Here is a 115343-nt window from a genome sequence, read left to right as displayed (position 1 = left end):
CTCAGACCAAACAGGAAAAAACCACCCATATCGAAACTGCGTCTTGGCGTGGTGAAGTTCGGCATATATTTGCGGGCATACAGCAGCCCTGCTACGCCAATTGGAATGTTAATCAGGAAGATCCAGTGCCAGCTGGCCCAGGTGACAAACACACCACCCAGCACCGGGCCAAGTATCGGACCGACCAGGCCGGGCATGGTGACGAAGTTGAGCACGGGAAGCAATTCACTGCGTGGATAGGCGCGCAAAAGTGCCAGGCGCGCCACGGGCATCATCATCGCGCCGCCAATTCCCTGCAGAACGCGGAAGATAACCAGTTCGGTCAGAGAGGATGATAATGCACAGGCCAGCGAACCGAGCGTAAAGAGCGTTACGGCCAACATAAATACGCGACGGGTGCCGAAGCGATCGGCCAGCCAGCCGCTCACCGGGATCAACATTGCAACCGTCAGGGTGTAACTGATGATGGCGGACTGCATCGCCAGCGGCGATCGGTTAAGGCTTTGCGCAATGGCGGGAAGTGCGGTGTTGAGGATGGTGGCATCCAGTGCCTGCATAAAGAACGCCATGGCTGCAATCCACGGCAGCCCGGCCATGCTGCGTGCTTTTTTCTTTGTCATTTATTCACCTGCTGGTGGGTTGGCGCGGCCAGTAACGCCTGGCACGCGCTCAGGGCTCGTTGCCCGTCGCTCTCCTGAATGGCATCGACAATGGCCTGATGCAGATCCAGCTTCACCACTTCGTCCTGAGTAATAGAGGTAAAGTAGGTGTGGTACACCGAATGGAATAAAGAAGCAAAAGAGGTAAGGAACGGATTGGCGCTCATCATATAGATATGTTCATGCCAGGCCATATCGACCTCAACCCAGCGCTCGCGGTTGAAGTGCTTTTTCAGGAACACCATCTCTTCCATTAAGGTGTTGAGCTGGGCTTTTTGTTCGGCTGTCCCGAGCGTGGCGGCAAGCAGGCAGGCCTGCGGCTCAAGACTGCTGCGCATCACCAGAAAGTGATCGACGACCTGATTGAAGTTGTCTTCTGTCATCCACCAGGAGAGAAGTTCCTGATCGAGGAAGTTCCAGTTGCTTTGTGGCATCACCCGCGTGCCAATGCGCGGACGCGGTAGCACCATGCCTTTTGCTGTTAAGGTTTTCACTGCTTCGCGAACGGCGGTACGACTCACGCCAAACTGCTCGCCCAGCTCCATTTCGCCCGGCAGGATGCTACCCGGGGCATATTTACCCGCTAAAATCAGCTGAGCCAGCTTTTCTGCCAGCACATAAGACAGGTTTTTTTGGGCTGCCAGCTGTTGTGCGCTCAATGGCATTGCTTTTATTCCTTAATGATTCTTGTCGATAAGTATGCCACCGTGAATGTGATTGTGGTTGCAGATACATCAAATAGAACACTTTGTAGCTTGATTTCATCGCTATTGGTGAAAAAAAACACGGACGGAAACTTTTTTTAAATTTCCTCTTGTCACTTCAGAATAACTCCCTATAATGCGCCTCCACTGACACGGAACAACGGCACACACGCCGCCGGGTCAGCAGAGAAAAGCAAATTAAACGCTTGACTCTGAAGCGGGAAAGCGTAATATGCACACCCCGCGCCGCAGCGAAAACGAAGCGGCACTGCTCTTTAACAATTTATCAGACAATCTGTGTGGGCACTCAAAGTGACATGGATTCTTAACGTCGCAAGACGAAAAATGAATACCAAGTCTCAACGAGTGAACACGTAATTCATTACGAAGTTTAATTCATTGAGCATCAAACTTTTAAATTGAAGAGTTTGATCATGGCTCAGATTGAACGCTGGCGGCAGGCCTAACACATGCAAGTCGAACGGTAGCACAGAGAGCTTGCTCTCGGGTGACGAGTGGCGGACGGGTGAGTAATGTCTGGGAAACTGCCTGATGGAGGGGGATAACTACTGGAAACGGTAGCTAATACCGCATAACGTCGCAAGACCAAAGAGGGGGACCTTCGGGCCTCTTGCCATCAGATGTGCCCAGATGGGATTAGCTAGTAGGTGGGGTAACGGCTCACCTAGGCGACGATCCCTAGCTGGTCTGAGAGGATGACCAGCCACACTGGAACTGAGACACGGTCCAGACTCCTACGGGAGGCAGCAGTGGGGAATATTGCACAATGGGCGCAAGCCTGATGCAGCCATGCCGCGTGTATGAAGAAGGCCTTCGGGTTGTAAAGTACTTTCAGCGGGGAGGAAGGTGTTGTGGTTAATAACCGCAGCAATTGACGTTACCCGCAGAAGAAGCACCGGCTAACTCCGTGCCAGCAGCCGCGGTAATACGGAGGGTGCAAGCGTTAATCGGAATTACTGGGCGTAAAGCGCACGCAGGCGGTCTGTCAAGTCGGATGTGAAATCCCCGGGCTCAACCTGGGAACTGCATTCGAAACTGGCAGGCTGGAGTCTTGTAGAGGGGGGTAGAATTCCAGGTGTAGCGGTGAAATGCGTAGAGATCTGGAGGAATACCGGTGGCGAAGGCGGCCCCCTGGACAAAGACTGACGCTCAGGTGCGAAAGCGTGGGGAGCAAACAGGATTAGATACCCTGGTAGTCCACGCCGTAAACGATGTCGATTTGGAGGTTGTGCCCTTGAGGCGTGGCTTCCGGAGCTAACGCGTTAAATCGACCGCCTGGGGAGTACGGCCGCAAGGTTAAAACTCAAATGAATTGACGGGGGCCCGCACAAGCGGTGGAGCATGTGGTTTAATTCGATGCAACGCGAAGAACCTTACCTGGTCTTGACATCCACAGAACTTTCCAGAGATGGATTGGTGCCTTCGGGAACTGTGAGACAGGTGCTGCATGGCTGTCGTCAGCTCGTGTTGTGAAATGTTGGGTTAAGTCCCGCAACGAGCGCAACCCTTATCCTTTGTTGCCAGCGGTCCGGCCGGGAACTCAAAGGAGACTGCCAGTGATAAACTGGAGGAAGGTGGGGATGACGTCAAGTCATCATGGCCCTTACGACCAGGGCTACACACGTGCTACAATGGCGCATACAAAGAGAAGCGACCTCGCGAGAGCAAGCGGACCTCATAAAGTGCGTCGTAGTCCGGATTGGAGTCTGCAACTCGACTCCATGAAGTCGGAATCGCTAGTAATCGTAGATCAGAATGCTACGGTGAATACGTTCCCGGGCCTTGTACACACCGCCCGTCACACCATGGGAGTGGGTTGCAAAAGAAGTAGGTAGCTTAACCTTCGGGAGGGCGCTTACCACTTTGTGATTCATGACTGGGGTGAAGTCGTAACAAGGTAACCGTAGGGGAACCTGCGGTTGGATCACCTCCTTACCTTAAAGAACCTGCCTTTGCAGTGCTCACACAGATTGTCTGATGAAAAGTAAATAGCAAGGCGTCTTGCGATTGAGACTGTACGTCCCCTTCGTCTAGAGGCCCAGGACACCGCCCTTTCACGGCGGTAACAGGGGTTCGAATCCCCTAGGGGACGCCACTTGCTGGTTCGTGAGTGAAAGTCACCTGCCGTCATATCTCAAAACTGACTTGCGAGTCATGTTTGAGATATTTGCTCTTTAAAAATCTGGATCAAGCTGAAAATTGAAACGACACATCTTTAATGGTGTGTTCGAGTCTCTCAAATTTTCGCAATCAGAAGTGAAACATCTTCGGGTTGTGAGGTTAAGCGACTAAGCGTACACGGTGGATGCCCTGGCAGTCAGAGGCGATGAAGGACGTGCTAATCTGCGAAAAGCGCCGGCGAGGTGATATGAACCCTTGACCCGGCGATGTCCGAATGGGGAAACCCAGTGTGATTCGTCACACTATCGTTAACTGAATACATAGGTTAACGAGGCGAACCGGGGGAACTGAAACATCTAAGTACCCCGAGGAAAAGAAATCAACCGAGATTCCCCCAGTAGCGGCGAGCGAACGGGGAGCAGCCCAGAGTCTGAATCAGCTTGTGTGTTAGTGGAAGCGTCTGGAAAGTCGCACGGTACAGGGTGAAAGTCCCGTACACGAAAATGCACAGGCTGTGAACTCGAAGAGTAGGGCGGGACACGTGGTATCCTGTCTGAATATGGGGGGACCATCCTCCAAGGCTAAATACTCCTGACTGACCGATAGTGAACCAGTACCGTGAGGGAAAGGCGAAAAGAACCCCGGCGAGGGGAGTGAAAAAGAACCTGAAACCGTGTACGTACAAGCAGTGGGAGCACCTTCGTGGTGTGACTGCGTACCTTTTGTATAATGGGTCAGCGACTTATATTCTGTAGCAAGGTTAACCGTATAGGGGAGCCGAAGGGAAACCGAGTCTTAACTGGGCGTTAAGTTGCAGGGTATAGACCCGAAACCCGGTGATCTAGCCATGGGCAGGTTGAAGGTTGGGTAACACTAACTGGAGGACCGAACCGACTAATGTTGAAAAATTAGCGGATGACCTGTGGCTGGGGGTGAAAGGCCAATCAAACCGGGAGATAGCTGGTTCTCCCCGAAAGCTATTTAGGTAGCGCCTCGTGAACTCATCTTCGGGGGTAGAGCACTGTTTCGGCTAGGGGGCCATCCCGGCTTACCAACCCGATGCAAACTACGAATACCGAAGAATGTTATCACGGGAGACACACGGCGGGTGCTAACGTCCGTCGTGAAGAGGGAAACAACCCAGACCGCCAGCTAAGGTCCCAAAGTCATGGTTAAGTGGGAAACGATGTGGGAAGGCCCAGACAGCCAGGATGTTGGCTTAGAAGCAGCCATCATTTAAAGAAAGCGTAATAGCTCACTGGTCGAGTCGGCCTGCGCGGAAGATGTAACGGGGCTAAACCATGCACCGAAGCTGCGGCAGCGACACTATGTGTTGTTGGGTAGGGGAGCGTTCTGTAAGCCGTTGAAGGTGGCCTGTGAGGGTTGCTGGAGGTATCAGAAGTGCGAATGCTGACATAAGTAACGATAAAGCGGGTGAAAAGCCCGCTCGCCGGAAGACCAAGGGTTCCTGTCCAACGTTAATCGGGGCAGGGTGAGTCGACCCCTAAGGCGAGGCCGAAAGGCGTAGTCGATGGGAAACAGGTTAATATTCCTGTACTTGGTGTTACTGCGAAGGGGGGACGGAGAAGGCTATGTTAGCCGGGCGACGGTTGTCCCGGTTTAAGCATGTAGGCGGAGGTTCCAGGTAAATCCGGTACCTTTTAACGCTGAGGTGTGATGACGAGGCACTACGGTGCTGAAGTAACAAATGCCCTGCTTCCAGGAAAAGCCTCTAAGCATCAGGTAACACGAAATCGTACCCCAAACCGACACAGGTGGTCAGGTAGAGAATACCAAGGCGCTTGAGAGAACTCGGGTGAAGGAACTAGGCAAAATGGTGCCGTAACTTCGGGAGAAGGCACGCTGATATGTAGGTGAAGCCCCTGCGGGTGGAGCTGAAATCAGTCGAAGATACCAGCTGGCTGCAACTGTTTATTAAAAACACAGCACTGTGCAAACACGAAAGTGGACGTATACGGTGTGACGCCTGCCCGGTGCCGGAAGGTTAATTGATGGGGTTAGCGGTAACGCGAAGCTCTTGATCGAAGCCCCGGTAAACGGCGGCCGTAACTATAACGGTCCTAAGGTAGCGAAATTCCTTGTCGGGTAAGTTCCGACCTGCACGAATGGCGTAATGATGGCCAGGCTGTCTCCACCCGAGACTCAGTGAAATTGAACTCGCTGTGAAGATGCAGTGTACCCGCGGCAAGACGGAAAGACCCCGTGAACCTTTACTATAGCTTGACACTGAACACTGGTCCTTGATGTGTAGGATAGGTGGGAGGCTTTGAAGCGTGGACGCCAGTCTGCGTGGAGCCATCCTTGAAATACCACCCTTTAATGGCTGGTGTTCTAACGTAGACCCGTTACCCGGGTTGCGGACAGTGTCTGGTGGGTAGTTTGACTGGGGCGGTCTCCTCCCAAAGAGTAACGGAGGAGCACGAAGGTTAGCTAATCCTGGTCGGACATCAGGAGGTTAGTGCAATGGCATAAGCTAGCTTGACTGCGAGAGTGACGGCTCGAGCAGGTGCGAAAGCAGGTCATAGTGATCCGGTGGTTCTGAATGGAAGGGCCATCGCTCAACGGATAAAAGGTACTCCGGGGATAACAGGCTGATACCGCCCAAGAGTTCATATCGACGGCGGTGTTTGGCACCTCGATGTCGGCTCATCACATCCTGGGGCTGAAGTAGGTCCCAAGGGTATGGCTGTTCGCCATTTAAAGTGGTACGCGAGCTGGGTTTAGAACGTCGTGAGACAGTTCGGTCCCTATCTGCCGTGGGCGCTGGAGAATTGAGGGGGGCTGCTCCTAGTACGAGAGGACCGGAGTGGACGCATCACTGGTGTTCGGGTTGTCATGCCAATGGCACTGCCCGGTAGCTAAATGCGGAAGAGATAAGTGCTGAAAGCATCTAAGCACGAAACTTGCCCCGAGATGAGTTCTCCCTGAGACTTAAAGTCTCCTGAAGGAACGTTGAAGACGACGACGTTGATAGGTCGGGTGTGTAAGCGCAGCGATGCGTTGAGCTAACCGATACTAATGAACCGTGAGGCTTAACCTTACAACGCCGAAGGTGTTTTGGCGAAGAGACAGATTTTCAGCTTTGATTCAGAGTCCGAAGGATTTTGCGCTGAGACAAGGCGGCAAGCGAAGGAAAGGAAGGAGCATACTGAGGTATGTGACTGACTTTACGAGAGCAGCCAACGCAGTATCAGCCCAAAAGACACAGGACAGAGCACAGGAATTTGCCTGGCGGCTTTAGCGCGGTGGTCCCACCTGACCCCATGCCGAACTCAGAAGTGAAACGCCGTAGCGCCGATGGTAGTGTGGGGTCTCCCCATGTGAGAGTAGGGAACTGCCAGGCATCAAATAAGAAGAACCCCGTACCGTAAGGTGCGGGGTTTTTTGCTTTTGTTTTCTCCCTCACTCTCACCCTCACCCTGCGGGAGAGGGCATCAGACCGCACACCACCCCACAATAAACTCAGCAATCTTATCCTCATCATTTAAATCCAGCACCGGAACCTCAACATCGAGAGCGACATCGCTGGCCACCGCAATGACATGCTCATCCAGCGTTAACTCGCTAACATCATGCCCGGCATCGTTTCTGAACAGCAGGATCTTTGCAACGGCCTCATGCTTAAACCCCTCAACCAGCACCAGATCAAGCGTGGAGTGATCCATCCGACTGACCAGATACGCGAGATCCAGCGGTGCTTCATCGGGCGTTTCCGTCATTAATGCCCACCGCTCACGACTTGCCACCATGGTTTGCGCGGCACCTGCCTTACGCAGTTCATAGCTGTCTTTACCCGGTTTATCGACGTCCATATTGTGGTGGGTATGCTTAATCAGCCCAGGGCGGATGCCTCTGGCACAAAGTGCGGGTATCAGCTTTTTGAGCAGCGTCGTTTTCCCGGTACCACTCCAGGCGGCGATAGCTAAAACAGGCGTCATTTTTTCTCCTGCATGGTCTGTAAATCTTCCGTCGTATTCACGTTCACAAATGCAGACTTCCAGTCGCTAAAATCAACGGAATGGCCGCCTGACTGACGCATAAACACCATGACTCTTCGCTCTCCCGCCGTCAGGTAATCCTGCAGCGCTGGAACTAATGATCTATGAATCAGCGTAATAGCAGGATGGTCGCGCTCACCGTCATGCACCCAGACAACCGGTGCACCATCACGAGACTGCACGAGACGCTCGACAAGGCAGGAGGGAATAAACGGCGTATCACACGGGCAGAAAACAAACCACTCTGCCTCAGACTGCTGCATGACCGAGAGCATGCCGGCCAACGGTCCTGGGTAATCCCCGAGAGTATCCTGATAAACGGGGTATCCGCTGCGCTGATAAATATCGATATGGCGATTGGCACTGATGGCTATTGCCGCAACCTGATCTGCAAGCGTGGCAGCAACATGCTGCCAAAGTGGCTTACCGTTAAGGTGCTGAAGCCCCTTATCTTTTCCCGCCATGCGCGTTGCCTTGCCACCCGCCAGAACCACTCCGATGATTTCCTGACCCGGATTCACGAATATCGCCTCTTTTATTGTGGGATTGACCCTGCTAACGTGTCACTCTAAATGAAAGGAGCACCACCATGAAATGTAAACGTCTGAATGAAGTCATTGAACTCCTCCAGCCAGCCTGGCAAAAAGAGCCAGAGCTGAATCTGATGCAATTTTTACAGAAACTGGCGAAAGAGTCAGGTTTTGAAGGTGAACTGACAGACCTTTCTGACGACATCCTGATCTATCACCTCAAAATGCGTGACTCTGCCAAAGATGCTGTTATTCCTGGTATTCAGAAAGATTATGAGGAAGATTTTAAAACCGCATTGCTGCGCGCCCGAGGCGTAATTAAAGAGTAAAAGCTTGTAAGCGGCGGCACCGAAATCGCCACAAGATGATATCCTGAATCATTCGTATAATTTCCGGATGATCGGATGAACGACCAGGCTTTTACTTTCCAGACATTACACCCGGATACCATTATGGATGCGCTGTTTGAGCAGGGTATTCGGGTGGATTCCGGGCTAACCCCGCTAAATAGCTACGAAAACCGCGTCTATCAATTCCAGGACGAGGATCGTCAGCGCTTCGTTGTTAAGTTCTATCGCCCCAAGCGCTGGTCCGCTGAACAAATTCAGGAAGAGCATCAGTTTGCTCACGATCTACTGAATGACGAAGTTCCTGTTGCCGCACCGATAAAATTCAATAACCAAACGCTGCTTACGCACGAAGGGTTCTACTACGCTATATTTCCCAGTCTGGGTGGTCGCCAGTTTGAAGCGGATAATATCGACCAAATGGAGTGGGTTGCCCGCTATCTGGGACGCATCCACCAGACGGGACGCAAAACGTCGTTTATTGCCCGCCCGACTATCGGTATTCAGGAATACCTTTTTGAACCCCGCCAGGTCTTCGAAACCTCAGCGCTTATTCCCTCTGCATTAAAGGACGCGTTTCTCAGCGCGACGGATAAACTTATTGGGGCGGTAAAAGCCTGCTGGCGCGATGATATTTCTGTCCTGCGTTTGCATGGTGATTGTCATGCCGGGAATATTCTCTGGCGCGATGGCCCTCTGTTTGTTGACCTCGATGATGCGCGGATGGGGCCAGCGGTGCAGGATTTGTGGATGTTGCTCAACGGCGACAAAGCCGAGCAACGTATGCAGCTTGAAACGATTATTGAAGCCTATGAAGAGTTTAGCCCTTTTAATTCAGACGAAATTGCCCTGATAGAACCTTTACGTGCGATGCGTTTTGTTTATTATCTCGCATGGTTAATCAGGCGTTGGGATGATCCCGCATTTCCTCGTAATTTCCCGTGGCTTACCGGAGAGGATTACTGGCGCAACCAGATATCCACATTTACTGAGCAGGTTAAGGTTCTTCAGGAACCCCCACTGCAACTAACGCCGATGTATTAATTGGACACACCCAGGAGAGAGTTAATCATGAAAAAAATTTGGCTGGCGCTGGCAGGTATGATTCTGGCATTTAGCGCTTCTGCTGCACAGTTTACCGACGGCAAACAGTACATCACGCTGGACAAGCCCGTCGCTGGCGAGCCACAGGTTCTCGAGTTCTTCTCGTTCTATTGCCCACACTGCTATGAGTTTGAGCAGGTGCTGCATGTTGCTGACAACGTGAAGAAAAAGCTGCCGGAAGGCACCAAAATGACCAAATACCACGTTGAGTTCCTGGGCCCATTGGGTAAAGACCTGACTCAGGCGTGGGCGGTTGCGATTGCGCTGGGTGTGGAAGATAAGATCACCTCCCCTATGTTTGAAGCGGTGCAGAAAACCCAGACCGTCCAGACCGCAGCAGATATTCGTAAAGTGTTCGTTGACGCAGGCGTGAAAGGTGAAGACTACGACGCCGCATGGAACAGCTTTGTCGTGAAATCGCTGGTTGCTCAACAGGAAAAAGCCGCAGCCGATCTGCAGCTCCAGGGCGTTCCGGCGATGTATGTTAACGGCAAATATCAGCTAAACATGCAGGGCATGGACACCAGCAGCATGGATATCTTCGTACAGCAGTACGCAGACACCGTGAAATACCTGGTCGAGAAGAAGTAAATCCAATGATATAAAAACGCCGGTCAATGACCGGCGTTTTTGTTTGAAGCTTTGATGTTCTCTATCTGCTCATCTTTCTCTTTCCAGAGCGTATTAAGCCAAAGCTGGAAACGACGTTTGAAGTTCTTATCGTTAACGTAATCCCCATGCAGTTCGGTATCAATTGGCACCAGATCGACACGAACCACGATACGCGTCAGCTTGCCGCTGAGCATATCGAAGAAAGGCGTCTTGTCGTTTTCCGGATAGCAGAGCGTCACGTTCAGTAATTTATCGAACTGCGCCCCCAGCACGTTAAGCGCCATGGCAATACCCGCCGCCTTGGGTGGCAGCAGGTTCTGATAAGGGGAGCGAGTCTGAAGACGCTTCTCTTCTGTAAACCGCGAGCCTTCGACAAAATTCACAATCGTTGTCGGATGTGCGCGAAACTTCTCGCAGGAACGACGCGTCGTTTCCACATCCTTACCCCGCCGCTCCGGGTGGCGAATCAAATAGCTGCGCGAATAGCGTTTCATAAACGGCATATCCAGCGCCCAGCAGGCCAGGCCGATAAACGGTACCCAGGCCAGCTGCTGCTTCAGGAAGTATTTGTTCATCGGGATATGCTTACGGAACAGCACACATAACACCACGATGTCGGCCCAGCTGTGGTGATTACAGATCAGCAGATACCAGTTCTTTTTGTTGAGTCTTTCCAGACCCTCAACGTCCCACTTCAGGTGAGGATTCAGGCGCAGCAGGATGGCCAACCCTTCGCACCAGCAGTACATCATGAAATTACAAAACGCCGACACGGCTCGCCAAACCGTAGGCAAAGGTAACAGCAGTTTAATTATCCCGGCGATGATGATCGGTACAGAACAGGCGATCGTCACCAGAATAGTTAAAATGATGCTTAACAGTAATGTTATTGCAGCGAGCAATCTCGACATGATGAGCTTTTTCAAATGGTTAGCTGTAAGTTAGCGACCGACTATCCGGTGCAGGGCGCTGATTTTATCAGAAATCAGACAAAATAATGGGGCTTTCATACGGAGAGTTGACAGGCAGCATCTCGCTGCAGAAGATTTCACTACTATTACGCAGCAAACCGGGCATATATCCACATATGCTATATTCTCATTAGCTAGCAATATAATTCATTATTCTCATATAACTAATTGATAAATAGATGATAATTATGTGTCTTTACGCTTTTTTTGCCTTTATTAGTCATATGAAGTGAAAGTATTCACAAACTTATCCACAGTTTAAATTTTTGCGAGCGATCCTCACGATCGTAAAATCTTTTCCTGTATCAGGCGCTAATAACTGATGTTTTCATCCTTCTGTGGCATCCTTTAGTCATAAATTGATTAAAGGCACGGACATTATGGTTCAGATCCCAGAAAACCCTCTTATTCTCGTCGACGGCTCTTCTTACCTGTATCGGGCGTATCATGCGTTTCCTCCTCTGACCAATAGCGCAGGGGAACCCACCGGCGCGATGTACGGTGTACTTAACATGCTGCGTAGCCTGATCCTTCAGTATCAGCCAACCCATGCGGCAGTCGTTTTTGATGCGAAAGGCAAAACTTTCCGCGACGAGTTATTTGAGCATTACAAATCTCACCGTCCGCCAATGCCTGACGATCTGCGTGCGCAGATTGAGCCGTTGCATGCGATGGTGAAAGCGATGGGGTTACCACTGATGGCGGTTTCTGGTGTGGAAGCGGATGACGTCATTGGCACCCTGGCGCGTGAAGCCGAAAAAATGGGCCGTCCGGTTCTCATCAGTACTGGTGATAAAGATATGGCGCAGCTGGTGACGCCAGGGATCACCCTTATTAATACCATGACCAACACCATCCTCGGCCCTGAAGAGGTGGTCGCAAAATATGGCGTGCCGCCAGAGTTGATTATCGATTTCCTCGCGTTGATGGGCGACTCATCGGATAACATCCCAGGCGTGCCAGGCGTTGGCGAAAAAACGGCACAGGCACTCCTTCAGGGACTGGGCGGGCTGGATACGCTGTATGCGGAGTCTGACAAAATCGCCGGGCTCTCTTTCCGTGGCGCAAAAACCATGGCCGGGAAGCTGGAAGAGAATAAAGAGGTGGCTTATCTCTCCTATAAGCTGGCGACGATTAAAACCGATGTTGAGCTGGAACTGGGATGTGAGCAGCTTGAGGTACAACAACCGTCTGCGGATGACCTGCTGAGCCTGTTTAAGAAATACGAATTTAAGCGCTGGACCACCGACGTGGAAGCCGGTAAATGGCTGCAGGCAAAAGGCGCCAAACCGGCTGCGAAGCCAAAAGAGACGATTGTCATTGATGCCGACGATCAGGCTGAAGAAGAAGCCGCAGCGCTCTCTTTTGAGCACTACGAAACCATTCTTGAAGAGTCACAGCTGGTTGCCTGGATCGAGAAACTGAAAAAAGCACCGGTGTTTGCTTTCGACACGGAAACCGACAGCCTGGATAACATTACCGCCAATATGGTGGGCCTGTCCTTTGCGACAGAGCCGGGTATCGCTGCCTATGTTCCCGTCGCGCACGATTACCTGGACGCACCGGAGCAACTCTCTCGCGAACGCGTACTGGAACTGCTGAAGCCGATTCTGGAAGACGACAATGCGTTGAAGGTGGGGCAAAACCTCAAATACGATCGCGGTATTCTGCAAAACTACGGTATTGAGCTGCGCGGTATCGCGTTTGATACCATGCTGGAATCCTACATTCTGGACAGCGTAGCAGGCCGTCATGATATGGACTCCTTGTCTGACCGCTGGTTGAAGCACAAAACCATCACGTTTGAAGAGATTGCCGGTAAAGGCAAAAATCAACTCACCTTTAACCAGATAGCGCTGGAAGAGGCGGGACGCTATGCGGCAGAAGATGCCGACGTCACGCTGCAGCTGCACCTGAAGATGTGGCCAAAACTGCAGAAGCACGAAGGGCCGCTGAATGTGTTTCAGAACATTGAGATGCCGCTGGTACCTGTTCTTTCACGCATCGAGCGCAACGGCGTAAAAATCGATCCGACGGTACTGCATAACCACTCGGGCGAACTCGCCCAGCGTCTGACCGAACTGGAGCAAAAGGCGCATGAGCTTGCCGGTGAGCCGTTTAACCTCTCATCCCCAAAACAGTTGCAAACCATCCTGTTTGAAAAGCAGGGGATCAAACCGCTGAAGAAAACCCCTGGCGGCGCACCTTCCACCTCTGAAGAGGTACTGGAGGAGCTGGCGCTGGATTATCCACTGCCAAAAGTCATTCTGGAGTACCGTGGTCTGGCAAAGCTGAAATCGACTTACACCGATAAGCTGCCGCTGATGATCAACCCGAAAACGGGTCGTGTGCATACTTCATACCATCAGGCTGTGGCGGCCACCGGACGTCTCTCCTCGACCGATCCAAACCTGCAGAACATTCCGGTACGAAATGAAGAAGGGCGTCGCATTCGTCAGGCGTTTATTGCACCTGATGACTATCTGATTGTTTCTGCTGACTACTCGCAAATCGAGCTGCGCATTATGGCGCACCTCTCGCGTGATAAGGGCCTGTTGACTGCCTTTGCCGAAGGGAAGGACATCCACCGGGCAACCGCTGCGGAAGTCTTTGGTCTGCCGCTGGACAGCGTGACAAACGAGCAACGCCGCAGCGCGAAAGCAATCAACTTCGGCCTGATTTACGGCATGAGCGCTTTCGGTCTTTCACGCCAGCTCAATATTCCGCGTAAAGAGTCGCAGAAGTATATGGATCTCTACTTCGAGCGATATCCGGGCGTACTGGAATATATGGAACGCACCCGCGCGCAGGCGAAGGAAAAAGGCTACGTTGAAACACTGGACGGTCGTCGTCTCTACTTACCCGACATTAAATCCAGCAACGCGGCACGCCGTGCCGGGGCAGAACGTGCTGCAATCAACGCCCCGATGCAGGGAACCGCAGCTGACATCATCAAGCGCGCGATGATCGCCGTGGATGCCTGGCTGGAAAAAGAGAAACCGCGCGTGAAAATGATCATGCAGGTACACGATGAACTGGTGTTCGAAGTGCACAAAGACGATCTCGATAGCGTGTCGAAGACAATCCACGAACTGATGGAAAACAGCATGAAACTCGATGTGCCGTTGCTGGTGGAAGTGGGAAGTGGTGAAAACTGGGATCAGGCTCACTAATGGTTCGGCGAATAACGCGCTTTTTATGTAAGTTAGCAACATAACGACGTGCGTTTTGTGACGATCATTAGAATTCCCTATGTAAAGAATGAAAAAAAACTACAAAAAGTGCTTTTTCTGCAGCAAAAAAAGGGGTAGAGTTAGCTGCGTAGGGTACAGAGGTAAGATGTTCTATCTTTCAGACCTTTTACTTCACGTAATCGGATTTGGCTGAATATTTTAGCCGCCCCAGTCAGTAATGACTGGGGCGTTTTTTATTGCGGCAAAGAAAATTTCGGACAAAAAAAAGCGCGGCCATGGCCGCGCCCGGTATTACTCTTCTTCCGCTTCTGTTGCGGGCTCCAGCTCACTGAACCAGCTGTCGAGCTTCTGACGCAGCTTATCCACACCCTGCTTTTTCAGCGAGGAGAACGCTTCAACCTGCACATCTCCGTTGAATGCCAGTACCGCTTCACGAACCATATTCACCTGCGCTTTACGCGCGCCGCTCGCCAGCTTATCCGCTTTTGTCAGCAGCACCAGAACGGCAATATCGCTTGCCACAGCCCAGTCGATCATCTGCTGATCAAGGTCTTTCAGCGGGTGGCGAATATCCATCAGCACCACCAGGCCTTTCAGGCACATGCGCTTTTCCAGGTATTCACCCAGCGCGCGCTGCCACTTGATCTTCATCTCTTCCGGTACCTGCGCGTAACCGTACCCCGGTAAATCGACCAGGCGTTTTCCTTCGGCCACTTCAAACAGGTTAATCAGCTGGGTACGGCCAGGTGTTTTTGAGGTACGCGCCAGGTTCTTCTGATTGGTCAGCGTATTCAGTGCGCTGGATTTCCCCGCATTCGAGCGGCCAGCAAAGGCCACTTCGATGCCGGTATCAGAGGGCAGGTGGCGAATATCGGGCGCACTGGTGACAAAATGCGTCTGTTGGTAGTTCCAGGTAGTCACGTGGTCGTCTCCAAAAATCGTAATCTGCGAGGGATTATACCTGAATGCAGGCAAAAGACTTTTTTGATTGCACCTGGTCTGTAGGCTTAAGCCCTGGCCGATGTGAGACATCGGCTATAGATGTTATGAGAAATTTCAGAGAAATCGCAGGTGTAAAAAAATACAAACTGTTTTAAATCATAAGATTAATATTGAGTGATTATCTGAAAATCCGTTTTTGTACCCTTTCGTTGCTTGTTAGTTTAAATGAACAAGGTAAAGTGTGCGTCAAGGCGGGGATGCCAACAGGATAATGACTTAGGGATAAGGGTCAGGAGCGCCAGGAGGCGAAGACGCAGGATTGTCAGGATGACCAGCGCCTGGAGGCGTTTTAACAGGAAAAGGAACCGTATCACGGACGGTATCAGCCAACGGATAAACAGGGTTTGTTGTAGGCAAACACGGAATGTCTGACCCGTTAAGGGTTATGAGTCAGGAAAAAAGGCGACAGATTGCTCTGTCGCCTTTTTTCTTTGCTTGCTTTCTGCTAGATTTCGCCGCAATTCTATACTGAAGAAAACGACTTAAAGATAAAACATCATGAAAAAACCGACCTCCGCAGCGGGCGCGAAACGCCCTGCCAAAGCACGCCGCAAAACGCGCGAAGAACTGAACCAGGAAGCGCGCGATCGCAAACGCGAAAAAAAACATCGCGGTCATGCTGCGGGTAGCCGTGCAAACGGTGGCGGTGCATCTGGCGCGTCTGCTAAAAATAAGCCGCAGAAAGATCCACGTATCGGCAGTAAAACTCCCATTCCACTGGGCGTGACAGACACCCCGGTCACTAAGCAGCACAAACCAAAGAGCGAGAAACCTATGCTTTCACCGCAGGCTGAGCTGGATTTGCTGGAGAACGATGAGCGCCTGGACGCGCTGCTGGAACGTCTTGAAGAGGGTGAAACCCTGACCGTTGAAGAGCAGTCCTGGGTGGATGCCAAACTGGATCGCATCGACGAACTGATGCAGAAGCTGGGCCTGTCATACGACGATGACGAAGATGAAGAAGAAGACGAAAAGCAGGAAGATATGATGCGTCTTCTGAAGGGTGGAAACTAACATTTGCACCCGGCAGGAACGATAGTCCTGCTTATAACCCTTCCGGTTATATGTTATCTGGTGTGGTTATTCGTTAAACTACGGCGGTTGTCGCGGCGACAGAAGTGGCTGCGCACCCGAATGATGGTCCGCAATGGGGCCAGAACGGGCCGCCGTATGCGAACGCGACACCAACGGAAGGAGTGAGCATGTCTGTACCATCTATCGACTGGGATTTGGCCCTGATCCAGAAATATAACCATTCCGGGCCGCGTTATACCTCATACCCCACCGCGCTGGAGTTCTCCGATGCCTTCGGTGAGGGTGATTTTCAGCAGGCCGTCGCGCGCTATCCAGAACGCCCGCTGTCGCTCTACGTCCATATTCCGTTCTGCCATAAGCTCTGCTACTTCTGCGGCTGCAATAAAATTGTCACCCGTCAGCAGCATAAAGCCGATCAGTATCTGGATGCGCTGGAGCAGGAAATTTTGCACCGCGCGCCGTTGTTTACTGGCCGTCACGTCAGCCAGCTTCACTGGGGCGGCGGTACGCCAACCTATCTGAATAAAGCGCAGATCAGCCGTTTGATGGCGCTTCTTCGCGGCAATTTCCATTTTAATGACGACGCCGAAATCTCGATCGAGGTCGATCCGCGTGAAATTGAGCTGGATGTGCTGGATCATTTACGTGCCGAAGGCTTCAATCGCCTGAGTATGGGCGTTCAGGACTTCAATAAAGAGGTCCAGCGTCTGGTGAACCGTGAGCAGGACGAAGAATTTATCTTTGCCTTACTCAACCATGCGCGTGAAATTGGTTTCACCTCAACCAATATCGATCTGATTTACGGCCTGCCAAAGCAGACGCCGGAGAGCTTTGCTTTTACGCTGAAACGCGTGGCTGAACTTAACCCGGACCGCCTGAGCGTGTTCAACTATGCGCATCTGCCGACGCTCTTTGCCGCGCAGCGCAAAATCAAAGATGCCGATCTGCCTTCTGCTCAACAGAAACTGGATATTCTCCAGGAAACCATTACCTCGCTGACCGAGACCGGATATCAGTTTATCGGTATGGATCACTTTGCCCGTCCGGATGACGAGCTGGCTGTTGCTCAGCGCGAAGGGGTACTGCACCGTAATTTCCAGGGCTATACCACCCAGGGCGATACCGATTTGGTGGGGATGGGTGTTTCCGCCATCAGCATGATTGGCGATTGCTACGCGCAAAACCAGAAAGAGTTGAAGCTCTACTATCAGCAGGTGGATGAAAAGGGCAACGCGCTGTGGCGCGGCATCGCGTTAACACGTGACGACTGCATTCGTCGTGATGTGATTAAGGCGCTTATCTGCAACTTCCGTCTCGATTTCAGCGACGTTGAGTCGCAGTGGGATCTGCACTTTAGCGATTATTTTGCAGAAGACCTGAAGCTGCTGGCGCCGCTTGCGAAGGACGGGCTGGTGGATGTGTCGGAGAATGCGATTGAGGTCACGCCGAAAGGACGTTTATTGATTCGTAATATCTGCATGTGCTTTGACGCTTACCTTCGGCAGAAAGCGCGTATGCAGCAGTTCTCGCGGGTGATTTAAGCCGCAAAAGCATGAAACGTAGGCCGGGTAAGGCGAAGCCGCCACCCGGCTTTTACATTTTTACCCGCTAGCTAAACAGACCAACCAGCGCCGCACACAACACTGCAGCAACTGCGGTTTGCGGCGTGTGGCTTTCTGCGGCTCCGCTAGAGAGCATATGTACTAATGTTTCCAGCATGATGTTCACCCCCAATTTCCGGGCACGATCATACAAAACTCATCGACACAGTAAAGCGCAAAATAACGGCAATTTGCGCTCAATTAGTAATCTTTACACAGCGGTGAAGATTACTCCATTCCCAGCTCTTTAAGCTTACGCGTCAGGGTATTACGTCCCCATCCCAGCAGGCGGGCTGCTTCCTGTTTATGGCCCTGCGTATGACGAAGCGCGGTGGTTAACAGCGTGCGTTCCATCTCCGGCTGCGCCTCAGAGAGCAAATTTTGATGACCGGAACGCAGCGCGCGATCGGCCCACTGCGCCAGCAGCGTCGCCCAGCTGTCCGGCAGCGCATGGCCCGTACTGCTTTCAGGGGCAGTTGCTTCAAACAGCTCGGCCGGCAGATCCTGAATCAAGACCTCCTGTCCGGCGGCCATGACGGTGAGCCAGCGACAGGTATTTTCCAGCTGACGCACGTTACCCGGCCAGGCCAGGCGGGTGAGGGCGGCATCGGTTTCCGGGTGAAGCTGTTTGGCTTCTACGCCCAGTTCACGCGCGGCGACCTGCAGGAAGTGACGCGCCAGGCGAGGGATATCTTCGCGACGTTCACGTAGCGGCGGTAGATGGACGCGGATGACGTTCAGGCGATGGAATAAATCCTCACGGAATTTTCCTTCCTGCACGCGTTGCTCCAGGTTCTGGTGTGTCGCGGCAATAATGCGTACATCCACTTTCACCGGCGCATACCCGCCCACGCGATAAAACTGTCCGTCGGCCAGCACGCGCAGAAGACGGGTCTGAACATCCAGCGGCATATCGCCAATTTCATCCAGGAATAATGTCCCCCCGTCAGCCTGTTCGAAGCGGCCCTGACGAATGGTATTTGCCCCGGTAAAGGCGCCTTTTTCGTGGCCGAACAGTTCGGATTCAATCAAATCTTTCGGGATAGCCGCCATATTCAGAGCGATAAACGGCGCTTTTGCCCGCGGGCTATGGCGATGTAAGGCGTGCGCGACCAGCTCTTTACCGGTGCCCGATTCACCATTAATCAATACGCTGATGGACGAACGCGACAGACGGCCAATAATGCGAAACACATCCTGCATCGCCGGTGCTTCGCCAATGATGTCCGTGGTAGGGCCGAAATCGGGCGCATTACGGGGCTGTTGCTGCTCCTGGTAATGGCTAATGGCGCGCTCAACCAGCGCGACCGCTTCGTCGATATCAAATGGCTTGGGCAGGTAGTCGAATGCCCCTTGCTGATAGGCGCTAACGGCGGCATCCAGATCGGAGTGTGCCGTCATTATGATGACCGGAAGCATAGGGTGGCGTTGTTTGATCTGCTTTAAAAGCGCCAGCCCGTCCATACCCGGCATACGAATATCCGACAGCAGAACATCCGGCGTTTTGGTGGTGAGTGCGTCGAGCACTTCGCTGCCGCTCTCAAACGTCGTGCAGCTTAATCCCGCCCCTGTGAGCGCGCGTTCAAGCACCCAACGGATGGAGCTATCGTCATCGACTACCCAGACTATCCCTCGTTGCATAAACGTCACCTTTATTTTTTAATCGGCAGGAAAACCGAAAACTCGGTATGTCCCGGCCAACTGGTAAATTCAATTTTTCCAGAGTGTTGATCGATCAAACTGCGGGCAATGGATAATCCCAACCCGGTACCGCCTTCGCGACCGCTGACCATCGGGTAGAACAGGGTGTCCTGCAGATGAGATGGGATCCCCGGCCCGTTGTCCTCAACGTCGATGCGTGCCGCCAGCCGATAGCGCACGCCATGCAAGGTGAGCTGGAATGCGGTACGGGTACGCAAAATGATTTCGCCGCCTTCCGGTCCCAGAGCCTGCAGCGCATTACGCACAATATTCAGCAGGACCTGCTCAATTTGGTCCGGATCGTGCGCCAGTTCCGGCAGGCTGGGGTCATAATCACGCACCAGCGTAACGTTCTCCGGCAGCTCCATGGAGACGAGCTTCACCACCCGTTCAGCCACTTTATGAATGCTTTCGGTGACGTGCATACCCGGCTGTTGCGGCCCGAGCAGGCGGTCAACCAGGTTACGCAGACGATCGGCCTGCTCAATGATGACGTTGGTATACTCCGCCAGCGCAGGGTCCGGCAGCGCTTTGGTTAACAGCTGCGCCGCCCCGCGTAATCCGCCCAGTGGGTTTTTGATTTCATGCGCCAGGCCCCGCACCAGATCGCGGGCAGCAATTTGCTGCGCATGCTGAAGTTGCTCCTGGCTCAGTCGGCGCTGATTGTCCATCGGCGCCATTTCGAGCAGGATCAGCCCTTCAGGAAGACGTTGCGCTGTAAGCGACAAAATATGCGAGCGCCCGTCGATCACCAGCGTCACTTCGTTATCGGTGAACCCCTGACCGGCCTGCAGACTTTCCTGCATCAGGCCAATGTTCAGCGAAAAATAGCTCAATAATTCTGGCAGCGGAGTGCCAAACAGTTTGCGTGCGCTTTGGGCGAGCAGTTGCTGCGCCGCCGGGTTGGCGTAATGAACAGCCAGCTCGTCGTCGACCAGCAAAATGCTGTTAATTAACGAATTGAGGATCTGCCCAGCATCGGGCAGCGTGCCAGTTGCCATTCAGCAGTCTCCTGGAGTTGGTTGCACTAATTTAGTGCAGTATAGCTTTTTCGTCGTAAAAAGCGCGTGAGATCAGGTTGTTGGTGGAGAAAAAAGCCCATCCGGAGATGGGCTGAAAGTTTCCACGGCAACAAAAAAAAGCTTTCGGGGCCGCGCCTGAAGGGGGGCGCGAAACCCGTTGTAACTTAAACGCTGTAATACAGTTCGAATTCAACCGGATGCGGAGTCATGCGCACGCGGTCGTTCTCTTCAGTACGCAGGGCGATGTAAGCATCGATAGCGTCGTCAGTGAACACGCCACCCGCAGTCAGGAACTCGCGGTCTGCGTCCAGTGCTTGCAGGGCTTCTTCCAGAGAGCCTGCAACCTGTGGGATCTCTTTCGCTTCTTCTGGCGGCAGGTCATACAGGTTTTTGTCCATTGCTTCGCCTGGGTGGATCTTGTTCTTGATACCGTCCAGACCGGCCATCAGCAGTGCTGCGAAGCACAGGTATGGGTTAGCTGCTGGATCCGGGAAGCGCACTTCGATACGACGCGCTTTAGGAGAAGCCACCACCGGGATACGGATAGAAGCAGAACGGTTACGCGCTGAGTAAGCCAGCATAACAGGTGCTTCGTAGCCTGGGACCAGACGCTTGTAAGAGTTGGTGGTTGGGTTCGCCAGGGCGTTGATCGCTTTAGCGTGTTTGATTACGCCGCCAATGTAGTACAGCGCCTGCTCAGACAGACCTGCATATTTGTCACCAGAGAACAGGTTGGTACCGTTCTTGGACAGGGACATGTGGCAGTGCATACCGGAACCGTTGTCGCCAAACATTGGTTTTGGCATGAAGGTCGCGGTTTTACCGAAACGGTGTGCAACGTTGTGCACAACGTATTTGTAGATCTGAATTTCGTCCGCTTTTTTGGTCATGGTGTTGAAGCGGGTTGCCACTTCGTTCTGACCAGCAGTCGCCACTTCGTGGTGGTGAGCTTCAACTACCAGGCCCATCTCTTCCATCACCAGACACATGGTGGAACGGATGTCCTGTGAAGAATCGACCGGAGGAACCGGGAAGTAACCGCCTTTCACGCCAGGACGGTGACCTTTGTTACCACCTTCGTATTTGGTGGAGGAGTTCCATGCACCTTCGATGTCGTCGATAGCCACGTGGGAGCCAGAGATAGAGGCACCGAAACGAATGTCATCGAACAGGAAGAATTCTGGCTCTGGCCCGAACAGAACGGTGTCTGCGATGCCGGTAGAACGCAGGTACTCTTCTGCACGTTTAGCGATGGAGCGTGGGTCACGGTCGTAGCCCTGCAGCGTGCCTGGCTCGAGGATATCGCAACGGATGATCAGGGTTGGCTCTTCGAAGAACGGATCAATGACCGCCGTGGTCGCGTCTGGCATCAGAACCATGTCAGATTCGTTAATGCCTTTCCAGCCACCAATGGAGGAGCCGTCAAACATTTTGCCTTCTTCAAAGAATTCGGCGTTTACCTGATGAGCAGGAATAGTGACGTGCTGTTCTTTACCTTTAGTATCGGTGAAGCGCAGATCAACAAACTTCACTTCATGTTCGTTCAGCATCGTCAAAACGTGTTCAGCGGACATACTTAACTCTCCAGATTGGTCATTGTCGTCGTGGTAACGAGGTCTTCAACTTCTATCAAGGTGGCTATGAGGCCATCTTTTTGCCGTATTTTTATAAAGCGAAATCTGTGCCAACTTTTAAAACACCCCAAAAAGGCGTTATCATGCGCACCATAGTGCAAAAGTGCTGCACCACAATGGTTATGTTGCACCAGTATAGTGCTTCAGTGTGAACACTGAGCACCATATTGGTGCAATTTTCGTTAAAGTGCCCTTTTTACGCTCCGTGAAAGCGATCACAAAGCATCTCTGCAATACTTGTTTGCGGGGGATGTTTGTGATCCTGTTTTGTAGTGCGATTAATCCGTGTACAATAACGCGCTATTTCTAATGCCTGAGGCAAAGTTGTGATCGAAAATTTGCGTAACATCGCCATCATCGCGCACGTTGACCATGGTAAAACTACCCTGGTTGATAAGCTGCTGCAGCAATCCGGTACGTTTGATGCACGTGCCGAAACTCAAGAGCGTGTGATGGACTCCAACGATTTGGAGAAAGAGCGTGGGATTACCATCCTCGCGAAAAACACCGCTATCAAATGGAATGACTACCGTATCAACATCGTTGATACCCCAGGGCACGCCGACTTCGGTGGTGAAGTTGAGCGCGTGATGTCCATGGTGGATTCCGTGCTGCTGGTGGTTGACGCCTTTGACGGCCCAATGCCGCAAACGCGTTTCGTGACCAAAAAAGCATTTGCCCATGGCCTGAAGCCTATTGTTGTTATCAACAAGGTTGACCGTCCTGGCGCACGTCCTGACTGGGTTGTTGATCAGGTGTTCGACCTGTTCGTTAACCTTGACGCGACCGACGAGCAGCTGGACTTCCCTATCATCTACGCTTCGGCGCTGAATGGTATTGCGGGTCTGGATCACGAAGATATGGCGGAAGACATGACCCCGCTGTATCAGGCGATTGTCGATCACGTACCGGCTCCGGATGTTGATCTTGATGGTCCTCTGCAGATGCAGATCTCCCAGCTGGACTACAACAACTACGTTGGCGTTATCGGTATCGGCCGCATCAAACGCGGTAAAGTGAAGCCGAACCAGCAGGTTACTATCATCGATAGCGAAGGCAAAACCCGTAACGGTAAAGTGGGCAAAGTGCTGACTCACCTGGGTCTGGAGCGTATCGACAGCGATCTGGCTGAAGCGGGCGATATCATCGCGATCACCGGTCTGGGCGAGCTGAACATCTCTGACACCATCTGCGACCCGCAGAACGTGGAAGCGCTGCCAGCCCTGTCTGTTGATGAACCAACGGTAACCATGTTCTTCAACGTCAACACCTCTCCGTTCTGTGGTAAAGAAGGTAAATTCGTTACCTCTCGTCAGATCCTTGACCGCCTGAACAAAGAGCTGGTGCACAACGTTGCGCTGCGCGTTGAAGAAACGGAAGACGCTGATGCCTTCCGCGTATCCGGTCGTGGTGAACTGCACCTGTCTGTTCTGATCGAAAACATGCGTCGTGAAGGTTTCGAGATGGCGGTTTCCCGTCCGAAAGTTATCTTCCGCGAAATCGACGGCCGTAAACAAGAGCCGTTCGAAAACGTAACGCTGGACGTTGAAGAGCAGCACCAGGGTTCTGTGATGCAGGCTCTGGGTGAGCGTAAAGGCGACCTGAAAAACATGAATCCAGATGGCAAAGGCCGCGTACGTCTCGACTACGTGATCCCAAGCCGTGGCCTGATCGGCTTCCGTTCTGAGTTCATGACCATGACTTCCGGTACTGGTCTGCTGTACTCCACCTTCAGCCACTACGACGACGTACGTCCGGGTGAAGTGGGCCAGCGTAACAACGGCGTGCTGATCTCTAACGGTCAGGGTAAAGCGGTTGCGTTTGCGCTGTTCGGTCTGCAGGATCGCGGTAAGCTGTTCCTGGGTCACGGTGCTGAAGTGTATGAAGGCCAGATCATCGGTATTCACAGTCGTTCTAACGACCTGACGGTAAACTGCCTGACCGGTAAGAAACTGACCAACATGCGTGCGTCCGGTACTGACGAAGCAACGGTTCTGGTTCCACCGATCAAGATGACGCTGGAGCAGGCTCTGGAATTCATCGATGACGACGAACTGGTAGAAGTGACTCCACTGTCTATCCGTATCCGTAAACGTCACCTGACCGAGAACGATCGTAAACGTGCAATGCGCGGTGCGAAAGAAGAGTAATACGGTCATTCCGTTAGCCGGGTAAGCGCATGCGCCGCCCGGCAGTAAAAAGCCGCTGATTGCTCAGCGGCTTTTTTTATTAGAACGAATACCGCAATCCCAGGCGAATCCGGTACTGCTCCCGGTTGTAATCATTCCATCTGTCCAGCCACTGCAGTTCAAGATATGGCAGCCAGTTTTTGTCGATCTTGTAGCTGAATTTATTGGTAATTTCCCAGTGATGATCTTTGCCATTTTTGCTGTGGTAATCATTCACCCGCTGGAAAAAGTGCGGTTCAAAGGTATAAAAAAACGCATCCGTCACTTTGAAATTCCAGTAGTTAGCAAACTCGTGCGTATCGTTCTTATCCATCTGCCCGTTATAGTCCGGCGTATCGTAATTGTTATGGTTATAGCGATAGCGGAACGTCAGGTTGAACCCGTCCGTAAATTTATAATTGGTATCTAAATAGACCGCACCACCCGATCCTGCGCTGCTGTCGTTAATCAATCCGCCGGGCTGGAAGGTGAGCTTATCGGTGGGTTTAAAGAGCGGATACCACCCCTCTATTTCGTTATAGCTGTGCTTAAGCTCATCCCATTTCCCCACGTTATAGGCATTGGTGAACATCAGCCCCGCGCCCATATCGAAGTTATAGCCTGCACGCAGGATCACCTCGTGCAGCTCAGAGGCCGTATTGTATGCTTCGCGGGTTTCGACATAAGCCCCGGCAAATACCGGGCAGGACACAGACGACACGATCAGTACAGTAATGATTCTTTTCATAATTTGTCCATGTATCAGGTACAGAAAGGCCTCCCTCCTGATGAACAGGAAGGACATAGTGGCCGGTTTTATTGTTATAAAGTGACTGCTGACGCTTTATTGTTGGTGGTTATCTCAGGGGTATTCGCGGTTTGTTTTTTCCGTTTTCCAATCTCCTCGATAATAAAGGCGAAGCGCGCTTCGTTGAGTTTATAAAACAGCCCCATGGTCACGGCGGCAACGACAGCCAGGCCGCACGGCCAGAGGAAAATAAGCTGACGCAGACCAAGTAGCGTGCCAGCGCTCTGCACCGCATGGGGAACGTAGCCAATCTGGGTCAGCATGATGCCAGGCAGAAAACCGGCGAGGGCGGCAGAGATTTTGCGCGAGAAGGTATAGCCGGTATAAACCGACCCTTCAGCACGAATGCCCGTTTTCCACTCGCCGTAATCAACGGTATCCGGTACCAGCGCCCAGTTCAGGCTGTTCACAAACGCCGTGCCGAAAAACGCCATGCAGGAAAACAGCACGAACAGCAGGGAACTGGTCCCCCATAAGAAGTTCAGCACGTCGCCCACCGCCCACAGCGCCAGCCCGCCCAGATAGACCGGTTTTTTGCCAAAGCGCTTCACCGCGCCGGGCACCAGAAACACGCCAATCAGAATGCAGCCCATGCTGAAAAAGCCCATCCACGACAGCAAATGCAGATCGTTTAGCACGTACTGGGTGTAATAGACCTGAATCGCCAGCTTGATGTTAAAGGCGGCAAGGGTACACAGGTTGGCGATACACAACACCAGCAGCGGCGGATTGCGGAAAATCGCGCAGAATGATTTCAGAATGCCGGGCTTATGGTGATCGGGCGTAAGCTCCACGTAGCGCTCTTTCACGCCGCTGTAGCACCACCACATGCAGAACAGGCCACCGGTGACGAACACCAGCGCCGCCACCAGATAGCCGAGGGAGGGCTGGCTGACGAACAGCGCCTGAATGGGCATAAAGCCGACGGTGCAGAGCAACAGCCCCACGGTTGCGCCGCCCTGACGCCACGCCGCAAGCTGTGCGCGCTCGTTCGGGTTTTTGGTAATGGCCGGGACCATCGCACCGTAGGCGCAGTTCATCAGGCTATAGCAGAGGCCAAACATCATGAAGAGCACGGTGGCGAGCGCCGTTTTCACCGTCAGGCTAAAGTCGTTGGCCATAAACTGCGCCGTCGCGACCAGCGCCACCGGGACGGAGGCATAAAGAATGAATGGCCGGAATTTTCCCTTCGCGCCGATGTTACGCCGGGAGTCCAGCAGCACGCCGGTCAGCATGTCGGTGAACGCGGTAAAAAACTTCGCTACCAGGAAAATAATACCGCCATAGAAGGCGGGCATGCCCAGTTCGTCGGTGTAAAACTTCAGCAGATACAGCGTGCCAATACACAGCATCAGATTCGAGCCAAAATCGCCCATCCCGTAGGCGCACTTCTCTCGCAGGCTCAATTTCAGGGTTAACGGATCAATGTTATATGTCATGGTCGATCCTCAGAGCGCCCGCAGGGCGCGCTCTCTCGTCATTTATGCCGTACGTTTACGCAGTTCGATCTCTTCCACGATGCGCACATACATCTTCTCGTTGAGATTGTAGAAACAGCCCATCGCCACAATGGTGATGACCGCCAGCAGGCTCGGATAGATAAAAATCAGCTGCCGCAGTCCTTCAACCGTTCCGGCGGATTGCACCACGTTGGGCACATAGCCAATTTGCGTGAGCATGATCCCCGGGAAGAAGCCCGCCAGTGCCTGGGATACCTTCCTGAAGAAGGTAAAGCCGGTGTAAACCGTTCCTTCAGATCGCACGCCGGTGCGCCACTCGCCGTATTCCACGGTATCGGATACCAACGCCCAGTTCAGGCTGTTCACGAACGCGGAGCCGAAGAAGGCCAGGCAGGAGAACGCCACAAAGCTCACCGAGCCGCCGCCGAAGAAGTAGTTGAGCAGATCGCCCGCCACCCAAACCATCAGCCCGCCGATATAGACTTTTTTCTTGCCGAAGCGCCGCACCGCGCCGGGCATCATAAAGACGCCGATAAAAATACAGCCCATGCTGAAGAAACCCATGTACGACAGCAGTATCGGGTCGTTCAGCACGTACTGCGTGTAGTAAACCTGGATGGCGAGTTTGACGTTAAAGGCACCCAGCGTGCAGAGGTTGGCGATGCACAGGATAAACAGCGGACGGTTTCCGGCAATGGCGCGAAACGACTGCAACAGCCCCGGTTTTTGCGCCGAATGAGCAGGCTGCGTCTCGACGTAACGCTCGGTCACGCCTTTGTAGCACCACCACATAAAGAACAGCCCGAACAGCGAGAAAAGCGTGGCGGCAAAGATATAGCCAAGCTGATCGTTGCCCTCAATCAGGTTCATTACCGGGACAAAACCGACGGTACAGAGCAGCAGGCCAAGCGTGGCGCCGCCCTGACGCCAGGCGGCCAGCGAGGCGCGCTCGTCCGGGTTTTTGGTAATGGCGGGTACCATCGCGCCGTAAGAGCAGTTCATCATGCTGAAGAACAGGCCGTACAGCATGAACAGCACCGTTGCCATCACCGTTTTACCGGTGATTTCAAACGGCGTACCGACGAAGTTGGCAATCGCCAGCAAGGTCACCGGGAAGGCGGCATATAGCACGAACGGGCGGAATTTCCCTTTCGGGCCGATGTTGCGCCGGGAGTCGAGCATGATCCCGGTGCCCATATCGGTGAAAGCGGTAAAGAATTTGGCAATCAGGAAGATAATCCCGCCGTAGGTACCCGGCAGGCCCAGCACGTCGGTATAAAACTTCAGCAGATACAGCGTGCCGATATCCAGCAGGATGTTAGAGCCGAGATCGCCCATCCCGTAGGCGAGTTTTTCTTTAAACGGCAGGCGTAGGGTTGCCGGATCAGAAGTATGTTGACTCATTATTGTTCTCCGTCTGCCCGCAGGTTTCCCCGCGGGCGAGCCTTATCAGATATGACGTAAGGTATTAAACAGATCTGCCCATTCGCTTTGCTGGCGATAGAAGACCGGCGGTTTGCCGAGCGGGGCAGCAACGGTCACCTCACCGCCCTGGCAGGTTTCACCCGTCCACACATTCACCCAGTTGTCCTGCGGAAGATAGAGCGTCCAGTCGCGGCGGCCCTCTTCATGAACCGGTGCCACCAGCAGATCGCGGCCAAACAGGTACTGGTATTTCAGCGTATAGGCACGCGCGTCGTCTTCATAATGCAGGAACAACGGGCGCATCACCGGCAGGCCACTTTTCGCGTTCTGCGCAACCGCAGCTTTGATGTACGGCTTCAGGGTGGTGAACACGGTGGTCATACGTGCAAAGTGCGCGATGGTTTCGGCGTCGCCGTCGAACTGCCAGTTGTCACCCGGGCGGTTACCTTCGTGGGTACGCATCATCGGCGTAAAGGCGCTGAAGTCGCACCAGCGCAGCAACAGCTCTTTGGTGCGTTTCATCTCGAACAGGGTGGTATAGCCGCCGATGTCGCTGTGGTGCAGCCCGTGACCGGTCATCGCCAGAGACAGCGCAGCAGGTACGACGGACGCCAGACCGTCGTCCAGGCTCCAGTCGACGTTCTGATCTCCCGCCCACATCATCACCGAGTGCTTCTGGCTGCCGGTATAACCCGCGCGCATGAAGAACAGGATCTCGCCGAGCTTGCCGGTCTCTTCCAGCGCCTCGTAGTTACATTTGGCCCACAGGGCAGGCCAGGCGTTATGCATGATCTCCGCGCTGACGCCGTTGTGCAGGAAGGTATCGGTTGGCAGATATTCGCCAAAATCGGCCATCCAGCCACTGCAGCCCAGTTCGATCAGGTTCTTTTTGATCACCTCTTTGTACCAGCCGTAGGCTTCCGGGTTGGTCAGGTCGATGACGCCCGCGTAAAACTCGCCAAACTCGACGTGGTAGTCCTTGCCGTCGGCATTTTTGGTCAGATAGCCGCGTTTTGCCGCCTCTTCACAGAGATCTTTGTCGCTGGCGACGTACGGGTTGATATAAGAGAGGAACTGCACGCCTTCCTGTTTCCACTGTGCAATACGCTCATTAAGCTGCGGATACAGCTCGCTGTTCCACTTCCAGTTCCACATCACGCGTTTGCCAAAGGAGGTCATGCGGATGCCGGACCAGTCCTGCGCCCAGATGCCGTTCACCTTCACCCCGCCCTGACGCATGACGTTGAGCTTGTGCTGACACACCCCGGTGCCGCCCTGAATGCCCAGCGTCACGCCGTCGTAAACCCAGTCCGGCAGCTCCGGCTGACGCCCCAGCAGGCCGGTGAGTTTTTCCAGCAGATCGACGTAGGTTTTTGCACATTCGAAGCGCAGCGTGGCGTTATCTTCCCAGAACGCCAGTTCGTGGAAATCCGGCGCGCTGAAGTCGAAGTTCATGTAGCAGCTGTTATCCACGTGGCAGTAGTACTTCTGGGTGCTCACGAAGGTAGGCTGGGGGAAGAAGGTCCAGTAATAATCGCCGCCCGCGTTCTCTTTGCAGTCGGCCTGCCAGGTCACGTAGGTCTGCTTATTGCGGCCCACCCCCTGTTCGCTGGTCCACAGCGGGAACGGCTTTCCGCGCAGATCAAAGTACGAGAACTGCTCGCCGCAGCCGTAGATATGATCTTCAGGCTGGGCCGCCAGCCGCAGCCAGATGCGGTTGTGACAGATGGCATCATTTTTCAGCTTCAGTTCCAGACGGCCTTCCGCATCCACACCCACCAGCAGCGTCGCGCTCACCGCATCGCCACGGGTAAAGCGGATCGCCCAGCCTGCGCTTTGCTGTGTAACGGTCGCGTCCGTCAGGGCGATTTTTTCGTTGAGCTTGTCTTTGATGCTGAAGTTGCCGCGAAACATATCGATATCGGCAACGCCCGCGCCGATCCACAGGCAAGGTTCATCGGTGGAGTGGGATAAAATCAGACGGTCCTGCCAGCGCAGGGTGAAGCCATGTTCGTTATTTTTCAGATCAATATTGTGTAGGGTACGCATAGAAAACTCCGTCTTTATTATTTGGCCTGGCTATCCAGTAATCCGGCGGCTACGGCAGGGGCTAAGCCCGGGGCCAGCGGCAGGCGGGGGATCACCAGGCAGTGCAGCAGATGGTAAATATCCTGCTTGCCGTCCCAGACTTTGGTGGTCACTTCGTTGTTGGTGTCCAGCTCCTGCCACCAGGATCCGTTCTCGTAATCCATCAGGTATTTGATGCAGTAATCCCACCATTTCTGATACCAGGCTTCGTACTGCGCCTCGCCGGTTACGGTGTAGAGCGCATACGCAGTGCCCATCGCCTCGACGATCGGCCAGCGCACGCGTTCGCGCACGATAGGCTTGCCGTCCCAGCCAACGGAGTAGACGAACCCATCGGCTCCGTCTGGCGCCCAGGCATCGCGGATGGTGGCGTGGAACAGTCCTTTTGCGTCTTCCAGCAGCCACGCCGGTGGGGTTTCGAAGCGGGCTTCCAGCGCGGCACGCAGGTGCAGCATCAGGCGGCCCCACTCAATCCAGTGCCCTGGTGTGCCGCCGTAGGCGCGAAAACGGTGGGCGGGATTATCGATGTTGTAGTCGCGGATCGGGTTCCAGTTGGTATCGAAATGCTCGTTAACGCGATACTCACCTTTGCGCGCCACGTCGTGAATAATCACCGAGGCGATGCGCAGGGCGCGGTCGAGCCATTTACGATCGTGGGTTACGTCATAAACGATGAGGAAGGCTTCCACGGCGTGCATGTTGGCGTTACCACCGCGGTAATCTTCCGTTTTGCTGAACGCTTCATCCCAGGACTCCAGGCACATCTGCTCCTGTTCGCTCCAGAAGTAGCGCTCAATCACCTCAATGGCGTCGTCCAGCAGCCTGCGCGCCTGCGGGTGTCCGGTGGTGACGGCGCTCGCCGCACCCAGCAGCACGAAGAAGTGCTGATAGCCCTGCTTGGAGGCATCCACCACGCCTTCATCGTTAACACAGGCGTACCAGCCGCCGTACTGTTTGTCGCGCAGCGGGCCGTTCAGGGCATTGATGCCGTGCTCAACCAGGGCATACGCACCGGGACGACCCATGTTCGCCGCCACCGCGTAAACGTGCAGCATACGGGCGGTGATCCACAGATGCGTGCCCATATCGCTGCGAACCTGCCCGTTATTGCCCAGCCAGCCGAAGCCGGTCGGTACGGCTGCGTTTTTACCAAAATCAAGAATGCGGTCGGTCTCTTGTTCGAGCCAGCGGTTATGGCTCAGGGTGTTAAACCATTTCATGTTCGGGTCCTTTCTCAACGGCGAGCCATCATTTCGTCGACGATCTCACCCAGGCGCTGCAGTTTAGGTACGGAAATATCGCGAAGCATCAGCCCGGTGTCCGGCAGGCCAATCACCGATGACCAGACGGCGCGACCGGCTAAAAAGCCTGATGCCCCCGCCTGCATGGCAACGCTCACGGCGCGCGGGAATAATTTTTCGTCCACGCCGGAGGAGAGGATCACCCACGGCATGGCGATGTGCTCGTTCAGCTTCTGCGAGGCCGCCAGCAGTTCCTGCTGCGTGCCTTTACCCAACAGCGGCATCTCCACTTTGTAGAGATCTGCACCGCTGTCACCCAGCTCTTTGGCCGCATCGATAATCGCCTGTTCGCGGTTAAACCCGGCGCCGCGACGCGGTGGACGCACCACCGGCTCGATAATGCTCAGCAGGCCGTTGTCGTGGCACAGGGAGTTAAATGCCTTCACCATCTCAAGACGCTGCTGCGCGTCTTCATCGCTACGCCATAGCACCAGTAATTTCAGCGCCTTGCCGCCATCGCGTTTGACCGCCTGCGCATCGATGTTCTTGTCGATCGTCACGCTGTCGACGGGAATACCGTTCCCTGGAATAAACTCGTCGGCCGCCACAATCAGCGCGCAGCTTTTAGCTACGGCCTGCTGCTCCACAATCTGGCGATAGCAGAACTGCTGGTCGACGAGAATGGCAGAGGCGTACGGCGACAGAATTTTCGCCGCATTGACCTTAAAATCCGTCAGATGCTGGTCAGTGACCGGCACCGGCGCACCTGCTGCGGCAAACATCAGGCGCATCGCTTCGCGCTGATCGACGGCCAGCATCGCAAAACCGCCGGAAGGTCGGGTGATATCTTTCAGGGTGTACATCGTCATTCCTCAGTCCTTTCGTATCAGTGTGATTTTTTCAGCCCGGCAGATGCGCGAACCTGTTCAAGAATGGCTGTCCAGTCTTCGCGCCCGCGCCCGGCGGCGCGTGCCTGGTTGTAAACTTCGCGGGAAGCCGCGCCCAGCGGCATCGGAACGTGGAGCTGGTTGGCCACGTCCAGGGCGATCCCCAGATCTTTATGTGCAAGATCGATCATGAAGGCGGGTGAAAGATCCCCTTTCAGCACCTTGTTCGGCCAGGAGGTGGTGAAGTGGCCTTTACCTGCAGGCGTGCCGCTCATGACCTTGAGCGCCACCTCAAAGGAGAGGCCGAGCGCTTCACACAGCACGGCCGCCTCGGCGGACAAGGCGTTTAGCGCAATGCTCATGTAGTTATTGATAAGCTTCACGCGGATGCCCATGCCCGGCCCGCCGGCGTTAATCAGCTCATTGCCCATCGCCATTAACACGGGGGTGGCGCGCTCAACCTGCTCGGCCGTGCCGCCAGCCAGCAGGAGCAGCGTGCCGGCGATGGCATGGTCTGAGGTGCGCCCGACAGGTACGTCCATCAGGCTGAAGCCACGCCCGGCCATGTCGCGGATCAACGCGTCGGTTTGCAGGGGATGAATGGTCGACATATCGATCACCAGCGCGTCGCGAGATAAGCCTTCGCAAACGCCATGTTCGCCAAACAACACGCTGCGCACCAGGTCGCCGTTGGGCAGCATGGTAATGACGAACTCGGCATCCGTTGCGGCCTGCGCGGGCGTTGCCGCCGCCTTCGCGCCGCTCTCCACCAGGATCTGAACCGCCTGCGGGTTCACATCAAAGACCTGAAGCTGGTGACCTTGCTTCAACAGATTCTTCGCCATTGGCGCGCCCATCTGCCCTAAACCGATAAATGCGATTGCTGACATGCCTCTCTCCTGTCATATCGTGTCAATTTTTGCGCGTTTATGTTGTCTGTTTTTGATCGTATTTGTAATTTATAGTCAAAAAATTGACAGGGGTCACTTTTTAAACATTTGATGAAATTAAAATGAAGGCATCAGAAATTGCAGAAGGAAGCACCATGACTCGCATCGTTTGTGTCGGCATAACCGTGCTGGATCGCATCTGGTATCTCGATGATTTACCGAAAGAAGGTGGGAAATATGTCGCAAAAGACTATACGGAAGTGGGCGGCGGCCCGGCGGCAACTGCGGCGGTGGCGGCGGCAAAACTGGGGGCATCCGTGGATTTTATTGGCCGGGTGGGTGACGACGATACCGGCAGAAGGCTGCTTGCGGAGCTGGAATCCCTGGGGGTGAACACCCGCTATACGCGTATAGTGAAAGATGCCCGCTCGTCACAATCGGCGGTGCTGGTGGACGGCAGCGGGGAACGCATCATCGCGAATTATCCCAGCCCCGATCTTCCCGCTGCGGCAGACTGGCTGCAGGGTATCGACTTCTCGCAATGGGATATTGTTTTAGCCGATGTGCGTTGGCATGAAGGGGCGAAGCAGGCGTTTACCCTTGCCCGTCAGCAAGGCGTCACAACGTTGCTCGATGCGGATACAACCCCTCAGGACATCGCGGAACTTATCGCCCTCAGCGATCATGCTGCCTTTTCCGCGCCGGGGCTGCGTCGGGTAAGCCATCTTGAGGAAACGGAAGGTGCGCTTAAAAAAGCACAAACGCTCACAAATGGACACGTCTATGTCACGCAGGGCCGGGACGGCTGCTTTTGGCTGGAGAACGATGCCCTGTGCCATCAGCCGGGTTTTGAGGTCGAGGTGGTTGATACCACCGGGGCGGGGGATGTTTTCCACGGTGCCCTGGCGGTCAGCCTGGCGCAACGGTTATCTCCAGCGCAAGCCGTGCGCTTCGCCAGCGCCGTCGCCGCGCTGAAATGTACTCAGCCCGGCGGTCGCGCAGGTATACCCGACTGTGATCAAACCCGCTCTTTTTTGTCACTTTTTGTATAAAATGCGGGGCGTGATGGTTTTCAGAGGACAGCCCATGAGCCTTACCGAACTGACCGGCAACCCGCGTCACGATCAGCTGCTGACGCTGATAGCCGATCGCGGATATATGAACATTGATGAACTGGCGCAGTTGCTGGACGTCTCGACGCAAACCGTGCGCCGGGATATCCGCAAGTTGAGCGAACAGGGACTGATTACGCGACATCATGGCGGTGCGGGCAGGGCATCCAGCGTGGTGAACACGGCCTTTGAGCAGCGCGAAGTGTCGCTGACTGAAGAGAAGCGGGCGATTGCCGAAGCAATTGCCGACTATATTCCTGATGGTTCGACTATTTTCATCACCATTGGCACGACCGTGGAGCACGTGGCCCGTGCACTGCTCAACCATAACCATCTGCGTATCATCACTAACAGTCTGCGGGTGGCACACATCCTCTATAAAAATCCGCGTTTTGAGGTGATGGTGCCCGGCGGTACGCTGCGTCCACATAACGGCGGCATTATCGGTCCGGCGGCGACGGCGTTCGTGTCTGGCTTTCGGGCGGATTATCTGGTGACCAGCGTGGGGGCGATTGAACACGACGGTGCGATGATGGAGTTTGACGTCAATGAAGCCAGCGTGGTGAAAACGATGATGGCTCATGCCAGACATATTTTACTGGCGGCCGATCATACGAAATACACCGCCTCTGCCGCCGTGGAAATTGGCAACGTGGCGCAGGCAACGGCGCTCTTTACCGATGAACTGCCCGGCTCTGCGCTACATAATCATCTCAAATTCAGCAAGGTAGAAGTTGTCGAAGTCAGCACAGGCGAAGAGCAGCAGGCTGGATAACCTCTCTGACGGCCCGAAAATCCCTTCGGGCCGTTCCTTCCTTTAAGCTGTATCTGGCGCATAGCCAAACCTTATCTTTCCCGCTACAGTTACTTTTCCACGGCGAGCAGGAGATAAACATGCTTTATATCTTTGACTTAGGAAATGTAATCGTCGATATCGATTTCAATCGGGTGCTGGGCGCATGGAGCGATTTTAGCCGTGTCCCGCTGGCGACGTTAAAACAGAGTTTCGCCATGGGCGAGACATTCCATCAGCATGAACGGGGTGAGATCAGCGACGAAGTGTTTGCTGAACGTCTGTGCCATGAAATGGATCTGCCGTTAAGCTACGAACAGTTCTCCCACGGCTGGCAGGCTGTATTTGTCGCTATCCGCCCTGAGGTTATCGATATCATGCATAAACTTCGCGAGCAGGGTCACCGGGTCGTCGTGCTGTCGAACACCAACCGCCTGCACACCACGTTCTGGCCTGAGGAATATCCAGAAGTTAAGGCTGCAGCAGATAAAATCTACCTCTCGCAGGAGATGGGGATGCGTAAACCAGAAGCGCGAATTTATCAGGCGGTACTGCAAGCGGAAGGATTCTCCGCGTCCGATGCGGTCTTTTTCGATGACAATGCCGATAATATAGAGGGAGCTAACCAGTTGGGTATTACGTCAATTCTGGTGACCGGAAAAGAGACGATACCGAACTACTTTGCGAAGCAGTTATGCTAAAAACCGTTCATCAAAAAGCCACGCACCATACTCGCCCGCTCAGGGCCTGGCTAAAACTCCTCTGGCACCGTATTGATGAGGACAACATGACCACGCTGGCGGGTAACCTCGCCTACGTGTCGTTGCTCTCCCTGGTACCGCTGGTGGCGGTTATTTTTGCCCTTTTTTCCGCTTTTCCCATGTTTGCAGAGGTCAGCCTGCAGCTGCGTCACTTCGTCTTTGCGAATTTTATTCCTGCTACTGGCGATGTGATCCAGAACTACATTGAACAGTTTGTCGCAAACTCCAGCAAGATGACGGCAGTGGGGGCGTGCGGGCTTATCGTCACCGCGCTGCTGCTGATGTACTCCATCGACAGTGCGCTTAATACGATCTGGCGGAGTAAAAAAGTCCGCCCGAAGGTCTATTCCTTTGCTGTTTACTGGATGATTTTAACTCTCGGCCCGCTGCTGGCGGGGGCGAGCCTGGCGATTAGCTCCTATCTGCTCTCCCTGCGCTGGGCCAGCGATCTCAACGGTGCCATTGATAACGTGTTGCGTATCTTCCCGCTGATTTTATCGTGGCTCTCTTTCTGGCTGCTCTACAGTGTGGTGCCGACCACGCGCGTGCCGAACCGTGATGCGGTTGTTGGCGCACTGGTGGCAGCGGTACTCTTCGAACTGGGCAAAAAGGGGTTTGCCCTTTACATCACCATGTTCCCCTCCTATCAGCTCATTTACGGCGTACTGGCGGTGATCCCCATTTTGTTTGTCTGGGTTTACTGGACCTGGTGTATCGTCTTGCTTGGTGCGGAAATAACTGTCACTCTCGGCGTATACCGCGAACTTAAAAAAGCAGCAGAAGCTGAAAAACAACAAGAAGCAGACCAACCATGATTGCATTGATACAGCGCGTAACCCGTGCCAGCGTCACCGTGGAGGGAGAGGTGACGGGTGAAATTGGCCCAGGACTTTTAGTGTTGTTAGGTGTCGAAAAGGATGACGACGAACAAAAAGCCAACCGCTTATGTGAACGCGTGCTGGGCTACCGTATCTTCAGTGATGCGGAAGGCAAGATGAACCTTAACGTCCAGCAATCGGGCGGAAGCGTGCTGGTGGTTTCACAGTTTACGCTGGCCGCCGATACCGAACGCGGCATGCGCCCGAGTTTCTCAAAAGGTGCGGCCCCGGATCGGGCAGAAGCGCTTTACGAGTACTTTGTTGAGCGTTGTCGCCAACAGGAAATGAATACGCAAACCGGACGATTTGCTGCAGATATGCAGGTATCGCTGGTGAACGATGGCCCCGTCACATTCTGGCTCCAGGTATGAGCCAACTGGCGGCGTGGCCGCGGGTAACAAGAGAGAGTACAGCTATGTATCACCTTCGAGTACCGCAAACGGAAGAAGAGTTAGAAGCCTATTACCAGTTCCGCTGGGAAATGCTGCGCAAGCCATTACATCAGCCTAAAGGGTCTGAACGCGACGCCTGGGACGCCATGGCACATCATCAGATGGTGATGGACGAAGAGGGTAACCTCGTTGCCGTCGGGCGTCTGTATATTAATGCCGATAACGAAGCCTCTATTCGTTTTATGGCGGTCCATCCCTCCGTGCAGGACAAAGGGTTAGGTACGCTGATGGCCATGACCCTGGAGTCAGTGGCCCGTCAGGAAGGCGTTAAACGCGTGACCTGTAGCGCCCGCGAAGATGCCGTTGAGTTCTTCGCCAAACTCGGTTTTGTTGATCAGGGGGAAATTACGACCCCGCAAACCACGCCGATTCGCCACTTTTTGATGATTAAACCCATCGCCACGCTGGATGATATTCTCCACCGCGCGGACTGGTGCGGACAGCTTCAGCAGGCCTGGTATCAGCACATCCCTCTGAGTGAAAAGATGGGGGTGCGTATTCAGCAGTACACCGGGCAAAAATTCATTACCACCATGCCGGAAACCGGCAATCAGAACCCACACCACACGCTATTTGCCGGCAGCCTGTTTTCGCTCGCCACGCTCACCGGCTGGGGGCTTATCTGGCTGATGCTGCGTGAACGCCACCTTGGCGGCACGATCATTCTGGCTGATGCCCATATTCGCTACAGCGCCCCCATAAGCGGCAAACCGAGCGCCGTGGCCGATCTCGGCTCTTTGGGGGGCGATCTCGACCGCCTGGCGCGCGGTCGCAAAGCCCGTGTACAGATGCAGGTTGAACTCTTTGGCGATGAAACCCCAGGCGCGGTGTTTGAAGGTACCTATATCGTTCTGCCTGCGAAGCCGTTTGGCGCGTATGAAGAGGGCGGGAACGAGGAGGAGTAAGGTTCCCCGATGCTATCGCCGGGCGGAGTTGATCCGCCAGGCGATGTCCCGAAGAACATCTCGCGCTGATGGACTAACGCCGCCAAGCTGGAAGAAGCCGTGGATGACACCCAGCCAATGCTGCGCTGTGCAAATAACCCCTTGTTCTGTCATATGTTGATAAAGCGCCTGACCCTCGTCGCATAGCGGATCGTACTCGGCGGTAATAATGTGTACCGGCGGCAGGCCGTTGAAATCATCCCGCCAGAGTGGGCTGGCTTCAGGGTCCCGGCGGTCTGTCTCTGCCAGGTACATGTCATAACCACTCAGCAGCGTATCGCGCGTGATAACGTAGTCCTGCCCATTATGGGTGTAGCTTGCAAAGCTGGCTGTGGCGTCGAGCATAGGGTAGATAAGGATAAGCTGGGCCGGATTCCACTGTGTTTTAGCCTTGAGCCGCAGCGCGGTGACCAGCGCCAGATGGCCGCCTGCACTGTCACCACAAAGCGTGATGCGGTTTTTATCCACGCCGACTTTTTCGGCATGTTGCCAGACAAGCTCCGCCGCTCTCTCTGCATCGTCATGCGCTGCGGGGAAGGTATGCTCCGGTGCCAGCCTGTACTGAACCGCAATCACCCGACACTGACCGTAAAACGCCAGCTGGCGGAGCTGATTGTCATGGGTTGCAAACCCACCGCTGACAAAACAACCGCCATGGTAGTAGAGGGCACAAGGTAACGTTTCAGCGACATTGAGAGGCGAGAATACCCGAAAGGTAAGGCCATCAATGACAAGCGTTTCAACCTGCACGCGGGTTTCGGTCTCGCCGGCAAGTACAGTGCTGGCTACATATCCGGCTCTCCGGTCATCAATACTCTGCTTACGTGCGCCAGGTCGGCCTGCAGCGATAAAATCCTGCACAAGCTTATCAATACCCTTTTCCAGTGCCATGGTGATGTCCTTTTGCTGTATGTATGCACAGCCTTATAACCTGTATGAAAGCAGATGAAAACAATCAAATTAAGTAGAACCAGAGATTTGGAAAAAGGCTCGCAGAAACCAACTTCACTCAATGAAATAAATGGATATGTTACTGAAAAATCAATAACGTACCTCACATAGGGGTACGTCATTGACGTACATTGGAGATGTGTTACTCTAAGCCAATGGCGTATAATTTATGCTATTCATTGAAACGGATATCTTCACAGAAGACGTCAAAACGTTACTGGATGACGACGAATACCATAAGCTTCAGGTGTTCCTGGCAACACAACCTGATTATGGCGATCTGATCCAGAATACCGGGGGGCTGCGAAAGATTCGTTGGCTTTCAGGAGGCAGGGGAAAGCGCGGTGGAGTAAGGGTTATTTATTTTCATCGTACCCACGAGTTTGAAATCAGATTGCTGCTCATCTATCGCAAAGGGATCAAAGATGACCTGTCCGCGAGAGAAAAAGCCATTCTGAAAAAGATGATTGAGAGGTGGTAAATGGATAAGGCACTGTTTGAGCGATTAACACAAAGCATAGCTCAGATGGATGACATTGTCGGGGGGAAACGCGAGCCGTCGCGCACCTTTCAAATCGATGCGATGAAAATCAAAGAAATTCGTCAGGCGTCTGGGTTGTCCCAAAGTAAATTCGCGAACTTAATCTCAGTCAGCGTTGATACGTTGCGTAACTGGGAACAAGGACGGCGTTCGCCTACCGGTCCCGCAAAGGCATTGTTGCGTGCAATTGCGAATGATCCACAGCACGTTATTTCGGCTTTATCAGATTAATTAGCCCGACAGCAAAGTAGCTTGCCGGGCTAATGAGGGAGATTACTCCCCTTCACCCGGGAACAGGAACGGGTTGATAGAGCTACGGGCAAAGCCCTCTTGCTCCATTTTGGCGTCCAGAATCAGCGAGGCGAGATCGTCGGCCACCGCTTCAACTTTCGGGTCTTTTTCCTGATACAGAATCTTCAGATACGTTCCGCAATCGCCGCAACTTTCGGCTTTTACCGCCGCCTCTTCATTTTCCAGTGACCAGTAGTTCAGATCGCGGGTCTGCTCGCAGTTGCTGCACTTCACGCGCACCACATGCCACTCGGTTTCACACAGGTTGCAATGCAGGTAGCGCAGCCCCTGGGTGGTGCCGATTTGTACCATGCTGGAGACTGGCATTGAGCCACACACCGGACAGAACTGGCGCGCTTCGCCGTATTCGGCGCGCGCTTTACCGGGGATCAGACTGGCCATTTGCGCCCAGTAGAGCGACAGCGCAGCCCAGATAAACGGCGCTTTATCGCTGCTGACCAGCGAGAAGTCAGAGGCAAACAGCGCGCTCGCCATCTCTTCCAGCTCCTGATCGGAGGCTTTTTCCAGGTTCTCAATGACCGCCAGCGCGGTGCCGCTCATCTCGGGCTTCAGCTCGGCAATCAGAGAGTGCAGCAGCTTATGCCAGTGCTTGTCACGCGGCAGGACGTGAATATCCAGCGGCGGCTTGCCCTGCTCACTGGCTTCTTTGATGCGCGCAGTCAGATCCATTTGCAGAGGGTGGTCGTACAGCACCACTTCCTGCGCATGGGCAACCAGCGCGGCAAAACGCAGAAAATCGCCCAGCGGGTTGTTCTCTGCCAGCTCGCGCAGGCGCTCTGCACGGCGGTTGTAGAGGTTCTTGAGTCTGGGGAATAACAACGGCGGAATATATTCCGCCGTGCGTTTCTCGCTCGACCCCAGCTCATCTTGCGGGATTATGCGAATACTCATTCAGATGACTTTTCCTGTTTCTGGCGGACTTCACGGTACCAACGCGGGTGATGTTTCTTCGCCCACGTTTTGGTTACCCATCCTTCCACCATCGCGGTAATGGTGCCTTTCACCCAGAGGGCGGCGTAAATATGCACCATGATAACCACAATTAACGCCACTGCGGCAAATGAATGCAGCATCAGCGCGAATCGGATCACCGGGATTGAGAAAGCAGGCGCAAAGTACGGACGCCAGATGATCACGCCGCTCACCAGCAACAGGACCAGGAAGATAATCGCCGCCCAGAATACGCACTTCTGGCCGAAGTTATAACGCCCGGTGTCACCCACTTCCTCGTTGACGACGATCTTACGAATATTCTTCGCCCAAAAGATATCATCCCGATTGATTAGGTTATGGTGCCAGTAACGGAAAAACATGATGATAAACGAGGCAAACATCACCACACCCACGAACGGGTGAAGGATGCGCGCCAGCTGTGGCGTACCCAGTATCTGCATCAGCCAGTTGAAGGACGGGAAGAAGAACCCCAGCCCGCTTATCGCCGCCAGCATAAAGCAGAAGGCGGTGACCCAGTGGTTGATGCGTTCCGGCGCGGTGTAGCGCACGATGGTGTCACGTTTTTTCATTTGCGCACCTCGTCTTTCTCTTCATGCAGGTTGTCGTCTTCCTCTTCCGCGCGGTTCGGACCGACGCCGACGTAGTGGAAGATGCTCGCTGCGAAGGTGGCAGCAAAACCGACCGCTGCCAGCGGTTTCCAGATGCCTTTCCAGAACTTCACGGTGGCGCTGATTTCCGGGTTCTCCGGCAGGCCGTGATACAGATTCGGCTTGTCGGCATGGTGCAACACGTACATCACATGCGTACCGCCCACACCGGCCGGATCGTACAGGCCAGCGTTATCGTAACCACGGGTTTTCAGTTCACCCACGCGTTCGGCCGCCAGCGTTTTCATATCCTCTTTGGAGCCAAAGTGGATGGCGCCGGTTGGACAGGTTTTCACGCAGGCTGGCTCCTGGCCAACGTTCACGCGGTCAACGCACAGCGTACATTTGTAGACGCGGTTGTCTTCCGGGTTCAGTCGCGGCACGTCAAACGGGCAGCCCGCGATGCAGTAGCCGCAGCCGATGCACTGCTCGGACTGGAAGTCGACAATGCCGTTGGCATACTGAATGATAGCCCCTTCTGACGGACACGCCTTCAGGCAGCCCGGATCCGCACAGTGCATACAGCCGTCTTTGCGGATAAGCCATTCCAGTTTGTCGTTCTGCTCCACTTCAGAGAAACGCATTACCGTCCAGGACTTGGCGGTCAGGTCGGCCGGGTTGTCGTACACCCCGACGTTGTGACCCACTTCGTCACGGAGGTCGTTCCACTCTGAACAGGCCACCTGACAGGCTTTACAGCCGATACAGGTGGTAACGTCGATAAGCTTCGCCACTTCCTGCTGGTGGTCCCGCGCCTGAGGCGCGGGCGTGAAACCGTTAGTCGCGGAACGACGAATAATGTCCTGAGATTGATAAGCCATAAGTCGTCTCCGTTACACCTTTTCCACGTTCACGAGGAAGGCCTTAAACTCCGGCGTCTGCGTGTTCGCATCACCGACGAATGGCGTCAGGGTGTTCGCAATGAACCCTTTCTTCGCCACGCCCTCATAACCCCAGTGAATCGGAATACCGATGGTATCCACCTGCTGACCGTGTACGTTCAGCGTGCGAATACGCTTGGTCACTACCGCCTTGGCCTTGATATAGCCACGGTTGGAGGAGACCTTCACGGTATCGCCATGGGCAATGCCGAGCTTGTTCGCCAGCTTCTCGCCGATCTCCACAAACTGTTCCGGCTGCGCGATGGCGTTAAGCAGCGCGTGCTTGGTCCAGTAGTGGAAGTGCTCGGTCAGACGGTAAGTGGTGCCCACATACGGGAACTTGTCTTTTTTACCCAGCGCTTCAAAGTCGCCCTTAAAGATACGGGCAGCCGGGTTAGAGACCACGTTCGGGTGCAGCGGGTTAGTACCCAGCGGCGTTTCAAACGGCTCGTAGTGTTCCGGGAACGGCCCTTCCGCCATTTTATCGATGGCAAACAGGCGTCCCATCCCTTCAGGCTGCATGATAAACGGCCCGACATCGCTGCCTGGTGCGGCAGTGCTGTAGTCCGGAATATCCACGCCGCCCCATTTCGCGCCGTCCCATTTCAGAAGCTGACGCTTCGGATCCCACGGGTTACCCTGCGGGTCAGCGGAGGCACGGTTATAGAGAATGCGGCGGTTAAGCGGCCATGCCCATGCCCAGCCCAGCGTATTGCCAAGGCCCGATGGGTCAGCGTTATCGCGGTTGGCCATCTGGTTGCCTTTCGGCGTCCAGCTACCGGTAAAGATCCAGCAACCGCTTGAGGTGGTGCCGTCATCACGCAGGTGCGCGAAGGTGCTGAGCTGATCGCCTTTCTTCGCCAGCACGGTACCGGTGGCCGGGTCGATAACGTCCGCCAGCGCCTTACCGTTGCTCTCCATCGCCACTTCTTCCGGGGATGGATTCTCCGGCGTCGAGTAGTTCCAGGTCATGTTCAGAACCGGTTCCGGGTTCGCGCCGCCTTCTGCCGCGTACATCTTACGCAGGCGTAAGAAGATACCGGCCAGGATCTCGCCATCGTTCATGGCGATGCCCGGGGCGTCCGCACCTTTCCAGTGCCACTGCAACCAGCGGCCAGAGTTGACGATAGAACCGTTCTCTTCCGCGAAGCAGGTTGATGGCAGACGGAACACTTCGGTCTGAATTTTTGACGGATCGACATCGTTCGATTCACCGTGGTTCTGCCAGAAGGTCGAGGTCTCGGTGTTGAGCGGGTCGATGGTAATCAGGAACTTCAGTTTCGACAGCGACTCGACAACCTTGTTCTTGTTCGGGAACGAGGCGACCGGGTTAAAGCCCTGGCAAATGTAGCCGTTGACCTGACCCTGGTGCATCATCTCGAAGTACTGCAGAACGTCGTAACCTTTGTCCCACTTCGGCAGCCAGTCAAAGCCCCAGCTATTTTCCGCCGTCGCTTTGTCGCCGTAGAAGGCTTTCATCAGCGAGACGAAGAACTTCGGATAGTTGCCCCAGTAGTTCACCTGGCCTTCAAGCAGCGGTTTTGGCGTGCTGGCCGTCAGGTAGGTTTGCAGGTCCGGTTGTTTCTCGCTTGGCAGGTTCATATAACCCGTCAGGCTTTGTGACAGCAGGCCGAGGTCGGTCAGACCCTGAATGTTGGAGTGACCGCGCAGGGCGTTCACGCCGCCGCCTGCCATCCCCATGTTGCCGAGCAGCAGCTGAACCATCGCCATGGTACGGATGTTCTGCGCACCAATGGAGTGTTGCGTCCAGCCGAGGGCATACAGGAACGACGCGGTTTTGTCTTTCGCACTGGTTTCGGCGATAAGTTCGCAGACCTTCAGGAAGTCAGCCTTTGGCGTACCACAGATGTTCTCAACAACGTCCGGCGTATAGCGAGAAACGTGCTCTTTCAGCAGGTTCCACACGCAGCGCGGGTGTTGCAGGGTGGTGTCGCGCTTCGCAAAGCCGTTCTCGTCCAGCTCGTAGTTCCAGCTGGTTTTGTCGTACTTGCGTTTTTCGGCGTCGTAACCGCTGAACAGGCCATCTTCGAAGTGGTAATCCTCACGCACGATCAGGCTGGCGTTGGTATAGGCTTCGGTGTATTCGCGGTTGTATTTTTCGTTAGTCATCAGGTACAGCAATACGCCTGACAGGAAAGTGATGTCAGTACCTGAACGAATAGGGGTGTAGAAATCCGCCACTGACGCTGTACGCGTAAAGCGGGGATCGATCACAATCAGTTTCGCACCGTTGTGGATTTTGGCTTCCATCGCCCAGCGGAACCCGACAGGGTGCGCTTCAGCGGCGTTACCGCCCATCACCACAATGAGGTTGGCGTTCTTGATGTCGACCCAGTGGTTGGTCATCGCACCGCGACCAAATGTTGGAGCAAGACTTGCTACCGTTGGTCCGTGTCAGACACGCGCCTGGTTGTCGACCGCGAGCATACCGAGTGCGCGCGTGAATTTCTGAGTTAAATAGCCGGTTTCGTTACTGGAAGCCGATGCACACAGCATCCCGGTGGAGAGCCAGCGGTTGACCGTCACGCCGTCGGCGTTCTTCGCAATAAAGTTGGCATCGCGGTCTTCTTTAATCAGTTTAGCGATGCGGTCAAATGCTTCTTCCCAGCTGATTTGCTGCCATTTATCAGAGCCAGGCGCGCGATATTGCGGGAATTTCAGACGGCTTTCGGAGTGGATAAAGTCCACCAGACCGGCCCCTTTCGGGCACAGCGCGCCGCGGTTGACCGGATGGTCCGGGTCGCCTTCGATGTGGAAGATAGACGCTTTGGCGTTTTTAGCACCGTCGCCGAGGCTATACATTAACAGCCCGCAACCGACAGAGCAGTACGTACAGGTATTACGGGTTTCACGGGTGCGCAGCAGTTTATACTGCCGCGTTTCCGCCAGCGCTACGCCAGGCGCAAAGCCCAGTGCCGCTGCCGTGGTGCCTGCCATACCGCCAGCGCAGATCTTAAAGAACTGCCTTCTGCTGACCTGCATGGGTCACTCCTTGTTTCGACATTGCTTACATATGTAGTTTTGACTTCGCGGTTGAATAATGACCGCAAAGGAGAAAAATTTGCGTTAATCCCTCATTTCTCCGGGGGATATCACCAGAATACCACAATGTCGGTACGCCTGTTCCAATGGCGTTAATACAAAGTGAACGTATTATCACCGTGTTGATTATAAAGTGTGATATCAATCACATTATTAACCCCGCATGTTACAGGGGTGTAGCATGGCGCCGGTTGCACCTCTCCAGAATGAGTAGGTAAACTTGAGGCGGTTGGGTGCTGAAAAGTTGATCCATACTATGCGTAAGGCCTGTGGTTTATGCTGCAATAGCAGGCTCACCTCCGTGGTTGTTCAGGAAAACCGTTGTGTCTAAACAAAACCGTGCTACCCACTCGTCACCGCTGCCAGCAGGCATTGTGGAGCTGTCGGTACATCGACCCCCTCACATTACCCACGCCATGCCCGATTTTCTGGCGGAAGAAGTCCCCGTCGCCCTGGTGTACAACGGCATCTCGCACGTTGTGATGATGGCGTCGCCAAAAGATCTTGAACTGTTCGCCATCGGGTTTTCGCTCTCGGAAGGCATCATTGCGCATCCGCAGGACATTTACGGCATGGATGTGATTCAGGCCTGCAACGGTCTGGAAGTGCAGATCGAACTCTCCAGCCGTCGCTTTATGGGGCTGAAGGAGCGTCGTCGTGCGTTGGCCGGGCGAACAGGGTGCGGCGTCTGTGGCGTTGAGCAACTGAACGATATCGGCAAACCGGTCGCGCCGCTGCCCTTTACGCAGACCTTCAATCTGGCCAACCTCGACCACGCGCTTGCCCACCTCAACGACGTGCAGCCCATCGGCCAGTTGAGCGGCTGTACGCATGCGGCGGCATGGGTTCTGCCATCAGGCGATATCGCCGGTGGGCATGAAGACGTGGGGCGTCATGTAGCACTGGATAAACTGATGGGGCGTCGGGCGCGGGAGAGCGATCTCTGGCAGCAGGGCGCAGCGCTGGTTTCCAGCCGCGCCAGCTACGAGATGGTGCAAAAATCTGCGATGTGCGGCGTCGAAATCCTGTTTGCGGTCTCGGCGGCGACGACGCTGGCGGTAGAGGTGGCAGAGCGTTGTAACCTGACGCTGGTCGGCTTCTGCAAACCGGGAAGGGCTACCGTTTACACGCATCCTCAGCGTTTAATTGTTGATCAGTAATTTTGAATGATAATAGCAAATCCTTCCGCTTTTAGTTGTCGGTTATGAGGTCTAGTATTTATCTCATCAAGGCACGGTGCCTTACCTAAACAACTTAACGAAAGGGTTTATATCATGAAAAGCATCAAAACTTTTGTCGCTGTAATCGCTCTGGCTGCTTCATTCGGTTCTTTCGCTGCTCAGACTGTCACCGCTTCCGCCTCCACGCTGGATGGCGCAGAAGCGAAAATCGCTGCTCAGGCTCAGGAAGCGGGCGCGTCCTCTTACAAAATTACTCAGGCATTCTCTGGTAACCGCGTACATATGACCGCGGAACTGAACAAATAAGTTGTGTTGCCACTGTCCCTTGCTCTTCGGAGCGGGGACAGGTGTAAACATAAAGCCATCCTGCTTCTCGCTTGCAAAGGCGATACTTACCCCCTCTTCTCAATTGTTATTCCTGTTTAACGCTTATCGTTAAATAACCCTCTTAAATAATTTGTCTGATAAGACTGTCGATAACATAATTCCCTTCAATGCTTTTAAGCCGCTGGCGCTATTTACATTCATATTCCAAATAATTGATCTTAATAGTTAAGGAATTCCTCAGGTCTAAATCCTAAAGATGGGTCAGACAATTGATAGCGGTTATTGATGCTGGTATTTTCCGGCAATTAATATTGCTTATCGATATCCTCGGCCAAATGTCGGCATTTGGCTTTCTTTTGTATTTCACCTTAATAAGGAAATTGAATGAACGCACTGATCAAAAAAGGAATGCTGGTTACAGCGTTAGCCATGTCGGTTAATACAGCTATGGCTGCACAAAGCATTGATATTAAAGTAACAGGTAAAATCCTTCCATCCTCATGCACTCCAGCCTTCCCAAGCGGTGGCGGTGTGGCTGACTTTGGTACCATGAAGGTTGCCTCACTCAACTCGACCAGCATGACCCCGCTGACGGAAATGAAAGAAATTCCTGTTGCCATTACCTGTGAAGAAGCCACGCGTGTTGCTGTGAAGTTTACCGATTCGCGTGATGACTCTTCACCCACTGAAAACGTCGTAATGGGTAATGGCTTTACCGGTTCGCCATCTACTGTGTTTGGTCTGGGAATGTATAACGATAAAAAAATTGGTGCCTATGCATTAGCGTTATTCCGTACTCAAGGTGCAAACACTAACAGTAATGGGGACCCGCTTTATCCATTGGCGAGTATAGATGGTGGAAAAGGCTGGGTTGTTAGAGGCGCCGACTATATGCAAATTTACAGTGACAATTCTGAAATTTATGCCTTTGCTTCAGATAAAACGAGTGGCGCGCCTTCTGCAGAAAGCAAGATCAACTTTAAGGTTGCTGTGAGCGCCACAATCAACCCAACCAACGATTTAAACGTCACGGATGAAGTGACGCTGGACGGTTTAACCAACGTTGAGCTGGTTTACCTCTGATTATCACAGTGCTGATAATTCACTGCTCCTCTGATTAGGGGAGCAGTCTCCATCAATATTAACGGACTAATATTATGATTCTCTCTAAAAAAACGTTGTTCTGCGTTTGCCTGCTTTCGTCGTTGCAGACATTTGCCGCCGGTATGGTGCCAGATACTTCCCTGCTGTTGATTAACGAAGACGAGCGGGGAGCGAGCATGGATGTGAAAAATAGCGACGATACCGCCCAGCTTCTTTATACCCGTATTGTCGATTTACCGGACGATCCCACACCTGGTGTTATTGTCACTCAACCGGTGGTACGTGTAAATGCCGGTAAAACGCAGCGTGTCCGCTTTGTCTTAAAAGACAGCGCGGAAAAATTAAAAACAGAACACTTAAAACGCGTCATTTTTTCCACTATTCCGCAACGAGAGCAGAATAAAGTGAAAATGGTGTTCAGCCAGAATCTCCCGGTCATTATTCACCCGGCGGGTCTCGACGTGAATATGGAGCCGTGGAAAGATCTGCGCTGGCAGATTAAAAATGGCAACCTGACGGTGGTAAACGATACGCCTTATGTGGTGCGTATGGAGCAAAACGCCACATTATTACCGTCACGAATTAAGGTCAAATTCGATAAAAGCTATATTCTTCCCGGCCAGACGATGATAGCGACGTCAGAAAACAAAATATCCGGGCAGAATAACAAGGTAGAAATGTACCCTGCTACCCGCTTTGGCTATAAAGCCAGTTCTTACGTTGCTGAAGTAAAATAATAATACCCGACGGAGTGGCCATGAATATTTCCCCCTGTAAAACAGGCGTGCTGGCATTTTGCCTGAGCGCGGTGGCATTCGGAATTCGTGCAGAAATTCTGCCAACGGCAGCGCCCACTATGGAGCTGGCAAGAGCGTTTTTCGATACCCAGGCGTTAAAAGAAAATGGCCTCGATCCGGCTATTGCTGACTATTATGCCGTCGCCCCGCGATTCATGCCGGGTTACCATAATGTCACCGTGCTTATTAACGGAAAAAAGCGCGGCATTATGCCCGTGAAATTTAATGATGAAGGTCTTCCGTGTATTGATGGGGAATTTCTGGACGCCGCCGGATTATATAAAAAACTCAAGCGTGAAACGTGCCCTTCAATTCACCAGTACTGGAAAAACGCAACGGTAGTCACTTCTCCAGACGTAGACGAAATTTCACTGGTTGTTCCGCCGGAGGCCATTAACCCTGAAAGTGGCCGCCAGGTGGCTGACGTGCGTGGCGGACGCGCGGCTATGCTGAACTACTCCATGTTTGGCACCCATTACGACTTTGATGATGATAAGTCCGATCGTTTTCAGTCTTCGTTTGAATTTGGCTTTAACGCAGGCGACTGGATTGTGCGCAGTTCGCAGTTTATCAGCGACGGCAGCGGCATGTCGTTCGAGAGCGACTCGCTCTACACCTATGCACAGCGCACTTTTACCGACTACGGCGTGATGGTGCAGGGGGGGCAAATTAACATCGCCAACAGCCGCTTCAGTATCCCCGGCATCTATGGCGTACAGATGATGCCGGATAACGCTCTCCTGCCGGGCTACAGCAGCGGTATTGAGGTGAGTGGTATTGCCCGCAACGCCCAGGCGCGCGTGGACATTCGCCAGGGTGGACAGCTGATCTTCTCCACGCTGGTGCCTGCCGGGCCGTTCACCTTAAGCGATGTGCCGGTTGCTAACCTGAACACGGATTTAAAGGTCACGGTGACGGAAACCGACGGCAGCGAAAGCCATTTTACGGTTGCCGCCAGCACCTTCCGTAGCAACCACGTGGGCCGCGCGCCGGGGTTTTCACTGGCCGTCGGGCGTGCAGAGGACATGGAGACAAACTTTACGCAGCCGTGGATTGTCGCCGCATCAAACGGCTGGTCCATTAACAACCGGATGAACTTTCTCGCCGGCATGGTGATGGCAGATAACCGCTATTACGGTTTCTCCGCCAACATTGACACCGTGCCGATGCAGCATATGTATGCCTCGCTGGGTTTTCTCGGCTCCATTGATAACCTCTCGCAAACCGACGGTAACAAAACCACGCTGGATCTCGGCTACGCCTTACCGTGGGGGCTCGGCCTGTCCCTTGGCGGTAGCTACGGTACGCCGAAGTATCGTGAAATGCAGGAGTTATACAGCGATGACGATGACTACTCGACCACAAAATACGACACCAACGTTGGCGTGAGCTGGTCGAACCCGACGCTGGGCCGTTTCTCTCTGAGCTATTACAACAACCAGACCTGGAACAGCGAATACGACAGCCGCCGCATCATTTCGTCATGGTCGCGGTCGTTCCGCTATTTTAACGTCAGCGTAAACTGGGAATCAGACATCAGCCACGGTGATAAGTACACCAGCGACAGCGATATGTTTTATGTGAACGTCTCTGTACCGCTGGGTCGCACCGGCGTATCCACCAACAGCTGGTACCGTGAAAACGAGGGCAAAGCCTCTTACGGGACCCGCGCCATGGGGTCATTTAACGATGAAAACACCTACACGGTGGGCGTCTCTCAGGATCACGATGACAGCGTAACCAACTGGGATGGTTCGCTGAACAGTAACCTGCACTACACCACGCTCGCGTTGGGGATTGGCGGTGACAATGAAAGTAACCGTAACTCCTCGATCGCACTGAGCGGCGGCATTGTCGCGCACGGTGATGGCGTCACCTTCTCACCTTATCCGGTAACAGATACCTATGCGGTAGTGGCGCTGGACAAGCCCGTTGCCGGGGTGGCGATAGGTACCCCGCGCGGTAATGTCTGGACGGACAAATGGGGCAGAGCGGTTGTGCCCGCCCTGACACCGTTCAGCGAAAGTACGGTTGAAATAGATACCCAAAGCCTGCCGGGCAATGTGGACGTCAGCAACGGTCATGCGTCGCTGAAGGCCTCCCACGGAGCATTTGCTCACTGGAAGTTCACCACGCTGAGCCAGCGCCGCGTGCTGCTGAATATTACGCGCGCGGACGGCACGCCGTTACCGAAAGGCGTCTCTGTCGTGAATGGGAAAGGGGAGTACATCACCTCTGCACCGGAAGACGGCATCATTTTCCTGAATGATATTTCCGCCAGCCAGACGCTGTATGCGAAGCAGGATACTGGCCGTTGCAAGCTGAGTTTCACCTTGCCGGAAACGGATCCCACTCAATTCTACGAGGAGATAAACGGAAAATGTCTCTGATTATTCATCGCACGTGTTTACTGCTGCTGGCCTGCGTCGCCCTCAGCTATGCTCCCTCCGTCCTGGCAGAAGAAGAGTGTCAGGTGGTTTCGTCAGTAAAGAGTATCAATAATGGTCTGCTGCGTCGGGAGGCGATGCGCGAGGTCAGCACGGATATTGCCGGAAAAACGTACCGGGGTTATGCCTCGTCAGAACGTGAGATCCAGGTATCGGTGATCTGCCCGGACGCGCGCAAGATCCGCCTGCAGGTGGACGGCCCGGCCCGTGGAAATAAAGCGTATCGCTTTAGCGACAACGGTGTGCTGAAAATCACGGCGAAAGAGGCCCGCATGGATAATGGTGCCGTGCAGCTGGCGGCCGTGCCGCGCGGCGCGGCGCAGGTCACCGCGGGTGCAGCGGAGGTTACGCTGCCACCGGATACGTCGCTTGTGGCGGTGAACGGCAGCGAGGTGGCGGGCAAACAGCTGGTCGTTACGCTCTCGGTGGTCACTTATCTCAACGATAACGCGTTCAGGACCGGCAACACGGCGGAGCTCGAAGAAATGCTGACGGTGAATTACGTTACCCTCGCGGCGCAGTAAACGCCGCCTTGCCCGACGGACGCGTGCTGTCGGGCTTTTTTATGCCATGCCCGCCAGACGCAGCAGCGCCGTAACGACCGCCGCCGCCACGATCACCACAATTAACGGCATTTTTCGCCAGGCCAGAAACACCGCAAACGCCACGCCCAGCACCCGCGCCATCCCGGCGAAGTGTTCCCCTTCATAGAAGGTGGTCGCCAGCGCAACGGAAAACAGCAACACCGTTGCCGCATCCGACAGCAGTGCTTGAGATCGCTCGGACAGCGCCAGTCGGCTACCCAGTTTCGCCCCGCCAAGACGCATCAGATAGGTCCCTGCAGACAGAATGGCGATACCGAGGATAAAGAGGGTCATGTTTTCCATTATTTTTTCCTCGCGGCGAGACCGAGTAAAGAGAGCAGTACCGGTAAGCCCACCGGAGCGAACGGTACGGCGGCCAGCGACAGGGCGGCGCCGCTGCAGGCGCGGATAAGCGTGGTGCGGTTTTTAAACGCCGGAACCACTAAGGCCAGCAAAATGGCCGGAAATACCGCGTCCAGCCCGATGGTTTCCGGGGCCGGCAACAGTTTTCCGACCATGGCACCCAGCAGGGTACCCAGCGGCCAGAGGATGGCAACGCCCAGGCCGCACAGCCAGTAGGCCGTTTTGCGCTGCTCCGGGGTTTTTTGCGACAGCCCAAACACCACGCTTTCGTCGTTCATGATGTGGCAGCCCAAAAAGCTTAAACCGCGTTTACCCACCAGCTCGCGCACCGTAACGCCAAACGGCACATGGCGGGCGTTCACCAGCAGCCCGGCCGCGGCCGCCGCCAGTGGGTTACCCCCGCTCGCCACGATACCGATAAACATAAACTCCGAGGCCCCCGCCAGCACGGTAATAGACAGTACAAACGGTACCCACAGCGGGAAACCGTAGGCCATCGCCAGCGAGCCGTATGACATCCCCACCACGCCAACGGCGAGGCAAACGAGGATAATTGCTTTGATGGTGTCGCCTTTCAGGCAAGAGAGAGAACGTTTCATACAATTTTAGCCATATCGAACGTGTATCCATTATAATGAACGGATCAGATTCGGTTTACAAGATGAACGAATCGTTCGATTTATAGAACAAGAGGCCGTTTATGACGCAGCCAATCAGCGTGATCGCCAAAAGTCTGGTGCGAGAACGCCTGCGAACCGGACTTTCACTGGCGGAAATTGCACGCCGTGCCGGTATCGCCAAATCCACACTTTCGCAGCTGGAGTCCGGCAATGGCAATCCCAGCCTTGAGACGCTGTGGTCGCTATGTGTGGCGCTGGATATTCCCTTTGCACGGTTGCTGGAGCCGCAGCAGCCGACCACGCAGGTGATCCGCCGCGGTGAAGGCACAAAAGTGGTCGCCGGGCAGGCCAATTACGAAGCCATTCTGCTGGCGGCATGCCCCCCGGGCGCGCGGCGCGATGTCTACCTGCTCATCACCCAGCCAGGTGCCGATCGTATTTCCCAGCCCCATTCACCGGGGTCAGTTGAACATATTATTGTGACCCAGGGCCGGGCACTGGTCGGTCTGCTTGATGCCGCGGAGGTGCTGGAGGCAGGGGATTACATTTGCTATCCCGCCGACGAACCGCATATCTTCAAGGCCCTGGAGCCAGACACCTACGCGCTACTGGTGGCGGAACAAAATTAACCAGGAAACGGAAACGCATGTCGCTTAAAGCTATCGCCAAAGAACTGGGGCTTTCGGTTACCACCGTCAGTCGTGCCCTCAACGGATATGACGACGTCTCCAGCGAGACGCGCGCCCGCGTGGAAGCGGAAGCCCAGCGACGCGGCTATCGGCCCAATACCTTTGCCCGTCGTCTGAAGATGGGCAAGATCGACGCGGTTGGGCTGGTTTTCCCGGTACATCCTGTTCCGCTCAATAACAGCGTATTTATGGACATGGTCGGCGAAATTAGCCACGAACTTGCGCGACATGAAATCGATCTCCTGCTGATTGCCGATGACGATCTGGCCGATAAACACAGCTATATGCGCATGGTGCAAAGCCGTCGCGTGGATGCGCTGATTGTGGCGCACACTCTGGATCACGATCCGCGCCTTGAGCAGCTTCAGGCTGCCGGGTTCCCCTTTCTGGCTCTCGGACGCAGTCAGCTGCCGCAGCCCTATGCATGGTTTGATTTTGACAACTACGCCGGTACGTATCAGGCCACCCGCTGGCTGATCGAAAAAGGCCATCAGCGTATTGCTTTGCTTGGCGAAAGTAACAACCAGGCGTTTATCACCCAGCGTCGCCAGGGGTATCTGGATGCGCTGCGTGAAGCCGGGCTGTCCAGCGAGTGGCTGCGCGCCATGCCGCCTTCCCGCCGGGTCGGCTACGCCACAACAAAAGAGCTGCTCTCTCTGCCGCAACCCCCCACGGCCATCATCACCGACTGCAACACCCACGGCGACGGTGCGGCAATGGCGCTGGCACAGCTTGGCCGTTTAACCGGTGAGAATGCCGTATCGCTGGTGGTCTACGACGGTTTGCCCCAGGACAGCATCGTCGATATCGACGTGGCGGCGGTGATCCAGTCTACCCGTCAGGGCGTCGGGAAGCAGATTGCCGATATGGTGCGCCAGCTGATTAACGGCGACGACATCGACAAACTTCAGGTGCTCTGGCAGCCGGAATTCTCCCCAGGCCAGACGGCGTAAACCACGCAAATTCCAAAGCCGATCACAGATCCGAAACGTTTTGGTTTGTATCCGAAACGTTTCGGATCAACACTCAGGACATCCCGATGACTGGAGATGTCTGATGCAAGATTACGTTTTTCGACTCGTAAGCAACACGGTGGACGTGGTGATAAAAACGCACCCGTTTGCCGAAATTCTCTACTGGGGGGCGCACCTTCAGCACTTTTCGCCGCAGGATGCCGCTACGCTCGAACGCCCGGTGGCTAACGGCAGGCTCGACGTGGATTCCCCGGTTACGCTGATGGCTGAACCTGGACACGGCCTGTTTGGTTCACCCGGCATTGAGGGGCACCGGCAGGGGCTGGATGGTTCCCCGGTTTTTAGCACCACCGACGTGCAGCAGCAGGGACAAACCCTGACGATAACGGCAGAAGATGAACACGCGGGCCTGCGCCTGACCAGCGAGCTGGCGCTGGACGCCAGCGGCGTGCTGGTCGTGCGGCACGGCGTAACCAACCTGAAATCGCAGGCGTGGCAGGTGGACCGTTTTGCCGTCACGCTGCCCGTGGCGGAGCGCGCCCGGGAGGTGATGGCGTTTCATGGCCGCTGGATCCGTGAATTCCAGCCGCACCGCGTCATGCTGGAGCATGACAGCTTTTTGATTGAGAACCGCCGGGGTAGAACGTCTCACGAACACTTCCCGGCGCTCATTTCAGGCACGCCGTCGTTCAGCGAAATGCGCGGCGACGTCTGGGGTGTGCATCTGGGCTGGAGCGGCAACCATCGCCTTCGCGCTCAAGCCAAAACCGATGGCCGTCGCTATCTGCAAGCGGAAGCGCTCTACCTGCCAGGAGAGATGGCGCTGGAAGAGGGACAAACGCTCTGGACGCCACGCCTTTATGCGAGCTACTCCGCGCACGGGCTGAACGGCATGAGCCAGCAGTTTCACCGCTACCTGCGCGACAACATCATCCGTTTCCCGGAAAACAAACCGCGTCCGGTCCATCTCAACACCTGGGAGGGGATCTACTTCAACCATGATCCGAACTACATCATGCGTATGGCTGACGAGGCGGCCGCGCTGGGTGTGGAACGCTTTATCATCGACGACGGCTGGTTTAAAGGGCGCAATGACGACCATGCTGCGCTGGGCGACTGGTATCTGGATGAGAAAAAATACCCGAACGGCCTGCGGCCAGTGATCGACCATGTCAAAAACCTCGGGATGGAGTTCGGCATCTGGATTGAACCGGAGATGATCAACCCGGATTCCGATCTCTACCGCGCGCACCCCGACTGGGTATTGGCGTTGCCCGGCTACCGGCAGGCCACAGGACGTCATCAGCTGGTGCTCAACCTGAACATTCCGCAAGCGTTTGATTACCTGGTGGAGCGCATGAGCTGGCTGCTGGGTGAGCATGCGGTTGATTATGTGAAATGGGATATGAACCGCGAGCTGGTGCAGCCTGGCCATAACGGCAGAGCCGCCGCCGACGCGCAGACCCGCCAGTTTTATCGACTTTTAGATGTGCTGGGCGAGCGTTTCCCGCATATTGAATTTGAATCCTGCTCCTCCGGTGGCGGACGAATCGATTACGAGGTGCTGACCCGCTGCCATCGCTTCTGGGCGTCCGACAACAACGACGCGCTGGAGCGCAACGCTATTCAGCGCGGCATGAGCTACTTCTTCCCGCCGGAGGTGATGGGCGCGCATATCGGTCATCATAAATGCCACGCGACGTTTCGCCAGCACAGCATTGCCTTCCGCGGCCTGACGGCGCTGTTTGGCCATATGGGACTGGAGCTGGATCCGCTCACTGTCGATGAGAAAGAGCGCGAAGGTTATCGCCATTACGCTGCGCTGCACAAGCAGTGGCGCGAGGTGATCCACCACGGCACCCAGTGGCGCGTGGATATGCCGGACGCCACCACGCTGGCACAGGGGATCGTGAGCGAAGACAAGTCGCAGGGACTGTTTATCGTCAGCCAGCTCGCGATGCCGGATTATACCCTGATGATGCCGCTGCGCATGCCGGGGCTGGAGGCCAGCGCGCAGTACCGTATCTCGCTGCTCGATCACCCGAATATTCAGATTACGGGAGAGGGCGGGCACACCATGCGCAAGCTGCCGGCATGGATGGAGACACCGCAAACGGTGAGCGGTGAGTGGCTGATGCAGGCGGGTATTGCGCTGCCGATTCTCGATCCGGAAACCGCCATTCTGATTGGTGTGGAACGCGTGTAAGGGTGACGGGCCGGGAAACTGGCCCTCCGTTGAGGATAAAAATAATGAACACAACAACCTGTACCCACAAAGACAACCCTAACTTCTGGATCTTCGGGCTGTTCTTCTTTCTCTACTTCTTCATCATGGCCACCTGTTTTCCGTTCTTGCCTATCTGGCTGTCGGACATCATCGGCCTGAACAAAACCCATACCGGCATTGTTTTCTCCTGCATTTCGCTGTCGGCTATCGCCTTCCAGCCAGTGCTGGGGGTGATTTCGGACAAGCTGGGGCTGAAAAAGCATCTGCTGTGGATTATCTCTGTACTGCTCTTTCTGTTCGCGCCCTTCTTCCTGTACGTCTTCGCGCCGCTGCTGAAAACCAACATCTGGCTGGGCGCGCTGAGCGGCGGGCTGTATATCGGCTTTGTTTTCTCGGCCGGGTCCGGGGCGATTGAGGCCTATATCGAACGCGTGAGCCGCAACAGCGCCTTTGAATATGGCAAGGCGCGCATGTTTGGCTGCCTCGGCTGGGGGCTGTGCGCCTCAACGGGGGGCATCCTGTTTGGTATCGATCCGTCATACGTTTTCTGGATGGGATCGGCGGCGGCGCTGTTGCTGATGCTACTGCTGGTGGTCGCAAAGCCGAAGCCCAATCAGACGGCACAGGTGATGAATGCCCTGGGGGCCAACCAGCCGCAGATCACCGCGAAAACGGTCTTTAACCTGTTCCGTCAGCGCAGAATGTGGATGTTTATTCTGTACGTGATTGGCGTAGCCTGCGTCTATGACGTTTTTGATCAGCAGTTCGCCACCTTCTTCAAAACCTTCTTCGCCACGCCGCAGGAGGGCACTCGTGCCTTTGGTTTCGCTACGACGGCGGGGGAGATCTGTAACGCCATCATCATGTTCTGCTCGCCGTGGATCATTAACCGCATTGGCGCGAAAAATACGCTGCTGATCGCCGGGTTGATTATGGCGACGCGCATCATCGGCTCGTCGTTTGCCACCACCGCCGTGGAGGTCATCGCCCTGAAAATGCTGCACGCGCTGGAGGTCCCGTTCCTGCTGGTGGGAGCCTTCAAGTACATCACCGGCGTGTTTGATACGCGACTCTCGGCCACTATCTATCTGATTGGCTTTCAGTTTGCCAAACAGTCAGCGGCCATTTTCCTCTCCGCCTTTGCCGGAAATATGTATGACCGGATCGGCTTCCAGGAGACGTATCTGATGCTGGGCTGCTTCGTGCTGGCAATTACGGTGGTGTCGGCGTTTACGCTAAGCAGCAGGCAGGAGATAGCCGCTGCCGCGGGCGCGGCAGCGTTAACCAGTCAGTCCAGATAAAACACCTCTTCCAGCCCGGTACTCACCGGGCTGTTGTCCGGGTTCGACGGCATAACATCACGCATGTGTTTCCACCAGCGCTGGCAGACGTCGGTATTCGCGACCGCGTTCCAGCGCTCCTCCGATTCAATCTCTACGGTGGCAAATAGCAGGTTACGTTCCCGGTCGAGATAAATGGCGTAGTGGTGCGCGCCGTGGTCCTTCAGCACCGCTTCCAGTTCGGGCCAGATGGGGTTGTGGCGACGCGCGTACTCCTCGTGCGCGTCCGGGTTTACCTGCATCACAAAGGCTTTGCGGATCATAATGCCTCCAGATACAGCTCGCGCACCTCGTCGCGGCTGGCGGTGCGCGGGTTGCATGGCGCGCACGGGTCGGCGAGGGCTTTATCCAGCCAGTCTTCGATATCGGCTTTGGTGACACCAAGCTGGCTGAAGCCGGACGGAATGCCGACGCGGGCGCTCAGGTCGCGAATCGCCTGAATCGCTGACATGCTGGCCGCCTCGTCGCTCATGCCGCGCGTGTCGACGCCCATCGCCTGCGCCACGCGAGCAAACCGTGCTACGGCGTTCGGGCGGTTAAAGTTTTCGATGATCGGCAGCAGGATGGCGTTACACACGCCGTGCGGCAGATTGTGCGTCGCGCCCGGCTGGTGCGCCAGGGCATGCACGAGGCCGAGGCCAGCACTGTTAAACGCCATGCCCGCCAGATACTGACCAAACGCCATCTGCTCGCGTGCTTCCAGGTTATGACCGTCGTCGACCGCTTTGGGCAGCCAGAGGTTAATCAGGCGAATTGCTTCCAGCGCGTTGGCATCGGTCAGCGGGTGCGCGCCAACGGACACATAGGCTTCAATGGCATGGGTTAACGCATCCATTCCCGTTGCGGCAGTGACGGACGCAGGAATATCCAGCATCACGCTGGCATCATCCACGGCGATATCCGGAATGATGTTTGGGTCGATGATCACCTCTTTCACCTGACGCGCGGAGTCAATAATCACCGCGTTGCTGGTCATCTCCGCCGCCGTGCCTGCGGTGGTGTTGATCGCCACCAGCGGCACGCCCGGGTTTTTCACCTTGCCGACGCCGGAATAATCGGTGGACGGACCCGGATTGGCGGTGAGGATTTTAATCGCTTTGGCGGTATCAATCGGGCTGCCGCCGCCAAAGGCGATAAGATAATCACATTCCGCGTCCCGGTATGCTGCATAGCCTTTTTGCACCAGCGCCTCCGTCGGGTTGGGAAAGACTCCGTCAAACAGCTGATATGACATCTGGTGCGCATCCAGCGCGGTAAACAGACTGTCCAGCAGGCCCAGCTTCACCAGCTGGCCGTCGGTGACAATCAGCGCTTTGCCCCACCGTTTGTTCGCCACCAGCCTGACCATGTCGCCAATAGCGCCCGCGCCGTGCAGGCTGATTTTTGGCAGTGCCAACATAAAGCTCATGATAATTCTCCTTAACTATCGCCCGGACCGTTCGGTCAGCGAGGGTTTATGCATATATTTCCAGCGCTGACCGCAGCGGGGTTACGCCGAAGCGCTTGCCGAGCGCAATAAGTTCTTCACGGGTAATGGTTTGCTTCATACCGCCCATGGAATAAACCTTTACCAGCACTTCAGCGGATTTCTCGGCGGTGTCGATCAGGCCGAAGGTTTCATCAAGCGTAGGGCCGCTGCCGAAGACGCCGTGGAACGGCCACAGCACCAGCGAATGTTTTTGCATATCTCTGGCGGTCGCCTGGCCGATTTCGTCGGTGCCCGGTACCATCCACGGCAGAATGCCGACCCCGTCCGGGAAGACCACCAGACACTCGGTGCTGCCTTCCCACAGCTTGCGGGTGATGAAGTCAGAGCTGTTTTCCAGCACGTAGGTCAGGGCGATCAGGTTGGTGGCGTGGCAGTGCATGATCACGCGGTCTTTGCCGTCAGTCGCCCTGATGCGCTCGCAGTGGGAGAGGAAGTGCGCCGGCAGTTCAGAGGTGGGTACCGCCTCATCGGTCAGGCCCCACAGGATGTGGTAGCCCGCGCCGTCGCTGTCCACTTTCACCACGCCAAGGTTGGCCTCAGGATCAAGCTGGACGTTACGGAAGAACTTGCCGGAGCCAGTGACGATAAACGGCGTGTTGGCGAGCAGCGGCATGGGCTGGCTCAGGGCAATATAGCGCGGCTTCTGGTGGAAATCGGCGGTGTAGGGTTCGATATCCGCGTCGTCCAGGCGCAGCGTCAGGTTGCCGCCGTTACGCTCGTCCCAGCCCTTCAGCCAGGCATCGGAGGTGGCTTTGATCATGCCCTGGACGAACCAGGAGGTGGTGATGGTCTGCATAGTTTTCTTTTCCAGTTATCGCGGTGAGGTGAAATCCCTCACCCCAGCCCTCTCCCACAGGGAGAGGGGGTAAAAGTTCCCTCTCCCTGTGGGAGAGGGTTAGGGTGAGGGCAAAATTACCCGCGCTGACTCAATACGTCTTTCTCATACGCCCGCACGTTTTCCAGCCACTGGCTGCCTGCCGGCGTGTCGTTACGCTGGCAGTACATCTCCCACACGGCCTGCCACGGCAGGGATTTCTGCTCTTCCAGCAGCGCCAGGCGCGCGGTGTAGTCGCCGTTTGCTTCCAGCTGTTTCAGCGCTGCGGTTGGCTCCAGCAGCGCGCGCAGCAGGGCTTTTTTCATATTGCGGGTGCCGATCACCCATGCCGCGATGCGGTTGATAGAGGCATCGAAGAAGTCGAGGCCAATGTGCACGCGGTCGAAGAGGTCATGACGGATGATTTCGCTGGCAATCGCCTGGGTTTCGTCATCCAGCAGCACCACGTGGTCGCTGTCCCAGCGCACCGGACGGCTGACGTGCAGCAGCAGGCGCGGCACGAAGAGCATGGCGGCGGAGATTTTGTCGGAGATCACTTCTGTGGGGTGGAAGTGACCGGCGTCCAGGCACAACGCGGTCTGGCGGCTGGTGGCGTAACCCATGTAGAACTCGTTCGAGCCGACGGTGTAGCTCTCAGCGCCAATGCCGAATAGCTTGCTCTCCACCGCGTCGATGTGGTGCGCCGGGTTGAGTTTTTCGCTGATGGCCTCATCCAGCGCGGCCAGCAGGCGCTGACGCGGGGCGAGACGGTCGACGGTGATGTCTTTCATGCCGTCCGGGATCCAGATGTTCATCACCGACGGCGTGCCAAGCTGCTCGCCAAACCAGGCTGAGACGCGCCGGCAGGCTTTAACGTGGTCGATCCAGAACTGACGGATCTCGTCGTTGGCATGCGCAAGGGTAAACCCGTCTGCGCTCAGCGGGTGCGAGAAGCAGGACGGGTTAAAGTCCAGACCCAGCTTGTTGGCTTTGGCCCATTCCACCCAGTTTTTAAAGTGCTCCGGTTTGATTGCGTTACGCGCCACCGGCTCGTCGGACTCCAGATAGATCGCGTGCAGGTTCAGGCGTTTTGGCCCCGGGATCAGACTCAGCGCCAGTTCCAGATCCGCACGCAGTTCGGTGGCGTTGCGCGCTTTGCCCGGATAGTTACCCGTCGCCTGAATGCCACCCGTCAGAGAACCGCCCGGGTTCTCGAAGCCGGCGACGTCATCGCCCTGCCAGCAGTGCATGGAGACAGGCAGACGGTCGAGCTGGCGCAGCGCCGCGTCGACATCCACGCCGACGGCGGCGAAACGCTGTTTAGCCAGGTCCCAGGCTTGTTCAAGTTGAGTGGTCATGCGCAAAGCTCCTTAGTCAGTCGTTTTTGCTGAAACTGCGCCCGGTAGCGGGCAATTTCATGGCAGGGATTAGGGGTAAAGGTGGTCAGGCGGGTATTCGCGGTGACCACCGAACGGAATTCGTCGACGTCTGAAAGTTCGTCCAGAGTCATCAGTTGAATACCGATGTTGCCGAGCGTTGAGGCCTCCACCGGACCCGCCACCACGGTGATGCCGCAGGCATCGGCGCAGAGCTGGTTCAGCAGCTGGTTCTGGCAGCCGCCGCCCACGATATGCAGCTGGCTGAACGGTTTGCCGCGAAGGCTCGCCAGCTCGCTCAGAACATCCGCGTAGAGCAGGGCCAGGCTGTCAAAAATGCAGCGCGCCAGCTCGGCAGGACGGGAAGGCACCGGTTGCCCGGCTTCGAAACAGGCGGCCTGGATTTCGGCGCTCATATGCACCGGGTTAATAAAGCGGTCGTCGTTTGGGTTGATCAGGAACGTACAGGCCTTCAGCTTTTCGGTCTCTGCGATAAGCGCAGGCAGGTCGGCAATGTGTTGCTCTTTCAGCATCCTCTGGAGCAGCCAGAGCCCCATGATGTTCTTCAGCACGCGGTAGCGGCCTTCGGCACCGCCTTCGTTAGTGATGTTTGCTGCCATCGCGGCGTCGCTGGTGTACGGCGTTTTGCTCTCAAAGCCCATCAGCGACCAGGTGCCGGAAGAGAGATAGGCCGCGTCTTTACCGGCCAACGGAGATGCAATCACCGCGCTGGCGGTGTCGTGACTGGCGACGGCGACCACCGGGATTTCATTCCCCTGCGGGCAAATCCAGTAACCGATTACGTTACCCGGATGGGTCGGCGTGCCGAACCAGGACGGTGAGGCGCCGGTCCAGGCCAGCAGGGTTTCATCCCAGCTGTCGGTGTTGATATTGACCAGCTGCGTGGTGGTGGCGTTGGTGTATTCCCAGTTCATGTTGCCGGTCAGCCGGTAGCTTAAGTAATCCGGGATCAGCAGCGTGTGCGCCACCCTTTTGACCAGCTCCGGCTGCTGCTCAACCAGCGCGCGCAGTTGATACAGGGTGTTAAAGGACAGAAACTGAATGCCGCTGCGGCCATAGATGTTGTCCTTGCCAAGCTGCGCGATGGCCTGTGCCATCAGCCCGTCGGTGCGGCTGTCGCGATACGAGACGGGCAGGCCGACGCGGTCGCCGTGGCTGTCGAGCAGAACGTAGTCCACCCCCCAGGTATCAATGCCAATGCTGTCGATGCGAATGCCGTCGTTGCAGACGTTGTTCAGCCCGGTGCGGATCTCCGCTTCCAGGGCATCAATATCCCAGGTATCAAAACCGTCCTGTTTTTGCAGGCAGTTGGCGAAACGGTGCATTTCGCGAAGCGTAAGTGTGCGCTTGCCGCAGTCCCAGGTGGCGAGCATTACGCGGCCGCTGGATGCGCCTAAATCGACAGCCACACAATGGCGAAAAGTCATGGTCAGGTCCCTTCTTAAGTCATTGGTGTTGAGTGTAAAAAAGGGAAGAAAAGACCACCTTCTCGTCACTGACAGCCCGAATCTCGCGCTGGCAAGAAAGCAAAGATGAACGTGAGGGAGTTCACAATTTCCAGTCAGGGCGGGGTTTTCGGGCAATGTGACGCTGACCGCATTTCCCGATTTTTCCGTCTATTTCTTGAAAAATGGACAGCTTTTGCGACGTTTGCTGTCAAAAATTTAAGGTGAGTGTGGAAGGCCTTAATTACTATTTTGAGAACTTTTCTCATTGGTGGGGGCCGTTATGACCGTACTGCACAGCGTCGATTTTTTCCCGTCGGGAACGTCTCCGGTCGCGATTGAGCCACGGCTCCCGCAGGCTGCGTTTCCTGAACATCATCATGATTTTCATGAAATTGTGATTGTCGAGCATGGGACCGGCATTCACGTCTTTAACGGCCAGCCGTACACCATCAGCGGCGGTATGGTGTGCTTCGTGCGCGATCACGACAGGCATTTGTATGAACACACCGACAACCTGTGTCTGACCAACGTGCTCTATCGTTCGCCGGACGCGTTCCAGTTTCTGTCGGGGTTGAACAAGCTCCTGCCTCAGGAGCAGGATGGGCACTACCCGTCTCACTGGCGGGTGAATCAGTCCACGCTGCAGCAGGTGCGCCAGCTGGTGAATCAACTGGAGCAGAGCGAGGACGGGCAGGAGACCCATGCCATTGCCACCCGCGAGCTGCTGTTTATGCAGCTGCTGGTGCTGCTGCGTCGCAGCTCTCTGGTGGAAGGGCTGGCAAATAACGACGCGCGGCTGAACCAGCTGATGGCCTGGCTGGAGGACCATTTCGCCGAGGATGTGTGCTGGGAAACGCTGGCGGATGAGTTTTCGCTGTCGTTACGCACGCTTCATCGTCAGCTCAAGCAACACACCGGGCTGACGCCCCAGCGCTACCTCAATCGCCTGCGCCTGATTAAGGCGCGTCATCTTTTACGTCATACCGATGAAAGCGTCACGGATATCGCCTATCGCTGCGGTTTCGGCGACAGTAATCACTTTTCAACCCTTTTTCGCCGCGAGTTTAGCTGGTCGCCGCGCGATATCCGTCAGGGGAAGGATGCTTCACTCCAGTAACGCGAAGGCAATCACCGTTTTATTGCCGCAAAAAGGCTAATAATGTCCGGTTATTCACCGTAGAGGTTGTGGTGTGGCCGCTCAGTTAATTCTTCGCAAAGATGATTTTTTTGCCTCCGCGAGTCAGGCCGTCGCGGTGGCCGACCGCTACCCGCAAAATGTCTTTGCCGAGCATACCCACGAATTTTGTGAGCTGGTGCTGGTGTGGCGCGGCAACGGCTTACACATCCTCAATGACAGGCCCTACCGCATTACGCGTGGCGATCTGTTTTACATTCGCGCCGAAGACAAACACGCCTACGCCTCGGTTAACGATCTGGTGTTGCAGAACGTGATCTACTGCCCGGACAGGCTCAAACTGAACGTCGACTGGGCGGCCCATATCCCCGGTTTTCTCAATGCCAGAGGCGAACCCCACTGGCGCTTGAGCAGCAGCGGTATGGCGCAGGTGCGCCAGACGATCTCCCAGCTGGAGCAGGAGAGCCAGAAGCACGATCCGGTGGCAAACCCGATGGCGGAACTGCTGTTCGCCCAGCTGGTCATGACTCTCAAACGCCATCGTTACGCTACCGATAACCCCTCAGCGACCGTTCAGGAAGCGCTGCTGGACAAGCTGATCGCCCGGCTTGCGGGCAGCCTGAACAAAAGTTTTGTGCTGGAAAAGTTTTGCGAGCAGGAGCAGTGCAGCGAGCGCGCGCTGCGCCAGCAGTTCCGCACCCAGACGGGGATGACGGTGAACCACTACCTGCGCCAGCTGCGCATCTGCCACGCCCAGTATCTGTTGCAGCATACGGAGCTGATGGTTAGTGAGGTGGCGATGCGCTGCGGGTTTGAGGACAGTAATTACTTTTCGGTGGTGTTTAACCGCGAGGTGGGGATGACGCCGGTTCAGTGGCGTCATCGCAGTCGAAAGGCAGCGTAATCAGTTCGCCATGCCGAGGCCGACAATGTTAGCGGCAATGATGATCACCACGCAGCCCAGGCTCAGGACGCCCACCGGACGACGCCCGGCGTTATTCCACTCCTTCAGTACCAGCCCAACCAGTCCGCCACACAGTACGTAGAAGCTCATGTGCAGCATCCAGCTTATGTAGTCGTACTGCGGTGGAATGCTGGCGTGACCCCAGGCGTAGAAAAAGAACTGCAGATACCACATGAGGCCGCCCAGCATCGACAGCAGCACATTGGTGATGATTAAGGATTTTGCCAGTGAGAAATCGGCTTTTACCGACAGATCCTTCACTTTTGCCAGACGAATGAAGCAGAAGCCGAGGTTTACCAGCGCGCCGCCGCCCATGATCACCACGTAGCTTGGCAGCGCCACGTACAACGGGTCGACGCCCAGCGCGGCGGCCGCTTCGTGCATAGGTTTTGCGGCGTTCATGGCGAACGACATGCCCGCCGAGAAGATGCCGCACATCACTGCCAGCAGCAGCCCTTTCTTCAGGTTAAAGTCCTCGGCTTTGATGCCCATCTTGCGCTCTTTCAGCTGACCCGCACGGGTGACGATACCCACGCCGATCACCGCGACAAGCACGCCCAGCAGCGTCATCTGCCCGCCTTTGGTGTTGAGCAACACATCGACATTGCCGTTAAGAATGGGCGTCATCAGCGTGCCGACGATCAGGGTAATGCCAATTGCGATGCCGATACCCATCGACATCCCGAGGTAGCGCATGGTCAGGCCATAGTTGATGTTGCCGATGCCCCACATCGCACCGAACAGAAACACCGGCAGCAGGGTGGAGGCACTGAAGGAGGTGAAGTAGCCCCAGAAATCCGGGAGCAGCATGGCGCTAATGGTCCACGGCAAAATCAGCCAGGAGACGGTACCGCCAACCGACCACATGGTTTCCCACGACCACCCTTTCACCTTTTTGAACGGGGCATAGAAACAGGCTGCACTGGCTGCGCCTATCAAATGCCAGAAGATACCCATCGTAATCGCATGATTCATTTTTACGTCCTCATCGTTTTTATAGCCGGTGGCTTCCCCCCGACTTGATGAGTGTAAAAATTAGGCGGTTCAGGAACCTTCAGAAGGTTGCCGCACTTTGGTTCTGGATGGCAATCAGCACGTTAACCGGGTGAGCAGACTCACAATTTTGTCATTTGGCAAAACCCGAATAACCTTATAAAAACTACGGCATTGATAATCATTTTCAATATCATTTAATTAACTATAATGAACCAACTGCTTACGCGGCATTAACAGCTGTGCCGCCCGACACTAATGGAGAGGATTATGAGTTATACACTGCCATCCCTGCCGTATGCCTATGACGCACTGGAACCGCATTTCGACAAGCAGACGATGGAAATCCATCACACTAAACACCACCAGACCTATGTGAACAACGCGAATGCTGCGCTGGAAAGCCTGCCAGAGTTCGCTAACCTGCCTGTTGAAGAGCTGATCACTAAACTGGACCAGCTGCCAGCGGACAAGAAAACCGTACTGCGTAACAACGCGGGCGGCCACGCAAACCACAGCCTGTTCTGGAAAGGCCTGAAAACCGGTACCACCCTGCAGGGCGACCTGAAAGCGGCTATCGAGCGCGACTTCGGTTCTGTTGATAACTTCAAAGCGGAATTCGAAAAAGCGGCTGCAACCCGTTTCGGCTCCGGCTGGGCGTGGCTGGTTCTGAAAGGTGACAAACTGGCGGTCGTTTCTACCGCAAACCAGGACTCCCCGCTGATGGGTGAAGCGATCTCTGGCGCATCTGGTTTCCCAATTCTGGGTCTGGACGTGTGGGAACACGCTTACTACCTGAAGTTCCAGAACCGTCGCCCGGACTACATCAAAGCCTTCTGGGATGTGGTGAACTGGGACGAAGCTGCAGCGCGTTTCGCCGCGAAAAAATAAGGTTGCATTGACGCCTGTGAGAAGCGAGTCTGTTGACTCGCTTTTTTTGTATCTGAAGGAGTAGAGATGCATTACCCGGTGAATGTGTTTACAGGCAAGGTAAGGGAATACGACGGCAGCCGCCCGAGCGCCATCGCCAAGGTGCAGGTCGACGGAGAGCTGACGTTAACCGAGCTCGGGCTTGCGGGCGACGAGCAGGCCGAGAAGAAAATCCACGGCGGGCCCGAACGCGCGCTGTGCCACTATCCGCGCGAGCATTATCAATACTGGATAACCGAATTCCCTGAACAGGCGGACCTGTTCGTCGCCCCCGCGTTCGGTGAGAATCTCTCCACCGAAGGGCTGACGGAGAAGAACGTCTTCATCGGTGATATTTTCCGCTGGGGTGATGCCCTGATTCAGGTAACGCAACCGCGCTCGCCATGCTTCAAGCTTAACTTCCATTTCGGCATTAACGACATGTCCGCACGATTGCAGAGCGCGGGTAAAACCGGCTGGCTGTACCGGGTGGTGCTGGCGGGGCAGGTGTCTGCGGATGCGCCGCTGGAGCTGGTGTCGCGCCTGAGCGATGTGTCGGTGTATGACGCCTGTGCCATTGCCTGGCATATGCCGTTTGATGACGAGCAGTATCATCGCCTTCTGTCGGCGGCAGGGTTATCCACCAGCTGGACAAGAACGATGCAGAAACGCCGCACTAGTCGGCAGATTGAGGATAATTCGCGGAGATTGTGGGGGTAATAGTGCCCCTCACCCCGGCCCTCTCCCCAAAGGGGCGAGGGTGAAAAAACCGCACCGAGCAGTCCCCTCTCCCCTTTGGGGAGAGGGTTAGGGTGAGGGGATTACGCGCGCTTATACAACGGTAACCACAGCGTTAACCGCAGCCCACCCAACGGACTGTCGTCGGCTTTCACCCAGCCGCGATGCTGCTGCATAGCGGTTTCAACAATCGCCAGACCCAGCCCGGTACCGCCAGATTCACGGTCCCGCGCCTCGTCGGTGCGGTAGAACGGACGGAAAATCTGCTCGCGATCTTCCGGGCTTACGCCAGGACCATCGTCATCCACAATGATGGTGATGCCGTCTTTATCCACCGAGAAGGCCACCTCAATCTTCGTATGCGAATAGCGCAGGGCGTTACGCACGATATTCTCCAGCGCGCTCTCCAGCGTGTTGGGGTTACCGTACAGCGGCCATGGCCCCGGTGGGAAGTTGACGGTGAACGATTTACCCATCTGTTCCGCTTCGAACGCCGCGTTGTCTAACACTTCATGCCACAGCTGATTGGCTTTCACCGTTTCGCTCACCAGCGCGTTTTTCTGCTGATTGCGCGACATCACCAGCAGATCGTTGATCATGCTGTCCAGACGCTGGGCTTCGGTTTCGATACGTTCCAGCTCTTTGCTCTCACCGCTGCGGCGACGCAGCAGTGCTGTGCCCAGCTGGAGTCGCGTGAGTGGCGTACGCAGTTCGTGCGAGATATCCGACAGCAGCCGCTGCTGCGTGGTCATCATGCGCTCAAGAGCGGTGATCATCTGGTTGAAACTGGCCCCGGCGGCAAGAAACTCCTGCGGTCCGGCTTCCAGCTCAGGGTGCTGTCGCAGGTTACCCTGCGCCACTTCGTCGGCGGCGTTTTTCAGCTTACGCGCTGGTTTCGCCAGACTCCACGCCAGCCAAAGCAACAGCGGTGAACTGACCAGCATCGTCACAATCAGCAGCAGAAGCGGACGGTCAAACAGCAGGTTGATAAAATCGGACTGGGAATTGCTCGCCGGGCGAATCAAATAAAGCTGGTAGTTATCTTCCCCATCCCTGACTGAGAAAGGGCCCACCATCTCAACCCGACCATATTTTTTCTTCTGCGGATGATCGGCGTTATCCGCCTGGCCAATAAAGTTGCGGATGATCTGCATTTCATTGCGATCCGCGCCAATCACGCGGCCTTCGCTGGTCACCAGCAGCAGGCGTTGTCCGGGAGGTGCCCATTTGTCGATAGCGCGAAACAGCCTGCGCCACCACATCAAATCGTTTGGCGGATCGTTTGCCAGCTCGGCTTCTACGTGCTGCTCGATCATCACGCCCTGACGTTGCTCGCTGTCGAGAAGCTCCGTCATCTGGCGTGAGTCGAGTTTTGGCAACATCAAAACCAGCATTAAAACCAGTGCCAGCGTCAGCCAGAAGATGGCGAAGATGCGGGCGGTTAAGCTTCCTATCATGAAGCGGAAACCATCAGATAGCCGCGACCACGCAGGGTTTTAAACCACGGATGACCGTCTTTACGCTCCGGCAGTTTGCGGCGCAGGTTCGAGATATGCATATCGATGGCACGGTCAAACGGCGTGAGGCGTTTACCCAGCACTTCCTGGCTTAAATGTTCACGCGATACCACCTGGCCGAGGTGCTGCGCCAGCAGATACAGCAGCGTGAACTCGGTACCGGTCAGCTCCAGCGTTTCACCGTCAAAGCTCGCTTCCTGACGACCCGGATTGAGGCTCAGGGAGTCCACTTCCAGCGTCGGTGAACTGTTGTCAGTATTCTGCTGCTGTTCGCTCCAGTGGGAACGACGCAGGATAGCGCGAATACGGGCGACCAGTTCGCGGTCGTTGAACGGCTTCGGTAGATAGTCATCCGCACCCAGCTCAAGGCCGAGTACACGGTCTAGTTCGCTGCCGCGTGCGGTCAGCATGATAACGGGGGTCTGGTGTGTCTGGCGAAGCTCTTTCAGCGTATCAATGCCGTTTTTCTTCGGCATCATGACGTCGAGCAAAAGTAGATCGATGCTGTCGTCAAGGAGACTCAGCGCCTGCTCGCCATCATGGGCGACCAGAACGTTGAAACCTTCCATGTCGAGCAACTCCTTTAAAAGAGATGTGAGCTCTCGGTCATCATCAACTAACAGGATTTTATTCATTGTTTAAATACCTCCGAGGCAGAAATTACGACATCAAGGCTATCTAATCCATGACTTTACGTTGTTTTACACCCCCTGACGCATGTTTGCAGCCTGAATCGTAGACTGTCTCTCGTTGAATCGCGACATGAAAGATTTTGGGAGCAAGTGATGCGCAAAGTTACCGCTGCCGTCATGGCCTCAACGCTGGCGTTCAGTGCGTTTAGCCAGGCCGCTGTAGCTATCATCGGCGATAACGCGTCCTCACAAGAGGGCATCGCGCAGCACAGCAGCCAAAGCCATATGTTTGACGGCATAAGTTTAACCGAACATCAGCGTCAACAGATGCGAGATCTGATGCAGAGGGCACGACACGATCAGCCCCCTGTTAATGTTAGCGAAATGGAGACAATGCATCGCCTTGTCACCGCAGAAAATTTTGACGAAAACGCTGTACGTGCTCAGGCAGAAAAAATGGCACAGGAGCAGGTTGCCCGCCAGGTAGAGATGGCGAAGGTTCGCAACCAGATGTTCCACCTGTTGTCGCCCGAGCAGCAAGCGGTTTTGAACCAGAAACATCAGCAACGTATGGACCAATTGCGTAAGGTTGCACGGATGCAGCGAAGCTCAGAAACGACGCTTTTCAGTAGCAATAGCAGTACCCGTAGTAACCAGTAAACCCTGTTTTCCTTGCCATAGACACCATCCCTGTCTTCCCCCACATGATGTGGGGTTTTTTTTTGCCCTTCATTCTGATGTGTTAACCGTTTATTCATCCTTTGACTCCGTAACCTTCCGTTATACTAGCGGCATGGCATGACAGGAGTATTTATGAATCAATCCTATGGAAGACTGGTCAGCCGGGCCGCCATTGCCGCGACGGTCGTGGCCTCAAGCTTACTGGTCATCAAAATATTCGCGTGGTGGTACACGGGCTCGGTCAGTATTCTGGCGGCGCTGGTGGACTCGCTGATGGATATTGCCGCCTCGCTGACCAACCTGCTGGTGGTGCGTTACTCGCTGCAACCGGCGGATGAAGAGCACACCTTCGGGCACGGCAAAGCCGAATCGCTGGCGGCGCTGGCGCAAAGTATGTTTATTTCCGGCTCTGCGCTGTTTCTGTTTTTAACCGGCATTCAGCATCTTGTTTCGCCATCACCCATGAACGATCCCGGCGTGGGCGTGGTGGTGACGGTGGCTGCACTTATATGCACCCTTGTTCTTGTAACGTTCCAGCGCTGGGTGGTTCGAAAAACGCAAAGTCAGGCTGTACGGGCGGATATGCTTCATTATCAGTCTGATGTTATGATGAATGGCGCTATTCTTATTGCGCTCGGTCTTGCCTGGTATGGCTGGCATCGGGCCGATGCGTTATTTGCGTTAGGGATTGGCATCTATATTTTATACAGCGCTTTGCGGATGGGGTATGACGCGGTGCAATCGCTTCTTGACCGTGCGCTCCCCGACGCAGAACGCGATGAAATTTATACTATCGTGACCTCCTGGCCGGGTGTCAGTGGTGCTCACGATCTTCGTACGCGGCAGTCAGGGCCGACCCGCTTTATTCAGATTCACATAGAAATGGAAGACAACCTGCCATTGGTTCAGGCTCACGTTATTGCTGAGCAGGTGGAGCAGGCGATTTTGCAGCGTTTTCCTGGGTCAGACGTCATTATTCACCAGGATCCCTGCTCGGTTGTACCCGGTTATGTTGGGCTTTCGTAATTCGTTGTAAAAAAGTGAGCCAGGCCAGCATTTTGTGTATAAATTACCGCCATTTGGTCTGACCTGAATCAATTCAGCTGGAAGTGGTTGATATACTATTTGCAGTATTCGTTGGTCGACAAGTTTCTTCCGGCAACAGATTTCAATTTTGCATTCCTAAGTTCAGAGGTAGTCATGATTAAGAAAATCGGTGTGTTGACAAGCGGCGGTGATGCGCCGGGCATGAACGCGGCAATTCGTGGGGTTGTTCGTGCAGCGCTGACGGAAGGTCTGGAAGTTTTTGGTATCTATGATGGTTATCTGGGTCTGTATGAAGACCGTATGGTTCAGCTCGACCGTTACAGCGTATCTGACATGATCAACCGCGGTGGTACTTTCCTCGGTTCTGCGCGCTTCCCGGAATTCCGCGACGAACACGTGCGTGAAGTGGCTATCGAGAACATGAAAAAACGCGGCCTCGACGCACTGGTTGTTATCGGTGGTGATGGTTCGTACATGGGTGCAAAACGTCTGACTGAAATGGGCTTTCCGTGCATCGGTCTGCCTGGCACCATCGACAACGACATCAAAGGTACTGACTACACCATCGGTTACTTCACCGCCCTGGGTACCGTTGTGGAAGCGATTGACCGTCTGCGTGACACCTCTTCTTCTCACCAGCGTATCTCCATCGTTGAAGTGATGGGCCGTTACTGTGGTGACCTGACCCTGGCTGCGGCTATCGCGGGCGGTTGTGAGTTCGTCGTGGTTCCGGAAGTGGAATTCAGCCGTGAAGATCTGGTTGCAGAAATCAAAGCCGGTATCGCCAAAGGTAAGAAACACGCCATCGTTGCGATCACAGAGCATATCTGTGATGTTGATGAGCTGGCGAAGTACATCGAAGCAGAAACCAAACGCGAAACCCGCGCGACCGTTCTGGGTCACATCCAGCGTGGTGGTTCCCCGGGTCCATACGACCGTATCCTGGCTTCCCGCATGGGTGCGTACGCCATTGAACTGCTGCTGCAGGGTCACGGCGGTCGTTGCGTCGGTATTCAGAACGAAAAACTGGTTCACCATGACATCATCGACGCCATCGAAAACATGAAGCGTCCGTTCAAAGGTGACTGGCTGGACTGCGCGAAAAAACTGTACTGATCGGTGTTTGTATTGTGCCGGGTGGCGGCAAGGTAAATGCAAAACGGTAACCCCAGGGTTACCGTTTTTTATGGTTGCGCCCTCTCCCGTGGGAGAGGGTTGGGGTGAGGGCATCAGGCCACTCATCCACTTTTTTATTCCTCAAAGTTATAGCCAATCTTTTTTTATTCTTTAATCATCAATTCCGTTTCTGGCACGCTGCATTCATCAAAACACTACACATGAGAGCTGGGCGATGAATAAATGGGGCGTGGGTTTAACATTATTGCTGGCATCGACCAGCGTTCTGGCTAAGGACATCCAGTTACTGAACGTGTCATACGACCCGACGCGTGAGCTGTACGAGCAGTACAACAAAGCCTTTGCGGCACACTGGAAACAGGAAACGGGCGACAACGTGGTGGTTCGCCAGTCTCACGGCGGCTCTGGTAAGCAGGCGACCTCCGTCATCAACGGCATTGAAGCGGATGTGGTGACTCTGGCGCTGGCCTACGATGTGGACGCAATTGCCGAACGTGGCCGCATCGACAAAAACTGGATCAAACGCCTGCCGGATAACTCCGCGCCATATACCTCGACCATCGTTTTCCTGGTGCGTAAAGGCAACCCGAAACAGATCCATGACTGGAACGACCTGGTTAAACCTGGCGTATCGGTCATCACGCCGAACCCGAAAAGCTCCGGCGGCGCACGCTGGAATTACCTGGCAGCCTGGGGCTATGCCCTGCATCACAACAATGGCGATCAGGCCAAGGCTCAGGAGTTCGTTAAAGCGCTGTATAAAAACGTTGAAGTGCTCGACTCCGGCGCACGTGGCGCCACCAATACCTTCGTAGAGCGCGGCATTGGCGATGTGCTGATTGCCTGGGAAAACGAAGCCCTGCTGGCGACCAACGAGCTGGGTAAAGACAAATTCGAGATCGTGACCCCGAGCGAATCTATCCTCGCCGAGCCGACCGTTTCTGTGGTGGATAAGGTGGTCGATAAGAAAGGGACCAAAGCGGTGGCGGAAGCCTACCTGAAGTATCTCTATTCGCCAGAAGGCCAGGAAATTGCGGCGAAGAACTTCTATCGCCCACGCGATCCGGCGGTTGCGAAGAAATACGACAGCGTATTCCCGAAACTGAAGCTCTTCACCATTGATGATGAGTTTGGCGGCTGGACAAAAGCCCAGAAAGACCACTTCTCTAACGGCGGTACATTCGATCAGATCAGCAAACGCTAGGCTTTTGTAACGAACGACACGGTGACCCGGTGTGAGAAATCCGCCGGGTTTTTTATTTGGTCATCATTTTGCGTTACTCTTTGGCCTCTACTGAAAACAGGGAACGCATTGTGAAAAAAATTATCTTACTGATTCTGATTGTTATCGCCCTTGCTGCGGGTGGCGTGTACTGGATGAAAGCAGGTAATCCGAATGCGTTGCGTCACATCGTGCTGGACCAGTGTGTGCCGAATCAGATCCAGCACCGCAATCCGGCGCCGTGTGCACAGGTGAAACCTGACGCGGGCTATGTGGTGTTCAAGGATCGCAACGGTCCGCTGCAGTACTTATTGATGCCCACCTACCGCCTCAACGGCACCGAAAGTCCGCTTCTGACAAAGCCTCAAACACCGAACTTCTTCTGGCTGGCATGGCAGGCCCGTAGCTTTATGAGCATGAAGCACGGATCCGAGGTGCCAGACAGCGCAATTTCATTGACCATCAACTCACCCACGGGCCGCACGCAGAATCATTTCCATATCCACATCTCCTGCCTGCGCCCGGACGTGCGCGAGAAGCTCAATGCCGCGCAGGGGCAAATCAGCACCCAATGGCTGCCACTTCCCGGTGGACTGGAAGGACATGAATATCTCGCCCGCCGGGTGACGGAGAACGAGCTGGTGCAGCGGAGTCCGTTTATGATGCTGGCGGAAGAGCTGCCGGAAGCGCGTGACCATATGGGGCGCTTCGCGCTGGCGATGGCCCAGCAGTCTGATGGCTCGTTTGTGTTGCTGGCAACCGAACGTAATCTGCTGATGCTTAACCGCGCGTCGGCTGAGGAATTGCAGGATCATCAATGCGATATCCTGAAGTGACCCCACCATAAATAGCGTTTACTCGTCCTGCCTGTCGCCGTAGACTTGCTGAAAAAAACGACAGGAGACAGGCATGTCGCTCTGGTTAACCCACCCTCTGTTTGTGCCCTCAGCGATCGTCGGCGTCACCATTGTGTTATGGGCGACGTCGCTATTGCCGGAATTCATTACCGCGCTGCTGTTCTTCACGGCAGCGATGACCGCCAGAATTGCCCCGCCGGAGGTCATTTTTGGCGGCTTTGCTTCGTCTGCCTTCTGGCTGGTGTTCAGCGGCTTTGTGCTTGGTGTGGCAATCCGGAAAACCGGTCTGGCTGACAGGGCTGCACGGGCGCTCTCCGCCCGGCTTACTGACTCCTGGGTGCTAATGGTGGCCAGCGTGGTTCTGCTGAGTTATGCCCTGGCGTTTGTGATGCCGTCGAACATGGGGCGTATCGCGCTGCTGATGCCCATCGTGGCCGCGATGGCAAAACGTGCCGGTATTGCCGACGGGTCGCGCGCCTGGTTTGGCCTGGCGCTGGCCGTTGGTTTCGGCACCTTCCAGCTTTCGGCCACCATCCTGCCTGCCAACGTTCCCAATCTGGTGATGAGCGGCGCGGCAGAGGGATCATACGGTATTCATCTGAACTACGTGCCTTATCTGCTGCTGCACACGCCCGTGCTCGGTATTCTCAAAGGGTTGATTCTGATTGGTTTAATCTGCTGGTTATTCCCCGGCAGCCCGAAGCCGCCCAGGGATCTGGCACCCGCTGAACCGATGGGGCGAGATGAAAAACGCCTTGCCTGGCTGCTGGCGGTGGTATTGGGAATGTGGGTGACGGAGAGCTGGCACGGTGTGGGGCCGGCATGGACCGGACTTGCGGCATCGGTCATTGTGATGCTGCCACGCGTAGGTTTTATCACCGGAGAAGAGTTCTCGGCGGGGGTGAATATGCGCACCTGTATTTATGTGGCAGGCATCCTCGGTTTGGCCATTGTGGTGACACAAACCGGTATCGGCCCGGCGGTGGGAGAGGCGTTGCTGAAGATAATGCCGCTGGACGCCGACAGACCGTTCACCAGTTTCCTGGCGCTGACCGGGATCACCACGGCACTGAACTTTATTATGACGGCTAACGGTGTTCCGGCGCTTTACACCACGCTGGCGCAGAATTTTTCAGAGGCGACGGGCTTTCCGCTATTGTCTGTCATCATGATTCAGGTGCTGGGCTATTCCACGCCGCTGCTGCCGTATCAGGCGTCGCCGATAGTGGTGGCGATGGGCTTAGGAAAGGTGCCTGCAAGGGCGGGGATGGTGCTCTGTCTGGCGCTGGCAATTGCCACGTATCTGGTGCTGCTGCCGCTGGATTATCTGTGGTTTAGCGTTTTAGGTCGTTTGTAGCGATTTTGTAGGGCGGGTAAGCGCAAGCGCCACCCGCCACAACAGCATTACGCCTGTTTAGCCGCTTCTGCCGCTTTAACGATCACCGCGAAAGCGTCAGCTTTCAGGGATGCACCGCCAACCAGCGCGCCATCGATGTCTGGCTGGGTGAACAGTTCTGCCGCGTTAGAGGCATTTACGGAACCGCCGTACTGGATGATGACCTGCTCTGCCACTTTCGCGTCGGCTTTCGCAATGTGGTCACGGATGAATTTGTGAACCGCCTGAGCCTGCGCTGGGGTTGCAGATTTGCCGGTACCGATCGCCCAGACTGGCTCGTAAGCGATAACCGCGCCTTCGAATGCTGCCGCGCCCTGCGTCTTCAGCACAGCGTCGATCTGACGTGCGCACACTTCTTCCGTTTTGCCTGCTTCGTTTTCTGCTTCGGTTTCACCGATGCACAGAACCGGGATCAGACCCTGCTCTTTCAGCACCGCAAATTTCTTCGCGATGAACTCGTCGGATTCTTTGTGGTAGGTGCGACGCTCAGAGTGGCCGATGATGATGTATTTGGCGCCGATATCTTTCAGCATTTCAGCGGAGGTTTCACCGGTGAATGCGCCAGACAGGTTAACGTCAACGTTCTGTGCGCCCAGAATGATGTGGCTGCCGTCAGCGGCACGTTTAGCCAGATCCAGGTACATATCCGGCGGAGCGATAGCAACCGCGCAGCCAGTCACGCCAGCCAGCTCTTTACGCAGGTTCGCAACCAGTTCGTTTACCATGTGGCGGCTGCCGTTCAGTTTCCAGTTACCCATCACTAAAGGATGTCGCATTTCAATTCTCCACGCTAAATAAGCGAATTAAGGAATATGGCCACCCTTACGGGCAGCATGGTCTGTGAATCAGTATAGAGATTTTCCCTCGAAAGGCTTTGCTTTTTGTCATTAATTCGCCCCTCCGAGTGTGTCAGATAGTGCCAGCTTAATCGGTTCAACAGCGAAGGTCAGGCCTTTTTCGCCGTTATCCGCCACCACATAGCGCACCGCGCCTTCGGTTTCGGTGTAATAGCGCTTGTTTTTACCCGTAACCAGCAGTTTTTGCAGCTTTTGTTGGCTCTGTTTTTTTGTCAGTGCGGGCGTAAATGCTTGCAGCACCGCGCTCATGTACTCCAGCGCCTTCGCCTTGGCGGCTTTCTGCTCTGGCCCCTGAATCGGCAGCCAGGTGATCTGCATACTTTTGATTTTTAGCGTACCGCGCTCCAGCGCAGTGGAAGCGTACAAGTTTTCGTTAATCTTGCTGGCGGCACGGGTCAGGTTTGGAGTATCGCGTGCGCCATCAATGGCGCGAAATTCATCCAGCGGCAGCGTTGGATTGGTTTTGTTAAACGTTTCACGAAACTGACTGATGGACTGATCGAACGATGGCGCACCCGCCAGGAGGTAGGGCGCGGTTGTCGGAGCAGGGGGTTCGGCGGCGTGCAGGGGGAGACCGGCGCTCAGCATCGCGAAACACAGGAAAAGAAGGTGTGCCGAATTTTTCATCAACATTGTCCCTGGCCGTAAGTGCTCATGATTAAATCGATATCTGGTCGGCTTGTCAAAAGGTCACAACTCCAGGGTAAAATGCGCACGATATGATAATAAGGAACCTTACATGACCATACAGCAGTGGTTGTTTTCATTCAAAGGGCGTATTGGACGCCGTGACTTCTGGATCTGGATGGCGACGTGGATTATCGCCATGCTGCTTCTGTTTTTTGTGGCCTATAACGCATGGCTGAGCACGCAAACCGCGGCGTTTGCGCTGGTTTGTTTACTGTGGCCAACCGCGGCCGTGGTGGTGAAACGCCTGCACGATCGCGGTCGTTCCGGTGCATGGGCTTTTCTGATTATTCTGGCGTGGATGCTGGTCGCCGGGAACTGGTCAATACTTCCGTCCATCCTCCCCTGGGTGGTGGGCAGACTGCTACCGACCATTATCTTTGTGATGATGGTTATCGATCTGGGTGCGTTCATCGGCACCCAGAGCGAAAACAAATACGGTAAAGACACTCTTGAGGTGAAATACCGCTGATCACCAGTAGTGTTCGGCGGTCATATGTCCCGGTCGGCGGCGAAGGTGTTTCGTCATCTGCCGGGTATCTTTCAGAAGCTGCTGAGTGTCCCGTACCATCTGCGGGTTACCACACAGCATCACGTGGCTGGTTTCGGCACGCATCGGCAAGCCAACGGCTTCTTCAAGGGCTCCACTCTCAATTAATGCCGGCACGCGGCCGGTCAGCGAACCTGCTGCCGTTTCGCGGCTCACCACGGTCTGGATTTTCAGCTTTCCGGCATACTGCCGCTCCAGCTCCTGCATCTGCGGCAGATAGCTTAAGTCTGCGGCGTAACGCGCGGCATGCACCAGCACGATGTTTTTAAACCGCTCCAGGTCTTTGCCGTACTGCAGAATGGAGAGATAGGGGCCGATGGCCGTGCCGGTTGCCAGCATCCACAGGGTTTCGCAGTCCGGAATTTCGTCCAGCACGAAGAAACCTGCTGCGTCACTCACAATCTGGACATCATCACCGGGTTTAAGCGCCGCCAGGCGCGGGCTGAGTTTGCCGTCCGGGACGGTAACCAGATAGAACTCGAGATCCGGATTATCGGGCGCGTTGACGTACGAGTAAGCGCGCTGCACGCGTTCGCCGTCGATATCCAGCCCCAGTTTGGCAAACTGTCCGGCCGTAAACGGATGGATGGGGGCGTGCACGGTGAGACTAAATAGCGCATCGGTCCAGAATTTTATCTTAGTGACTTTACCTGTTACCCAGTCCGCCATGATCTTCTCCTGTGCTGTTTCTCGGATCTATCTTCCGTATTTGTGATGAAGATATCCAGCCCATTCGGGCCGGAAAGCTCTATCGATCAAACGGTTTTACAGAATGTGCGTCTGTACGTCCGGGTCTTTACGGTCGAGATAGTGAATTGACTGAATGCGACGAATGGTGCGCGATTTGCCGCGGATCAGCAGCGTTTCCGTGGTCGCCATGTTGCCTTTGCGGGTGATGCCATCCAGCAGATCGCCTTTGGTGATGCCGGTCGCGGAGAAAACAACGTTGTCGCTGCGGGCCATTTCGTGAAGTGCGAGGACTTTATTGGCTTCGATACCCATTGCCTCACAGCGCGCCAGCTCATCTTCGCCAATGCGGCGATTCTCTTCGTTGTCGCCTTTGACCTCATGACGAGGCAGCAGGCGGGCCTGCATGTCGCCATCCAGCGCGCGGATCACCGCAGCAGAGACCACGCCTTCCGGCGCGCCGCCAATACCGTACAGGACATCCACTTCACTGTCTGGCATGCAGGTCAGAATGGAGGCCGCCACGTCGCCATCCGGGATGGCAAACACGCGTACGCCCAGCTTTTGCATCTGCGCGATGGTAGCGTCGTGACGCGGTTTCGCCAGAATGGTGACGGTGAGTTCGCTCAGCGGTTTGTTCAGCGCGCTGGCGACGTTACGCAGGTTCTCTTCCAGCGGCAGGCTGAGGTCGATGGCGCCTTTCGCGCCTGGACCGACAATCAGCTTTTCCATGTACATATCCGGTGCGTTGAGGAAGCAGCCTTTATCACCCACGGCCAGAACGGCCAGCGCGTTGGCCTGACCCATCGCCGTCATGCGTGTGCCTTCGATCGGGTCGACGGCGATATCCACGGCATCGCCTTTGCCGGTACCCACTTTTTCACCGATGTAGAGCATTGGCGCTTCGTCGATCTCGCCTTCGCCGATTACAATAGTGCCGTCAATATTGACCTGATTGAGGACAATGCGCATGGCATGGACAGCCGCACCGTCGGCGGTATTTTTGTCGCCACGGCCAAGCCATTTATAGCCTGCCAGGGCAGCGGCTTCGGTAACGCGGGAAAACTCGATAGCAAGTTCACGTTTCATGAGGTACTCGTGCAATCAAAAGGAATTGCACGAAGTTTATCACAGAGTGGGGCGAGGCGAGGGGACCGGTGCAGCCGGAGCCCCTCACCCTGACCCTCTCCCCGGGGGCTGAGGGTTCCCCAGAAAAATGAAAAGCACGATGAAGTGTGATCTACTGGTTGCGCTAACAAATCAGAAGAGACCTCATCGTGCCTTTACAGACAGTCTGCCAGAAATTTTTCTCCGCGTCTTTACCGGACGTTCACAGCTTCCGGATTAATGTCCTTGTTTCCATGGCCGTTGCCCTCACGCACGGTGCGGATCTGACCCTGACCAGCCTTGGTCGCTCTCTTCCCGGCAGGGCGCACGTCAAAAATAAAATTAAACGTGTTGACCGTGCCCTGGGTAATACCGCCCTTCACCGGGATATTCCCCGTATTCAGCACCTGCTCACACATACCATCACCTCCCTGATGCCCTTCTGTGTGATTGCTGTCGACTGGACAGGCTGGCATGACAGGAACTGGTATCTTCTGCGGGCAAGCCTGGTCTGTAATGGTCGCTCACTGCCGCTTATGAGTGAGGTTGTCCCCGCAGAGCTGGCGCAGAACAGTGATGTACAGTGCCGCTTCCTTGACCGCCTGCATGATGCCATCCCGAAAGATAAAGCCGTCACCATCATTACGGATGCAGGCTTCCGGACAGACTGGTTCCGGCATGTCAGCCAGCTGGGCTGGAGCTTCACCGGCAGGGTCAGGGGCTGCATCAGCTTCCGGCTGGACGGAGATAAAAAATGGATGAAAATCAGTGAGCTTGAGGCTACCGGACAACCGGTCTGCGTGGGTTACGGTGTCCTGTCCCGTAAACCACGAACGCCCTGTTACGGCCGGTTCTATCTGCATAAGCGCCCTGACGCAGGGCGTCAGGGAAAAGGGGGGATGCCGAAAACACAGCGGGAACACCGCAGTAGCGCGCGGGAGCCCTGGCTGCTGTTCAGTAATGCAGAGGGACTGGAGCCGCACCAGATAATGGCCCTGTACAGCCGCAGAATGCAGATAGAACAAAACTTCCGGGACGACAAAAGTCCACGCTTCGGGTTCGGTCTGAGGCTGAGCCGGAGTCAGGGAAAAGGGCGACTGGAAGTGCTGAATATGGTCGCGGCAATGGCAAGCCTGGTGATGTGGCTGGCAGGTTACAGGGCAGAAAGGCAGTGTTTACACTGGCACTATCAGGCAAGCAGCATCAGGCACAGACGGGTGCTGTCATACCTGAGTCTGGCAGAAGAAGTCATCCGGCATGAGCCCGGGAAAGTGAGACGGCTGAATATAGTTAACGAGATGAAAAAGCTGGGAAAAGAGTACAGTAATATGGTCATGGTGGCATGACCATATTACAGGGGATCCCTCAGCCCACAGGGAGAGGGATCCCCTGTAATTTTTTACCGGAAGCGATGAATGTTTTTTCAGGAAAATGAATGACTTACAACGAAGCCCTGGTCCGACTGTAAATCGCAGAGGCGTTTCCTGCAGGCCGGGGCGAGGCGCATGGATGCGCCGAGAGGGCGGCTTTACAGGGACGTTACATCCGCCCGTCCCCGATAAGCCGGAAGGAATAAGCCGAGGGCACCGCGAAGCGGCGATTTACCGCCGGGAGCCCGGGTCGCCAGGGCGGTGGCGATTGAGCCGCCCAGGCACGTTCACAAGTCATGCCGTTACAGAGTAGCAAGGAACATAAAGTGAACGGAATGACCTCTACAGCCATATGTTCCCCCTCACCCCAGCCCTCTCCCTCAAGGGAGAGGGGGTCCTCCGTGCAGGCATTATTTTATGGGGATCCCTCAACCCCGGGGGAGAGGGAATGTATGATTACTCTTCGTGCTCTTCCCACGCCAGGGCGCGTTTCACCGCTTTCTTCCAGCCGCTGTAGCGGTAGTTACGCTCGGTGGTTTCGATGCCAGGGCGGAATTCACGTTCGATAACTGCTTTTTCCTGCAGCTCGTCCAGATTCTGCCAGAAGCCGACCGCCAGACCCGCAAGGTACGCCGCACCCAGCGCGGTCACTTCGCGCACTTCCGGGCGTTCCACGCGGGTGCCCAGAATGTCGGACTGGAACTGCATCAGGAAGTTGTTCGCGACCGCACCGCCGTCCACGCGCAGAGCGTGCAGACGGATGCCGGAGTCAGCCTGCATCGCTTCCAGTACGTCGCGCGTCTGGTAAGCGATAGATTCCAGGGTGGCGCGAATAATGTGGTTAGCATTCACACCACGCGTCAGGCCGAAAATCGCGCCGCGTGCATACGGATCCCAGTACGGTGCGCCCAGACCGGTAAACGCAGGTACCACGTACACGCCGTTGGTATCCTTCACTTTGGTGGCGAAGTACTCGGAGTCGAACGCATCGCTGATAAGCTTCATCTCGTCGCGCAGCCACTGGATGGATGCACCCGCCATGAACACCGCACCTTCCAGCGCATAGTTCACTTCACCGCGTGGGCCGCAGGCGATGGTGGTCAGTAGACCGTTTTCTGATTTCACCGCTTTCTCGCCGGTGTTCATCAGCATAAAGCAGCCGGTACCGTAGGTGTTTTTCGCCATCCCTTCTTTAACGCACAGCTGGCCGAACAGCGCCGCCTGCTGGTCACCGGCGATACCGGCGATAGGAATACGCGTGCCGCCTTTACCACCGATGTTGGTCTGACCGTACACTTCAGAAGATTTACGTACTTCTGGCAGCATAGCGCGTGGAATATCCAGCGCGTCCAGCATCTTGTCATCCCACTCCAGCGTGTTGATGTTGAACAGCATGGTGCGCGAGGCGTTGGTGTAGTCCGTGACGTGGACGCGACCCTGGGTCATCTTCCAGATAAGCCAGGTATCGACGGTACCGAACAGCAGTTCGCCGCGTTTTGCACGCTCACGTGAACCTTCCACGTGGTCAAGGATCCACTTCACTTTGGTACCCGAGAAATACGGGTCGACCACCAGGCCCGTGGCGCTGCGGACGTACTCTTCCATACCGTCGCGCTTCAGCTGTTCGCAAATCTCTGACGTACGACGACACTGCCAGACGATGGCGTTATAAATTGGCTTGCCGGTTTCACGTTCCCAGACGATTGTCGTTTCACGCTGGTTGGTAATACCAATCGCGGCTATTTCGTCAGAACTGATATCGGCTTTCGCCAGCACTTCGACCAGCGTGGAGCTTTGCGATGCCCAGATCTCCATCGGGTCGTGCTCTACCCAGCCTGGACGAGGATAGATTTGCTCAAATTCACGCTGTGACACGCTGACAATGTTCGCGTCATGATCCATTACGACAGCGCGGGAGCTGGTGGTGCCCTGGTCGAGCGCAACGATATATTTTTTTTCGGTCATGGTGTAAGTCCCGTAGTCAGATTACAGCGAAGCTTTTTGTTGTGCGGTAGAAGTCGTCTCTTTCTCCTCGTCCACACAGGTGTCGCACGGTAAGTGGCGACCAATTAATTTGCGATAGCTAAACGCACCCAGCGCAGCCCCGACAACCGGCGCAAACAGCGGAACCAGGAAGTAAGGAATGTCTTTGCCACCGGTGAAGGCCACGTCGCCCCAGCCTGCGATAAAGGCGAACGCTTTTGGTCCGATATCACGCGCCGGGTTCATCGCGAAGCCGGTCAGCGGGCCCATGGATGCGCCGATCACCGCAATCAGCAGGCCAATCAGCAGAGGTGCCAGCGGGCCGCGCGGAATGCCGTTTCCGTCGTCGGTCAGCGCCAGGATAACGCCCATCAGAATAGCGGTAATCACCATTTCAACTGCGAACGCCTGCACAAAATTGATATGCGGGTTTGGATATGTAGAGAAGATACCTGCCAGATCCAGACTTTCGACGCTGCCGCGCACCATATGATGCGTCTGTTCGAAGTCGATGAAAAGATTGTAATAAAGCCCGTAAACTAACGCCGCTGCGCAAAACGCGCCGGCAAATTGAGAAATAATGAAAGGAACAACTTTGCGTCCGTCGAAGCACGCGAACAGCCACAGTGCGATGGTCACCGCCGGGTTAAGATGTGCGCCAGAAACCCCTGCAGTCAGGTAGATGGCCATTGCCACACCCAGACCCCAGATAATACTGATTTCCCACTGACCAAAACTGGCACCCGCCACTTTCAGTGCAGCAACACAGCCCACTCCGAAGAATATCAACAACCCGGTACCAAGGAACTCGGCAATGCACTGGCCTTTTAAGGTTGATGTCTGACTCATAATCGGAATCCTGAAGAGATTGATGTTTATTGTTAGCATGGCCGCCCGTGACAGCCATGATGTCCTGTAGACATAGTGTTAATTTATCGTTAACGAGCAAAAACGAGAAATATCGAAATCAAAATGTGTGGTCTGCGTCAATAAAATGAGCGTTTACGCGCCATAAAGCGCATTTTTGCATCAGCGCGAGAGTGTGAGCTGAATCATTTCATTAACTAATGAGTTAACAACTTAGGGGTAATTGCCGCGAACGCACCAGGACGAGGCCGAAAAGTGTTGCAAACCGCGATCTGCGCGGTGTGTCGCTGGACAGGGGCGACGGGGCTTCATACAATCGGCATAGATGTTGTGCGCGTTTACGTTAAAGCGTCGCCTTGCAATTCAGGAGAGGTAGGATCATGTCTTTAGAAGTGTTTGAGAAACTGGAATCGAAAGTACAGCAGGCGATTGACACCATCACGCTGCTGCAGATGGAAATTGAAGAGCTGAAAGAAAAGAACAACAGCCTGGCGCAAGAAGTGCAGACAGCTCAGCACGGCCGTGAAGAACTGGAGCGCGAAAATAACCAGCTGCGTGAACAGCAGAACGGCTGGCAGGAACGTCTGCAGGCACTGCTGGGACGTATGGAAGAGGTTTAATTCCCCTGGGATTGAACTGAGTAGGCCGGGTAAGTCGAAGCCGCCACCCGGCTTTTTTATGGTTATCGCGAATGGGTAATAACCATAAAAAAGGCCGCCCAAGGCGGCCTTAACGCTACTTGTCCTGCGCTGTCGTAGCAAAAGCAAAGAACACATTGGGTTCATCACTCTTCACAACGAGTACGCTGGCGACAATGAACGCGATACATAAATAGCGTTTCATTATGCGGTCCCTGCAGCTAACCGCTCCACCGTTCACCACCGGTGATAAGTCGGTGGACACAAGCCCTGGTATTAGCCTGTTTTACGGTTGTGAATACACCTTTCCCTGGACCGATGCCCATTTGCGAGATGGCGGAAAGGGACGCTGCATCATAATAAGCAGCAACCGTGGTGTTAAGGTATTCATAAACAATTAGGATTTTATAAAGCTTCTGAGGGGTTGCCCAAGGTTTGGACGAGAGTATGATGAAGATCCTTGGTGTTAGCCTGCAAGCCTTCCCAACGGACCGCGAATCCCGAGGGACAAAAAAACCGCCACATTGCTGTTGGCGGTTTTTTTATGGCGCTCGCTTACTGTTTACTACTCAATATCCAGCGGATCTTCGGAGAGGATAATGCCGGTGTTATCGGCATAGAGATGGTCGCCAGAGAAGAAGGTTACGCCGCCGAAATTGACGCGGATATCGCTTTCACCAATGCCTTCACCCGCGGCGCCTACCGGAATGGCGGCAATCGCCTGAATGCCGATATCGAGGTCTTCCAGATCGTCCACCTGGCGGACTGAACCGTAGACCACAATGCCTTCCCATTCGTTTTGCACGGCAATTCCGGCCAGTTCCGCGTCAATCAATGCACGACGTACGGAGCCGCCGCCATCAACCAGCAACACGCGACCACGACCGTTCTGTTCGAGCAGATCGTACAGCAACCCGTTATCCTCGAAACATTTCACCGTGATGATTTGTCCGCCAAACGAAGACCGTCCACCAAAGTTGGAGAACAGCGGTTCAACGACGTTGACATCTTCCTGGTAGATGTCACAAAGCTCGGAGGTATCGTATTTCATAGGTTTAACGCTCTGTTGCTGCGAATGTGTTCAGTATATCGTGCGAAATGCGTTGTTGGCAAAATCATCAATTGTTAATTGATATTTGTCAGTTAACTCAGCGTCTGGCTCAGGACAATCCCTATCACGAACAACAGGTTAGTGAGCAATGCGCCTTTTACCGTGCGCTCAAGCATCGGTGGCATGGCTGCCGGGCTGAGCTCACGCATCACAAAGCGGGCCTGTTTAATCAGCAGCGGCGCGGCGAGCACAAACAGCCAGCCCCAGAGACTATGCAGCGAGATCAGGTTGAACAGTGCGAGGCAGAGCAGGGCGCCCATTAGCAGGCAGGCATGATAGCGACGCGCGTTAACCGGCCCCAGACGCACGGCCAGCGTGTTTTTGCCGTTCTCACGGTCGCTGTCGATATCGCGCAGATTGTTGATGTTAAGTACCGCCGTTGCCAGCAGACCGCAGGCGGTGGCGGGCAGGAACAGGGCAGGGATAAGCGTATGCGCCTGTAAGTACCAGCTGCCCATCACGCTCAGCCAGCCAAAAAATACCAGCACGGAAATATCACCCAGGCCGATATAACCGTAAGGGCGCGTGCCGACGGTATAGGTAATGGCGGCGATAATAGCGAGCAGGCCCAGCACCAGAAAACCAATGAAATCACTGGTGGTTTTCGAGGCGACCGTCACCAGCGCGAGGCCGGATAAACAAATCAGTACCACGGTGATAATCAACGCGCGCTTCATCTGTGCCTGCGTAATCACCCCTTTCTGCATCCCGCGCAGAGGGCCGATACGGTCAGGCTTATCACTACCTTTAACCGCATCGCCGTAGTCGTTGGCGAGATTAGAGAGGATCTGCAACAAACCGGCTGTGACCAGCGCCAGCACGGCAACCAGCGGATTGAAATACCCCTGCCACCAGGCAAGGACGGTACCGACGATAATCGCGGCAAAGGCCAGAGGAAGGGTTTTAGGGCGCAGACTTTCGAGCCACGCCTGAGTACGGCTGATATCAGTCATAGTTATTAAGCCAAAAAAATGGGGGCATTAGCCCCCATTAAATGTGATGAGAATGCAGTAACCGCGATTATAGGATAAAACGGCTCAGATCTTCATCTGCCACTAACGCATCCAGGTGTTTGCCCACATATTCTGCGTCAATGGTAATGGTTTGACCGTTCAGGTCGCTCGCATCATAAGAGATATCTTCCATCAGGCGTTCCAGCACCGTGTGCAGACGACGCGCACCGATGTTCTCGGTGGTTTCGTTGACCTGCCAGGCCGCCTGGGCGATGCGTTTGATACCGTCTTCGGTGAACTCAATGTTCACGCCTTCGGTCGCCATCAGCGCTTTGTACTGTACGGTCACAGACGCGTTTGGCTCGGTCAGGATACGTTCGAAATCTTCAGTGGTCAGCGCCTGCAGCTCAACGCGGATAGGCAGACGACCCTGCAGTTCCGGGATCAGGTCAGACGGGCTGGCAATCTGGAACGCACCGGACGCGATAAACAGGATGTGGTCCGTTTTAACCATGCCGTGCTTGGTGGAGACGGTGCAGCCTTCTACCAGCGGCAACAGGTCGCGCTGCACGCCTTCACGGGAGACGTCCGGGCCGGACGCGTTACCGCGCTTACAGATCTTATCGATTTCGTCGATAAACACGATACCGTGCTGCTCAACCGCGTCGATCGCATCCTGCTTCAGCTCTTCCGGGTTCACCAGCTTTGCTGCTTCTTCTTCAATCAGCAGCTTCATCGCATCTTTGATTTTCAGCTTACGCGCTTTCTGTTTCTGACCGCCCAGGTTCTGGAACATGGACTGCAGCTGGCTGGTCATCTCCTCCATGCCAGGAGGTGCCATGATTTCCACACCCATTGGCGCGGCGGCGAGATCGATCTCAATCTCTTTGTCATCCAGCTGGCCTTCGCGCAGCTTTTTGCGGAATGCCTGACGTGCCGCAGACGGTTCAGCCTGCTGTTCAGCCTGGCCCCAGTTGTTTTTCGCCGGCGGGATCAGCACGTCAAGAATACGCTCTTCAGCCATCTCTTCCGCGCGATAGCGGTTTTTCTCGATCGCCTGAACGCGAACCATCTTGATTGCCGAGTCGGTCAGATCGCGGATGATAGAGTCAACTTCTTTACCTACATAGCCCACTTCGGTGAACTTAGTGGCTTCAACTTTGATGAACGGCGCGTTAGCCAGTTTAGCCAGACGGCGCGCGATTTCGGTTTTACCGACACCGGTTGGGCCGATCATCAGAATGTTTTTTGGCGTCACTTCATGGCGCAGCTCTTCGTCGAGCTGCATGCGGCGCCAGCGGTTACGCAGAGCAATAGCCACGGAACGCTTGGCGTTATCCTGGCCGATAATATGTTTGTCCAGTTCGCTGACAATTTCGCGTGGGGTCATTTCAGACATGGGAGATCCTTACGCTTTAGAGGTCAATTCTTCGATGGTGTGGTTGTGGTTGGTATAGATGCAGATATCACCCGCAATATCCAACGCCTTCACAGCGATATCACGCGCATTCATGTCGGTATTCTCCAACAGTGCGCGAGCCGCAGCCTGGGCATAAGGGCCGCCAGAGCCGATGGCAATCAGGTCGTTTTCTGGCTGAATGACGTCACCGTTACCGGTGATGATCAGCGATGCGGTTTCATCGGCCACGGCCAGCAGCGCTTCGAGTTTGCGCAGCATGCGGTCGGTTCGCCAGTCTTTCGCCAGCTCAACGGCGGCTTTCACCAGATGACCCTGGTGCATTTCCAGTTTACGTTCAAACAGTTCAAACAGCGTGAAAGCATCAGCCGTGCCGCCTGCAAAACCGGCGATCACTTTGTCGTTGTATAAACGACGGACTTTTTTCACGTTGCCTTTCATTACGGTATTACCCAGCGTGGCCTGGCCATCACCGGCGATTACCACGTGGCCGTTACGGCGTACACTTACTATTGTTGTCACGAGCAGACCCCCTGGTTACAGAATCGGGAAACAGAAGCCCTGAGCCTGTGCTCAGGGCTGAATAGAAAGATAGATGGGGGGGAATTTGGGGGTTTCAACCCCCGGAAGCAAGTCGGATGCAGTTTGTGTGACCGGCGACTTTCAAACGAGAAATGGTGCCATCGGCATTTTCTTTGCCTTTGACCGGGCCAATCACCACGCGATTCCAGCCGTTATTGGTGGTAATGCGCGAGTCAAATCCTTCAAATGCCAGCTGAGCGCGGACCGTTTCGGCCTGCTCGGCACCTTTGAACGAACCGCACTGCACCATCCAGCGGCGTTCGTCTTTCTTTTCAGCCGTCTGCTTCGGTGCCTCGGTCTCTTTGGTGACCGGTGCGGCCTGCTGTGTTTTCGGCTGCTGCGCGGTGGTATGCGCAGGCGTCTGCAGCAGATCCTGATACGGTTGAGCCGTTTGCTTCTGCGTCTGGGCCTTTGGCTGCTGAGCAGGCTGAGACTGCGCCGTTCGCGTTTGCGGCTGCTGGTACGGCTGTTCCGTCACGCGCGGCTGCGCTTTAGGCTGCTGTACCGGCTGGTTTTGCGTCCACTGCTGCTGTTGTTGTTGCTGCTGAATCTGTGCCTGACGTTGGCGCTGCAGTTGCAGCGTTTGCTGACGCTGCGCCGGCGTTTGTTCATTCCACGGCACTTCATTCAGCTGCGTAGGCTGCTGGCGCATATCGGCCTGCATCTGTGCCAGCAACTGACGCTGTTCGTCCGTTAGCTGATCGGCATTTTTCACCTCGCCACCGGCGGATGGCTCGGTCGGCGCACGCACGCCAGGCTGACGGCTTTCCAGCTCTTTAATATAGCGCCAGCGCTCTTCAGGCTTCGGTGGCAGACCATTTCCAACCACTTTGTTGCCCTGAAGGGCCTCAGCCTCTTCTTTTTTATGGTGCGTGATAAAGTACAGGCCGCCGATGAAGGCCACCAGTACCGCCGCAGCAATAGCGACCATTGCTGGCGAGACAGCAGGCAGGTTACGTTGCTTTTTCTTTGCGCTACTCTTTTTGCGTCGCGAAGGTGCCGGCTGGCCGCGACGTACATAATCTCGTTGTGCCACTATCGTTTCGCTGTATTTATTCGTTCGTCAGTCCGCCATGTTACTTAAGCGGCGGGGCTTTGACCAGATAAGGGTGTCCTAAAGACATTTACTTTAAGTCAATGCCTGGGTAGAACCACGAATAATCAGTTCGCAGTCCAGCAACCTCGATCCGCTGCTAACTGTTTGACCCTGCAACTGATCGAGCAAAAGAAGCATCGCTTCACGGCCAATGTCGTAGCGTGGCTGCGAAACGGTTGAGAGCGGGGGATCGCAAAATTCTGAAAGCGAAATATTATCGAAACCGATAATCGACAAATCTTTCGGTATGCGCAGGCCGCGGCGTTTCGCATACGATAATGCCCCAAGCGCCATCACGTCGCTGTGGCAGAACACTGCGGTAGGCGGCTCAGGCAACGCCAGTAGTTTTTCCAGCGCCTGACCACCGGCTTCGAAGGAAAAATTACCGCGAGCAATGTAGTGCGGATCAACCGTCACGCCGGTTCGGCGAAGCGCCTGAACATAGCCCTGCAGGCGATAGTGACACAGCGGCATCTCTTCCGGGCCGGCAATGCAGCCAATCCGTTTATGCCCCAGCTCCTGCAGGTAGTTAACGGCGTTGAACGCGGCGGTCAGGTTATCAATATGCACCGTTGGCAGTTCCAGCTCCGGCGCAAACTCGTTGGCCATCACCATCGGCGGTAAATTGCGCTGCTCTTCAATGCTGGCATCAAACGGCAGGCGCGAACCAAGCAGCAGCATGCCGTCGATCTGCTTGGTGATAATGAGGTCGATAAAGGTTTTTTCCTGCTGATTCTGGTGCGCGCAGTCGCCAATGAGCACCAGATACCCTTGCTCCGCAGCGGTCACTTCGATGCCGCGAATAATTTCGCTGAAGAAGGGATCGCAGATGTCCGGCACAATCACCAGGATGGTCCGCGACTCATTACGTTTAACGTTACGCCCCATCGCCTGCGGGAAATACCCCACTTCCAGCGCGGCCTGTTCTACCCGGTTGCGGGTCGCCTGAGAGACTTTATCCGGGTTCATTAATGCGCGGGACACGGTTGCCGTAGAGACTTGTGCTTTCTGGGCAACGTCTTTCATGGTCGCCGTGGCAACCTCTTTCCTGGACTTCAACGTCTTCTCCTCGCCTGAACACCGAACTTCTGACGCCACCATTTTTACAGATAGTTAATGGAATCGGTTACAGAATTTTCATAAAAAGTGTGAGGGACGTTAAATTTTTCGATCCGGCTTCAGCCTTCGATGGGATCAACGTCAAGCACCCACTTCACTTTGCGCGCCTCTGGCAGGGTGTTGATCAAGGCCAGCGTGCCGCTGACGATGTGCTGTAAACGGATGCGCGAAGGGTGTTGCAGCAAAATCTGCCAGCGAAAACGTCCGCCGCGCTTGGGGGCCAGCGCCGGAACCGGCCCTAAAATCCACAGTTGATTATCGACCAGCGGGCTGGCTTGCAGAAGGTTTCTCAACTGCTGCAGGAAAAGCGGCGCCTGCTGGTTGTTATGATCTTCCGCGCGGATGATCACGTGGCTGGTCCACGGGGGAAGCTGCATGGTCTGGCGCTCAGCCAGCGCCTGCTCGGCAAACGCATCATAGCCTTTGTGCAGCAGGGTTTGCAGCAACGGATGCTCAGGATGGTGCGTTTGCAGTACCACTTCGCCCTGTTTCCCGGCGCGTCCCGCGCGTCCGGCCACCTGGGTATAAAGCTGGGCAAAACGCTCGGCTGAGCGGAAATCGGCAGAGAACAGTGCGCCATCGACATCCAGCAGGGCAACCAGCGTCACGTCCGGGAAGTGATGACCTTTGGCCAGCATCTGGGTGCCAATCAGGATGCGCGCGCCACCGCGATGCACTTCTGCCAGCTGCTGTTCCAGCGCCCCTTTACGGCTGGTGGTGTCCCTGTCGATTCGGGAAATGGGCACATCCGGGAAGAACGGCTCCAGGGCCTGTTCCAGCTGTTCAGTGCCCAGACCGACCGGCACGATGTGCGTTGACCCGCATGATGGACACTGACGCGGCACCGGGCGCTGGCTGTCGCAGTGGTGGCAGCGCAAATGGCGCTGGGCCTGATGGAAGGTGTAGTAGTGGTCGCAACGCGGGCATTCTGCGATCCAGCCGCAGTCGTGACACAGCAGTGCCGGGGCAAAGCCGCGTCTGTTGAGGAACAAAATAACCTGATTGCCCGCCTGCAAATGCTGACGCATCCGGGTGATAAGGGCAGGTGCTAACCCCGCCTGCACCTGCTGACCTTTCAGATCCAGCACGTGTTGAATGGCCGGACGCGCATTCCCCGCGCGACGCGTCAGGCGCAGCATATGGTATTTACGCTGACGAACATTATGAAGCGTTTCGAGCGCCGGGGTAGCAGAGCCCAGAATAATGGGGATTTGCTCGCTGTGCGCGCGATAGACGGCCAGATCGCGGGCGTGATACCGCCAGCCTTCCTGCTGCTTATAAGAGCTGTCGTGTTCTTCATCAATGACGATGACGCCAAGATTTTTGAACGGTGTAAACAGTGATGAACGGGTGCCAATCACGATCGCCGCTTCGCCGTTTTTCGCTTTCAGCCAGGCGCTGAGGCGTTCGCTGTCATTCAGGCCAGAGTGCAGCACCTCAACCGGCGCATTAAACCGCTCGCGAAAGCGCGCGATGGTTTGCGGCGTCAGGCCAATTTCCGGCACCATCACCAGCGCCTGTTTGCCCTGCGCGAGCACGTTTTCCAGCACACTGAGATAGACTTCTGTCTTGCCGGAACCGGTGACCCCGGCCAGTAGCCAGGCGGAGAAATGGCCGGAGGCACTGTGGATCGCCCCCACGGCGGTGGCCTGCTCGGTGTTCAGGCGCAGGCGATCGCCCGAGACGGAAAATCGCTCCCGCCAGTCATACAGGGCCGGAGCCTCGCTTGCCAGTTCGCTCAGCCCTTTTTTTCGTAGTGCCTGGAGCGCGGTTTCGCTGACTTCCATCTCATCGACCTGATGGCGCCAGATTTTCCCCTGACGCAGGGCGGCCAGCGCCTGCTGTTGTTTCTGGGAGCGCTTCAGGCTGTTAATGTCCACCGCCTGGCCCTGTTCGGTCGCAAACCAGTACCACATTGGCGCGTGGCTGGCGCTTTTGCCCTGGCGCAGCATAATCGGTAAAGCGTGGAACAGAACATCGCCAATCGGATGATGATAATAATCCGCCGCCCATAGTAGCAGTCGCCAGGTGCTGGTGGAGTAAACGGGCTCGCTGTCGAGCACCTCAACGACCGATTTCAGTTCGTTAAGCGGCAATTCGCTCTTGTCGCTGACGGAGACGACGATCCCTACGCGCTGCTGTTTGCCAAAGGGCACGGTCACGCGACAGCCCGCTTTAACGCTCATGCTGTCGGGCAGCAGATAGTCAAACGTGCGTGGAAGCGGAACGGGCAGGGCAACGTGAGCGACGGGCATCGAATCTTCCTGACTTGAAAAGTGGCGCGTTAGTATACACATTAGTGAAAGCGGCGTGCGGATCAGTTTGCATACGTTGGTCAAATTCTGTATGATTCGCCGCCTTTGGTGTGCTTTACGCCAAAGAACTTACATTCAACATCGCGTGGTGTCTGGCGTTAGGGCTGGAAGAGCGACGCGGCCTTAACTGAGGTTCTCCCATGAAAAAAGATATTCACCCGAAATACGAAATGATTACTGCAAACTGCTCTTGCGGTAACTCTATCCAGATCCGCTCTACCGTGGGTCACGATCTGAACCTGGACGTGTGCGGCAAATGCCACCCGTTCTACACTGGTAAGCAGCGTGACGTTGCAACCGGTGGCCGTGTTGACCGCTTCAACAAGCGTTTCAGCATCCCGGGCGCTAAATAAGTTTCCCGAAAAAAAGGCACCGCAAGGTGCCTTTTTTGTATCCGCTTATCAGTATTCCCACGTCTCCGGGTCGATACCCAGTTCACGCATGATCACCTTCGCCTCTTCCGGGATTTCGTCGCTACGCTCTTTGCGCAGGTCGTCATCGTTCGGCAACGGTTGGCCGGTAAACGCATGCAGAAACGCTTCGCACAGCAGTTCGCTGTTGGTTGCGTGGCGCAGGTTGTTCACCTGACGACGCGTACGTTCATCGGTGAGGATCTTCAACACCTTCAGAGGAATGGAAACCGTAATTTTCTTTACTTGCTCACTCTTCTTACCGTGCTCAGCGTATGGGCTGATATATTCGCCGCTCCATTCAGCCATGAGATACCTTTAATCCTCTCAGTCATTAATCTAAAGGTGCAAAACCTGTAACCGTCGGTTTTGAACCGTAAACCTGCGTAGTTTACCGTAGAGACGATACCGTGGCACGGATATTGCCGCTGCAGCGTGCACTAAAGCATATAATTTTAACGGCTATTTGCGCATTGCTCAATCTATACGCAAAGAAGTTTAGATGTCCAGATGTATTGACGTCCATACTTTCAATGTTTACTCTGGTGCCTGACTTTTCACCTAATTAGCCAGGAAGCCTTCACCATGACGCGTAAACAGGCCACCATCGCAGTGCGTAGCGGATTGAATGATGACGAGCAGTACGGCTGTGTTGTCCCGCCGATTCATCTTTCCAGTACCTATAATTTCACCGGATTTAATGAACCCCGTGCGCATGACTACTCGCGTCGTGGCAACCCTACGCGTGATGTTACCCAGCGCGCGCTGGCGGAACTGGAAGGTGGCGCAGGGGCAGTATTAACCAATACCGGCATGTCTGCCATTCATCTGGTGACTACCGTGTTCCTGAAGCCGGGCGATCTGCTGGTTGCGCCGCACGACTGTTACGGCGGCAGCTATCGTCTGTTTGATAGCCTGGCAAAACGCGGCTGTTACCGGGTGTTGTTTGTCGATCAAAATGACGAACAGGCGCTGAAACAGGCGCTGGCAGAGAAGCCGAAGCTGGTGCTGGTGGAAAGTCCAAGCAATCCATTGTTGCGCGTTGTCGATATTGCGAAAATTTGTCAGCTCACAAGGGATGCGGGAGCGATAAGTGTAGTGGATAATACGTTCCTCAGTCCGGCCCTTCAGAACCCACTGGCGCTGGGTGCAGATCTGGTATTGCATTCATGCACTAAATATCTGAACGGTCATTCTGATGTCGTCGCAGGCGTGGTGATTGCAAAAGATCCCGACGTTGTCACCGAACTGGCATGGTGGGCCAATAACATTGGCGTCACCGCCGGGGCCTTCGACAGCTATCTGCTGTTACGCGGGATTCGCACGCTGTCGCCGCGTATGGAGGTGGCACAGCGCAATGCCCAGGCGATTGTCGATTTCCTGAAAACGCAGCCGCTGGTGAAGAAGCTTTATCACCCGTCGCTGCCTGAAAACCAGGGGCACGAGATTGCCGCGCGTCAGCAGAAAGGGTTTGGCGCGATGTTAAGTTTTGAACTGGACGGTGACGAGCAAACGCTGCGTCGCTTCCTGAGCGGGCTGTCATTGTTTACGCTGGCGGAATCGTTAGGTGGGGTTGAAAGTTTGATCTCCCACGCCGCAACCATGACGCACGCAGGTATGGCACCAGAGGCACGTGCCGCCGCCGGGATTTCTGAGACGCTGCTGCGGATCTCAACCGGTATTGAAGATTCTGAAGATTTAATTGCCGATCTGGAAAATGGCTTCCGGGTCGCAGCCAAGGGGTAATCATGAGTGTGATAGCGCAGGCAGGGGCGAAGGGTCGTCAACTGCACAAGTTTGGTGGTAGTAGTCTTGCTGATGTGAAGTGTTATCTGCGCGTTGCAGGGATCATGACAGAGTATTCACAGCCGGGTGACATGATGGTTGTCTCCGCGGCGGGCAGCACCACCAACCAGCTGATTAGCTGGCTGAAATTGAGCCAGACCGATCGCCTCTCTGCGCATCAGGTGCAACAGTCCTTACGCCGTTACCAGAGCGAGCTGATTGCCGGTTTGCTGCCCGCAGACGTGGCGGATGGGCTGATTAGCGCTTTTACGCATGACCTTGAGCGTCTGGCCGCCCTGCTGGACAGCGGTATTACCGATGCGGTGTACGCCGAAGTGGTGGGGCACGGTGAAGTGTGGTCTGCGCGCCTGATGGCCGCCGTGCTGCAACATCTGGGCGTTGAGGCTGCCTGGCTCGACGCGCGTGATTTCCTGCGTGCCGAACGCGCCGCACAGCCACAGGTGGACGAAGGTCTATCCTACCCGCTGCTGCAACAGTTGCTGGTACAGCATCCGGGTAAACGCATTGTGGTGACCGGCTTTATCAGCCGCAGCAATGCCGGGGAAACCGTGTTGTTGGGGCGTAACGGCTCTGACTACTCGGCGACGCAGATCGGTGCCCTGGCAGGCGTGTCCCGCGTCACCATCTGGAGTGACGTCGCCGGTGTTTACAGCGCTGATCCACGCAAGGTGAAAGACGCCTGCCTGCTGCCGCTGCTGCGCCTGGATGAAGCCAGCGAGCTGGCACGTCTGGCCGCGCCGGTTCTGCACGCGCGTACGCTGCAGCCGGTTTCCGGTAGCGACATCGATCTGCAGTTGCGCTGCAGTTACACCCCGGATCAGGGCTCCACGCGCATCGAACGCGTGCTGGCATCCGGTACGGGGGCGCGTATTGTCACCAGCCACGACGATATCTGCCTGATTGAGTTCCAGGTCCCGGCGGGCCAGGACTTCAAACTGGCGCATAAAGATATCGACACGATCCTCAAACGTGCTCAGGTGCGTCCGCTGGCGGTTGGCGTACATAACGACCGTCAACTGCTGCAGTTCTGCTACACCGCCGAAGTGGCGGACAGCGCGCTAAAAATTCTGGATGAAGCGGGCCTGCCGGGCGAGCTTCGTCTGCGTCAGGGGCTGGCGCTGGTGGCGATGGTGGGCGCGGGCGTCACCCGTAACCCACTGCACTGCCACCGCTTCTGGCAACAGCTGAAAGGGCAACCGGTTGAATTTACCTGGCAGTCGGAAGAGGGCATCAGCCTCGTTGCCGTCCTGCGTAAAGGGCCAACTGAGAGCCTGATTCAGGGTCTGCATACCTCTCTGTTCCGTGCGGAAAAACGTATCGGTCTGGTGCTGTTCGGTAAAGGCAACATCGGTTCTCGCTGGCTGGAGCTGTTCGCGCGCGAGCAGGTCACGCTCTCAGCACGTACCGGCTTTGAATTTATCCTCGCCGGAGTGGTGGACAGCCGCCGCAGTCTGTTGAACTACGAGGGGCTGGATGCCAGCCGCGCGCTTGCCTTCTTTAATGATGAAGCGGTTGAACAGGACGAAGAGGCGCTGTTCCTGTGGATGCGCGCGCACCCATATGACGATCTGGTGGTGCTGGACGTTACTGCCAGCGAACAGCTTGCCGATCAGTATCTTGATTTCGCCAGCCACGGTTTCCACGTCATCAGTGCGAACAAACTGGCGGGGGCAAGCAGCACCGATAAGTACCGTCAGATCCACGACGCGTTCGAAAAAACCGGTCGTCACTGGCTCTATAACGCCACCGTAGGCGCGGGTCTGCCGGTTAACCATACCGTGCGCGATCTGATTGAAAGCGGCGACAGCATTCTGGCGCTGAGCGGTATTTTCTCCGGTACGCTCTCCTGGCTGTTCCTGCAGTTTGATGGCACCGTACCGTTCACTGACCTGGTGGATCAGGCGTGGCAGCAGGGGCTAACCGAACCCGATCCCCGCGTCGATCTTTCCGGTAAAGATGTGATGCGTAAGCTGGTGATCCTGGCGCGTGAAGCCGGTTATGACATTGAACCCGGCGCTGTTCGCGTCGAGTCGCTGGTGCCGGCAGGCTGCGAGGAAGGATCCATTGATCACTTCTTTGAAAACGGTGATGAACTGAACGAGCAGATGCTGCAACGTCTGGAAGCCGCAAACGAGATGGGGCTGGTGCTGCGCTATGTGGCGCGTTTCGAGGCCAACGGTAAAGCGCGTGTGGGGGTTGAGGCGGTGCGTCCTGAACATCCGCTGGCGGCGCTGCTGCCGTGCGATAACGTCTTTGCAATCGAAAGCCGCTGGTACCGCGATAACCCACTGGTGATCCGTGGCCCGGGTGCAGGGCGCGATGTCACCGCCGGGGCGATCCAGTCGGACATCAATCGTCTCGCTAAGCTACTGTAACCCCTGTATTTCCCTCTCCCGGTGGGAGAGGGTTAGGGTGAGGGCATCAGACCGCACTCACCCCATCTTGAATTTCCTTCATCTTCCCTGAGCATTCCTCACCGTTATTGTTGATTATTTCTGTTGACGTCACCCCGCTTTTCCGTCATTTTTACATCTGGACGTCTAAACGTATAGAAGTTCACAACACAACAAACAACGACACGCGAAAGATAGAGGTAAGGTATGAGCTTTTTTCACGCCAACCAGCGGGAAGCCCTGAATCAGAGCCTGGCCGAAGTAAACGGCCAGATTAACGTCTCTTTTGAATTTTTCCCGCCGCGCACCAGTGAAATGGAGCAAACCCTCTGGAGCTCTATCGATCGCCTGAGCAGCCTGAAACCGAAATTTGTCTCCGTGACCTACGGCGCGAACTCCGGCGAGCGTGACCGTACGCACAGCATTATTAAAGGCATTAAAGACAGAACCGGTCTGGAAGCGGCGCCGCATCTGACCTGTATCGACGCCACCGGTGACGAGCTGCGTGCTATCGCCCAGGATTACTGGAATAACGGGATTCGTCATATCGTCGCCCTGCGCGGCGACCTGCCGCCGGGTAGCGGTAAGCCCGAAATGTATGCGGCGGATCTGGTCGCGCTGCTGAAAGACGTTGCCGATTTTGATATCTCCGTGGCGGCGTACCCGGAAGTGCATCCGGAAGCGAAAAGCGCTCAGGCTGACCTCCTTAACCTGAAGCGTAAAGTGGATGCCGGTGCGAACCGGGCCATTACTCAGTTCTTCTTTGATGTGGAAAGCTACCTGCGCTTCCGCGACCGCTGCGTTTCTGCGGGTATCGACGTGGAAATCATCCCGGGTATTCTGCCGGTCTCTAACTTCAAACAGGCGAAGAAATTTGCCGATATGACCAACGTACGCATTCCGCTGTGGATGTCCAAAATGTACGAAGGGCTGGACGATGATCCGGAAACGCGCAAGCTGGTGGGTGCCAATATCGCAATGGACATGGTGAAAATTTTAAGTCGGGAAGGGGTAAAAGATTTCCACTTCTACACGCTGAACCGCGCGGAAATGAGCTACGCCATTTGTCATACGCTCGGTGTTCGCCCGGCGTAATAAACATCAAGCCCTCCTGAATGGAGGGCTTTTTAGTCTGGCTAAAAGTTAAAAGGTATTAGCTATCGAATCTGTGGATTAATTCAACTATATCTTATTGCTAGTGGTGTATATCGTAACGGTAACACTGTAAAAGGGAGCATAGCGATGAGCACGTCAGACGAGAGCAATAAAGCGGCATCAGTCGGCAAATGCCCGTTCCACCAGGGCGGCGTCGATCACAGCGCGGGGGCAGGTACAGGCAGCCGCGACTGGTGGCCAAAACAACTCCGCATCGATCTTCTTAACCAACATTCCAATCGTTCGAACCCTCTGGGTGAAGACTTCGACTACCGCAAAGAATTTAGCAAGCTGGATTACTCCGCCCTCAAGGGCGATCTCAAAGCACTCTTAACCGACTCTCAACCGTGGTGGCCTGCCGACTGGGGCAGCTATGCGGGCCTGTTTATTCGCATGGCCTGGCACGGTGCGGGAACCTATCGCTCCGTTGACGGACGCGGCGGTGCCGGACGCGGTCAACAGCGCTTTGCGCCGCTGAACTCCTGGCCAGATAACGTCAGTCTGGATAAAGCTCGCCGTCTGCTGTGGCCGATCAAGCAAAAATATGGTCAAAAAATCTCCTGGGCTGACCTGTTTATTCTTGCGGGTAACGTGGCGCTGGAAAACTCCGGCTTCCGCACCTTTGGTTTTGGTGCCGGGCGTGAAGATGTCTGGGAACCGGATCTCGACGTTAACTGGGGGGATGAAAAAGCCTGGCTGACCCATCGTGACCCGGAAGCACTGGCGAAACGTCCGCTGGCGGCCACTGAAATGGGGCTGATCTACGTCAACCCGGAAGGACCAAACGCCAGCGGTGAACCGCTGTCCGCGGCGGCAGCCATTCGCGCCACCTTCGGTAACATGGGAATGAACGACGAAGAGACCGTGGCGCTGATTGCCGGGGGGCATACGCTCGGTAAAACCCACGGTGCGGGTGAAGCAACGCACGTTGGCACAGATCCGGAAGCGTCTCCGATTGAAGCGCAGGGCCTGGGCTGGGCCAGCACGCACGGTACCGGTATTGGCGCTGACGCCATTACTTCCGGTCTGGAAGTCATCTGGTCACAAACCCCGACCCAGTGGAGCAACTACTTCTTCGAGAACCTGTTCAAATACGAATGGGTACAAACCCGTAGCCCGGCCGGTGCGATTCAGTTTGAAGCCGTGGACGCGCCTGAGATCATGCCAGACCCGTTCGACCCGTCGAAAAAACGCAAACCGACTATGCTGGTTACCGACCTGACGCTGCGTTTTGACCCGGAATTCGAAAAAATTTCCCGTCGCTTCCTGAACGATCCGCAGGCTTTCAACGAAGCCTTCGCCCGCGCGTGGTTCAAACTGACCCACCGCGATATGGGGCCAAAATCGCGTTATCTTGGCCCGGAAGTGCCGAAAGAAGATCTGATCTGGCAGGATCCGCTGCCGGAGGCAGTATTCAATCCGACCAAAGAGGACATTGAGAGCCTGAAGGCGGAAATTGCAGCATCCGGGCTCTCCGTCAGCGAACTGATTTCCGTGGCATGGGCGTCGGCCTCAACCTTCCGCGGCGGTGACAAGCGTGGCGGTGCCAACGGTGCGCGTCTGGCGCTTGCGCCTCAGCGCAACTGGGATGTTAACGCCGCAGCCGTACGTGCATTGCCTGCTCTGGAAGCTATTCAGCGCACCACCAATAAAGCCTCACTGGCCGATATCATCGTGCTCGCGGGTGTGGTAGGCGTTGAACAGGCGGCGAAAGCGGCTGGCGTTTACGTCACCGTACCGTTCACGCCGGGCCGTGTGGATGCACGTCAGGATCAGACGGATATCGATATGTTTAACCTGCTTGAACCGATTGCTGACGGTTTCCGTAACTATCGTGCGCAGGTTGATGTCTCCACCACCGAATCGCTGCTGATTGATAAAGCCCAGCAGTTGACGTTAACCGCACCAGAAATGACGGTGCTGATCGGCGGCCTGCGCGTACTGGGTGCAAACTTTGACGGCAGTAAAAATGGTGTGTTTACCAGCCGCGAAGGCGTGCTGAGCAATGACTTCTTCGTGAACCTGCTGGATATGAACACCCAGTGGAAGGCGACCGATGAATCGAACGAGCTGTTTGCCGGAAGCGATCGCACCAGCGGTGAAGTGAAATACACTGCCACTCGCGCTGACCTGGTCTTCGGCTCTAACGCTGTCCTTCGCGCGCTGGCAGAGGTGTACGCCAGCAGTGATGCTCACGAGAAGTTCGTTCGCGACTTCGTTGCAGCGTGGGCGAAGGTGATGGATCTGGACCGTTTTGACGTGAAATAACCATTGAGCCGGGTACGCATAGCGCACCCGGCGTTTTTGTTACTCCCACTCCTGCAGGAAACGCTGTCCATACTGGTCGGCAACCAGCAGTGCCGCGTAAACCTGATCCGGCGACACGCCACCCGGCATGTTGTGAATGGTCTCTCCCTCAGCGCAAGACGCTTCGGCAATCAGGCGCATTTTGGCCGGAATGTCTTCTTTGATATTCAGCTGCGCCAGCGTGATCGGCAATCCAACGCTGTGGCAAAGCGCCGCGACGGTTTCGATCTCCTCAACCGGCGCGTTTTCCAGCACCAGTTGCGTCAGCGTACCAAACGCCACTTTTTCACCGTGGTAGAAGTGATGCGCATCCGGCACTGCCGTCATCCCGTTGTGAATGGCATGCGCTGCCGCCAGCCCGCCGCTTTCAAACCCTACGCCGCTCAGATAGGTATTGGCTTCGATAATGCGTTCCAGCGCCGGGGTTACTACGTGCTGCTCGGCGGCCAGCATCGCTTTCTCGCCCTCTTCAATCAGCGTGTTGTAGCACAGCTCGGCAAGCGCTAACGCGGCCTGCGTGCACTTGCCGCCCGCCATGGTGGTCGCGCCGCTGCGCGAGCAGGCGCGTGCTTCAAACCAGGTGGCAAGGGCATCACCAATCCCGGCGGCCAGCAGACGCGGCGGCGCACCAGCCACCACTTTGGTGTCGACAATCACCATATTGGGGTTATGCGGCAGCATCAGATAGCGTTCGAATTCGCCGCTGTCGGTGTAAATCACAGAAAGGGCGCTGCACGGGGCATCGGTGGAGGCGATAGTCGGGGCGATAGCGACCGGCACGTCCATAAAATGTGCCAGCGCTTTGGCGGTATCCAGCGTTTTACCGCCGCCAATACCCAGCACCGCCATGCAGTCCGCACTGTCGGCCAGTTTTTTCAGACGATCGATCTCATTTTGCGAACATTCGCCGCCAAACGGCGCGATTTCTGCATGTAGCTCTGCATTTTTAAAACTCTGGCGCAGGGTCTCTTCGGCAAAACCCAGCACAAATTTATCGCCAACAACCAGCCAGCGTGTAGCCAGAGGTTTCAGATAGTCGCCGAGACGGGTGAGAACATCAGCGCCCTGGATATATTTCCCCGGCGATTGAATGATACGGTCCATAACATATCTCCCTTAGAGGTTGAGGTTACCAAACGCGTTTTTCCAGTCCTGCTCGAACTTCTCTATTGCTGACTCTACCGCCGGCGTGCCGAGCATTTGTTGCGCTACATCTAAGGGAAGCGTGATTGCTTCACATCCGGCGAGCAGGCAGTCCAGCGCCTGGCGTGGCGTTTTGAAGCTGGCTGTCAGCACCTTGCTCTCCGGTGCATGCTGTTCCAGCAGGGATTGCAGCTCCTGAACCATGCGAATGCCGTCCCCGCCCTGGGCATCCACGCGGTTTACGTATGGCGCGACATATTTTGCCCCGGCCAGCGCGGCCAGCAGGCCTTGCGCGGCGCTGTACACGGCGGTACCCAGCGTAGTGATGCCCGCTGTTTTTAGCGCCTTAATGGCGATAAGCCCCTGGGCGGTGACCGGGATTTTCACCACGATATCCGGGATAGCATTGCTCAGGCGTTTGGCTTCGGCCACCATGCCTTCTGCGTCGCGGCTCATTGTCTGGACGAACAGCCTGCCTTTCGGACCAATGGCGCTTTGCAGGCGCGGCAGTACCTCCCAGATTGACTCACGGCTGGCGGCAATGATGCTCGGATTGGTGGTGACGCCTGCAAGGGGGAAAACGCGCGCAAGGCGTTCTACTTCTGCCACGTTGGCGGTATCCAGATACAGTTCCATTATTTTTCCTTAAGTCAGAAAGATTGATTTAAGGATAAGGCGGGGCGGCAGGCGGGATATACAGGTCAATTTTGCCAAATACTGGACAAATGTAATGTGCTTAGCGATGTGCGATGCCGATCACAGTGCTATTTTTTGGCGGTTAACTGGCTGTGATACTGGCGGCGATATTCGGAAGGAGAACGTTCGGTGTGTTTGCGAAACAGGCGGCAGAAGTAGTTGCTGTCCATAAAACCGCATCGTGCGGCGATATCCTTGATTTTGAGATCGTAGCCTTTAAGCAACTGTCGGGCATGTTCAAGTCGGGTTTGGGTCAGGTATTCATTGAATCCGACACTGCCAACTTTCTGAAAGAGATGGGAAAGATAGTTTGGGGAGATGTAGAACGCCTGCGCCACCGATTCACGCGTTAACAAAGAGGCGTGATGTTCGTCGATATAGCTACGAATCGCTTCGAAGAGCGCGCGGCTGCGGTTGGCGGTGCGAATGTCGCTGCCAAAAAGATCCCGGCAGTGGCTGAGCAGACTCAGTACCACCAGCCTCGCGGTGTCTTGTTCATCCGGTTGCATCTGTAATTCGGCTAGTGTCTGGAGGAGAAACGCACCGGTTCGCGGGCCACGCCGGGCGACCTGGACCTGCTGCGCAGGCACGTTCTCACGCTGTAACTCAATGGCCATTTGCTGCTTACCGAAGTTGATTCTTAGGAAGTTAGCCGGGTGATGAGTCATGTGCCCGGATGAGGAAAATATCGCCTCACAGGAATTATTCAGGGTAATAACGAGGCAGGGCGCTGTTCGGGGGGACTGCTCAGCCCTGGCTGAGAAATGGATCTGACCCAGCGATAACGTGCGGTTAACCAGCTCTGTCAAAATTCGGTTGATATCGGAATGCATCAGGAGACTACCGAAATGTGCCGGGTGGCGCTGACGCTTACCCGGCCTACTTGTCGTAGGCCCGGCAAGCGAAGCGCCGCCGGGCAGTGAGCATTAGCCGGTGTTACGCATACCCGCTGCAACGCCCGCAATTGTCACCATCAGCGCTTGTTCAACGCGTGGATCCGGATCTTTACCTTCCTCTTCCGCCAGACGCGAACGGTGCAGCAGCTCCGCCTGCAGGACGTTCAGTGGGTCGGTATAGATGTTACGCAGCTGGATAGACTCGGCAATCCACGGCAGATCGGCCATAAGATGGGAGTCGTTGGCGATATCCAGCACCACTTTGATGTCGCCTTCCAGCAGTTCGCGCAGCTCTTTACCCAGCGCCCACAGCTCTGGTTTCACCAGGCGCTGATCGTAGTATTCCGCCAGCCACAGGTCAGCTTTCGAGAAGACCATCTCCAGCATACCCAGACGGGTAGAGAAGAATGGCCAGTCGCGGCACATGGTTTCCAGTTCGTTCTGTTTGCCATCTTCAACCACCTTCTGCAGCGCCGCACCGGCACCCAGCCAGGCTGGCAGCATCAGACGGTTCTGCGTCCAGGCGAAGATCCACGGGATTGCACGCAGAGACTCCACGCCGCCGGTCGGACGACGCTTAGCCGGACGTGAACCCAGCGGCAGTTTGCCCAGCTCCTGCTCTGGCGTAGCAGAGCGGAAGTAAGGTACGAAATCTTTGTTTTCACGCACGTAGCCGCGGTACAGGTCGCACGAGATGTCAGACAGCTCATCCATAATGCGACACCAGGATTCTTTCGGCTCCGGCGGTGGCAGCAGGTTTGCTTCGAGAATCGCACTGGTATAGAGCGACAGGCTGCTGATGGTCACTTCCGGCAGGCCGTATTTGAAGCGGATCATCTCGCCCTGTTCGGTCACGCGCAGGCCGCCTTTCAGGCTTCCCGGCGGCTGAGAGAGCAGCGCCGCGTGCGCAGGCGCACCGCCACGGCCAATGGAGCCACCGCGACCGTGGAACAGCGTCAGCTCAATACCGGCTTTCTCGCAAGTTTTGATCAGCGCGTCCTGCGCCTGATACTGCGCCCAGGATGCCGCCATCACGCCCGCATCTTTTGCAGAGTCGGAATAGCCGATCATCACCATCTGTTTGCCCTGAATAAAGCCGCGATACCAGTCGATGTTCAGCAGCTGGGTCATTACATCATTGGCGTTGTTCAGGTCGTCGAGGGTTTCAAACAGCGGGGCGACAGGCAGGGCATAGTCGATACCGGCTTCTTTCAGCAGCAGGTGAACGGCCAACACGTCGGACGGGGTTTTCGCCATCGAGATCACATAGGCGGCGACCGATCCTTTTGGCGCATCCACGATCGCTTTACAGGTGTTGAGCACTTCGCGGGTTTCGTTGCTTGGCTCCCAGTTGCGCGGCAGCAGAGGACGCTTGGAGTTCAGCTCGCGGATCAGGAAGGCCTGTTTGTCGGCTTCAGACCAGCTTTCGTAGTCGCCAATGCCAAGATAACGTGTCAGTTCGCCCAGCGCTTCGGTATGGCGGGTGCTCTCCTGACGCACGTCGATACGCACCAGCGGCACGCCAAAACACTTCACGCGGCGCAGGGTGTCGAGTAGTTCGCCATTGGCGATGATGCCCATCCCGCAGGCCTGTAGTGATTTATAGCAAGCGTATAGCGGTTCCCAGAGCTGTTCGTTCTGGCTCAGCAGACCTTCCGGCTTCGGCAGGCGCTGGCCTTTCAGGCGTGCTTCCAGCCAGGCCTGGGTCGCCATCAGCTGGCTACGCAGTTTTTTCATCAGGAAACGATACGGCTCGCTGGCACCTTCTTCACCGGCCAGCGCGCGCAGTTCTGGCGTTGCTTCCACCATCGACAGCTCGGAGATCAGCACCTGAATGTCTTTCAGGAACAGATCGGTGGCTTTCCAGCGGCTCAGCAGCAGCACGTGGCGGGTGATTTCCGCCGTCACGTTCGGGTTACCGTCGCGGTCACCGCCCATCCAGGAGGTAAAGCGTACCGGGACAAAATCTACTGGCAGGCGATAGCCCAGGTTTGCTTCCAGCTGTTCGTTCAGCTCACGCAGGTAGTTCGGCACCCCTTCCCACAGGCTGTTTTCCACCACCGCAAAGCCCCATTTGGCCTCGTCTACCGGGCTTGGGCGATGCTTACGAATTTCATCGGTGTGCCAGGACTGCGCAATCAATTGGCGCAGACGGCGCATCAGCTGGTTACGTTCGTAGTCGGCAATGTCTTTGTTATCCAACTGTTTCAGACAGTTGTTCACTTCGACCATTTTGTGGATCAGGGTGCGACGGGTGATTTCGGTTGGGTGGGCAGTCAGCACCAGCTCCAGCGAAAGGGACTCCACCGCTTTTTTAATGGTGGCTTCGTTGAGGTTTGGCTGGTCTTTGAGTTTACGAAGCGTACGGGCAATGACTTCCGGGTTGCTGGCAGCTTCGCCGTTTGGCGAAATGCTATGGTATTGCTCAGCCGTGTTTGCCAGGTTCAGGAACTGGCTGAATGCGCGTGCAACGGGCAGCAGCTCATCGTTAGAGAGGTTCTGCAAGGTGGTGAGCAGCTCCTGACGACTCGCTTCGTTACCGGCACGGGAAGATTTAGACAGCTTGCGGATGGTTTCAACGCGGTCGAGGATGTTTTCCCCCAACGCATCTTTGATGGTATCTCCAAGCACTTTGCCGAGCATACTGACATTACTACGCAACGCGGAATATTGTTCGTTCATAAAAACCCAGTCACCCCATCATTTTTGTTTATGCCCATGCGAAAATCTTCTGGACATTATTTTGTCATCTCCCTTTATAAAGCCACGTAAAACCCCCGTCGTCAATTGCTGCGAAAACGGTTCAGCAAACGAATAAATGCGTGCAATTTACGAAATTTAATTCGCATTGCGTCAGATAAGAGATGCTTATGGGAATGTGACGGAGATCGCGGGATTTGTTGCCCTCACCCTAACCCTCTCCCACCGGGAGAGGGGACTAATCGGTGCGGTTTTAATGCCAGCAGAAGTGATGCACGACCTGGGTAATCAGTTCGCGGGTGGGCTTGATGAAGCGGGTTTCCAGGTATTCATCCGGCTGGTGCGCCTGGTTGATGGAGCCTGGGCCAAGTACCAGCGTCGGGCACAGCGTCTGAATAAACGGCGCTTCGGTGCAGTAGTTCACCACGTCGGTTTTCTCGCCGAGCAGTTTTTCCACCACCTCAACCAGCTGATGATCCGGTGGACATTCATAACCCGGGATCGGTGGATGCAGTTCAGACACCGTCAGGCGGCCAGGCCAGCGTTCACTCACCGGGGCCAGCGCTTCGGTCAGCAAGCCGTCGAGATCGCTCAGCGTCATGCCCGGCAGCGGACGGATATCCATGTGCAGCTCACAGCAAGCGCAGATACGGTTAGAGGCATCGCCACCGTGCAGGCTCCCGAGGTTCAGCGTTGGATACGGCACGGTGAAGGCGTCGTAGTGATACCGCTCTTTCAGTTCGTCGCGCAGAGTCATGATGCGGCCGATGGCGTCGTGCATCAGTTCAATGGCGTTCACGCCACGCGCCGGATCGCTGGAGTGGCCAGACTGGCCCATCACGCGCACTGCCGTGGAGATATGGCCTTTATGCGCACGGATCGGTTGTAATGACGTAGGCTCACCGATGATGGCGCAATCCGGGCGAATCGATGTGTTTTCTGAGAAGTAACGCGCCCCCGCCATGCTGGTTTCTTCATCGGCGGTCGCCAGAATGTAGAGCGGCTTTTTCAGTTTTGTCACGTCCACGTCACGCAGCGCGTCAAGGATAAAGGCGAAGAAGCCTTTCATGTCGGCGGTGCCAAGGCCGTAAAGCTTGTTGTCATGCTCGGTCAGGGTAAACGGGTCGCGGGTCCAGCGGCCATCGTCAAACGGCACCGTGTCGGTATGACCGGCCAGCAGCAGTCCGCCTGCGCCGTGTCCGGTACTGGCGAGCAGGTTAAATTTATGGCGTGTTCCGGGAACAGGCTGAACCTCAACGTTAAAGCCAAGATCGCTAAACCAACCCGCCAGCAGATTGATTAAAGACTCATTGCTCTGATCCAGCGCTTCTTCGGTCGCGCTGATGGAGGGTGTGGCAATCAGAGCGCGGTAAATCTCGATAAATGGCGGTAAGTTCATTTTCATTGTTGACACACCTTAGGTCGTGATAGTATCAATATTCATGCAATAAATGTGAATAAAAATACATTAACGTTGAGCATAAAGGAACCCGATGTTGAATACGCTGATTGTAGGCGCTAGCGGTTATGCGGGCGCAGAGCTTGTAAGCTACGTGAATCGCCATCCACATATGACCATAACCGCTTTGACCGTGTCAGCGCAAAGCAATGATGCAGGAAAGTTAATTTCCGATTTGCATCCGTGGCTTAAGGGCATTGTCGACTTGCCACTGCAACCAATGTCTGACATCAGCGAGTTCACTGACGGCGTCGACGTGGTGTTTTTGGCCACCGCGCACGAGGTCAGTCACGACCTGGCGCCGCAATTCCTGGCGGCCGGTTGCGTGGTGTTCGACCTCTCCGGCGCGTTCCGTGTTAACGACGGCGCGTTCTACGAAAAATATTATGGCTTTACCCATCAGCACCCGGACCTGCTTGCAAAAGCCGTGTATGGGCTGGCGGAGTGGAGCGCAGACAAGCTGAAAGAAGCGGATCTGATTGCCGTGCCGGGCTGCTACCCGACGGCCGCACAGCTTTCTTTGAAGCCGCTGATCGACGCAGACCTGCTGGATCTGAACCAGTGGCCGGTGATCAACGCCACCAGTGGTGTCAGCGGTGCCGGACGCAAGGCTGCTATTTCTAACAGCTTCTGTGAAGTCAGCCTGCAGCCGTATGGCGTGTTTAATCACCGCCATCATCCGGAAATCACCACCCATCTGGGGGCCAATGTCATCTTTACGCCGCACCTGGGCAGCTTCCCGCGTGGGATCCTCGAAACCATTACCTGCCGCCTGAAACCGGGCGTGACCAAAGACCAGGTGAGCGAGGCCTTTACTCAGGCGTATGCGGATAAACCGCTGGTGCGTCTCTACGACAAAGGCGTGCCCGCGCTGAAAAACGTGGTTGGCCTGCCGTTCTGCGACATCGGCTATGCCGTGCAGGGCGAGCATCTGATCGTGGTGGCAGCAGAAGATAACTTACTCAAAGGCGCTGCCGCTCAGGCAATGCAGTGTGCAAATATTCGTTTCGGTTTCCCGGAAACGCAGGCTCTTATTTAAGGTGTGATGATGAACCCATTAATTATCAAACTCGGTGGTGTACTGCTGGACAGCGAAGAAGCGCTGGAGCGTCTGTTTACCGCGCTGGTTAACTATCGCGAATCACACCAGCGTCCGCTGGTGATTGTGCACGGCGGCGGCTGCGTGGTGGATGAGCTGATGAAAGGGCTCAACCTGCCGGTGAAAAAGAAAAACGGCCTGCGCGTGACGCCTGCCGACCAGATTGACATCATCACCGGTGCGCTGGCAGGTACGGCGAATAAGACTCTGTTGTCCTGGGCGAAGAAACACAACATTGCCTCCGTTGGCCTCTATCTGGGCGATGGCGACAGCGTAAAAGTGACCCAGCTCGATGAAGAACTCGGCCACGTTGGACTGGCGCAGCCAGGTTCGCCTAAGCTGATTAACACGCTGCTGGAAGGCGGTTTCCTGCCGGTAGTGAGCTCTATCGGGGTGACCGAAGAGGGTGAGCTGATGAACGTGAATGCGGACCAGGCGGCGACGGCACTGGCGGCAACGCTGGGCGCGGACCTGATCCTGCTCTCCGATGTGAGCGGTATTCTGGACGGCAAAGGCCAGCGCATTGCGGAAATGACCGCGGCAAAAGCCGAACAGCTGATCGCCCAGGGCATTATTACCGACGGGATGATCGTCAAAGTGAATGCCGCGCTGGATGCCGCCCGTACGCTCGGTCGACCGGTGGATATCGCCTCCTGGCGTCACGCGGAGCAGCTTCCGGCGCTGTTTAACGGCACGCCAATTGGCACGCGTATTTTAGCGTAAGTTATTAATGAATGACCGTAGGCCGGGTAAGCGCAACGCCATCCGGCGGAACTAACGAATAAAGGAACGATGTTATGGCACTTTGGGGTGGGCGTTTTACACAGGCAGCGGATCAACGGTTCAAACAGTTCAACGACTCTTTGCGCTTCGACTACCGCCTGGCCGAACAGGATATCGTCGGTTCTGTGGCCTGGTCCAAAGCGCTGGTGACGGTGGGCGTGCTGACCGCAGAGGAGCAGCAGCAGCTGGAAGAGGCGCTCAATAATCTGCTGGAAGAAGTGCGTCTGGATCCGCAGCAAATTCTGCAAAGCGATGCCGAAGATATTCACAGCTGGGTAGAAGGCAAACTGATCGACAAAGTTGGCCAGCTGGGTAAAAAGCTGCACACCGGCCGTAGCCGTAACGACCAGGTCGCGACCGATCTGAAGCTGTGGTGTAAAGATACCGTTGCGGAGCTGCTGGCGGCTAACCGTCAGCTGCAGAGCGCGCTGGTGGAAACGGCACAGAACAACCAGGACGCGGTGATGCCGGGTTATACCCATTTGCAGCGCGCGCAGCCGGTGACCTTTGCGCACTGGTGTCTGGCCTATGTCGAGATGCTGGCGCGTGACGAAAGCCGCCTGCAGGATACCCTGAAGCGCCTGGACGTCAGCCCGCTGGGCAGCGGTGCGCTGGCGGGTACGGCATATGAAATTGACCGCGAGCAGCTGGCAGGCTGGCTGGGCTTTGCGTCTGCCACCCGTAACAGTCTGGACAGCGTCTCTGACCGTGACCACGTGCTGGAACTGCTGTCGAATGCTTCTATCGGGATGGTCCACCTGTCACGCTTTGCCGAGGACCTGATCTTCTTTAACTCTGGCGAAGCCGGATTTGTGGAGTTGTCTGACCGTGTGACGTCCGGCTCTTCCCTGATGCCGCAGAAGAAAAACCCGGATGCGCTGGAGCTGATCCGCGGGAAGTGTGGCCGCGTACAGGGCGCACTGACCGGCATGATGATGACCCTGAAAGGGCTGCCGCTGGCGTACAACAAAGATATGCAGGAAGACAAAGAAGGGCTGTTCGACGCGCTCGACACCTGGCTGGACTGCCTGCATATGGGCGCGCTGGTGCTGGACGGCATTCAGGTGAAACGTTCTCGTTGCCAGGAAGCGGCGCAGCAGGGTTATGCAAACGCGACCGAACTGGCGGATTACCTGGTGGCGAAAGGCGTACCGTTCCGTGAAGCGCACCACATTGTGGGCGAAGCGGTAGTGGAAGCGATTCGTCAGGGGAAACCGCTGGAAGAGCTGGCGCTTGCTGACCTGCAGAAATTCAGTGCGGTTATCGGGGAGGATGTGTACCCGATTCTGTCGTTGCAGTCATGCCTGGATAAGCGTGCGGCGAAAGGCGGTGTGTCGCCGAAGCTGGTGGCGCAGGCGATTGCGGACGCGAAAAACCGGTTGGTTTGATTTATGCGGGCTGGTGCCCTCACCCCGGCCCCTCTCCCACAGGGAGAGGGAGCAAACCCTAAAAATGGCAACTTCGGTTGCCATTTTGCTTTTACCCCCGGGCTTTTTTACGCAAAAAAAAGCGGACCACGGGGTCCGCAAAAGTTCACGTTGGCTTTAGTTGTTCGAGTTTTGAGAGAAACTCGCTGACGGTGCGGGGACGTCAAGGGTCAAACACGTGCCGCCTCGTCTATGTGGTGTATTATTCAACAGAATGCTTGATAGGGATAATCGTTCGTTGCTATGCTATCTATCGCCATGAACTATCGTGGCGACGGAGGATGAATAATGAATATTCGTGATCTTGAATACCTGGTAGCGTTAGCCGAGCATCGCCACTTTCGCCGTGCGGCAGATTCCTGCCACGTCAGCCAGCCTACGCTGAGCGGTCAGATCCGCAAGCTGGAAGATGAGCTGGGCGTGATGCTGCTGGAGCGCACCAGTCGTAAAGTGCTGTTCACTCAGGCGGGTTTGCTGCTGGTGGATCAGGCGCGCACCGTGCTGCGCGAGGTCAAAGTGCTCAAGGAAATGGCAAGTCAGCAAGGGGAGACCATGTCCGGCCCGCTGCATATTGGCCTGATCCCAACCGTTGGTCCGTACCTGCTGCCGCACATCATACCGATGCTGCACCAGACGTTCCCGAAACTCGAAATGTATCTGCATGAAGCGCAAACCCATCAGCTGCTGGCACAGTTAGATAGCGGCAAGCTCGACTGCGCCATTCTGGCGCTGGTAAAAGAGAGCGAAGCCTTTATCGAAGTGCCGCTGTTTGACGAGCCGATGATGCTGGCGATCTACGAAGATCACCCGTGGGCGAACCGCGATCGTGTGCCGATGGCCGATCTGGCCGGTGAAAAGCTGCTGATGCTGGAAGACGGTCACTGCCTGCGCGATCAGGCCATGGGCTTCTGTTTTGAAGCGGGAGCGGATGAAGATACCCATTTCCGCGCAACCAGCCTGGAAACGCTGCGTAATATGGTGGCGGCGGGAAGTGGTATTACGTTGCTGCCTGCGCTGGCCGTGCCGCGCGAGCGTAAACGTGACGGTGTGGTTTACCTGCCGTGCATTAAACCAGAGCCACGTCGTACTATAGGTCTGGTTTATCGTCCGGGGTCACCGCTGCGCAGCCGCTATGAGCAGCTGGCAGAGGCCATCCGTGGTGCGATGGATGGCCATTTTGACAACGCGTTAAAACAGGCGGTTTAAACCGTTCAGCGCGGCGACCCGATAGGCTTCCGCCATGGTCGGGTAGTTAAAGGTGGTGTTAACGAAGTATTCAATGGTGTTACCGCCACCTTTTTGCTCCATTATCGCCTGGCCGATATGAATGATTTCCGCCGCGCGTTCACCAAAGCAGTGAATACCGAGGATCTCTTTCGTCTCACGATGGAACAGGATCTTCAGCGTTCCCACGCTCATGCCAACAATTTGTGCCCGTGCCAGATGTTTAAACTGGGCGCGACCCACCTCGTAAGGCACCTTCATGGAGGTCAGCTGCTGCTCGGTTTTCCCCACGGAGCTGATTTCCGGAATGGTGTAAATCCCCGTTGGAATGTCTTCGATCAGATGCGCCGTCGCTTCGCCTTTTACCAGCGCCTGCGCCGCAATGCGCCCCTGGTCATAGGCTGCGGAAGCGAGACTCGGGTAACCAATCACGTCACCGACCGCGTAAACGTGCGGCAGGGCAGTCTGGTACATGCTGTTAACCTTCAACTGACCACGGCTGTCCGTCTCCAGACCGATGTTTTCCAGCGCCAGTGAATCGGTGTTACCGGTACGGCCGTTGGCATACAGCAGGCAGTCGGCTTTCAGCTTTTTGCCAGACTTCAGATGCATGATCACGCCGTCGTCGCAGCCTTCGATCTTCTCGTACTCTTCGTTGTGGCGAATCACCACACCGCTGTTCCAGAAGTGGTAGGAGAGCGAGTCTGACATCTCCTGATCCAGGAAAGCCAGCAGGCGGTCGCGGGTGTTAATCAGATCAACTTTGACATCCATTCCGCGGAAGATAGACGCATATTCACACCCGATCACCCCCGCGCCATAGATAATCACATGGCGTGGTTCATGGTGCAGGCTGAGGATGGAATCGCTGTCGTAAATGCGTGGGTGTGAGAAATCCACGTCTGCCGGATGATACGGGCGGGAACCACAGGCGATAACAAATTTTTCAGCGGTGAGGGTTTCAACCGAACCGTCGTGACACTCCAGCGCCAGCGTATGTTCATCCACAAAATGCGCGTTACCCTGAAGAATTTCGCAATGGTTACGCTCGTAAAAACCCTGACGCATGCGTGTCTGCTGGTTAATAACGGTATCTGCGTGATTCAGGATATCGGCAAAAGAGGAACGAAGAAGTCGGGAGTGGTCGCTGTAAAGAGGGTTCTGGTTAAATTCAATAATGCGGCTAACGGCGTGGCGGAGGGCTTTGGAAGGGATGGTGCCCCAGTGGGTGCAACCGCCGCCAACATTATGGTAGCGCTCAATGACCGCTACTCTGGCTCCCTGTTTTACCAGACCCATAGCAGCGCCTTCGCCGCCGGGGCCGGAACCAATAACTATTGCGTCGTAATCGTAGGAATGTGGCATGGCAAGGCTTACCTGTTCTTATACATAAAAGCAACAGAATCATAACATCATTGCCAGGGTAACCCAATTATCGTTGTGCTTTTTTCCGGCAGTGGAGCACAAAGCGCGCGTAAACAATCATTCACAAAGCCAGGTAAACAGATTAATTTTATTCTCTGGTATAGTGCCATCAGACCTTTGGAAGGATTCAACTATCGTGATGGGCGTAAGAGCACAACAAAAAGAGAAAACCCGGCGTTCGCTGGTGGAAGCTGCATTCAGTCAACTGAGTGCTGAGCGGAGTTTTGCCAGTTTGAGCCTGCGTGAAGTCGCACGCGAGGCCGGGATTGCGCCAACGTCCTTCTATCGCCATTTCCGTGATGTGGATGAACTGGGTCTGACCATGGTCGACGAGAGTGGGCTCATGCTGCGCCAGTTGATGCGCCAGGCGCGGCAGCGTATCGCGAAAGGCGGTAGCGTTATCCGTACCTCCGTGTCGACCTTTATGGAATTTATCGGCAATAACCCCAACGCGTTTCGCCTGTTGCTGCGCGAGCGTTCAGGAACGTCAGCGGCATTTCGTGCCGCTGTCGCGCGTGA

General features: G+C 55.3%; 100 protein-coding genes, 1 tRNA gene and 3 rRNA genes (2 of these 104 cut by a window edge). 52 read left to right on the top strand and 52 right to left on the bottom strand.

The features are described 5' to 3' along the window. Window positions 1–620, bottom strand: the 5' end (the start) of a protein-coding gene (mdtD, locus tag ACQG19_RS24705) for a multidrug transporter subunit MdtD (RefSeq protein ID WP_020690262.1). 814 nt of this gene lie to the left of the window's left edge; the window shows 620 of its 1434 coding nt (coding positions 1–620); its start codon is at window positions 618–620; its stop codon lies beyond the left edge, outside the window. Next, window positions 617–1324: a FadR/GntR family transcriptional regulator gene (locus ACQG19_RS24700; RefSeq protein ID WP_013099390.1), complete on the bottom strand. Its 708-nt coding sequence runs from the start codon at window positions 1322–1324 to the stop codon at window positions 617–619. Before ACQG19_RS24700 ends, mdtD begins: the two co-directional genes overlap by 4 nt. A 455-nt stretch (window positions 1325–1779) precedes the next feature. Between ACQG19_RS24700 and ACQG19_RS24695 the strand changes: the two genes are divergently transcribed. The 4 genes from ACQG19_RS24695 (at window position 1780) to rrf (ending at window position 6869) form a co-directional block, all read left to right on the top strand. Further along, a 16S ribosomal RNA gene (locus ACQG19_RS24695) occupies window positions 1780–3319 on the top strand. Between the two features lie 84 nt (window positions 3320–3403). Then, window positions 3404–3479: transfer RNA gene (locus ACQG19_RS24690), tRNA-Glu, on the top strand. A gap of 183 nt (window positions 3480–3662) precedes the next feature. Continuing rightward, window positions 3663–6566 (top strand): 23S ribosomal RNA (locus ACQG19_RS24685). A gap of 187 nt (window positions 6567–6753) precedes the next feature. Continuing rightward, window positions 6754–6869, top strand: a 5S ribosomal RNA gene (rrf, locus tag ACQG19_RS24680). Together the 16S, 23S and 5S rRNA genes with 1 tRNA gene alongside form the textbook arrangement of a ribosomal RNA operon. A 91-nt stretch (window positions 6870–6960) precedes the next feature. Here rrf and mobB read toward each other — a convergent pair. Continuing rightward, on the bottom strand, window positions 6961–7464 hold the full coding sequence (gene mobB, locus ACQG19_RS24675; RefSeq protein ID WP_058650930.1) for a molybdopterin-guanine dinucleotide biosynthesis protein MobB: 504 nt from the start codon (window positions 7462–7464) through the stop codon (window positions 6961–6963). Next, window positions 7461–8045, bottom strand: coding sequence for a molybdenum cofactor guanylyltransferase MobA (gene mobA, locus ACQG19_RS24670; RefSeq protein WP_102752904.1), 585 nt, complete (start codon window positions 8043–8045; stop codon window positions 7461–7463). Before mobA ends, mobB begins: the two co-directional genes overlap by 4 nt. Window positions 8046–8113: 68 nt before the next feature. Between mobA and ACQG19_RS24665 the strand changes: the two genes are divergently transcribed. From ACQG19_RS24665 to dsbA, 3 genes are all read left to right on the top strand, one after another. After that, on the top strand, window positions 8114–8383 hold the full coding sequence (locus ACQG19_RS24665) for a YihD family protein (RefSeq protein ID WP_013099387.1): 270 nt from the start codon (window positions 8114–8116) through the stop codon (window positions 8381–8383). Between the two features lie 75 nt (window positions 8384–8458). Then, window positions 8459–9445 carry a serine/threonine protein kinase gene (locus ACQG19_RS24660; protein WP_222169246.1) on the top strand — a complete coding sequence of 329 codons (987 nt, stop codon included), beginning with the start codon at window positions 8459–8461 and terminating at the stop codon, window positions 9443–9445. A 27-nt stretch (window positions 9446–9472) separates the two neighbouring features. Then, complete coding sequence (dsbA, locus tag ACQG19_RS24655; RefSeq protein ID WP_013099385.1) at window positions 9473–10096, top strand: thiol:disulfide interchange protein DsbA; 624 nt, start codon at window positions 9473–9475, stop codon at window positions 10094–10096. 23 nt (window positions 10097–10119) lie between these two features. Here dsbA and ACQG19_RS24650 read toward each other — a convergent pair whose 3' ends face one another. Then, window positions 10120–11028, bottom strand: coding sequence for an acyltransferase (locus ACQG19_RS24650; protein ID WP_013099384.1), 909 nt, complete (start codon window positions 11026–11028; stop codon window positions 10120–10122). Between the two features lie 440 nt (window positions 11029–11468). Here ACQG19_RS24650 and polA point away from each other — a divergent pair, with 440 nt between their 5' ends. Then, window positions 11469–14261 (top strand): DNA polymerase I, encoded by a 2793-nt coding sequence (gene polA / locus ACQG19_RS24645; protein WP_246932988.1) that lies wholly within the window; start codon window positions 11469–11471, stop codon window positions 14259–14261. A 312-nt stretch (window positions 14262–14573) separates the two neighbouring features. On the opposite strand, the gene yihA is transcribed toward polA, so the two are convergent. Further along, window positions 14574–15203 (bottom strand): ribosome biogenesis GTP-binding protein YihA/YsxC, encoded by a 630-nt coding sequence (gene yihA, locus ACQG19_RS24640; protein WP_020686870.1) that lies wholly within the window; start codon window positions 15201–15203, stop codon window positions 14574–14576. Between the two features lie 579 nt (window positions 15204–15782). Here yihA and yihI point away from each other — a divergent pair. Together yihI and hemN are read left to right on the top strand one after the other, a co-directional pair. After that, window positions 15783–16298 carry a Der GTPase-activating protein YihI gene (yihI, locus tag ACQG19_RS24635; protein ID WP_102751759.1) on the top strand — a complete coding sequence of 172 codons (516 nt, stop codon included), beginning with the start codon at window positions 15783–15785 and terminating at the stop codon, window positions 16296–16298. A gap of 188 nt (window positions 16299–16486) precedes the next feature. Then, complete coding sequence (gene hemN, locus ACQG19_RS24630) at window positions 16487–17860, top strand: oxygen-independent coproporphyrinogen III oxidase (protein WP_102751760.1); 1374 nt, start codon at window positions 16487–16489, stop codon at window positions 17858–17860. A gap of 67 nt (window positions 17861–17927) precedes the next feature. Here the strand turns inward: hemN and ACQG19_RS24625 are convergent, their stop codons facing one another. The 4 genes from ACQG19_RS24625 to glnA form a co-directional block, all read right to left on the bottom strand. Then, the gene (locus tag ACQG19_RS24625; RefSeq protein WP_032618432.1) at window positions 17928–18038 is read right to left on the bottom strand and encodes a YshB family small membrane protein; all 111 of its coding nucleotides are present in this window, start codon (window positions 18036–18038) and stop codon (window positions 17928–17930) included. A gap of 110 nt (window positions 18039–18148) precedes the next feature. Continuing rightward, window positions 18149–19561 (bottom strand): nitrogen regulation protein NR(I), encoded by a 1413-nt coding sequence (gene glnG, locus ACQG19_RS24620; RefSeq protein WP_013099377.1) that lies wholly within the window; start codon window positions 19559–19561, stop codon window positions 18149–18151. Between the two features lie 11 nt (window positions 19562–19572). Then, entirely contained in the window at window positions 19573–20622 is a 1050-nt protein-coding gene (gene glnL / locus ACQG19_RS24615; RefSeq protein WP_008501857.1) for a nitrogen regulation protein NR(II), read from the bottom strand. Between the two features lie 185 nt (window positions 20623–20807). Beyond that, window positions 20808–22217 carry a glutamate--ammonia ligase gene (gene glnA, locus ACQG19_RS24610; RefSeq protein ID WP_013099376.1) on the bottom strand — a complete coding sequence of 470 codons (1410 nt, stop codon included), beginning with the start codon at window positions 22215–22217 and terminating at the stop codon, window positions 20808–20810. 386 nt (window positions 22218–22603) lie between these two features. Between glnA and typA the strand changes: the two genes are divergently transcribed. Then, on the top strand, window positions 22604–24427 hold the full coding sequence (typA, locus tag ACQG19_RS24605; protein WP_008501854.1) for a ribosome-dependent GTPase TypA: 1824 nt from the start codon (window positions 22604–22606) through the stop codon (window positions 24425–24427). 79 nt (window positions 24428–24506) lie between these two features. On the opposite strand, the gene ompL is transcribed toward typA, so the two are convergent. The 7 genes from ompL to yihU form a co-directional block, all read right to left on the bottom strand. Beyond that, window positions 24507–25193 (bottom strand): porin OmpL, encoded by a 687-nt coding sequence (gene ompL, locus ACQG19_RS24600; protein ID WP_013099374.1) that lies wholly within the window; start codon window positions 25191–25193, stop codon window positions 24507–24509. A gap of 74 nt (window positions 25194–25267) precedes the next feature. After that, the gene (locus tag ACQG19_RS24595) at window positions 25268–26692 is read right to left on the bottom strand and encodes an MFS transporter (RefSeq protein WP_100168589.1); all 1425 of its coding nucleotides are present in this window, start codon (window positions 26690–26692) and stop codon (window positions 25268–25270) included. A 42-nt stretch (window positions 26693–26734) separates the two neighbouring features. After that, window positions 26735–28117: an MFS transporter gene (locus ACQG19_RS24590; RefSeq protein WP_038985321.1), complete on the bottom strand. Its 1383-nt coding sequence runs from the start codon at window positions 28115–28117 to the stop codon at window positions 26735–26737. A 45-nt stretch (window positions 28118–28162) separates the two neighbouring features. Further along, complete coding sequence (locus tag ACQG19_RS24585; protein WP_102751762.1) at window positions 28163–30187, bottom strand: alpha-glucosidase; 2025 nt, start codon at window positions 30185–30187, stop codon at window positions 28163–28165. A gap of 17 nt (window positions 30188–30204) precedes the next feature. Continuing rightward, window positions 30205–31446, bottom strand: a complete 1242-nt coding sequence (yihS, locus tag ACQG19_RS24580) for a sulfoquinovose isomerase (RefSeq protein WP_013099370.1) — start codon at window positions 31444–31446, stop codon at window positions 30205–30207. 14 nt (window positions 31447–31460) lie between these two features. Next, window positions 31461–32336 (bottom strand): sulfofructosephosphate aldolase, encoded by an 876-nt coding sequence (gene yihT, locus ACQG19_RS24575; protein WP_038420844.1) that lies wholly within the window; start codon window positions 32334–32336, stop codon window positions 31461–31463. Window positions 32337–32353: 17 nt separating this feature from the next. Then, complete coding sequence (gene yihU / locus ACQG19_RS24570; RefSeq protein WP_013099368.1) at window positions 32354–33244, bottom strand: sulfolactaldehyde 3-reductase; 891 nt, start codon at window positions 33242–33244, stop codon at window positions 32354–32356. Between the two features lie 155 nt (window positions 33245–33399). Here yihU and ACQG19_RS24565 point away from each other — a divergent pair, with 155 nt between their 5' ends. From ACQG19_RS24565 to fabY, 6 genes are all read left to right on the top strand, one after another. After that, the gene (locus tag ACQG19_RS24565) at window positions 33400–34296 is read left to right on the top strand and encodes a sugar kinase (RefSeq protein ID WP_057072639.1); all 897 of its coding nucleotides are present in this window, start codon (window positions 33400–33402) and stop codon (window positions 34294–34296) included. Window positions 34297–34330: 34 nt separating this feature from the next. Further along, on the top strand, window positions 34331–35131 hold the full coding sequence (locus ACQG19_RS24560) for a DeoR/GlpR family DNA-binding transcription regulator (protein WP_013099366.1): 801 nt from the start codon (window positions 34331–34333) through the stop codon (window positions 35129–35131). A 119-nt stretch (window positions 35132–35250) separates the two neighbouring features. Next, entirely contained in the window at window positions 35251–35850 is a 600-nt protein-coding gene (gene yihX / locus ACQG19_RS24555) for a glucose-1-phosphatase (RefSeq protein WP_013099365.1), read from the top strand. Continuing rightward, entirely contained in the window at window positions 35844–36725 is an 882-nt protein-coding gene (locus ACQG19_RS24550; protein ID WP_013099364.1) for a virulence factor BrkB family protein, read from the top strand. Before yihX ends, ACQG19_RS24550 begins: the two co-directional genes overlap by 7 nt. Next, window positions 36722–37159: a D-aminoacyl-tRNA deacylase gene (gene dtd / locus ACQG19_RS24545; RefSeq protein WP_013099363.1), complete on the top strand. Its 438-nt coding sequence runs from the start codon at window positions 36722–36724 to the stop codon at window positions 37157–37159. Before ACQG19_RS24550 ends, dtd begins: the two co-directional genes overlap by 4 nt. A gap of 44 nt (window positions 37160–37203) precedes the next feature. Further along, window positions 37204–38145, top strand: a complete 942-nt coding sequence (gene fabY / locus ACQG19_RS24540; protein ID WP_222169241.1) for a fatty acid biosynthesis protein FabY — start codon at window positions 37204–37206, stop codon at window positions 38143–38145. Window positions 38146–38157: 12 nt separating this feature from the next. Here fabY and ACQG19_RS24535 read toward each other — a convergent pair whose 3' ends face one another. After that, window positions 38158–39075, bottom strand: a complete 918-nt coding sequence (locus ACQG19_RS24535) for an alpha/beta hydrolase (protein ID WP_114519389.1) — start codon at window positions 39073–39075, stop codon at window positions 38158–38160. A 229-nt stretch (window positions 39076–39304) separates the two neighbouring features. Here ACQG19_RS24535 and ACQG19_RS24530 point away from each other — a divergent pair, with 229 nt between their 5' ends. Together ACQG19_RS24530 and ACQG19_RS24525 are read left to right on the top strand one after the other, a co-directional pair. Further along, the gene (locus tag ACQG19_RS24530) at window positions 39305–39616 is read left to right on the top strand and encodes a hypothetical protein (protein WP_013099360.1); all 312 of its coding nucleotides are present in this window, start codon (window positions 39305–39307) and stop codon (window positions 39614–39616) included. Beyond that, complete coding sequence (locus ACQG19_RS24525; RefSeq protein ID WP_013099359.1) at window positions 39617–39907, top strand: helix-turn-helix domain-containing protein; 291 nt, start codon at window positions 39617–39619, stop codon at window positions 39905–39907. Window positions 39908–39949: 42 nt separating this feature from the next. Here the strand turns inward: ACQG19_RS24525 and fdhE are convergent, their stop codons facing one another. From fdhE to fdnG, 4 genes are read right to left on the bottom strand one after another with little or no spacing between them, the layout of a single operon-like run. Further along, window positions 39950–40879 (bottom strand): formate dehydrogenase accessory protein FdhE, encoded by a 930-nt coding sequence (gene fdhE / locus ACQG19_RS24520; RefSeq protein ID WP_047354398.1) that lies wholly within the window; start codon window positions 40877–40879, stop codon window positions 39950–39952. After that, the gene (fdoI, locus tag ACQG19_RS24515; protein ID WP_013099357.1) at window positions 40876–41511 is read right to left on the bottom strand and encodes a formate dehydrogenase cytochrome b556 subunit; all 636 of its coding nucleotides are present in this window, start codon (window positions 41509–41511) and stop codon (window positions 40876–40878) included. The genes fdhE and fdoI overlap by 4 nt, the downstream gene beginning before the upstream one ends. After that, window positions 41508–42410 carry a formate dehydrogenase subunit beta gene (gene fdxH, locus ACQG19_RS24510; protein WP_014833793.1) on the bottom strand — a complete coding sequence of 301 codons (903 nt, stop codon included), beginning with the start codon at window positions 42408–42410 and terminating at the stop codon, window positions 41508–41510. Before fdxH ends, fdoI begins: the two co-directional genes overlap by 4 nt. Before the next feature lie 12 nt (window positions 42411–42422). After that, window positions 42423–45473: a formate dehydrogenase-N subunit alpha gene (gene fdnG, locus ACQG19_RS24505; RefSeq protein ID WP_136374420.1), complete on the bottom strand. Its 3051-nt coding sequence runs from the start codon at window positions 45471–45473 to the stop codon at window positions 42423–42425. A 383-nt stretch (window positions 45474–45856) separates the two neighbouring features. Here fdnG and fdhD point away from each other — a divergent pair, with 383 nt between their 5' ends. From fdhD to ACQG19_RS24475, 6 genes are all read left to right on the top strand, one after another. Next, window positions 45857–46693 carry a formate dehydrogenase accessory sulfurtransferase FdhD gene (gene fdhD, locus ACQG19_RS24500; RefSeq protein WP_222169240.1) on the top strand — a complete coding sequence of 279 codons (837 nt, stop codon included), beginning with the start codon at window positions 45857–45859 and terminating at the stop codon, window positions 46691–46693. Between the two features lie 114 nt (window positions 46694–46807). Further along, window positions 46808–47020, top strand: a complete 213-nt coding sequence (locus tag ACQG19_RS24495) for a DUF1471 domain-containing protein (RefSeq protein ID WP_013099352.1) — start codon at window positions 46808–46810, stop codon at window positions 47018–47020. A 405-nt stretch (window positions 47021–47425) separates the two neighbouring features. Further along, complete coding sequence (locus ACQG19_RS24490; protein WP_047351647.1) at window positions 47426–48124, top strand: DUF1120 domain-containing protein; 699 nt, start codon at window positions 47426–47428, stop codon at window positions 48122–48124. A gap of 74 nt (window positions 48125–48198) precedes the next feature. Next, complete coding sequence (locus ACQG19_RS24485; RefSeq protein WP_222169239.1) at window positions 48199–48882, top strand: fimbria/pilus chaperone family protein; 684 nt, start codon at window positions 48199–48201, stop codon at window positions 48880–48882. 20 nt (window positions 48883–48902) lie between these two features. Beyond that, window positions 48903–51332, top strand: coding sequence for a fimbrial biogenesis outer membrane usher protein (locus tag ACQG19_RS24480; RefSeq protein ID WP_246932863.1), 2430 nt, complete (start codon window positions 48903–48905; stop codon window positions 51330–51332). Next, the gene (locus tag ACQG19_RS24475; RefSeq protein WP_222169237.1) at window positions 51323–51913 is read left to right on the top strand and encodes a hypothetical protein; all 591 of its coding nucleotides are present in this window, start codon (window positions 51323–51325) and stop codon (window positions 51911–51913) included. Before ACQG19_RS24480 ends, ACQG19_RS24475 begins: the two co-directional genes overlap by 10 nt. Before the next feature lie 39 nt (window positions 51914–51952). On the opposite strand, the gene ACQG19_RS24470 is transcribed toward ACQG19_RS24475, so the two are convergent. Together ACQG19_RS24470 and ACQG19_RS24465 are read right to left on the bottom strand one after the other, a co-directional pair. Then, entirely contained in the window at window positions 51953–52276 is a 324-nt protein-coding gene (locus tag ACQG19_RS24470; RefSeq protein ID WP_020686891.1) for an AzlD domain-containing protein, read from the bottom strand. After that, entirely contained in the window at window positions 52276–52935 is a 660-nt protein-coding gene (locus ACQG19_RS24465; RefSeq protein WP_013099346.1) for an AzlC family ABC transporter permease, read from the bottom strand. The genes ACQG19_RS24470 and ACQG19_RS24465 overlap by 1 nt, the downstream gene beginning before the upstream one ends. Window positions 52936–53036: 101 nt before the next feature. Between ACQG19_RS24465 and ACQG19_RS24460 the strand changes: the two genes are divergently transcribed. The 4 genes from ACQG19_RS24460 to ACQG19_RS24445 all read left to right on the top strand — a co-directional run bounded on the left by ACQG19_RS24460 (window position 53037) and on the right by ACQG19_RS24445 (window position 58147). Continuing rightward, a complete protein-coding gene (locus ACQG19_RS24460; protein WP_013099345.1) occupies window positions 53037–53585 on the top strand; it encodes a helix-turn-helix domain-containing protein in 549 nt (182 codons plus the stop codon). Next, window positions 53504–54598: a LacI family DNA-binding transcriptional regulator gene (locus ACQG19_RS24455; protein ID WP_257000250.1), complete on the top strand. Its 1095-nt coding sequence runs from the start codon at window positions 53504–53506 to the stop codon at window positions 54596–54598. The genes ACQG19_RS24460 and ACQG19_RS24455 overlap by 82 nt, the downstream gene beginning before the upstream one ends. Window positions 54599–54701: 103 nt before the next feature. Next, window positions 54702–56825: an alpha-galactosidase gene (locus ACQG19_RS24450; RefSeq protein ID WP_222169236.1), complete on the top strand. Its 2124-nt coding sequence runs from the start codon at window positions 54702–54704 to the stop codon at window positions 56823–56825. 44 nt (window positions 56826–56869) lie between these two features. Next, entirely contained in the window at window positions 56870–58147 is a 1278-nt protein-coding gene (locus ACQG19_RS24445; RefSeq protein ID WP_057072163.1) for an MFS transporter, read from the top strand. Here ACQG19_RS24445 and rhaM read toward each other — a convergent pair. The 5 genes from rhaM to rhaB form a co-directional block, all read right to left on the bottom strand. Beyond that, the gene (gene rhaM / locus ACQG19_RS24440; RefSeq protein WP_013099341.1) at window positions 58135–58449 is read right to left on the bottom strand and encodes an L-rhamnose mutarotase; all 315 of its coding nucleotides are present in this window, start codon (window positions 58447–58449) and stop codon (window positions 58135–58137) included. The genes ACQG19_RS24445 and rhaM overlap by 13 nt on opposite strands. Then, entirely contained in the window at window positions 58446–59594 is a 1149-nt protein-coding gene (gene fucO, locus ACQG19_RS24435) for a lactaldehyde reductase (RefSeq protein ID WP_246932861.1), read from the bottom strand. The genes rhaM and fucO overlap by 4 nt, the downstream gene beginning before the upstream one ends. 46 nt (window positions 59595–59640) lie before the next feature. Beyond that, window positions 59641–60471, bottom strand: a complete 831-nt coding sequence (gene rhaD, locus ACQG19_RS24430) for a rhamnulose-1-phosphate aldolase (RefSeq protein WP_023620510.1) — start codon at window positions 60469–60471, stop codon at window positions 59641–59643. 116 nt (window positions 60472–60587) lie between these two features. Then, window positions 60588–61847, bottom strand: coding sequence for an L-rhamnose isomerase (rhaA, locus tag ACQG19_RS24425; RefSeq protein ID WP_029882335.1), 1260 nt, complete (start codon window positions 61845–61847; stop codon window positions 60588–60590). Beyond that, the gene (gene rhaB / locus ACQG19_RS24420) at window positions 61844–63313 is read right to left on the bottom strand and encodes a rhamnulokinase (RefSeq protein WP_246932859.1); all 1470 of its coding nucleotides are present in this window, start codon (window positions 63311–63313) and stop codon (window positions 61844–61846) included. The genes rhaA and rhaB overlap by 4 nt, the downstream gene beginning before the upstream one ends. Window positions 63314–63614: 301 nt before the next feature. Here rhaB and rhaS point away from each other — a divergent pair, with 301 nt between their 5' ends. Together rhaS and rhaR are read left to right on the top strand one after the other, a co-directional pair. Continuing rightward, window positions 63615–64451, top strand: coding sequence for an HTH-type transcriptional activator RhaS (gene rhaS, locus ACQG19_RS24415; RefSeq protein WP_023621836.1), 837 nt, complete (start codon window positions 63615–63617; stop codon window positions 64449–64451). Between the two features lie 73 nt (window positions 64452–64524). Beyond that, window positions 64525–65373 carry an HTH-type transcriptional activator RhaR gene (gene rhaR, locus ACQG19_RS24410; RefSeq protein WP_013099334.1) on the top strand — a complete coding sequence of 283 codons (849 nt, stop codon included), beginning with the start codon at window positions 64525–64527 and terminating at the stop codon, window positions 65371–65373. On the opposite strand, the gene rhaT is transcribed toward rhaR, so the two are convergent. After that, the gene (gene rhaT, locus ACQG19_RS24405) at window positions 65374–66408 is read right to left on the bottom strand and encodes an L-rhamnose/proton symporter RhaT (RefSeq protein WP_013099333.1); all 1035 of its coding nucleotides are present in this window, start codon (window positions 66406–66408) and stop codon (window positions 65374–65376) included. Between the two features lie 288 nt (window positions 66409–66696). On the opposite strand from rhaT, the gene sodA reads away from it, so the two are divergent. Beyond that, a complete protein-coding gene (gene sodA, locus ACQG19_RS24400; protein ID WP_003861999.1) occupies window positions 66697–67317 on the top strand; it encodes a superoxide dismutase [Mn] in 621 nt (206 codons plus the stop codon). Window positions 67318–67383: 66 nt separating this feature from the next. Then, entirely contained in the window at window positions 67384–68055 is a 672-nt protein-coding gene (gene yiiM, locus ACQG19_RS24395; RefSeq protein ID WP_246932858.1) for a 6-hydroxyaminopurine reductase, read from the top strand. 101 nt (window positions 68056–68156) lie between these two features. Here the strand turns inward: yiiM and cpxA are convergent, their stop codons facing one another. Together cpxA and cpxR are read right to left on the bottom strand one after the other, a co-directional pair. After that, window positions 68157–69530, bottom strand: coding sequence for an envelope stress sensor histidine kinase CpxA (gene cpxA, locus ACQG19_RS24390; protein WP_013099331.1), 1374 nt, complete (start codon window positions 69528–69530; stop codon window positions 68157–68159). After that, the gene (gene cpxR, locus ACQG19_RS24385) at window positions 69527–70225 is read right to left on the bottom strand and encodes an envelope stress response regulator transcription factor CpxR (RefSeq protein WP_003862004.1); all 699 of its coding nucleotides are present in this window, start codon (window positions 70223–70225) and stop codon (window positions 69527–69529) included. The genes cpxA and cpxR overlap by 4 nt, the downstream gene beginning before the upstream one ends. Window positions 70226–70375: 150 nt before the next feature. Between cpxR and cpxP the strand changes: the two genes are divergently transcribed. The 6 genes from cpxP to ACQG19_RS24355 all read left to right on the top strand — a co-directional run bounded on the left by cpxP (window position 70376) and on the right by ACQG19_RS24355 (window position 76523). After that, complete coding sequence (cpxP, locus tag ACQG19_RS24380; RefSeq protein WP_013099329.1) at window positions 70376–70882, top strand: cell-envelope stress modulator CpxP; 507 nt, start codon at window positions 70376–70378, stop codon at window positions 70880–70882. A 153-nt stretch (window positions 70883–71035) separates the two neighbouring features. Beyond that, complete coding sequence (gene fieF / locus ACQG19_RS24375; protein WP_013099328.1) at window positions 71036–71929, top strand: CDF family cation-efflux transporter FieF; 894 nt, start codon at window positions 71036–71038, stop codon at window positions 71927–71929. A gap of 174 nt (window positions 71930–72103) precedes the next feature. Further along, window positions 72104–73066, top strand: a complete 963-nt coding sequence (gene pfkA, locus ACQG19_RS24370; RefSeq protein WP_013099327.1) for a 6-phosphofructokinase — start codon at window positions 72104–72106, stop codon at window positions 73064–73066. 235 nt (window positions 73067–73301) lie between these two features. After that, the gene (locus tag ACQG19_RS24365) at window positions 73302–74291 is read left to right on the top strand and encodes a sulfate ABC transporter substrate-binding protein (protein WP_013099326.1); all 990 of its coding nucleotides are present in this window, start codon (window positions 73302–73304) and stop codon (window positions 74289–74291) included. Window positions 74292–74401: 110 nt separating this feature from the next. Next, window positions 74402–75145 (top strand): CDP-diacylglycerol diphosphatase, encoded by a 744-nt coding sequence (locus ACQG19_RS24360; RefSeq protein ID WP_102751769.1) that lies wholly within the window; start codon window positions 74402–74404, stop codon window positions 75143–75145. 73 nt (window positions 75146–75218) lie between these two features. Then, on the top strand, window positions 75219–76523 hold the full coding sequence (locus ACQG19_RS24355; RefSeq protein ID WP_013099324.1) for an SLC13 family permease: 1305 nt from the start codon (window positions 75219–75221) through the stop codon (window positions 76521–76523). Between the two features lie 47 nt (window positions 76524–76570). Here ACQG19_RS24355 and tpiA read toward each other — a convergent pair whose 3' ends face one another. Both tpiA and ACQG19_RS24345 read right to left on the bottom strand, forming a co-directional pair. Next, the gene (tpiA, locus tag ACQG19_RS24350) at window positions 76571–77338 is read right to left on the bottom strand and encodes a triose-phosphate isomerase (protein ID WP_003862019.1); all 768 of its coding nucleotides are present in this window, start codon (window positions 77336–77338) and stop codon (window positions 76571–76573) included. A 111-nt stretch (window positions 77339–77449) separates the two neighbouring features. Continuing rightward, entirely contained in the window at window positions 77450–78046 is a 597-nt protein-coding gene (locus tag ACQG19_RS24345) for a DUF1454 family protein (protein ID WP_013099322.1), read from the bottom strand. A gap of 112 nt (window positions 78047–78158) precedes the next feature. Between ACQG19_RS24345 and ACQG19_RS24340 the strand changes: the two genes are divergently transcribed. Beyond that, the gene (locus ACQG19_RS24340; protein ID WP_020686904.1) at window positions 78159–78578 is read left to right on the top strand and encodes a DUF805 domain-containing protein; all 420 of its coding nucleotides are present in this window, start codon (window positions 78159–78161) and stop codon (window positions 78576–78578) included. On the opposite strand, the gene fpr is transcribed toward ACQG19_RS24340, so the two are convergent. Both fpr and glpX read right to left on the bottom strand, forming a co-directional pair. Beyond that, a complete protein-coding gene (fpr, locus tag ACQG19_RS24335) occupies window positions 78579–79325 on the bottom strand; it encodes a ferredoxin--NADP(+) reductase (protein WP_013099320.1) in 747 nt (248 codons plus the stop codon). It abuts the gene before it with no gap. Window positions 79326–79421: 96 nt separating this feature from the next. Then, window positions 79422–80432 carry a class II fructose-bisphosphatase gene (glpX, locus tag ACQG19_RS24330; protein ID WP_013099319.1) on the bottom strand — a complete coding sequence of 337 codons (1011 nt, stop codon included), beginning with the start codon at window positions 80430–80432 and terminating at the stop codon, window positions 79422–79424. Between the two features lie 188 nt (window positions 80433–80620). On the opposite strand from glpX, the gene ACQG19_RS24325 reads away from it, so the two are divergent. After that, on the top strand, window positions 80621–81796 hold the full coding sequence (locus ACQG19_RS24325; protein WP_013095093.1) for an IS4 family transposase: 1176 nt from the start codon (window positions 80621–80623) through the stop codon (window positions 81794–81796). 480 nt (window positions 81797–82276) lie between these two features. On the opposite strand, the gene glpK is transcribed toward ACQG19_RS24325, so the two are convergent. Beyond that, entirely contained in the window at window positions 82277–83785 is a 1509-nt protein-coding gene (gene glpK, locus ACQG19_RS24320; protein WP_038420817.1) for a glycerol kinase GlpK, read from the bottom strand. 21 nt (window positions 83786–83806) lie between these two features. Further along, window positions 83807–84652 (bottom strand): MIP/aquaporin family protein, encoded by an 846-nt coding sequence (locus tag ACQG19_RS24315; protein ID WP_013099317.1) that lies wholly within the window; start codon window positions 84650–84652, stop codon window positions 83807–83809. Between the two features lie 398 nt (window positions 84653–85050). On the opposite strand from ACQG19_RS24315, the gene zapB reads away from it, so the two are divergent. Continuing rightward, on the top strand, window positions 85051–85290 hold the full coding sequence (zapB, locus tag ACQG19_RS24310) for a septal ring assembly protein ZapB (RefSeq protein WP_013099316.1): 240 nt from the start codon (window positions 85051–85053) through the stop codon (window positions 85288–85290). Between the two features lie 583 nt (window positions 85291–85873). Here zapB and rraA read toward each other — a convergent pair. From rraA to priA, 7 genes are all read right to left on the bottom strand, one after another. After that, window positions 85874–86359 (bottom strand): ribonuclease E activity regulator RraA, encoded by a 486-nt coding sequence (gene rraA, locus ACQG19_RS24305; RefSeq protein WP_013099315.1) that lies wholly within the window; start codon window positions 86357–86359, stop codon window positions 85874–85876. Window positions 86360–86451: 92 nt separating this feature from the next. Beyond that, complete coding sequence (menA, locus tag ACQG19_RS24300) at window positions 86452–87372, bottom strand: 1,4-dihydroxy-2-naphthoate polyprenyltransferase (protein ID WP_013099314.1); 921 nt, start codon at window positions 87370–87372, stop codon at window positions 86452–86454. A 67-nt stretch (window positions 87373–87439) separates the two neighbouring features. Beyond that, window positions 87440–88771, bottom strand: a complete 1332-nt coding sequence (gene hslU, locus ACQG19_RS24295) for an HslU--HslV peptidase ATPase subunit (protein ID WP_013099313.1) — start codon at window positions 88769–88771, stop codon at window positions 87440–87442. 9 nt (window positions 88772–88780) lie between these two features. Further along, window positions 88781–89311 carry an ATP-dependent protease subunit HslV gene (hslV, locus tag ACQG19_RS24290; RefSeq protein ID WP_008501802.1) on the bottom strand — a complete coding sequence of 177 codons (531 nt, stop codon included), beginning with the start codon at window positions 89309–89311 and terminating at the stop codon, window positions 88781–88783. Window positions 89312–89405: 94 nt separating this feature from the next. Further along, window positions 89406–90407 (bottom strand): cell division protein FtsN, encoded by a 1002-nt coding sequence (ftsN, locus tag ACQG19_RS24285; protein WP_028028089.1) that lies wholly within the window; start codon window positions 90405–90407, stop codon window positions 89406–89408. Between the two features lie 93 nt (window positions 90408–90500). Next, window positions 90501–91526: a DNA-binding transcriptional regulator CytR gene (cytR, locus tag ACQG19_RS24280; RefSeq protein ID WP_013099311.1), complete on the bottom strand. Its 1026-nt coding sequence runs from the start codon at window positions 91524–91526 to the stop codon at window positions 90501–90503. 119 nt (window positions 91527–91645) lie between these two features. After that, window positions 91646–93841, bottom strand: coding sequence for a primosomal protein N' (gene priA / locus ACQG19_RS24275; protein ID WP_020686910.1), 2196 nt, complete (start codon window positions 93839–93841; stop codon window positions 91646–91648). A 200-nt stretch (window positions 93842–94041) separates the two neighbouring features. Between priA and rpmE the strand changes: the two genes are divergently transcribed. Next, entirely contained in the window at window positions 94042–94254 is a 213-nt protein-coding gene (gene rpmE / locus ACQG19_RS24270) for a 50S ribosomal protein L31 (protein ID WP_003862040.1), read from the top strand. Window positions 94255–94302: 48 nt separating this feature from the next. On the opposite strand, the gene metJ is transcribed toward rpmE, so the two are convergent. Next, complete coding sequence (metJ, locus tag ACQG19_RS24265) at window positions 94303–94620, bottom strand: met regulon transcriptional regulator MetJ (protein ID WP_003862042.1); 318 nt, start codon at window positions 94618–94620, stop codon at window positions 94303–94305. A gap of 276 nt (window positions 94621–94896) precedes the next feature. Here metJ and metB point away from each other — a divergent pair, with 276 nt between their 5' ends. The 4 genes from metB to katG all read left to right on the top strand — a co-directional run bounded on the left by metB (window position 94897) and on the right by katG (window position 101933). Continuing rightward, window positions 94897–96057 carry a cystathionine gamma-synthase gene (gene metB / locus ACQG19_RS24260; RefSeq protein WP_013099309.1) on the top strand — a complete coding sequence of 387 codons (1161 nt, stop codon included), beginning with the start codon at window positions 94897–94899 and terminating at the stop codon, window positions 96055–96057. Between the two features lie 2 nt (window positions 96058–96059). Beyond that, window positions 96060–98492, top strand: a complete 2433-nt coding sequence (locus ACQG19_RS24255) for a bifunctional aspartate kinase/homoserine dehydrogenase II (protein ID WP_029882892.1) — start codon at window positions 96060–96062, stop codon at window positions 98490–98492. Window positions 98493–98717: 225 nt separating this feature from the next. Continuing rightward, entirely contained in the window at window positions 98718–99605 is an 888-nt protein-coding gene (gene metF, locus ACQG19_RS24250; protein ID WP_013099307.1) for a methylenetetrahydrofolate reductase, read from the top strand. A 147-nt stretch (window positions 99606–99752) separates the two neighbouring features. Beyond that, on the top strand, window positions 99753–101933 hold the full coding sequence (katG, locus tag ACQG19_RS24245) for a catalase/peroxidase HPI (RefSeq protein WP_246932920.1): 2181 nt from the start codon (window positions 99753–99755) through the stop codon (window positions 101931–101933). A gap of 39 nt (window positions 101934–101972) precedes the next feature. Here the strand turns inward: katG and gldA are convergent, their stop codons facing one another. The 5 genes from gldA to argE all read right to left on the bottom strand — a co-directional run bounded on the left by gldA (window position 101973) and on the right by argE (window position 108812). Further along, window positions 101973–103076, bottom strand: a complete 1104-nt coding sequence (gene gldA, locus ACQG19_RS24240; protein WP_013099305.1) for a bifunctional L-1,2-propanediol dehydrogenase/glycerol dehydrogenase — start codon at window positions 103074–103076, stop codon at window positions 101973–101975. Window positions 103077–103088: 12 nt separating this feature from the next. Then, window positions 103089–103751, bottom strand: coding sequence for a fructose-6-phosphate aldolase (gene fsa, locus ACQG19_RS24235; protein ID WP_246932922.1), 663 nt, complete (start codon window positions 103749–103751; stop codon window positions 103089–103091). Between the two features lie 128 nt (window positions 103752–103879). After that, window positions 103880–104644, bottom strand: coding sequence for a helix-turn-helix transcriptional regulator (locus ACQG19_RS24230; RefSeq protein WP_246932924.1), 765 nt, complete (start codon window positions 104642–104644; stop codon window positions 103880–103882). Window positions 104645–104737: 93 nt separating this feature from the next. Next, the gene (ppc, locus tag ACQG19_RS24225) at window positions 104738–107389 is read right to left on the bottom strand and encodes a phosphoenolpyruvate carboxylase (protein WP_013099302.1); all 2652 of its coding nucleotides are present in this window, start codon (window positions 107387–107389) and stop codon (window positions 104738–104740) included. A 271-nt stretch (window positions 107390–107660) separates the two neighbouring features. Further along, window positions 107661–108812, bottom strand: a complete 1152-nt coding sequence (gene argE, locus ACQG19_RS24220) for an acetylornithine deacetylase (protein ID WP_013099301.1) — start codon at window positions 108810–108812, stop codon at window positions 107661–107663. An 88-nt stretch (window positions 108813–108900) separates the two neighbouring features. Between argE and argC the strand changes: the two genes are divergently transcribed. The 4 genes from argC to oxyR all read left to right on the top strand — a co-directional run bounded on the left by argC (window position 108901) and on the right by oxyR (window position 113381). Beyond that, window positions 108901–109905 carry an N-acetyl-gamma-glutamyl-phosphate reductase gene (gene argC, locus ACQG19_RS24215; protein ID WP_020686922.1) on the top strand — a complete coding sequence of 335 codons (1005 nt, stop codon included), beginning with the start codon at window positions 108901–108903 and terminating at the stop codon, window positions 109903–109905. A 6-nt stretch (window positions 109906–109911) separates the two neighbouring features. Beyond that, entirely contained in the window at window positions 109912–110688 is a 777-nt protein-coding gene (gene argB, locus ACQG19_RS24210) for an acetylglutamate kinase (protein ID WP_095428052.1), read from the top strand. A 74-nt stretch (window positions 110689–110762) separates the two neighbouring features. Then, window positions 110763–112136 carry an argininosuccinate lyase gene (argH, locus tag ACQG19_RS24205; protein WP_246932925.1) on the top strand — a complete coding sequence of 458 codons (1374 nt, stop codon included), beginning with the start codon at window positions 110763–110765 and terminating at the stop codon, window positions 112134–112136. A 327-nt stretch (window positions 112137–112463) separates the two neighbouring features. After that, window positions 112464–113381: a DNA-binding transcriptional regulator OxyR gene (oxyR, locus tag ACQG19_RS24200; protein ID WP_014833742.1), complete on the top strand. Its 918-nt coding sequence runs from the start codon at window positions 112464–112466 to the stop codon at window positions 113379–113381. On the opposite strand, the gene sthA is transcribed toward oxyR, so the two are convergent. After that, window positions 113364–114764 (bottom strand): Si-specific NAD(P)(+) transhydrogenase, encoded by a 1401-nt coding sequence (sthA, locus tag ACQG19_RS24195; protein WP_014833741.1) that lies wholly within the window; start codon window positions 114762–114764, stop codon window positions 113364–113366. The two genes, oxyR and sthA, sit on opposite strands and share 18 nt — an antisense overlap. 196 nt (window positions 114765–114960) lie before the next feature. Between sthA and fabR the strand changes: the two genes are divergently transcribed. Beyond that, window positions 114961–115343: the 5' portion of an HTH-type transcriptional repressor FabR gene (gene fabR, locus ACQG19_RS24190; RefSeq protein ID WP_008501784.1), read on the top strand. Its footprint extends 256 nt past the window's final position; only the first 383 of its 639 coding nucleotides appear in the window; it begins with the start codon at window positions 114961–114963; the stop codon falls past the right edge of the window.

Origin of the sequence: Enterobacter cloacae complex sp. 277I4 (genome assembly GCF_050031465.1) — a bacterium.
GTDB classification, from domain to species: Bacteria; Pseudomonadota; Gammaproteobacteria; order Enterobacterales; family Enterobacteriaceae; genus Enterobacter; species Enterobacter cloacae.
Note: the sequence above shows the minus strand (reverse complement) of the source record. Positions and strands in the feature narration are given on the sequence as shown.

Bases quoted from the DNA above. Each gene is read 5' to 3' on its own strand.
- ACQG19_RS24480 (WP_246932863.1), top strand. From the start codon at position 48,903: ATGAATATTTCCCCCTGTAAAACAGGCGTGCTGGCATTTTGCCTGAGC.
- rhaM (WP_013099341.1), bottom strand. From the start codon at position 58,449: ATGATCCGCAAAGCCTTTGTGATGCAGGTAAACCCGGACGCGCACGAG.
- ACQG19_RS24230 (WP_246932924.1), bottom strand. From the start codon at position 104,644: ATGCATTCCGATATCAACCGAATTTTGACAGAGCTGGTTAACCGCACG.
- rhaT (WP_013099333.1), bottom strand. From the start codon at position 66,408: ATGAATCATGCGATTACGATGGGTATCTTCTGGCATTTGATAGGCGCA.
- ACQG19_RS24255 (WP_029882892.1), top strand. From the start codon at position 96,060: ATGAGTGTGATAGCGCAGGCAGGGGCGAAGGGTCGTCAACTGCACAAG.
- ACQG19_RS24485 (WP_222169239.1), top strand. From the start codon at position 48,199: ATGATTCTCTCTAAAAAAACGTTGTTCTGCGTTTGCCTGCTTTCGTCG.
- rhaB (WP_246932859.1), bottom strand. From the start codon at position 63,313: ATGACTTTTCGCCATTGTGTGGCTGTCGATTTAGGCGCATCCAGCGGC.
- ACQG19_RS24475 (WP_222169237.1), top strand. From the start codon at position 51,323: ATGTCTCTGATTATTCATCGCACGTGTTTACTGCTGCTGGCCTGCGTC.
- ACQG19_RS24535 (WP_114519389.1), bottom strand. From the start codon at position 39,075: ATGGCACTGGAAAAGGGTATTGATAAGCTTGTGCAGGATTTTATCGCT.
- argE (WP_013099301.1), bottom strand. From the start codon at position 108,812: ATGAAAATGAACTTACCGCCATTTATCGAGATTTACCGCGCTCTGATT.
- rhaA (WP_029882335.1), bottom strand. From the start codon at position 61,847: ATGACCACTCAACTTGAACAAGCCTGGGACCTGGCTAAACAGCGTTTC.
- dtd (WP_013099363.1), top strand. From the start codon at position 36,722: ATGATTGCATTGATACAGCGCGTAACCCGTGCCAGCGTCACCGTGGAG.
- cpxP (WP_013099329.1), top strand. From the start codon at position 70,376: ATGCGCAAAGTTACCGCTGCCGTCATGGCCTCAACGCTGGCGTTCAGT.
- ACQG19_RS24560 (WP_013099366.1), top strand. From the start codon at position 34,331: ATGAGCCTTACCGAACTGACCGGCAACCCGCGTCACGATCAGCTGCTG.
- menA (WP_013099314.1), bottom strand. From the start codon at position 87,372: ATGACTGATATCAGCCGTACTCAGGCGTGGCTCGAAAGTCTGCGCCCT.
- ACQG19_RS24355 (WP_013099324.1), top strand. From the start codon at position 75,219: ATGTCGCTCTGGTTAACCCACCCTCTGTTTGTGCCCTCAGCGATCGTC.
- ACQG19_RS24315 (WP_013099317.1), bottom strand. From the start codon at position 84,652: ATGAGTCAGACATCAACCTTAAAAGGCCAGTGCATTGCCGAGTTCCTT.
- ACQG19_RS24595 (WP_100168589.1), bottom strand. From the start codon at position 26,692: ATGACATATAACATTGATCCGTTAACCCTGAAATTGAGCCTGCGAGAG.
- glnG (WP_013099377.1), bottom strand. From the start codon at position 19,561: ATGCAACGAGGGATAGTCTGGGTAGTCGATGACGATAGCTCCATCCGT.
- fieF (WP_013099328.1), top strand. From the start codon at position 71,036: ATGAATCAATCCTATGGAAGACTGGTCAGCCGGGCCGCCATTGCCGCG.
- glpX (WP_013099319.1), bottom strand. From the start codon at position 80,432: ATGAAACGTGAACTTGCTATCGAGTTTTCCCGCGTTACCGAAGCCGCT.
- hslU (WP_013099313.1), bottom strand. From the start codon at position 88,771: ATGTCTGAAATGACCCCACGCGAAATTGTCAGCGAACTGGACAAACAT.
- yiiM (WP_246932858.1), top strand. From the start codon at position 67,384: ATGCATTACCCGGTGAATGTGTTTACAGGCAAGGTAAGGGAATACGAC.
- cpxR (WP_003862004.1), bottom strand. From the start codon at position 70,225: ATGAATAAAATCCTGTTAGTTGATGATGACCGAGAGCTCACATCTCTT.
- pfkA (WP_013099327.1), top strand. From the start codon at position 72,104: ATGATTAAGAAAATCGGTGTGTTGACAAGCGGCGGTGATGCGCCGGGC.
- argC (WP_020686922.1), top strand. From the start codon at position 108,901: ATGTTGAATACGCTGATTGTAGGCGCTAGCGGTTATGCGGGCGCAGAG.
- glpK (WP_038420817.1), bottom strand. From the start codon at position 83,785: ATGACCGAAAAAAAATATATCGTTGCGCTCGACCAGGGCACCACCAGC.
- ACQG19_RS24550 (WP_013099364.1), top strand. From the start codon at position 35,844: ATGCTAAAAACCGTTCATCAAAAAGCCACGCACCATACTCGCCCGCTC.
- fdxH (WP_014833793.1), bottom strand. From the start codon at position 42,410: ATGGCTTATCAATCTCAGGACATTATTCGTCGTTCCGCGACTAACGGT.
- sodA (WP_003861999.1), top strand. From the start codon at position 66,697: ATGAGTTATACACTGCCATCCCTGCCGTATGCCTATGACGCACTGGAA.
- ACQG19_RS24365 (WP_013099326.1), top strand. From the start codon at position 73,302: ATGAATAAATGGGGCGTGGGTTTAACATTATTGCTGGCATCGACCAGC.
- ACQG19_RS24660 (WP_222169246.1), top strand. From the start codon at position 8,459: ATGAACGACCAGGCTTTTACTTTCCAGACATTACACCCGGATACCATT.
- katG (WP_246932920.1), top strand. From the start codon at position 99,753: ATGAGCACGTCAGACGAGAGCAATAAAGCGGCATCAGTCGGCAAATGC.
- rpmE (WP_003862040.1), top strand. From the start codon at position 94,042: ATGAAAAAAGATATTCACCCGAAATACGAAATGATTACTGCAAACTGC.
- polA (WP_246932988.1), top strand. From the start codon at position 11,469: ATGGTTCAGATCCCAGAAAACCCTCTTATTCTCGTCGACGGCTCTTCT.
- metB (WP_013099309.1), top strand. From the start codon at position 94,897: ATGACGCGTAAACAGGCCACCATCGCAGTGCGTAGCGGATTGAATGAT.
- argH (WP_246932925.1), top strand. From the start codon at position 110,763: ATGGCACTTTGGGGTGGGCGTTTTACACAGGCAGCGGATCAACGGTTC.
- gldA (WP_013099305.1), bottom strand. From the start codon at position 103,076: ATGGACCGTATCATTCAATCGCCGGGGAAATATATCCAGGGCGCTGAT.
- priA (WP_020686910.1), bottom strand. From the start codon at position 93,841: ATGCCCGTCGCTCACGTTGCCCTGCCCGTTCCGCTTCCACGCACGTTT.
- ACQG19_RS24445 (WP_057072163.1), top strand. From the start codon at position 56,870: ATGAACACAACAACCTGTACCCACAAAGACAACCCTAACTTCTGGATC.
- fdhE (WP_047354398.1), bottom strand. From the start codon at position 40,879: ATGAGTATTCGCATAATCCCGCAAGATGAGCTGGGGTCGAGCGAGAAA.
- metF (WP_013099307.1), top strand. From the start codon at position 98,718: ATGAGCTTTTTTCACGCCAACCAGCGGGAAGCCCTGAATCAGAGCCTG.
- ACQG19_RS24590 (WP_038985321.1), bottom strand. From the start codon at position 28,117: ATGAGTCAACATACTTCTGATCCGGCAACCCTACGCCTGCCGTTTAAA.
- yihT (WP_038420844.1), bottom strand. From the start codon at position 32,336: ATGACGATGTACACCCTGAAAGATATCACCCGACCTTCCGGCGGTTTT.
- fabY (WP_222169241.1), top strand. From the start codon at position 37,204: ATGTATCACCTTCGAGTACCGCAAACGGAAGAAGAGTTAGAAGCCTAT.
- yihS (WP_013099370.1), bottom strand. From the start codon at position 31,446: ATGAAATGGTTTAACACCCTGAGCCATAACCGCTGGCTCGAACAAGAG.
- ACQG19_RS24450 (WP_222169236.1), top strand. From the start codon at position 54,702: ATGCAAGATTACGTTTTTCGACTCGTAAGCAACACGGTGGACGTGGTG.
- fsa (WP_246932922.1), bottom strand. From the start codon at position 103,751: ATGGAACTGTATCTGGATACCGCCAACGTGGCAGAAGTAGAACGCCTT.
- ACQG19_RS24625 (WP_032618432.1), bottom strand. From the start codon at position 18,038: ATGCTGGAAACATTAGTACATATGCTCTCTAGCGGAGCCGCAGAAAGC.
- metJ (WP_003862042.1), bottom strand. From the start codon at position 94,620: ATGGCTGAATGGAGCGGCGAATATATCAGCCCATACGCTGAGCACGGT.
- ACQG19_RS24565 (WP_057072639.1), top strand. From the start codon at position 33,400: ATGACTCGCATCGTTTGTGTCGGCATAACCGTGCTGGATCGCATCTGG.
- yihI (WP_102751759.1), top strand. From the start codon at position 15,783: ATGAAAAAACCGACCTCCGCAGCGGGCGCGAAACGCCCTGCCAAAGCA.
- oxyR (WP_014833742.1), top strand. From the start codon at position 112,464: ATGAATATTCGTGATCTTGAATACCTGGTAGCGTTAGCCGAGCATCGC.
- ACQG19_RS24460 (WP_013099345.1), top strand. From the start codon at position 53,037: ATGACGCAGCCAATCAGCGTGATCGCCAAAAGTCTGGTGCGAGAACGC.
- ACQG19_RS24525 (WP_013099359.1), top strand. From the start codon at position 39,617: ATGGATAAGGCACTGTTTGAGCGATTAACACAAAGCATAGCTCAGATG.
- yihU (WP_013099368.1), bottom strand. From the start codon at position 33,244: ATGTCAGCAATCGCATTTATCGGTTTAGGGCAGATGGGCGCGCCAATG.
- argB (WP_095428052.1), top strand. From the start codon at position 109,912: ATGATGAACCCATTAATTATCAAACTCGGTGGTGTACTGCTGGACAGC.
- ACQG19_RS24665 (WP_013099387.1), top strand. From the start codon at position 8,114: ATGAAATGTAAACGTCTGAATGAAGTCATTGAACTCCTCCAGCCAGCC.
- ACQG19_RS24650 (WP_013099384.1), bottom strand. From the start codon at position 11,028: ATGTCGAGATTGCTCGCTGCAATAACATTACTGTTAAGCATCATTTTA.
- rhaD (WP_023620510.1), bottom strand. From the start codon at position 60,471: ATGCAGACCATCACCACCTCCTGGTTCGTCCAGGGCATGATCAAAGCC.
- ACQG19_RS24345 (WP_013099322.1), bottom strand. From the start codon at position 78,046: ATGAAAAATTCGGCACACCTTCTTTTCCTGTGTTTCGCGATGCTGAGC.
- fpr (WP_013099320.1), bottom strand. From the start codon at position 79,325: ATGGCGGACTGGGTAACAGGTAAAGTCACTAAGATAAAATTCTGGACC.
- ACQG19_RS24470 (WP_020686891.1), bottom strand. From the start codon at position 52,276: ATGGAAAACATGACCCTCTTTATCCTCGGTATCGCCATTCTGTCTGCA.
- ACQG19_RS24465 (WP_013099346.1), bottom strand. From the start codon at position 52,935: ATGAAACGTTCTCTCTCTTGCCTGAAAGGCGACACCATCAAAGCAATT.
- glnL (WP_008501857.1), bottom strand. From the start codon at position 20,622: ATGGCAACTGGCACGCTGCCCGATGCTGGGCAGATCCTCAATTCGTTA.
- ompL (WP_013099374.1), bottom strand. From the start codon at position 25,193: ATGAAAAGAATCATTACTGTACTGATCGTGTCGTCTGTGTCCTGCCCG.
- ACQG19_RS24340 (WP_020686904.1), top strand. From the start codon at position 78,159: ATGACCATACAGCAGTGGTTGTTTTCATTCAAAGGGCGTATTGGACGC.
- zapB (WP_013099316.1), top strand. From the start codon at position 85,051: ATGTCTTTAGAAGTGTTTGAGAAACTGGAATCGAAAGTACAGCAGGCG.
- ppc (WP_013099302.1), bottom strand. From the start codon at position 107,389: ATGAACGAACAATATTCCGCGTTGCGTAGTAATGTCAGTATGCTCGGC.
- fdoI (WP_013099357.1), bottom strand. From the start codon at position 41,511: ATGAAAAAACGTGACACCATCGTGCGCTACACCGCGCCGGAACGCATC.
- dsbA (WP_013099385.1), top strand. From the start codon at position 9,473: ATGAAAAAAATTTGGCTGGCGCTGGCAGGTATGATTCTGGCATTTAGC.
- tpiA (WP_003862019.1), bottom strand. From the start codon at position 77,338: ATGCGACATCCTTTAGTGATGGGTAACTGGAAACTGAACGGCAGCCGC.
- sthA (WP_014833741.1), bottom strand. From the start codon at position 114,764: ATGCCACATTCCTACGATTACGACGCAATAGTTATTGGTTCCGGCCCC.
- fucO (WP_246932861.1), bottom strand. From the start codon at position 59,594: ATGAGCTTTATGTTGGCACTGCCAAAAATCAGCCTGCACGGCGCGGGC.
- cpxA (WP_013099331.1), bottom strand. From the start codon at position 69,530: ATGATAGGAAGCTTAACCGCCCGCATCTTCGCCATCTTCTGGCTGACG.
- ACQG19_RS24700 (WP_013099390.1), bottom strand. From the start codon at position 1,324: ATGCCATTGAGCGCACAACAGCTGGCAGCCCAAAAAAACCTGTCTTAT.
- yihX (WP_013099365.1), top strand. From the start codon at position 35,251: ATGCTTTATATCTTTGACTTAGGAAATGTAATCGTCGATATCGATTTC.
- ACQG19_RS24585 (WP_102751762.1), bottom strand. From the start codon at position 30,187: ATGCGTACCCTACACAATATTGATCTGAAAAATAACGAACATGGCTTC.
- rhaS (WP_023621836.1), top strand. From the start codon at position 63,615: ATGACCGTACTGCACAGCGTCGATTTTTTCCCGTCGGGAACGTCTCCG.
- ACQG19_RS24530 (WP_013099360.1), top strand. From the start codon at position 39,305: ATGCTATTCATTGAAACGGATATCTTCACAGAAGACGTCAAAACGTTA.
- mobB (WP_058650930.1), bottom strand. From the start codon at position 7,464: ATGACGCCTGTTTTAGCTATCGCCGCCTGGAGTGGTACCGGGAAAACG.
- rraA (WP_013099315.1), bottom strand. From the start codon at position 86,359: ATGAAATACGATACCTCCGAGCTTTGTGACATCTACCAGGAAGATGTC.
- glnA (WP_013099376.1), bottom strand. From the start codon at position 22,217: ATGTCCGCTGAACACGTTTTGACGATGCTGAACGAACATGAAGTGAAG.
- ACQG19_RS24490 (WP_047351647.1), top strand. From the start codon at position 47,426: ATGAACGCACTGATCAAAAAAGGAATGCTGGTTACAGCGTTAGCCATG.
- hemN (WP_102751760.1), top strand. From the start codon at position 16,487: ATGTCTGTACCATCTATCGACTGGGATTTGGCCCTGATCCAGAAATAT.
- ACQG19_RS24495 (WP_013099352.1), top strand. From the start codon at position 46,808: ATGAAAAGCATCAAAACTTTTGTCGCTGTAATCGCTCTGGCTGCTTCA.